We start from the raw sequence: 115,343 nt of genomic DNA, 5'->3' as shown, positions 1-115,343 counted from the left end.
AGAACCAAAAACCAAAAAAAGATATGGTAATGATAATATTTCGAGTTCAATCCATTTGCCAATGAATAATCAACAGCATTCATCAATGTAATTACAGGTCTGTATGACCTATTGGCAGGAAGAGAACTAAAAGTATCAGCATTTGAAAAAAAACTTGTCCAATTGTCTAAGCTTCGTATAGACTCATTTTCGTTAATAGTATGAAAATCATCAAAAAAAAATGGATTGTCAAAATGATTTAAATATACAGAGAGAGTAACAATCAGTATGATGACTAAAGATTTAAACTCAAAACTTTTTGAAGAGAAATTTTTAAACATATACTTGTTGAATTATATAAAACTTGGGTGTAATTATTTTAGTATTTATAATCTTAAATTGAGAATTAATGCTGATATAAATTAAAGAATTAAGACTAAATATAATAGTTTTATATTGTTTTTGTTATTTGAGAAATAAAATTTTCAAAAATTTAGAAACTAAAAAATGTAAATGTTTTGTTATTAATGTGTTAAAATGAAATGATGCTCTTTTTTTGTAAACTGAATTTATGAATGTAGTGATAGAAAATTAATAGTATTATATTTGAGTTAAATAGAGAAGTAATTAAATAGGGGAAAGGTAAACATAAAGGAATATTAAATTCAGTTGTATCTTATAAAAGTATGACAACATAAATATTAACAAACCAGAATTATGAAGTTGTCTATAGTTAGTCCTGTTTACAAGGCAGAGAAAATAATACCTTTATTAATTAAGCGAATTGAAGAAAGTGTAAGTAAGATAACTGACGATTATGAGATTATTCTAATTGAAGATTGTGGTCCTGATAATTCATGGGAAACGATTAAAGATATAGCTAATAGAAATGCTAAAGTTGTTGGGATAAGGCTTAGTAGGAATTTTGGGCAACATTATGCTATAACCGCAGGGTTGCATAAGGTTAAAGGAGATTGGGTAGTTGTCATGGATTGTGATTTACAAGATCAACCAGAAGAGATTGAAAATCTTTATGCAAAAGCTAAGGAAGGGTATGATATTGTCTTAGCAAGAAGAAAAGAGCGAAAAGATCATTTGTTTAAAAAAATGTGGTCCATATTTTTTTATAAACTGTTATCATATTTTACAGAAACAAAACAGGATAGATCAGTTGCTAATTTTGGTATCTATCATAAGAAAGTTATCAGTTCGATATTAGTAATGGGTGATGTTGTAAGGGTGTTCCCAATTATGGTTCAATGGGTTGGTTATAATAAAACTGCAATAGATGTAGATCATTCTAAAAGAGAAATTGGGAAATCAACATATACTTTTTCAAAATTATTTAAACTTGCGATTAATATATTTTTGACATTTTCTAATAAGCCACTAATCCTTACTGTTCGTTTTGGGTTGTTGATCTCTCTTTTTTCTTTTTTAGTTGGCTGCTTTTATTTATATAAATACATTACTTATGGGATATCAGTTTTAGGGTATACCAGTCTAATATTATCTATTTGGTTCTTGGCAGGAATTATAATTTTTTCTATCGGAATTCTTGGGCTATATATAGGTAAGATATTTGATACAACAAAAAAAAGACCTACATTTATTATTGATGAAATCATAGAATGAAAAATTATAAAAATATTCAAGCTGAGCATATTGAAATTGGCGTTAATACAGTAATAGAGCCAACAGCTGTAATCAGGGGGCTTAATGGTATGGCACGTAAAATAATAATTGGAGATAACTGCTATATAGGTTCTAACGTTCAAATAATCATTGATGATTTTAGTTTAGGAGATTACTCAAAAATCCATCATGATACTAATATACATGGTTATAAACCTTGTAAAATTGGTCATAATGCATGGATTGGACAGTATACTATAATTGATTCTATTGGTGGAGTATTGATTGGGAATAATTGCGGTATTGGTGCTCAATCTCAATTATGGAGTCATATAAAGTATGGAGATACTTTAGAAGGGTGCCGTTTTAAATCTGAAAAAAAACTTGAAGTTGGGGATGACGTATGGTTTGTGGGACATTGTATCGTATCTCCAATTAAGGCAGAGAATAAATCTTTAGCTCTGGCTGGATCAGTAGTTACATCGGATATGGGATATAATAGAATTTATGGAGGGTCACCAGCAAAAGATTTAACCGATAAAATTGGTAGTCAATTTAAAGAAGTTTCTCTGGTTGAAAAAATGAAAAAAATGAAGGAGTATTTAAGGATTGCTAACTTAGAAGATAGCTCCATAAAAATTGTACAATATGAAAATGAAGTGAGAAGTGATGAGAATACTTATTTCATTGTGTCGTCAAGAAAATATACTAAAAGAAAAACTTCAAGAGAAATTGAATTCATGAAATTTTTACTTCCCGATAAAGCGAAATTTACGCCAATATGATTCAAAAATATTTGTTAGCTGCATTATTTCGAATATATTGTTTTTAGATAAAAAATATTTAATTTGTGTTTTCCAAATAAAAAAATAAATGCCTTTGATTCCTTTTAATAAACCTTATATGACGGGAGATGAACTGTATTATATTAAAGATGCAGTAAATAGAGGTAAAATTTCTGGAAATGGATATTATACTCAAAAGTGCCATGATTTTTTTAAAGAAATAATTGGTTTTAGAAATTGTTTGTTAACCTCTTCTTGTACAGATGCACTAGAAATGACAGCAATTTTAGTTGATATCGAACCAGGAGATGAAGTAATTATGCCTTCCTATACATTTGTATCTACGGCGAATGCTTTTGTTTTGCGTGGAGCTAAGATTATTTTTGCTGATAGTAATAAAAATAATCCAAATATAGATGCAACATCTTTAGAAGCATTAATAACTGCAAAAACAAAGGCTATTGTTGTAGTACATTATGCAGGAACAGCCTGTGATATGGACTTGATTATGGATGTTGCTAATAAGAATAATTTATTTGTAATCGAAGATGCCGCTCAAGCGATAGATTCATATTACAAAGATAAACCTTTGGGAAGTATAGCTCATTTAGCAACATTTTCTTTTCACGAAACCAAAAATATCATTTCAGGAGAAGGAGGGATGCTGGTTATAAATGATGAACGATTCGATGAGAGAGCAGAGATTATTTGGGAAAAAGGTACTAATCGATCTGCTTTTTTTAGAGGGGAAACGGATAAGTATTCTTGGGTTGACGTAGGATCTTCATTCTTACCATCGGACGTCACAGCAGCCTTTTTGTTTGCACAATTAGAAAATTTACAAAAGATTCAATCTAGACGAAAGGTTTTATGGGATAATTATTATAATGGCTTAAAACAACTTGAAGAAGAAGGTGTATTAAAATTACCTGAAATTCCTAGTTACGCTACTTCAAATGGTCATTTATTCTATATAGTGTGCAAAAATATTGAAGAACGAAGCCAGTTAATTTTGTTTTTGAAAGATAATAGTGTACATGCTGTTTTTCATTATTTATCATTACATAAAAGTCCATTTTATGTAAACAAATACAAATCTATAGGACTTGAAAATTGTGATACTTTTGCAGATCAATTATTGCGATTACCATTGTATTATGAATTAGATATAGAGGATCAAAATAGAATAATTAATTTAATAATAAGTTTTTTTAGAAAAAGATAATCTTTATGAAATTTAATTTTCCTCAAAAATTCACTTATCGTAATGGGTTTATTCTAGCTGCAGTTTTGATAGGTTTTATGATGACTTTTTTGAGTTTTGATTATGGTATCACAGAAGATACTAGATTTCATAATGATCATGGAAAACGCATATTGAATTATTTTAAGGGGATTGATGATTCAGCAGCATTAAGCCCAATTAATGATGAAGGAAAATATATAAATATATCTGATAGTGAGTTACACTTAATAAGAGGAATGAATGGTTTTGGAGGTTTTTTTGATTTGGTTTCCAATTTTTTACACCAATATTTTTCCTTCTTTGGAGTGTATGAGTTTAATAATATGATTAATTCCATATTTGGTTTTTTGTTATTTCTATTTTGTGGTTTATTAGGAAAAGAACTGGGAGGATGGAAAGTCGGATTGTTAACACTTGTGTTTATGGTGCTTACTCCTGTATTATTTGGACATTCTATGAACAATCCAAAAGATATTCCTGCAGCGGCATTTTATATGTTTTCGATATTTCATATTGTCAAATTGTTAAAAGAACTCCCTGTTGTTACCTTAAAGAGGGCATTTTTTTTAATACTCAATATTTCTTTGCTTATTAATATCAGAGTTGCGGGCCTCATGGTTATTGGATATGTTTTGTTGGCTGTTTTTATTTGGTGGTTTATTGAAAATTATAAGTCAAATTTTAAAAAAATTGAAATAAAAGATTCTCTGTTACTTGCTGGTAAAACTATTGCAATTTGCATCTTTTCTTATTTAGCAACGAGTATTTTTTGGCCTTATGCTCAGACGAACCCAATAATGGTGCCTTTAGAGATATTGTTTAAAGCTAAAGAATTTAATGGGTTTATAAGTACACAATTATTTGAAGGTGAGTGGCGAAGTAGTTTTGAAATGCCATGGTATTATGCTTTTAAGAGTTTACTTATTCTTCAGATGCCTTTGCATATAATTACAGGAATGATTTTGATACCATTACTTTATTTTAAACAAACGAAGAATGAAAAAGTATACTACTCAATTATATTGTTTACAGCAATTTTCCCTTTATTACTCATAGTCATAGGTAATGTAAATAGTTATAGTAATTCTAGGCAGTTTTTGTTTGTTGTACCTCCAATAATTGTATTATCTGTATTAGCTTATTTTAAACTTTTTAAATTAATAACCCAAACAAAGATTAGGTGGGCAGTATTTATAGTGTTAGGCATGTTGTTATTGCAACCACTACAATTTATGATTATTAACCATCCTTTACAATCCTCATACTATAGTCCTGTTATCGGTGGAGTAAAAGGAGCTTATGGAAATTATGAAATAGATTATTGGGGATTTGGGATAAAACCAGCAATAAATTGGCTTAAGGATAATGTAAGTTCTGAATTTGATAACAATTCTCCTGCAAAAGTAAGAATGTACTATGGAGAACAATCAAAAGCATCTTACTATCTAGGTAAAATTCCAAACTTAAAATATGTATTGGAAAGAAGAAATTCTCCAAATTGGGATTATTCTATTATAATGTTAACAGAGGCTAAATACAAAAAAGATATCAATGTAAACTGGTCTCCAGAAAACACTGTGCACAAAATAAAAGTGGATGGTATTCCAATTTGTTATATCGTTAAAAATAATATTCAAACAGATAAACATGTGTTAGAATTGGAACAAAAAATAGCTAAAACACCTTCAGTAAATGGATATGTAGAATTAAGCTTATTGTACTATAAAAAGAAAGATTATTTTAAAAGTATTGAGGCTTCAAGAAAAGTTGTTTCTTTAGACCCTAACAATAATATTGCATATAATAATCTATGTTCTGCTTATAATGAGTTATTGATGTACGATAAAGCTAAAACCGCTTGTGAAAAATCCTTATTAATTAAACCTCAAATGCAGTTAGCTCAAAATAATCTTAAGGCATCCCTTAGTGGTATTGATAGAAGAAAAAACAGAAAACTAACTCCAAAAGAATATCTCAATCTAAGCTATAATTATTACAAATTAATGGAGTATAACAAGTGTATAAAGGTTAGTATGGAATTGCTAGAATTAGAACCGAATAGCGTAGTGGCATATAATAATATATGTTCATCTTATGCCGCTCTTAAAAAATATAACGAAGCTATTAAGGCTTGTGAAAAAGCTCTAGAGATAGATCCGGATTATCAACTAGCTATAAATAACTTAAAATGGGCTAAGAAAGAATTAGTCAAATAATTTTTGAAACAGAACGAGTAAACAAAATATATATAGTAATTAAATATTATTTTCGTTAAAGTTAAGAAAGTTTAAACCATTTCAATGATTGAATTGATGTATAATGAATATTAACAAATATAAAACACATATCGATATCATATTAGGGGTAATTGTTTTGTATGGTGTGCTTTTTAATTATTCAGAATTAATAAATGCTATTACAATGAATTATCATCCTGTTTGGAGTGATGAGTTTTTTTATTTTATTAATACATATTCATTCATTCAAAATGACACGCTAGAAGCAGCATTAACATTTGGTGGAGAAGGGAGTGTTGTTTTTGGTGCAGATGCTCACGGTATTGGCTATCCATTATTACATGGTACAATTGCAGGTTTTTTTGATTGGAGTAATATAAGTTTAATTTCTTTTAATTTCATTATAATTTTAATTTCTATTCTATTAGTATGGTTTATACAATCAATTACTATAACTCATAAGTTGTGGTTTACTATTATTGTACTACTTTTTCCTTTCTTTCCTCTTTATGCATTTACATATATGCAAGAGGTAATCCATATCTTTATAGCGTTAGTAATAAGTGTTTTGATTTATCATATTTATAACAAGGATGATAATAAACTATATATTGTTTTGTTTATTCTAACAATTTTCATTTCAGGAATATTTCGTAGTTTATGGTTCTTTTGGTTAATAGGGTTGATACCAGTATCAAAATCAAAAAGACAATTAATTACATATTCATTGTTGTTTTTTTTTGGAGTTATATTATCCCTTGTTTTTACAAAACTATTTACAGAACCAGTTCCTAATTATTTTTCTTCAATAATTACTTTATTCAACAATGGTGAGATAGGAAATATATTTATTTCATTGTTTAGTCATTTTTTTGAAAATATTAAATTTTATTTTTTTGGTAGAGAAGGTGATTTGGTATACAAATCCATGAAGTATATAAATTTTGGAACCGTAGCTTACTTTACATTTAAAGCAGTTAAATATAAGTCAAAGCTTACTATTTCATTAGCACTCATAGGAATATTGAATTTTTTATTACTCTTTTTACTATACGATGCTTTTGGATGGAGAGAGATTAGAACAATGTCTCCTCTGTTCTATTTTTATATTCTTTTTTTAGTTAAAGAAACAAAAAGTATAGTTAGATATGTACAAGTAGGTGGATTATGTTTTTTGTTTTTTTTTACTATTAAAATATCAAATCAATGGATAACCGAAAGAAATAATATTGATTTACATAATGTAAACAGAGAACAAAAAGCATATAAAGAGATATCAGAAAAAATCCCTAATAAAAAAACTATATTATTAGATTATATCCCAAGAGATTACTCCAGGGATTTACTAAACCTTCCATTGCGTAATATTAATAATTCTCCTATACGTTATATAATTCAATATTATGATGTGGAAAAATATGATTATGACTATATTCTAACTAGGCCTAAAACCGATAGACAAAATTTTAAAATAATAGATAATGATTATTTTAAAATTTTTAAAAATGGGCATCAAGCTGAGTTTGATACACAAACATCAGAGAGGGAATTAACAGAGAAACTATCTGTTGATGAGTATTTAAGATTAAGCCTATTACACTATGAAAAGAAAGATTATTTTAAAAGTATTGAAGCTTCAAAAAAGGTTATTTCTTTAGATCCTAACAGTAATATTGCATATAATAATCTATGTTCTGCTTATAATAAGCTATCGATGTACGATGAAGCTAAAACCGCTTGCGAAAGATCTTTGTTAATTAAACCTCAAATGCAGTTAGCTCAAAATAATCTTAAGGCATCCCTTATAGGTACAGATAGAAGAAAAAACAGAAAACTAACTCCAAAAGAATATCTCAATCTAAGCTATAATTATTACAAATTAGGATATTTTGATAAATGTATAGAAGTTAGTAAGGAATTGCTTGATTTAGAGCCGAATAATGTTGTGGCATATAATAACATATGCTCATCATATAATGCTCTTAAGCAATATAGAAGTGCTATTAAGGCTTGTGAAAAGGCTCTGGAGATAGATCCGAATTATCAATTGGCTAAGAACAATTTAAAATGGTCAGAAAGTAAATTAAATCCATGATTATTTTAAAATTAGAAGTAAAAAAGAATGAGTACAATTAATGAATTTACGAAATATAAAAATTTTGATGTTATCTTAATTTTTATATTATTTCTAACACTTTTTATGGCCATTGCAAATTATCTCAATACAGATATTCCAAATCATATTCAATCGATAGTAAGGATTAATTCTGGTGAAGCTTCGTATTCACCACATTTTTTGTTTTTTTTTGTTGTTAATGTGCTCTCCTTTTTTTCTAGTAATGTTTCTCTAATGCTCTTTGTTGCAGCTGTGATACTGTCGTTAGCAACAGTAGGGAAATATATAGTTTCTAAAGAAATAATTTTTAAATTGACTTTAGATTTAAAGCATGAATATAAAGAAGTTGTAGTGAAAATGATATCCTTTGCACTTTTGTTTTGTTTTGCTATTCCTGACATCTATAATTTCTTTTTTTTAGAAAAAATGTATTTAGGAAGAACTCCATCGGTCGTTTGGCATAACTCTACGATTATTGCTGTATTTCCTTTCGCAATATTACTTTTTTGGAGACAGCTTAGATTATTCGACAGTAGAGATGCATCTTTTTTTAATAAAGACATTTTGATTGTAGCCTTATTAGTTGTTCTTAATATTTTAATAAAACCATCATTTATTTTTGTGTTTATCCCGGTTACTGTTTTTTTGGTTCTTATGGATTTTAAAATACATGAATACAAAAAATATGCAATTAAATTGTTTCCGGTTTTTATTGGCGTAGTTTTTTTGTTAGCTCAATATGTTAGTATTTATCATTATCAAATCGGATCTTTTCAAGTAGAAAAAAGCTCTATAACAATTGGCTCACCTTTTGAACTTCTAAGGCATTATGTACCTGGTTGGTATGTTCCGATAGCTTTTTTGTTTTCTTTCGCATTTCCTATAGCTACTATTACATACTATAAAGAAATTCTAAAGTTCAAACCATTTATGTTTGCTTTTTATTTAACACTTATTGGGATACTAATAAGTGCCTTTTTTATAGAAACTGGACCAAGAAGATATCATGGTAATCTTGTCTGGCAAAATGTAATTTGCGCCTACTTATTGATGTTAACTACCGTAGCTTTTTTGATTCCTAAATTATGGGGTAAGGATAGACTCTCAAGAAAAAATGTTTTTTTATGGAGCCTTTTTATACTGCATTTTTTATCTGGTGTTTTGTATTTATTTAAAATTTACTTTACAGGATCTTATTATTAAGATATCTATATTCTTAAAAAATAGATAACCCAGTCAAAGTTGTTAATCGTTCTAAAGCAAGCATCCCAAGTTCTGAGTTTCCTTTGGGATTCAATGGAGGACTCCATACTGCTACGGCATATTGACCTGGGTGCACTGCTACAATTCCTCCTCCAACACCACTTTTTCCGGGTAAACCTACTCTATAACTAAACTCACCGGCTTCATCATAAAAACCGCAAGTCTGCATTATCGCATTAATACGTTTCACCTTTCTGGATGATAGTATTTGCTCATTGTCGAATAATCGTTTTCCGCTGTTGGCGTATATCATAAATGCAGTAGATAGTTCTTTACAAGACATTTCTATAGAACATTGGAAGATATAGAAATCAAGAACGGTTTCAATATCATTTTTAATATTGCCAAAAGATTTCATTAGATTTAATACCGCTGCATTACGGTAACTATACGTTTTTTCAGATTGAAAAACTTTTGGGTTGATATCAATATCGGTATTGCCCGTAATTTTATGTATAAAATTGAGAAAATCTTTTTTTGGATTCTTTAATAACGATATTAAAACGTCACATATCACAAGAGCGCCTGCATTAATGAATGGATTCCTGGGAACCCCATTTTCATATTCTAATTGTACTAAAGAATTAAACGGATCTCCAGAAGGCTCTACATCCACACGTTTAAATAGTTCGTCATCTAATAATGACATTGCCATAGTTAAAGCAAATACTTTTGATATACTTTGAATAGAAAATCGTTCATTATTGTCTCCAAAGTTATAATGACCAGAATTAATGCAATGTAGATGCATCCCAAATTTATCAGGTTTAATTTTTGCTAATTCAGGAATGTACGAAGCTACTTTTCCTGTATAAGATATAGACGAGAACTCAGATTTTATTTCGTTAAGTATTTGTTGGTAATCCACAGTATGATTATTAGTTTAATCCTGATAATGAGCTGCCTGTTTCTATTTCGTAAGGCTCTTTACCTTTTTCAAAAATTCTAGCACTTAAATTTCCTTCCAGAGTTATTTTGTTGTTATAGACTTTTAGCCAGCTTCCTTCTCGTATGCCTACTACGGGTTGTGAGTTTAAATTATGAAACTCTTTGATTCGAGTTTCTCGGGTTTCTCCTTTATGTGTCGAATTAGGATCAGGATCAAGATAATGTGGATTAATATTAAATGGTACAATACCCAGTGTTGCAAAGTTTGGAGGGTAAACAATAGGCATATCATTTGTCGTTTTCATATTAAGACCACAAATATTACTTCCTGCACTTGTTCCCAAATAAGGTACTCCAGAAAGAACAGCTTCTTTTAATGATTCTATAACTCTATTTCGATATAATTGATCTACCAATAGAAATGTATTTCCGCCTCCGGTATAGATACCCTTAGCATTTTTTATAGCTTCTTTAGGATCAGAAAACATATGTATGCTAACTATTCTCTTATTTATTTTTTTAAAAATATTATTGATTCCTATAGTATATTCATCGTGAGAAATTCCTCCCGGACGAGCATATGGTATAAAAAGAATTTCCTCAATACCTGAGTATAAGTCTAGTAAGGTGTCTTGTAAATATGCTAAAGCTTCACTTCCATGAAGTGTAGATGTACTTGCAATTATACAGTTTGTCATTCGATTTTTTTTATAAAAGTAGTTTAACGTTTTCTTATCTAGAAATCTTCTGTGAAAATAAAAAAATGTAGTATCTTAAAAAATAAAATTAACCTCGTTTGTTATGAAGATAAAATTATCTGTTCTTTTTGTTTGTTTTATAATTAGTACCTCTATTGCCCAAATTACTTCAAGAGTTATGATTCATGGAAAAATTAGTGCGCCCATTGGAGATGATGTAGAAGGTGTAGTCGTCTATAATCGCAGTACCAATAAAGGTACAATTACAACCAAAGATGGAAAATTTAAAATAGGCGCTGGAATTAATGATCGGATAGAAGTTGTAGCTATGCAATATCAGAATTTTGTAATACTGGTAGATAAAGGAATTGTAGATACTAAAAGATTAAATGTTTTTCTTAACGAGTCTGTAAACCAACTAGAAGAAGTTGTAGTAACCCCTTATGACTTAGTAGGAAATGTATCTGTAGATGTAAAAAAAATAGGATTTAGTCAAAGTGGAATAGGAGATGTAGCAGAAGAGACGTCTTCGAGAATTAATGATACCGATTATGATTTTAGACCAGATGAGTTATCCCCATTAGAAAATAAAGTGTTCTTGGAAGATAGAATGATTAATGGGTTAAATTTTGTTAACCTTTTTAAGCTAGTTTATAATACTAAGAAAACCTCTAAAAAGAAAAAATACTCTTCAGATATTGATGTTAAGGTTAGAGATTTATATAATGATGAGTTTTTTAAAGATTATCTGGCAGTAGAAATAGATCAAATCAATGATTTTATCTTTTTTGCTGAAGAAAATGGCTTAAATACAAAATACTTTGAATCAGGAAAGGAACTTGATCTTTTACAGTTTTTAGCATATCAAAGTAAGCTTTATCGTAAGAAATAAAGTAGGTCAAGAAGGAGCTTTTGTAATTTTATCATAGTTATATCGTCTTTGGTAGAGAAGATCTTTATTTAGTGGTATTATGTAAAGATCATTTCTGATGATATTTATATGACAAGATTACTACTATTTCTACCTCTAATTATTTCATTACAAACTTTTGGTCAATCTGAAAAACTTCAAGGAAAAATTGTTGCTGATTCCCTACAAGGGTACGCCATTAATATTGTAAATTTTACTAAAGAAATTGGTGCAACAAATGATGAGCAGGGTTTTTTTGAAATACCTGCAAGTCCAGGGGATTCGATTGTTTTTTCTTCTGTTCAATATCAAATACGATCAATTGTAGTTAAGCAAGATCAGCTTGAAGACAAAAAGATTACAATTGTATTATACCCAATAGTGCAACAATTAGAACAAGTGAAGATAAGTACTATAGAGCTTTCGGGTAACCTCGATAAAGATGTAGGTGTTGTAGAATTACAACCTTTTGTAGATAATAGAACATTAGGCCTTCCATTTAGTGATAGGCCACAGCCAACAAAAGCCGAAAGAAGAATCTATACAGCAAGAAGTGGGATAATTGATAGACCGATTAATTATCTGAGCGGAAAATTAAAAAAACTAAAGAGAATCAAAGCATTAGAAGATCTTGATGCAGTGGTGCAAAGAGGAGAAACAACTTTTAATACGACCTTCTTTGTAGATGAGCTAAAATTACCAGAAGATTTAATAACCGATTTCATGTATTACTGTGCCAAAGATGAATATTTTGTTGATCTTTTGGAAAACTCTAAAAGATTAACATTAGTAGAGTTTTTTCAGAAAAAGGTAAAACCTTATAAAGAACACAAAGAGCTTGATTAGTTACTTTTTATTATGACCTGAAGCTTGATTTCTAAAAACTATAAAAACGATATCTGTGCAACATGATTGGATATAGTTTGTCTTTAATAATGAATTTTAACAACCATAAGTGCAGAAAAAATACTTAACTATTATTTTATTTCATTTCTTCTTTCTTTCGGTTTTCTGCCAAAGAAAAATGATAAAGGGGGTAATAGAAAATGATAGTTCAGAAGGAATTCATATCATCAATAAAACAGCCAATCTATTTACTATTACAAACAAAGAAGGAGTTTTCTTTATAGAAGGAACTATTGGAGATGTATTTGTTATTTCATCTGTTCAATATGATCTAAAGGTTATTGTAGTAAATAAAAACATGTATGACAATAAAGAATTTAGTTTTACGCTAAAAGAAAACCTTAATGAATTAGATGAAGTAATTGTAGGAGTACAATTGTCAGGTAATTTGAATACCGATATTAAGGATATAAAGACCGAAGAATTGTTTAGCCCTGAGGATGTTGGAATACCTGTTTATGACGGAATTCAGATGGAGGAAATTATACCAATGCATAAAACTATTATGTTTTATGGTATAGGATTTCGACTAGATATTGAAGCAACTTATAAAAATCTATCTGGATATTATAAAACCTTAAAAACAACAAGAAAATTAGATAAAGAAAATAATAGTTTAGAGGTTATTCAGGATTTTTATGGAGAACAATTTTTATCCTCGGTATACAAACTTCCCAAAGAGAAGATATATGATTTTTTATTATTCTGTATTCAGACGAGTGCTATTCAATATGAATTTAGTAAAGAAAATCACAATGTTGTATTAAGAATATTCTCGGATAAACGAAAAGAATTTGTGGTGAACAAACAATGAATATATTTCTGGGGTAACTAAATTTTACCAATATGAGAACGGATTTTAACTCTTTATTTCTAATGATTCGAAGTTTGGCATAATTTTTTAATGCATAACATTAAAATTAATTACATTTAACGCTTTACAAATTTTAGATGATGAATAAAATCTTACTGCTCTTTCTTTTTGTGATGTCTGTTCCGCTAAGTTCTTTTAAAACAGCACATAAATTTTATGTAAGTGTAACACAGGTGGATTACAATGAAAAACAACAGTCATTGCAGATTGTCTCCAGAGTTTTTGTTGATGATATAGAAGAACTTCTAAAAGTACGATACGATGAATCTACCAATTTGGATAAAGATGAAGAAAGCTCTGGAGTAGATAAAAATTTAACGATATATCTTAATCAGAAACTACAATTTGTAGTGAATGGAGAAGAGGTTTCTTTTACATTTTTGGGAAAAGAATATGAGGATGATCTTATCATTTGCTATCTGGAAATAGAAAATATTACTTCTTTACATACTATAGAAATCACAAATCAAGTTTTGATGGATCTTTTTGAAGAACAACAGAATATTGTTCATGTTAAAAAAGGAAATCAACGCAAAAGTCTTATACTTGAAAAAGAAAAAGGCTTAGGGGTGTTAAAGTTTAGTGAATAAATCAGTAAACTTTTAAAAAACAATTACTTTGCGAAATCATAACACTAAAATCAAAACCATTACGATGAAAAAGATACTTTTAGTCCTTTCGGTGACTTTTTTGATATCAGGTATTTCATATGCTCAAAATCAAGAAGAGGCTAAAAATGTTCGTGAATTAGGACATACTAATCAGAACAAATTCAAACAAATGTACGACGAGTTTGCAACTCCGAATATGTACAGAACAGGTTCTGGAGCCCCGGGTCCGGCATATTATCAGCAACAAGCTGATTATAAAATGGATATTGAACTTGATGATAAAAACAAAAAACTTTCTGGAAAAGAAACCATTACATATACTAATAATTCACCTGATAATTTAGAATTTCTTTGGGTGCAATTAGACCAGAATATGAGGGCTAAGGACTCTAAGACTCCTTTAATTCAGGCAAATGGAGTTGATCCAGCAACCACACCTGGTGGTTTTTTAACAAAATATCTTGCAGAACCTTTTGATGGCGGATTTAATATTACAGCCGTAAAAGATAGTAATGGAAACCCACTTAAATATACAATCAATAGAACCATGATGCGTATAGAGATGCCTAAAGATTTGGCATCTGGTGAGAAATTTGTATTCTCAATTGATTGGTGGTATAATATTAATGATCATGTAAATGGTAGAGGTAGATCTGGATATGAAGAATTCGAAGATGGAAACAGAGCATATGTTATCGCTCAGTTTTATCCTCGTATGGCAGTTTATAATGATGTTGAAGGATGGCAAAACCACCAGTTTTGGGGTAGAGGAGAGTTTGCATTACCATTTGGTAACTTCGATGTAAATATTACCGTTCCTGCAGACCATATTTTAGATGGAACCGGAGTATTGGTAAATAGAAAAGAAGTATTTACAAAAGATATGATGAGCCGCTATGAAGCAGCAAAGAAATCATACAATAAGCCAGTAGTTATTGTAACTCAAAAAGAAGCTATAGCAAAAGAAAAAACATTTTCTGAAAATAAGAAAACATGGAAACTAAAAGCCGAAAATGTACGTGATTTTGGGTTTGCTACTTCCAGGAGGTTTATTTGGGATATGATGGCAGTTAAAATAGGAGGAAGAGATATAATGGCAGTATCGATGTACCCTAAAGAAGGAAATCCTCTTTGGGAAGATTGGTCTACAAAAGTAGTTGCCAGTACATTGAAATCTTATAGCCGAATGACTTTTGATTATCCTTATCATAAGGCAATCTCTGTACATGCAAAAAATCAAGGTATGGAATACCCTATGATTTGCTGGAATTACGGAAGACCAAAACCTGATGGTAGCTATAGCGATCGTGTAAAATATGGAATGATGAGTGTAATTATTCACGAAGTAGGCCATAACTTTTTCCCGATGATTGTTAATAGTGATGAACGCCAATGGACTTGGATGGATGAAGGTCTTAATACTTTTGTACAATATGTTGCCGAACAAGATTTTGGAGAATGGTACCCAAAAGCATTAGGAAAAGACAAAAAATATCCATCTCGTCGTGGACCAGCAAAAAAGATTGTGCCTTACATGAGTGGAAATCAAAATTTCCTATCTCCAATTATGTCTCAATCTAATAATATTCACCAATTTGGCCCTAATGCTTACTCAAAACCAGCAACAGGCCTAAATATTCTAAGAGAAACCGTAATGGGGAGAGATCTTTTTGATTATTCATTTAGAACGTATTCTCAGCGATGGATGTTTAAACACCCAACACCAGAAGACTTTTTTAGAACTATGGAAGATGCCTCTGCTGTCGATTTAGATTGGTTTTGGAGAGGATGGTTCTATACTACAGATTATACCGATATTGGGGTGAAAGAAGTGAAGAAATATGTAGTTTCTAAAGAACCAAATGAAAAGGTAAAAGAATATGCCGCATCCGTAGGTGCCAAAGTAGAAGATCTAGGGCCACTTGTATATATGGTTAAAGAAGGAAGTGAAGAATATGAAACGATTAAAAAGAATGGAAATATTATTAGTGATGCTAAAACATTAAAAGCATATCTAATGGATAATTTTTCTATTAAAGAACGCGAAAAACTTAAGCAGCCTAAATTTTTCTATGAGATTACCTTTGAGAAACCAGGTGGACTTGTAATGCCATTGATTGTAGAATATACATATGAAGATGGAACAAAAGAAACAATAACATATCCTGCAGAAATTTGGAGAAAAAATGATGTTGAGGTAAAAAGAGCTGTAGCTTCTGAGAAAGCAATTTCTAAGATAGTGGTTGACCCTAAACAAGAGACGGCAGATATTGACACCTCTAATAATAGCTGGCCTCAAAGAAAGAAGCTAGGGAAATTTGAGCAATTTAAAAGTAAAGTAAAAGGGCAGTAATCCCGTTCTTTTACAAAAGATAAATAAAAGCCGTCTCGAAATCTTTTCGGGATGGCTTTTTTACACAATATTGATTATATTTGCAGTGTTATGACAACCTTACCTTTATTTATTAGCGGAACCGAGATTGCCTTTATTGTTTTTATATTGGTAATGGTTTTTGGTGCAGATAAGATTCCTGAGATTGCACGGGGATTGGGTAAAGGAATGCGTATAGTTAAAGACGCTACCAATGATATCAAAACCGAAATTACCAAAAGTGCAGAAAAGCATGGTATTGATACCGATATTCCTACTTCAATTACGTCTGATATAAAAAAAGAAATCGACCAGGTAAAAGATGATATTGATAAAGTTACTGGTCCAATAAAACGCAAATTCTAAATTGCGATATCATTTCATAAACTTGTTTTTTTGTTTATTTCTCCTTGTAAATTCTGATTAATATTCAAAAAAATGAATATTTTTTTGAAACATTTTCATTTTTAATAACAAACGATTAAACTCCCCGTGAACACTGACTTTTTACAAGGCTTTAGTAACTTTTTTTAGTCTTATGCAAGCATAATATTGATCTTTTTTCTGATTATATGATAATTTAATTGCTAAATATTTAAATATAATTTAATACATTAGCTGTGAAATCATTAAAATGATAATTATTTGTAATTTTTGCAAAATTGTCATTTATCAACTTTTTACACACAAACTCTTAAAACTTATTCTAAAAATGAAAAAGATTACTCTTCTAGCTTTAGGACTAATTCTTGCATTTTCTTGCTCTAAAGAAAACCCTAATGAAATTGTAGAACCAAATTCAGAAATTTCTGAATCTCAAAAATTACTTTCTGTACCAGAAGTTAATTCGTACATCGAAGGCGAATTAAAACAAAATGGCGATGTAAACTGGATGAAAGCACCCTCGGCTGTACTATGGAGTGCTGTAGTGCATGGCGGAGAAGTTTTAAGTGTTGGTTTTGGAGAAAAAGATGAAAGCTTCTCTATTCAAAGATCACCAAGATTAAATGAAGCTAGGGAAAATGTATATAATATTATACAGTCTAAAGAAGGAGCGAGTAAGTCTAGCTCTGTAATATCAGCTGATGAAATACTTAATGTAACCGATGTGAAAGTTACTAGTTTAGAGACCATAAAAGCATTACAAAAGGCAGATCAAATTCGTTACTTAGACCCAATTGGTTATGGCTTTTATTTACAAGAAGACATTTCTAATCAGCAAAAATCTTCAAAAGGATGTAGCCAAAGTGCGGAGTCTATCAATAGTGAAGATTATCGAGTAATTTCACCTAACGCAAGATTACCTTGGAATTTTGATATTCATAAAGTACCACAGGCTTGGAATTATAGTACTGGAGCTGGTATAGCGGTTGGATTGATTGATACAGGGATTTCTGCAAGTCAGAATTTACTTGGTGGTGGATTTAATGATGGAGCTTCTAATGGAAGGTTTGTACAGCGATTTGGTACTTTTATCGATTCTCCATGGTGGTGGTCTAATAATCTGGATGGCCCTAATGATAAATGTGGGCATGGTACTTCAATGGCATCAGCAATAGCATCACCACGTAATGATGATTTTATGCCGGTAGGAGTAGCATATAATTGTAATTTGGTTGCCTATAGAGGGACAGAAGATGTGGTGTTAAATGATTATCATGAACGAAAAGGAGTTAGTAATGCTTTAAAAGCATTAGGAAATAGAGGAGATGTTAAGATTATTTCTATGTCTGTTGGATATCCCTGGTCTATTGGTAATGTAAAAGATGCTGTAAAATATGCCTACGGAAAAGGAAAAATGATAATTGCTGCTGGAGGGACTTCGACTACGTTTACAAATTGGTATGGTGTTATTTTTCCAGCAAGCATGTCAGAGGCTGTTGCTGTTACAGGAATAAAAGATAATGGATATAATCGCTGTAATACTTGTCATGATGGAAGTAAAATTGATTTTACTATTGTAATGCAAAGAGCAGGAGATTCTAATAGAAATGTACCTGTTATAGGATTTAATACAGGAACACAAACTTATGTAGGAGGATCTTCTGTAGCGACAGCTACCACAGCAGGAATTGCTGCTTTAGTATGGGCACGTAATCCTAATATGACTAGAGCTCAAGTACTTGATAAGTTAAAAAGAGCAGGTGAATTTTATCCTAATCGTAATAGTAAATTTGGATATGGTAATATTGATGCCTTAAAAGCAGTTCAATAGCATAAATAAATTTTAAATAAAACAAAGTGGAAATAAATAATTTCCACTTTGTTTTATTTAAAATTATAACACTCTGCTAATCGTTAACCCATCTCTAATGGGTAATAATACAGTTTCTATTCGTTTATCTTCAATTAAAAGGGTATTGTACTTTAAAAGCGCTTTTGTCGAAATATCTTCATCATCAACTTTTTCGATTACTTTACCATTCCACAATACATTGTCAGATAAAATTACACCTCCAGAATTCATTTTATTAATAATCAACTCAAAATAAGTAGGATAATTAGGTTTATCAGCATCTATAAATACCAGATCAAATTTCATATCCAGATTTGGGATGATTTCAGTAGCATCACCAATATGTTGATGAATTTGTTTTCCATGATCAGAAAGGTCAAAATATTTTCTTTGAAAATCTTCTAACTCCTCATTAATGTCAATGGTGTGTAATTCTCCATCTTTTTGAATTCCTTCAGCCAGACATATAGCAGAATACCCTGTGTATGTTCCTATTTCTAATATGTTTTTTGGGGAAATAAGTTTGGATAACATACTCAGAACACGTCCTTGATATGGACCACTAAGCATTCTGGGCTGTAATATTTTTTGATACGTTTCACGATTTAGTTGTTGTAGTAATTTGGGTTCTTTTTGAGTATGGTTTACTACATATTCATCAAGAGCTTCGGGTATGAAATGCATAAGTTTTGCTTTTTTGCAAATCTAGAAAATTAAGATGAGATCTCTTGTTAAATTGAAAAAGCTAGTATTTATTTGATTACTTAAATACTAGTTATACACGAAAGGCAAAACAATTTGTATGTTTTAACAAATTGTTTTGCCTTATATATATGGTATTACTAATTAGTTTAGAAGCAAACGCAACGACCACCACTTAACATACCTCCACTACAGTGAGGGTCCGATCCGCATTGTCCTGGTCCATCACCACAACATTCGATATCACCGCGACCTCCACAATCTGATGCTGGTTTTGGTTTACCTCCATGAATAGTTTTTTGAGTTTCTTTTGCTAATTGTTTTGCTCCTGCTAATTTTAAAAGTTCTTTTTTCATGTGAAAAGGTTTTAAGATTTTTTCCTTGAGCTATATTATAGACATTCAAGGCTTATGTCTTTACTACATGAAAATAACGGTATTTTTCTAAAATTAGTATATTATAACGTGTGTAACAGTCAGATTTACAGTGTTTAATGTTTGTTTGTGTTTTGTTGTTACAAAATACAAATGATGTATTTTTAAAATAACTTTACTTCAAAATTTTATCAATTAAATCTTGTTTTGCTTTTTCATTATCACCAAATAACCAACGTAGAACATTATCTTCCCAGATGTCGTCATATTCTTCTGTAGTTATAATATCACGATCCAGTGCTAAATCCAGAATTTTCCCGGGATAGGATGATTGAGGTGCACTTTCCATTTCTCCCAATGGGTAAGGATCATCTAACCCCATAATTACTTGATTACTGCCTTGTCGGTCTACAGTTAGTTTTAATGAATCTGTATCATGTACTAGAGTGTCAAAATAGATGTTAGGATGTCCTACAGCTTTTCGAGGATGTTGTTTTCCTTCAAACAAGTCTGGTCTTCCGTCAAATCCTTGAATACGTCTTCCTAGATTCATTTGTGCTAATTGTCCACCATGTGCGAAGCAAGTTCTTATATTGGGATAGCGACTTTGCATTCCATTAAGAGTATAAAAATGATAAGCGTCACCACATTGTGCAAGCATCCATACCAAATGAAAACGCCAGGAAACATTTTCTAATTTAATCATTTTATCACCATCATAGGGATGAACTTCGATAGCCAATTTATACTTGTCTGCTAGCTCAAAAATTGGATCATTTTCTTCATCAAAAATACATCGCCACTGTCCGATAGAATCCATAAAGTGGGTTGGTAGACATAGTACATGCATTCCTAATTCTTCTACACAACGCTCCATTTCCCATAGTGCTCCGTTAATGAACCCCGGATGTATTACAAAACCACAGGAGAACTTATCTGGATGATCCCTTTGTACGTGAGCATTAAAATCATTTTGAAACCTTAACGCATGCTTCATTTCCTCTAGACGTAAACCGTTACCATATAATTGAGAAAGGTTTAATACTACTGCATGATCAATTTTATTTTGCTCCATCCACTCTAATTTTTCATTTAAGAAAAAACTAGAATGAGTAACTGGGCGCTTCCATCCTTTTTGTAACATGTACTTACGTTCGTCATCTACCCAAAAGATCTCTTTGTCTTTCATGAACTGAGGAATCTCTTCTGGATATGGTAGTAAATGTGAATGACCGTTTATGCGAAGTTTTCTTTTCATTATAGATGTTATTCCTGTTATTTATACAGGGATCTTTTTAATCGATTATTGTTTTTTCTTTTTTGGAGCATCCATTACACTTCCGCAATTAGAACAAGTGCATTTTGTTTTATCACTATAATATGTATCAAAAATTATAGGCATATCAGTTTCGATATTATCCAATGCGAATTTTTCTCTATATAGTTGTGTGTTGCAATTTTCACAATACCACTCCAGAGCATCCATCATTTTTTCTTCTCGAGGATATTCAATTACCAAACCTACTGTGTTTGCTCCTCGTTGTGGAGAATGCGGAACTTTGGGAGGTAATAGATAAATATCACCTTCTTTGATATGAACATCTTTAGGTTCACCATTATCCATTATTTTTAACACCATGTCTCCTTCTACCTGATAGAAAAACTCTGGTGTTTCATTATAATGATAATCTTTTCTATTATTTGGCCCTCCAACAACCATTACAATAAAATCTCCATCTTTCCATACACATTTATTACCAACAGGAGGTTTTAGTAAATGGCGATGTTCGTCTATCCAGGCTTTAAAATTTAACGGTGAAACTAGATTGCTCATATGCTTGTTTTAATTTATATGTGTTGTTTTACTCAATAGGGTTAATACTATCATTGCAATCCACACTATTGATTAGTATTTTGTATTAAATTTAATTATTTTGATCGGTATTTAGTAATAACAAATAGTTAACTATAAGGACTTTGTCCTTCCTCCATCAACAGGAAGGTTTATTCCGTTGATATAAGATGCAGCTTCAGATGCCAAGAATGCTATAGCATAAGCTATTTCTTGTGGTTTGGCAAATCGTTTTGCTGGTACCTCATTCTTCATGCTATTAGAAGCTTCCTCTATTGATTTACCTAATTTTGTTGCTTTGTTATTAATGATTTCATTTAGTCGTTCTGTTGCTGTAGCGCCTGGTAATACGTTGTTTACCGTAATTCCAAATACACCTAGTTCATTTGCTAATGTTTTAGACCAGTTTGCAACTGCACCGCGAATAGTATTAGAAACACCCAATCCATTCAATGGTTGTTTTACAGAGGTTGAAATAATGTTAATTATCCTTCCATACCCTTCTTTTTTCATTCCAGGGACAACAGTTTGCGCCAAGATATGATTGCATTTTAAATGTTGGGTAAAGGCGCGTTCAAATTCTTCTAGAGAGGCTTTAAATACTGGTCCTCCAGCTGGCCCACCTGTGTTATTTACTAAAATATGAAAAACCTGTTCTGTAGCAGAAATTTTTTGTTGTAAGCTTTCAGGGTTCTGAAAATCTGCTACGATATAATTATGTGATTGCCCTTGATCTGTTGCTAATTCTGTTAGAACATGCTGAAGTTTTTCCTCATTTCTAGCAACTAAGGTAATATTAGCTCCTAATTCGGCTAATTGTTTAGCAGATGCTTTTCCTATACCTTGAGTACTCCCACAAACTAATGCGTTTTTATGAGTTAGACCTAGATTCATTATGGATGTTTTTTTAAAATTTATATTATTCTTTAATATTGTATACAAACGTTTTTAGGTTCGGTAAAAAACCTTAAGGCCTCAAATCCACCTTCTCTACCAACACCAGAGTCTTTAGTACCTCCAAATGCAGTACGTAAATCACGCATCATCCATGTATTTATCCAAACAATACCAGCTTGTATATGCTTTGCTAAATGCATACTTCTATTTAAGTTATTTGTCCAAATTGAGCAGGATAACCCGTAGCGTATATCATTTGCCATGGCCAGAGCTTCATCATCGGTGTCAAATGGCATGATTGTAACAACAGGTCCAAAAATTTCTTCTTGAGCCAATCTGCAATCTGTAGAGTTGACTTCGATAATAGTGGGTTGTAAATAGTATCCTTTTTCATAACCATTTACCGTTACATAATTACCGCCACAAAGAATAGTGCCTCCTTCTTCTTTTGCGATATCGATATATGATTTTACTTTTTCCAGATGTGATTTTGAAACTAATGCCCCTAAGTTCGTTTCCGGATCAAGTGGAGCGCCAACTTTTAATGCTTTAGTTTTTGCTGTAAAATCTGTTTTAAACTTATCATAAATAGTTCTTTCAATAAATATTCGAGAACCGCAGAGGCATATTTGTCCTTGATTGGCAAATGATGACCTCATTGTTGTACTAAGCATTTTGTCATAGTCACAGTCTGCAAAAATCAAATTTGGATTTTTACCTCCTAATTCCAAGGATAGTTTTTTAAACATAGGAGCAGCGGTTCTGGCAATATGTGCACCTGTTGCTGTCCCTCCTGTAAATGAGATAGCTTTAATGTTTGGATGTTCTATTATAGCCTGCCCTGTAGTATTTCCTAAGCCATGAACAATGTTTAAAACACCATTTGGTAGTCCGGCTTTAGTACAAATGTCACCTAGTAAATAAGCCGTCATCGGTGTGATTTCACTTGGTTTGGCTACCACCGTATTACCAGCAGCCAATGCCGGAGCAATTTTCCAGGTAAATAAATAGAGTGGTAAATTCCAAGGAGAAATACAACCAACTACACCTATAGATTGTCTTAGGGTAAAATTAATAGCATTTAAACCTGTGCTCTCATGTGCTTCACTTGCAAATTGAGTAATTGCATTAGCAAAAAATTGAAAGTTGGAAGACGCTCTTGGGATATCTACACTGGTAGATAGACTTAAAGGTTTACCATTATCTATAGTCTCTGCTTGGGCAAGTTGATCCAAATTTTCTGTGATCAACGAGGCTATCCTGGCCAAGATTTCACTACGTTGTTGTAATGGGGTTTCTGACCAAGTAGGAAATGCTTGTGCGGCAGCTTCATAAGCGAGCTGTACATCTGCAGCTGAAGAGTTAGGGATTAAACTATATATATCACCAGTAGATGGATTGTAATTATCTATCCACTGATCTTGCATAGGAGCTTTGAACTCACCATTAATATAGTTTTTAATTTTTTTCATGCGTTCTCAATTTTTTAATTAACTGAAAATGTATTTTAACTGCTCAGCCGTTTGTTTTAAATCTCCTGTATAGGTCTGAATTTCATTTTCATTAAATCTAGCCGAAGGACCAGAAGTACTTATTGCGGCAATAAACTTTCCTTTAGTGTTAAAAACAGGAACGGCGACACATACTAATCCTATTTCATTTTCTTCCAGATCCAAAGCAAAACCATTACTTTTAATGTTTTCCACCTCGGTGATTAATTTTTGTTTATCCGTTATTGTGTTTTTAGTGACTGATTCTAAATCAAGATTTTTAATGATTTTTTTATAATCGTGCTCTACAAATGCGAGCATAATTTTTCCTAATCCAGTACAATGCAGTGGCCTTTCTGTACCAATTTGTGAGTTGATTTGTAAATCGTGCCTTCCTACAACTTTATCTAAGAAATATACTTTTTGATTTTTATGAATAGCTAAATGAGCGGTCTCGCCAGCACGTTTTACTAATTCTTCCATGAATGGCCTTGCCTTGGATATAAAATTTTTATTGATGCTTACTTTTTGCCCTAATTCGAATAATTTAAGTCCCAACCTATACTTTCCATTTTCTGTATTCTGTTGAATTACATTAAGGGCTTCCATAGTTGCTAACATCCTGTATACGGCACTTTTATTAGTGTGCATTAGCTTTGCAATTTCAGTAACACCCAATTCTATTGTATCTGTAGAAAAGCAGTCTAGAATATTGAATGCTTTTTCAACAGAAGTATTTAGAATTTTTTTATCTATGGCATTACTCATGGTTACCTTGTTTATTTTTGAGATTACAAACTATTTAGTTTTGTTTTTTATAAGCAACTACCTTTATTTCTATCAATAAATGAGGATGAGGTAATTGATGCACAGCTACGGTGGTTCTTGTTGGTCCGTCATAATCAAAATATTGAGCATAGACCTCATTATAACCCCCAAAATCGTTCATATTGACTAAAAAAGAAGTCACATCGACAATATCTTTTAGATTAGCACCTTCTTCTTTTAAAATATCATTAATATTTTCAAGAACAGCTTTTGTTTGTGCTTTGATATTTAGATTTGTTGTTCCAAACTCATCTACTTCTACACCTTCGAATGAATTGTCTGGTCTTCTGGAACTTGTACCTGAAACAAATATAAAATCACCAACACGTTTTACATGCGGAAACTTGCCTCTGGGAGTGGCTTTACCTTGTATTAGTTTTCCTTTGTTCATGATTAATAGTGTTGAAATGTTAATATTGAGTATTGAGAGTCTATAATTTTCATTTATTATGTGTTCATTTTTAATTTAGAAATCTTAGATTTTTTTATCTATTTTAATCCAGCAATTTTATCTTCTTCAAGTATTTCACTTGTTTCTTGTTGTACCTGATCAAATATATTTTTTAAATCTTTTGAGATATCAATTTCACTATCTGCAATTAAATTTAGTAAAGCTTTATCTTGCGCTCTACCAATTTTCATGGCTCTGGCATATCCTATGTTCTCATCAAAAGTGACCATAGAATATTTTGAGAAATATGTGCCTGGGAATGTTTTTTCTAGGTCCATTTCCAGTTTTCTTTTTTCTTTAAATAGTGGATTAGCTACATGATCACGCATCTCGAAGTAATTATCGATTGCTAAATCTGCAATGGCATCTGTGTCTTCTTTTCTTGCTTTCTGATATGCTTTAAAAGTAGCATTCCAATCTCCTTTGTGTTGTTCTAAAATTTCATCAAAAACAACCACGTCTTCAAAAGAAGCATTCATGCCCTGACCATAAAATGGTACAATTGCATGAGCGGCATCTCCAATTAGTAATGTTTTTCCTTTATAGTACCATGGGGAGCATTTTACAGTACCTAACGCTCCTGTAGGGTTGTTAAAAAACTCTTGATCAATATCTGGAATCAAGTCAAGAGCATCTGGGAATTGTGCTTTAAAAAACTCTGTAACCTTTTCAATACTCGTTAAATTATTGAAATTGTATTCCCCTTCATCGTAAGATAAGAATAATGTTACGGTAAAACTACCATCTAAATTTGGCAAGGCAATAAGCATATATTCACCGCGGGGCCAGATATGTAAATGATCTTTGCTTATTTGATGATTCCCAAGTTTACCTGCAGGAATTTCTAATTCTTTATATCCATGTGTCAGGTAATTCTGAGAGTAGCTAAACAGAAACTTTTTCTCGAGATAATAACTCTTTCTAAGAGCAGAACCTGCACCATCTGCACCAAAGATAATATCTGCATGTACTTCGAACTTTTCTTTGGTAGTGTAACATTTAAATTTTGCAACTTTATTTTCGATGTCGACACCAGTGCATTTTTTGTTAAAATGTATAGTTACATTCTCGTATTTTTCTGCTTCAGTTAGCAGTAACCCGTTTAAACCTCCTCTAGAAATAGAATTGATGTATTTTCCTTTTCTTCCAGAATAGTTAGAGGCAAATGTATTTCCTTCAATATCGTGAATTAATCTACCATACATCGGAATGCAAAACGGAGTTACTTTATCTTCAATACCAACCATTTTCATGGCTTTTAAACCTCGATCAGATAATGCGAGGTTGATAGAACGACCTGCAGATATATCGGTAGTTCTTAAATCAGGCCTGCTTTCATAAACAGTTACATGGTATCCTCTTTGTGCCATTCTTAATGCCAAGAGAGAACCACATAGACCCGCACCGATAATAAGTATGTTTTCTTCTTTTTGCATCATACTAATGTTTTTAATATTTCGGTCATTCTGTATACATCTTCAAAGCTATTGTATAGTGGCGTTGGAGCACAACGAATAACATCAGGTTCTCGCCAATCTGTAATAATATGATGATCTGTAAGTTTTTGATGTAGGCTTTTATCTGCATTTTTAACCTGAATAGATAATTGACATCCCCTTTCTTCTGGATTGGCAGGAGTAATGATTTTGATTCTATCGGTATCTATCTCATTAATTAAAAATTCGAAATATGCTGTTAGTGCTTTAGACTTTTCTCTTAAAGCAACCATTCCTACCTCGTTAAAAATATCTAGAGAGGCTTTAATCGCTGCCATAGATAAAATAGGAGGGTTGCTTAATTGATAACCTTCTGCACCGGGCATAACATCAAATTCCTGACGCATATTGAAACGGGTGTTTTTATTGTGACTCCACCAGCCAGCAAAACGTTTTAGATCTTTATTGTATGCATGTTTTTCATGAACAAATAATCCTCCCAAACTGCCAGGGCCAGAATTTAAATATTTATAAGTGCACCATGCAGCAAAATCGACTCCAGAATCATGTAACTCTGGTTGAATGTTACCAACACCATGTGCCAAATCAATACCAACCATGCAGTTTTTGGCATGCCCTAGATCAGCAATTTTCTTGAGATCCAAATATTGACCAGTATAATAATTTACGCCTCCAATTAATAATAAAGCAATTTCGTCACCTTGTTGATCGAGAATAGTTTCTAAATCCTCTAATCTCAATAATTCTTCCCCTGAACGTGGTTTCCATTCTACTAATCCTTCTTTAGGATCAAAGCCATGAAACCGTAATTGAGACTCTACAGCATAACGATCCGAAGGAAATGCATCACTCTCTATTACAATTTTATATTTAGTTTTATCAGGTTGGTAAAAAGATACCATTAACAAATGTAAATTGGTAGTTAAAGTATTCATGATAACTACTTCAAGAGGTTTTGCACCGACCACTTTTGCCATGGTATCTGTTAAAAACTCATGATAAGGCATCCAAGGATTTTTGGCTTCAAAATGACCTTCTACACCATAATTAGCCCAATCTTCAAGTTCTTGTTGGATGTATTTTTGTGTAGTTTTTGGTTGCAACCCCAGAGAATTACCACACATGTATATCCAATCTTTTCCGTTATCATCTTTTGGAATATGAAATTGATCTCTGTATTGTGCTATTTTGTCTTTTTGATCAAGCTCTTTTGCGTATTCTAAACTAGCTTTTGATGCTATGGTCATTTTAGGTGTTTTAATAATTGAAACAGTGTTTCACTAATTTACAAAAATAAAATGATACTAGAAGCAATAAACTTAATTTTGATATTTAGAAGATCAAATTAGAAGAAATAATATGTGTTAATACAATAGCATTAATTCATTAACAGAAATCTTGAAAAGATATATGAGAAAGTAATATAAATGATTTCAAAGATCTATGGTGCTTGCTATTTTACTCGGTAATTACTTCAATTCCTGTAAAATAAAGCTTTCGATTTCCTTCGTGCAGTTTATGGGTTTTGGCAATTTTAATACCATTAAAATTCTGATAATCTTCCCAGGAAGTAATCATAGAAGGCTCTGGTTGATTCCCTTTCCTGAACACCCATTCTTTGATGCTAAAATCTCCTTCAAAATAAAAGTCATAAGCATCTCCGGGGGTATATCCTCCCTTGTTTTTATACACGATGGTTAATTTTTGCATTTCGATATTACTTATAGGAGCGATGGATTTTACTTCATGTTTTGAAGTAAAACTTGCCGTATCCCAAACAAGATTGAAAGGAGCTAATAACCAATATTTGTCATTAATGAATCTTTGGTCTGCTTTAATAGAAATACTATCTAATTGAGTTCTGTTGTAGGTTATAGTATCTTGCTCAGAGGTTAGAGTTACCATATCATTTTTTGGTTTCCAACTCCATGATCTATCATAATGAATACTGTCTCGATCAACATTAAAAGTGAATTTAATTTCTTTTACCTTATCCCAATGCTGTAATCCGTTTGCATTAGCAATTGCTTCTGCCGTTGTCGGTATTTTCTTTTTATTCTTATCTACCACAGGCTCTGGGTCTCTAACTTCTATATCCTCTTCGTATGTATTTTCTTTTTTAGTGTTGTTGTTACATGCGACACATAATAAAATAGATGATAATACTATTAAGGCTTTTTTCATTGTGGGTTATTTTTGGCTAAAATATAAAAAGAAAAACCTTGCTAATCGAGATTAACAAGGTTTTAGGTTTTAAAAAGATATAGAGAACTACTCTACAACCAAAGTGTATTGAGGGGTTTTATTTAAAGGACAAAAATATTTATAGGTTCCTTTTTGTAATGCAACTGTCTGAGAGCTTTCGGTTTTTCCTTCGGCTACTACTTTAGTTACATATGCTGTTTTGATATGATTTTCGGCATTAGAAGCATCTTTTCCTTCTGGAACTAATACAAAGCCAACATCTGTTCCTGCATGGTTGTTGGTAATATTAAATACGTAGCTTCCTTCTGATAGTTTTATTTCTTTTTGAGTGAATTCTCCTTTAGTTTGCTCTAATGAAACATTTTTTACTTTTTGTGCTTGAGCGCTAAATGTAATTGCTAAAATAAATGAGAATACGGTAATTAACTTTTTCATGATTTTGATATTTATATTTAAATTGTTTTTGAAATTATTTTTTAAAACCTCACAGAAATACCAGATCGAGTATGATATTAGTCTGTGAGGTTCAATCGGGGGTAATTAGACTTCTGTAGCTTCTAATGGTTGTGCAACCGGAAAATCTACAGGAACTTGAGTTGTACTATGCAAGTAATTAGAAATAGTTTTATCTCCTACTAATACGATAGTATCTATTAAGTTTCCTTTAGAATATCCTGCAGTAAGAAAGTTGTCTACAACATTCTGATTAGCTTTACCTCTGTTTTCTGTGATGTTTTTGGCTAATCCTGCTAATGCATTAAGTTTAGTGTCGAAAGAAGCACGACCAGCTCTAAGTTCTAAAATTTGCTCATCGGTAAACCCGTTCATTTTTCCTATTGCTGTATGAGCAGATAAACAGTAGATACAATCATTTACTTGGCTTACTGCTAAATTCACTACTTCTTTTTCTTTAGCAGAAAGTGATGTTTTCGCATTTGAAAGATTTAGGTAGTTTTCTAGTGCTGTTTCACTGTGTGCATAGGTTGCGTATAGATTTGGTACAAATCCTAATGCTTTATTTAGGTTATCAAATATTGCTTGATTGTTAGCATTTACTTCTTCTCTTGTTGGTACATTAAATGTGCTCATAATATAATTATTTTTAGTTATTTTATTGAAATTGAAACCTTTTCAGATTTCTGTTATTTTGTTTTAAATTAACGAGGCAAAGATCGTGTGGAAATAGGTGGGGTAGAATAGTCGTTTTTCCCGATTGCTTGTCAAATTTTCCCGACCTATTTTTGAAACTTACCTTTGGACGAAAGATTTTTTGGTATCACAATAAAAATCATGAATACCTTTTTGTTCACAATGTGTTTTTGGATGAATAGAGGCGGCTATTTTTTTTCTTCCTTTACTAAAAATTTCAATTAAATTGAAAATCGATTTATGTTGTACTGTCATTTTTGTATAGTTTTAAATTAACAGTACAAAGATGCGCCATAGAAGAGGGGAAAGAAATGGTAGTTTTTCCCAAGGACTTGTCGATTTTTCCCGGATATAAAAAAACACCTCTATTATAAAGAAGTGTTTGAATACTTTTTTTAAATACTATGTATTAGTGTCTAACCGAATTAGAGTTAAAAAAACTTGACTTCTTTTCTTCTAATCCAAAGAATAACTGCGCTTAATACAAAAGTTACTACTGCAGTGATAAAGAGAATTCCACCATCATTATTAATTTCAATACCTAATTTAGTCAAGTGCATCATGATAGCTCCCCCTATGATACCGAGAGTTAACATTGCACCAATCCACGCTGTTTTTGGTATTAATAATAAAACCCCTGCGATTAGTTCGGTTATTCCCGTTCCTATTCGTCCATAAGGTTCTAATCCAACTTTTGTGAATATATAAACACTGTCTGGATGAGCAGTAAATTTAAATCTTAGTGTTTGAATTAAGATCAATGCTACGATGATTCGTAACAAGAGGGGTAGAATCTTTTTCATGTTAGGTTGTTGTTTGTTAGCTTTTTAGTGTGGTAAACACGTTACAAAACACTGGGTAAAGCATCGATTTTCCCATTAAAAGTATTCTTTCTTGAGATAATATACAATTCTTCTAGATTATTATCTTTTTTAAATTGATTAATTAGCTCTGGTAATTTATCGTTAATAAAAGCTTTAAAAGACTCAGGATTGTTACTTTGGTTGGCTCCTCTACGTATAGTTTTTAAATAAGTTACGGTTAGAATTTGCAGATTACTCCTTTCTGATAAGAACAACAAACGATCATTGTTTTGGTTGGCTTTTTGAATTTGACTCTTGAAATTAATTTCGTTTGTAGCAATAAGATCATTATTAAAATTGCTGAAGCTATTTGTATACACTACTTCTTCTGCATTTTTATTTAGATATATGGTTTCTAATTGATCTTCATATATTATTTGAGCATTACTTATCGAGAGAGAGAGAAATAAAATGCTAAATATTGCTGTTTTGATTGTGCGAATTGAACTTTTCATATCTAATATACTTTATCCGAAAACACTTCGGTAAGTTATTTTATTTTTAGGATACAAAGTTGGGGCAAAAACGAATACTAATATATGGATTTTTTTCCCATATTCTTGTCAATATTTCCCTTCGGGTTCTGGTTTTAATTGTTTTTTAAACTCTGAGGGAGAAAGAGATGTGTGTCTTTTAAACATTCTGCTAAGATGAGATGCATCTTCAAAACCGATTTCATAAGCAATCTCTTTAGCAGATTTATCAGTGTAGATAAGTAGGCGTTTGGCTTCTAAAATTATTCGATCATGAATAATCTGCAGCGGGCTTTTCTCAAATTTTGCAAAATTATTAGATAACGTTTTAGGGGATTTAAATAGTTTTTGAGCATAAAAACCAACTGCATGTTCTGTTCTAAAATGAGTATCAACCAGGATGTTGAAATTTCTGATCAAATCTACTTGATCTCCAAGATTATTATAATTGCTTTGTTGTTTGATAAGACGTGTAGTCGTTATTATAAATCTAGCCATTAGCATGCGTAACATTTCTGCCTGTATAGTATCTACAGTATCTAATTCATCCAGAAAAACTTTATGTAATTGATCTAATTTATTTTGTTCTTTTACATTTAATTCTACAATAGAGATAGTGGTGTTACCATAAAAAAGTACTCCGACACAGCTTACTTCTTTATCATGATCTTTGATACAATAAAACTCCCTGTTAAACTGATATACCAAGACATTTGACCCATCGATAAATTTAAAATATTGATTTGGAGTCAATACTACAATTTTGTCTTTTTTTACTGTTGTAGAAATTCCGTCAATCTCTACATTAATATTAGTATCTCTAACCCAGATAAAAGTATATAATTCTATAAGTCTTGATGTAGTGTAGGTCTGTAATAGTTCTTCGTTGGCAATTTTTAATACAGCACCGGTCGAAAATTCTTTAAATTCTTTTATCATATATGATAGGTCGTTTTTTATGCGATTTTATTACAAATCAATGTAAAAGACTTAAGTCTACTTTTTTGACCTCATTGATAAGTTCTTTTGATGTATTGGATATCTGTAGAATGTGTTTCTATCGAAACTGAAAAAGTATATGAAGGTGATCGACATTTTTATTAAGAAATCGATTATGATAAACCAGAGTTACTAGTGTTCAAACTAATAATAATCTAACGATTAATCCAATTGCACCTCTTTGTCCAATCATGTTTCTAAGTTCTTGTAAACTTGATGAGGTTATTTCTATTTTAGTAGCAAGTGCATTACTAGTACCTCCATCTACAAATGTCTGTAATGAAGAAGTTGTAACCCCAAGTTTATTTGCGATGCCAGATCTTACATTTCCTTGAGTAAGATCTCTAAGTGTGTTTAATGTTACACCACTTTTTCTAGCTATTCTATTTAAACTCATATTTGTGTCTTTTAAAATTAAGTCATTCATAGTTAGTTATAGTAAGTATAAGCAATTATTGATCGGTAAACTGACGTATAATGAAAAGTGTATTTTTCATTATTTTTTCTCTATTACTAATTTAGTACAGATTTTTTTAGAATTCTTACGGGAAACCTCAACCTATGAAAAAAAGTGAAAAAAAATAAGTTTTTTTTGAATTGAATTATAAGTGTAAATAACTCTTGTATCGTGCAAAACCCTGTGTTTTATGGGTTTTTTACTTGTTTTGCGACTAGGGAATCAGATTAGATTTTTATGTATGTACAATACTATTTTTTTTTATTCAAAAGATTAAAATGTACTATCGAGTTGTCAAATAATTGTGCGATATCTATAGCATTTGTTTTTTGATTATATTCTATATCGGCCATCCCATTGCTATTCGTTGCAATTTCTGTAAATTCTTTGCTTTCATATTTTAAAAGGGTACTATTTTTCCAATCAATTGACCAACTAGTAAGATAAATTAATCCATTTTTATCCATTGTGATTCCGTCTAAATGTGGGTAATTGGTTTTGACAACTAATGTAGTTTTTTTGCTTTCTAAATCTATTTCGTATACTGCACTTTTGTCTATTGTATTACAGACTAATAACCTATTTTTTTTAGGATCAAAATAAAGTCCGTTTGGAGTATTAATAGTATTGTCCAGAATTTCATAAGATTTATTGTCTATCGATACTTTGAAAATTGTATTTCCTTCACGATCCGAAACATATAAATTTCCTTTATTATCAAATTCGATATCATTAAGCTGTTTAGTGTTTGGTATGCTTAACGAAAATACTAACTTCCCTGTCGATATATCAAATCCTCGAATAAAGTCATCTCCAGATTTATTGTCTTCTGCACTATAAATAACTCCATTGTATAGTTTTACACCAAGAAATGAAGTGTATCCTGAGACAAAAGATGTTTTTTTACCTGTTTTATCTATTTTAAGGATCTCTCCGCTACCAATATTAGAAATGTAATAAGAATCTGTTGTTTCATCAAATGTTATACTTTCTGGAGTATCAAAAGATTGTGATTTTGCCGAGAATGAAATACATACAAAAAAGACAAAAAATGTAGTAGAGAAATTATTCATAGTAATAGGTTGAAAACTGATTTTTCAAAGTTACGGTTTTGTATTTGTTTAATACATGCCATTGTTTTTTTATCATATACTTTAATAAAATTGACTTTATTATATTTATGAAAAATAAATATACTTGGTTAAATTAATCTCATAATGTCTAAAGAACTACACAATTATTTTGAAACCAATAAACAGACCTGGAATAAAAAAGTTGATATTCATGCCAAAAGTGATTTTTATGATATAGAAGCTTTTAAAAAAGGAAAAACTTCATTGAAACAATATGAATTAGAAGCGCTAGGAGATGTGTCTGGTAAGTCATTATTACATCTTCAGTGTCACTTTGGGCAGGATACTTTAAGCTGGAGTAGGTTAGGAGCAAAATGTACTGGTGTTGATCTATCAGAAAAAGGAATCGAATTGGCCAAAAGTTTAAATGCAGAGTTGGATCTGGGTGCAAAATTTGTATGTTGTAATGTTTTGGATACTTCAGAATACATTAAAGATAAGTTTGATATTGTTTTTACTAGTTATGGAGTTATTGGATGGTTGCCTGATCTAAAACCCTGGGGCAAAATGATTGCTGAACGACTAAAACCTGGTGGTGTTTTTTATATAGTTGAGTTTCACCCTATAGTATGGATGTTTGATTATTTAAAAGAGAAGCCTATAATGAAATATGGATATCATCAAAAAGATGTCATCTATGAAGAATATAAAGGAACATATGCTAATCCAGAATCTAATATCATTAGTAAAGAGTATGGATGGAATCATGGATTAGGAGAAGTAGTATCATCTCTTACAGAAGCCGGATTAACTATAGAATACTTAAATGAATATGACGGATCGCCTTATGAGGTTTTTCCTGGTTTAATTAAGGATGAAAACAAGATGTTTGCGACAAAAGAGAAATTATACCCACTAGTCTTTGCGATCAAAGCCCGACGATAGGTTTAATTGCTTTTTTTTATGAAATTATTAAAAATTGCTCTAACGAATTACAATGTACTTATCCGATAATTCGTTTTAACCATTTCAATTTTTTTGCACTATATGGAGCATATTTTAAATTGAGTTCTATCCAAAATGGTTTTTGCAGGATGCTCTTAAAGTGAGAAAAAGTATCAAATCCATATTTTCCATGATAATTTCCGATGCCACTATCTCCAACACCTCCAAAAGGAAGAGATTGTTCTGCAAAATGCATTACAGCATCATTTACAGCACCGCCTCCAAAGGATATCTCGTTTAGAATTTTGTTTTTTACAGTTTTGTTTTTGGTAAAAACATAGCAAGAAAGAGGCTTAGATAATGTTTTAATTTTTGTGATAGCTTCTTCGATAGAATCGAATGAAAGTACAGGCAAAATAGGACCAAATATTTCTTCTTGCATTACTTTATCAGAAAAAGATACATCTTTTAGGATTGTAGGAGGTATTACCCGCTCTTCTGGATTACCTAAACCGCCTACATATATTTTATCGGGATCTATTAAATTATTGAGTCTATCAAAATTCTTATCATTAATGATCTGCGTATAGTTATGATGAGCTACTTCATAATCAGCTTTATTAATGTGATCTTTCATCGCCGATAAAAATTGATCGTATATTGAGGATTCTACTAAAACATAATCGGGAGCAATACAAGTTTGTCCGGCATTAAGAAATTTGGCCCAAACCAGTCTTTTGGCAGCCATATTTATATGTATGTCTTTGGTAATTATAGCAGGGCTTTTACCTCCTAATTCGAGAGTAACCGGAGTAAGGTGTTTTGCAGCTGCCTGATAGATAATTTTTCCTACCGATACACTTCCTGTAAAAAATATTTTATCGAATTTAACTTTTAAAAGACCAGATGTTTCCTTTACTCCGCCTTCAATCACTTTAAAAAAAGCAGGGTCAAAATTTTGATTAATAAGTGAAGCCATTGTCGAAGCGGTATGAGATGGCATCTCGCTTGGTTTAAGAATAACAGTGCATCCTGCAGCAATTGCTGCTATCGCTGGGCAAAGTGATAATTGATATGGATAATTCCACGCTCCGATTACAAGAATACTCCCATATGGTTCTGGGATAATATAACTTCTTCCAGGAAGGTTAGCTAATCCTGTAGAGGCTTTTCTTTTACGAGCCCATTTTTTAATTTTTACTAGAGCAAGATCAATTTCATGGTAAATTATGGATAACTCTGTAACATAAGTTTCGAATTCGGATTTCTTAAAATCGGCATAGATAGACTCATAAAGTAGCTTCTCATTTTTTTGTAATATATTTTTTAGCTTCTTTAGTTCTTTAATTCTAAAAGAGGTGTCTTTCGTCGTATTCGTATTAAAAAATAAACGTTGTTGATCTATGACGCCTTGATAATCCATAATGATAAATATTCTTAAGAATCTTAAAAATAAGGATTTTTGTCAAGCTTTTTACTTTTTAAGCTTAAGTTCTCGTTGCATCTGTTTTACGGTCAAAGTACTACCGTCATGACTCCATCCGGGAGGGCCAAAAATATACATGAATTTATGATACCAATTTTTTGATTTTTTGGTGTCATTCCATATGTCCTTGTATTCATGAGTGAGGATCACCCATGGATTATATGAATTAGGAGCATGTGTAACACCATATTGTATATCTATATCTTCGTCTAGTTCTTTCCATGTGCCAAATATTTTATCAAAAACATTGAGAAATCCTCCATGATTTTTATCCATGTACTCTATGTTTTTGGCATGATGTACCTGATGCATGGTATGTGTATTGAATATTTTTTCAATTATTCCCATTTTAGGAATATATACCGAGTGAAGTTGAAATTGCCATAGGGCTTCAATACCCAGACAAACTATTACCATCCCCGGAGGGAATCCTATTGCGGGTAACCACATATAAAACAATGGTTTGTAAAGAAGAGTAAACCACCCATTTCTTACCGCAGTACCCAAATTAAAATTATCCGAAGAATGATGTACAATATGTGCGGCCCATAAAGCTCTTACCATATGATTTTGTCTATGAAACCAATAATAGGTATAGTCATCTGCGAGTTGACATAAAAGCCAAACATACCATGCAAATCCAAAGGATTTCCAACCCATTATATTAGTTCGAATCCCATTAATTTCAGGATTAAAGAGTTCATAAACAAAATGAAAGAGTACAATAGAAAAAATAGTCTTGATTAATGGTCCTAAGATCGCTGATCCTACACCCATAGTTAAACTGGCAGTTAAGTCTTTCCAATTATATAGATCCTTTTGATTATGAGTTTTACTGTAGGTGAGCTCTAATAAAATTAGTGCCAAAAAAAGAGGCACTCCATAGGTCAAGGGTTTAATAAATTCCATTTTTCTTTTTCTATATTTATTCCACAGGGGCGGAATATAGGGAGAATTTTTAGGATATCATTCACAAAACTGAAGTATTCGATTATGAACCCTATTTTAGTATTAGTTTGTATAAAAGAAACGGTTTGAAAAGTAAATTGATAACATGTTCATTTACTTTTCAAACCGTTTACTTTAGGTTATTTTATAATTTACTTAAGCTCTCTAAGTACGTCAAAAGCTACCAAGACATTTTTCATAGCCTTCTTTTCTGCTTTACTTACGGTTCTTGAATCAACATTTTCTTTTCCGAAAAATGTTATTTTAACTTTTTTTCCAGAAGCAATCGCTTTTATCATAGGCATCTCAAGCTGTTTTACAACACGATCAATCCATTCTCTTTTTCCTCCGGATTCTTCTTTTGAGTTAAATTCTCCAGGTGTATCTTCTTCTACATCATAGATTTTACCATCTACATCTATTTCGATTCTTTGAATAAATAACCAATCTTTTTTAGTGAAATAGTTTATAGAAAATCCTAACCATGGTTTACGGCTATCTTTTTTACCAATATAAGTCTGAAAATAACTTTTGGTATTTACCTGTATAGAAGATTTATCTGAATACCATGTCACTTCATTAACAGCATCATACTTCTTCCGCATTTTTGCAAATGCTTTTTTATAATCCTCAGGATTACTTTCTTCGGTTAACTTATCTTTATTTAGTGCTTTTTCAGTTTGAAGAATCTCTTTCTTGACCTTTTTTAATAAGCTTTTTCCTTTCTTAGTCTCGCCAGAATTAGGGTATTTATCAACTAGAACTTCAAGTCGTTCTTTACTTCTGATATAATCTAAGGCGTCATAGAACTCATGAGCTTGCTCAAGAATTTGAGTTGGAGTTAGCTGGCATTCTGCAATTTCTTTTTTTAATTTATCATTTTCTTCCTTTAATTTATCAAAATCAGCCTGAGGAATACCACAGCTAACTAGAATTAAAGTCATTAAAATATTAAAAAGTATAATTCTTCTCATTACTAAACTTTTTGGAATTATGGTTACTAATTGTTTAAAACAAAATTATATTTATGTTAAATGTGTTAAAAAACAGTAAAAAAGTTGGTTTTAGCCCTAATATAATGAAAATCCTTTATAATACGTAATTTATACTTAAATCTTAAGGGTTGAGTAGGAATATACTTACATTTTATTTGAAAAATATTATTTTTTTAACCTATTATTGGGAATATAAGGATTCTCTATTTTGCAAAAATTTGGGCTGTATCTTTAAATGACTTGAACTCTAGTGCATTACCGCAAGGGTCATAAAAGAACATAGTTGCTTGTTCTCCAACTTCTCCTTTAAACCTAATATAGGGGTCAATAACGAATTGAATATTTTTGTCAGATAGTTTTTTTGCAAGATTTTGCCAGATACTCCATTCCAGAATAATTCCAAAATGAGGAACAGGAACATCTTTACCATCTACCAAATTGTTATGATTATCTTCTAAGCCTGTTTTTGGTTTGTAATGGATGACCAATTGATGTCCAAAGAAATTAAAATCAACCCAATGATCACTACTTCTACCTTCTTCAAGTTCCAGAATATTTTTATAAAAGTTTCTGGCATTTTCTAAATTGTGAACAGGAATCGCCAGATGGAAAGGAGATAAAATATTCATTTTCTAATGCAATTATTATGGTTATTTTTTTATTCTATTCCAGATGTCCAGATACATTTTCCATTGATTGTCAACTTTTTTCCAGATGACCACATATTTTCCTTCATATGTTATTTCTGTTCCATCGTCATTTTTGTTTTTTCCTTTATATATCCCATAATCATGAGCAGTATCCCCAAGAATTACAATTTCTTCAGGAATAATTTCATGTTCAATAGGAGTATAACCGCTAGATCCCGACCATCTTTTTTTAATAGCTTCATATCCTTTAATGATTGGTGCATTGGTTGGAAATATCTTTGCGTTATCCGTATATGCTTTTGCAATAGCTTCATAATCTTGTCTTAGGTAAGCATCAGAAAATGCTTTTGCCTCAGCTCTTATTAGTTCTTCATCAAAGAGTTGTTCTGTGTTTTCTTGTCTAACGCATTCAATTTTCCAGGTCGGAAAAGAAATGGTCTCATTTGTATCTACCCATTCGCCTAGCCATTTAAATCCATTGTCATTAATATCATAAAAATTAAGTTTAGAAAAACCATCCATGCCATTAGGAGCTTTTTGTTTACGATATAAAATAATTTTTCCTTCTTTTTTATTTCCTTTCCAGGAAGAAAGTACAGGAGTTGCTCTTGCCGATGAATAATAATGCACATACCATTGACTACTATCTGCATTAAATTGTCTTATGCTACCAGAGTGTCGACCATCTGCTTTTAATGTTTGATCTTGAATAGCCATTCCGTTCATAATATACTTAAATTCCCAGGTCATTTTATTCGGTTCTCCCCAGGTACGATCTTGATTTCTGGTTTGTGAGATACAATTACAATTTCCTATAAGAGGTGCAAAATCCAGAATTTCTTTTGGTGCTTTGGGATTTGGTTGCCCAAAAGGATATGCTTCTGAAGGTTCATATTCTGACTGACTCCAGGTTACAATACTTACCAAAAAAAATAAAGAAAAAAGTATTCGGATCATGGGATTGAGAATTGATTAGTAAGACAATTTAGGTATTTTAAAAAAGGGAAAAACTTAGGAAAGGGGAAATTAAGATATAATTAACAGCGAGAAAAAGGTTAGTTTCTTCGATCTCTTCGTTTTTTATCTCTTGATGTGCGAGAACTTCTTTTGTCAGAATTTCCTTTTTTGTCGTTTTTAGTGGTAAACCGTCTTGAGTTATTCGTGTTTTTTTTTGGTTTGGTGTCTTCTAGTACAGAAGCCTCTTCTGTTTTACTCGAATCTCCAACATCAGCATTAAGAACTCCTAATTCTTTTTCTGTTAAATATCTCCATTCTCCTGTAGGAACATCAAGAGGGACGTTCATGATTCTAATTCGCTTTAGCTTTACCACTTCATACCCGAGGTATTCGCACATTCTACGAATTTGACGATTAAGCCCCTGGGTCAACACGATTTTAAAATCATATTTGCTAATTTGTTCTACTTCGCATTTACGGGTTATAGTATCGAGAATCGGAACTCCATTACTCATTCGCTTTATAAATAATGGACTAATCAATTTATTTACTGTTACTACATATTCTTTTTCGTGATTATTTCTCGCTCTAAGAATTTTATTAACTATATCTCCATCACTAGTTAAAAAAATAAGCCCTTCACTAGGTTTGTCTAATCGACCAATAGGAAAAATACGTTTAGTATAATTAATATAATCAACAATATTATCCTTTTCATTTTGTGCTGTTGTGCAAACTATGCCAACAGGTTTATTAAAAGCAAGATATACGTGTTTTTCTTTAGGTTTATTTATTAATTCACCATCTACCCGAACAATATCATCGGGAGTAACTTTGGTTCCCATTTCTGGCACTTTACCATTAATGGTTACACGCCCCTGGTCAATTAATTTATCTGCCTCACGACGTGAGCAATAGCCAACTTCGCTTAGATATTTATTAAGTCTTGTGAAAGTTTTTTCAAGCATAAAATATAAATAATGGACAAAGATAACATTTAAAGATAACGGTTATAACAAAATGATAAATGGTATTAGTTTAATTTTAATTCTTTAATATCGATGTTTCCATCTGGTGAGATTAAGAAATATTTCGGATTTGTAATTTCTTTTTCAATTGGTTTTTGCTCTTTTGGTATAGGTGTGTACTGTAGTTTTATTTCCATACCTATTTGCACAACAGGTTCAACTATTGACGTATTTATAACCATATCATAATCTTTATAAGTGATAGGATCATAATAATATGTGGTTTGTTTTTTTGCAGTCACAATCCCTTGTTTTTTATTAAGTGTTTCTAAAGAGGTACTATGAAAAGCTTGGTAGTTTTTATAAAATTCTTTTGGAAAATGACAATATTTGGTATCAGCAATTGTTGGGTGATATGATGTTAAGTCAAAACCTAAATCTGTATAGAATTGTTTTTTCTCTTTTAGGGTTTTCAATATTTCTGTACGTAGTTGTTTGTATACGGTTTGTATATCGTTTATGAAATAATCTACTTTGACAAGATTATAAATTTCGTTATTTGCGCAGGTAGCAAGTATTTTTTCAAATTGATTTACATTAGTGAATTTTACATGGATATTTTGTTGTAATTCAAAACCTTTAGGAACTTCATTATATTTTTTGCTAAATAACTTTTTTTCTACAACAGTTTCGTATACAGGAACAAATGATATGACATCTATAATAATATCTCCCTCCAAAATACCTTTAGTACGCAATCCATCTTTTACTTTTGCTACTCTCTCTTTCATTAGTGTATTGGTTTCTTGAGATGTTTTTCCAATTTGAACGATATTAAAAATTGCCGTATACGAATCGGCAACAATATTGTTTAACACTTTAGCATCGATTGTTATTACTGGGTTCGGTATTAAATCCTTTTGCCTGAATTGTTGTATTTGATTTCCATAAATATCAGCATTTGCCAATTCTGCAGGAGCAATTATATTTTGCCTGGAAATAATTGTTGCGTTTCCTCTAATTTGTGCAAAGGCGAAAGAATTAGAGAATACTAGGAAGATGTAAATTAAATTTTTCATGATTTAGATTTATCGTAAATCTATGTTGAAGATGGGTTTTAGGAAAACAGTAATGAGTAAACGGTGCTTTTAAATGAGGGAAGTGCTTTTTTTCTAAAAAAAGATGCTATTAGAATTTGTTTACGTCTTATGCTTTCAAAAAATCAATAATCATATCATCAACTTCATCAAAAAACAGAGAGTGACCATAATCTTCTGTAGTAATAAATTGGGCATTGTTCCAATTTTTGCTAATACCTTCGGCTTCGCTATAAGGAGCGATATCATCATTTTTATCATGAATTAAAAGCCCATTAAGTGCTAGGTTTTTAGCAAAACTTGTCATCGAGAATTCTTCAAAATAGAAACCATGTTTTTCTTTGAAATATTGATTTAATGCTTTCATAAATTTTGGAGAAAGCTTTAATATTTCCTGATATCCTTTCATGATCCTGGACAATTCTGAAGGAGGTGCCAGTACTATTAATTTCTCTATTTCTTTATTTGGGTAGGTATATTGATGAAATATAGTTGTCATACCACCTACAGAATGCCCAATCATATGATTAGGTCGATAGAGTTCAACTATTTTTTGAAGGCACTTAGTGTATAAAGGAACGTTTAATATTTTTCCTGTAGAATTACCATGTGCCGGAGCATCAAAAGCAATTACATTAAATCCTCTTTTGTGTAATTTTTGTATAAGTACCTTCCATCGATGCGTATTGCTCTCCCATCCATGAACTAATAAAATCGTTTCCCCCATACTTGACCATCTATAGGTCTGTATATAAATAGTATCAATAAGAACCATTTCGTCTTCTGCTTCTTCTAGAAAATCTTCTTGTTCGGGTAATATTTTACCTTTTCTTGGGGTACAGAATAAGATGTATGCTTTATTGATTGCCTTTTTTGGATAAAAAAAGAAAAGAAACTGGATGTATTTTCCAATTATATGAGGTAAGTATTTTTTATATTTTTCTATCATTCATCTTCGCGGTGTACTGCTTCCATAGTAAATGCAGGGAGACAAATGGCAAGATACTCACATTCTTCATTAAAAGGGTTAGTATATTGAATTCTTGTGTTTTTTTTGATTTTAATAGATTGCCCTGATTCTAATATTATTTTTTCACCGTCTATAATAAATTGTTTTTTGCCTCTAATAATATAGGTGTATTCATCAAACTCTGGAGTTTGAAAAGGCTCACTCCAATGAGGTGGAGCAATCATATGTGCTATGCTAATTTGGGAATTTTGATCAGTAGCCATGCCAAAATGCTCTTCTATTAACTTTCCATCCGTAGTGGGAACAATAAAAGGGGATTTTTGGATATAATATTTTTTACTCATTTTTTTTGCTTTTTAATTCGCTGCCTCCCAACTTATCCAGAAATGTTTGATTTTTGCAGCATCTGGTATATCTGTAGCTGTTATTTCTATATCTGTAGTAGATTGAAACTTTTTTGATAACTCTTTTTTATCAATAGTAAAATAGGCCTGAATACTATCTACAAATATCACAGCTGTACTTAGTGTATTGTTAATTTTTGAGATCTTGTAATGATCTTTTATGTCTTTGAAAATACCATTAGAAGATAAGCCCGAAGCAGTTTTGTATCTAGGATCTACAATTTGAATGTTTTCTATAGTAGATGTTGGATCTGATTCTTTTTGAGCTTCTAAAACTAATAATTTTACTCCTCCTTTTTCATAAACCTCGATTTCATTTGCATTATTTAGAAACTGATCTCCTGTAGCCCTCTTTGCAATAGAATCATTGGCATAGATAGAGTCTAATTCTTTGACCTGTATTTCGTTGGTTAATAACCCTATTCTATTATTAGTAATCTCAAAAGGGTCTTGTTTTTTTTCTTTCTGACAGCTATACATTAATAGTGAAATAAGAAGAATTTTCAACATTCTCTTTGCCATAACTAGATGATTAAATGATTTGTTAAACTATAAACGTAAATTATTTCAATAACTTATTCAGTACTCCTAAAGCCCCTCTAATAAAAGTAGCACTGGTTAGTACTTTGATTACTGCTTTTTCTGTAGCACTGGTTCTTCTGTTTCTTGATCGAGAGCTGGATGAACTTTTATTTAGCTTTTCTCTTTCTTTTTTGGCGGCTGCTTTTGCTTCTTTTGCTTCGGCTTTCTCAATTTTTTCATTTAACAGCTCATAGGCACTTTCTCTATCTATTTCTTCATTATACTTTGGGATAAGCTTTGATTTTTTAAGTAAAGTTTTTAGTTCGCCATCACTTAGTATATCCATTCGACTCATAGGAGCGCGTAGCATAGTTGCTGCCAGTGGAGTAGGGCGTCCCTTTTCATCAAGGGCAGATACCAAGGCTTCACCAATTCCTAAAGAAGTAAGTATTTCTTTAGTGTCATAGTATTCTGAAATTGGATAATTCTCTGCAGTAAGTTTAATCGCTTTTCTGTCCTTGGCAGTAAACGCTCTAAGTGCATGCTGAACTTTGAGTCCTAATTGACTCAAAACCCCATCAGGAACATCAGTTGGATTTTGAGTTACAAAATAAAGGCCTACACCTTTGGATCGTATTAATTTTACAATACTCTCGATCTGGCCCATAAGTGCGTTAGAAGCTTCTTTAAAAATTAGATGAGCCTCATCAAGAAAGATAACTAGCTCTGGTCTTCCGCTATCTCCCTGTTCTGGGAAAGTACCGTATATTTCGGCAAGAAGACTAAGCATAAATGTAGAAAACAACTTTGGCTTATCCTGTATGTCTGTTAGCCTAATGATATTGATTATACCTCTACCATTTTCATCGATCCTGCATAAATCCTGAACTTCGAAAGATTTTTCACCAAAAAAGAGATCTGCTCCTTGTTGCTCTAATTCGACTATTTTACGTAAAATGGAGCCTGTAGATGCAGTAGAAATACGTCCATAATCCTTTTCTAATTCCTTTTTACCTTCTTGAGTGGAAAATTGTAAGACTTTCTTTAGATCTTTTAGATCTAGTAATGGCAATTTATTATCATCACAATATTTAAATATGACAGAGATAATTCCTGCTTGTGTTGTCGTAACATCAAGAATTCTGGATAGTAAAACTGGTCCAAACTCACTTACTGTGGCTCTAAGTCGAACACCATCCTGATCAGAAAGAGATAAAATCTCTACAGGAAAATCTTTGGCTTCGAATGGAATGCCTATTTTTTCATGACGCTCATCAATTTTGGGATGACCAGAACTAGCAGCTGCAATCCCACTAAGATCTCCTTTTATATCCATTAAGAGCACAGGTATTCCTTGTTCGCTTAAGTTTTCTGCTAGTACTTGTAGAGTCTTAGTTTTGCCTGTTCCAGTAGCACCAGCAATTAACCCGTGGCGATTTAATGTTTTTAATGGGATTTTTACATGAGCATCGGTTACTGTTTCGCCATTGTACATGGCTGCTCCCATAGTTAGGAAATCACCTTTGGTCTTATAACCTTCGTTAATATGTTCAAGAAATGCCTGGTTATCGCTCATAATTAAATATAATTTTGCATAAAAATAGGAATCTTAACTTTTCTATAGAAATTATAAGTTACTTTTAATATAAAGTAAATCACAATACTAATTTTTTATTATTCGAGATTCATGAAAAAAATAATACTGATAATTTGCCTTTTTGCCTTTTTTATGAGTTGTAATACAGAAGTTATAAAGCCTGTAGATGAAGTGGTTTTTCATAAAACTCACGAACCTAAAAAATCAACCGCTCCTTTTTCTGATGCCGTACAGGTAGGAAATCTATATTTTCTGTCTGGTCAGGTAGGAATAGATCATAGTGTAAGAAAATTGGTACCAGGAGGAATACAACCTGAAACAAAACAAACTCTGGAAAATATCAAAGCAGTTTTAGAACACCATGATATGAATATGGAGGATGTAGTGAAATGTACTGTGATTTTGGCTGATATAGAAGATTTTTCTGCTTTTAACGAAGTGTATAAAACTTATTTCCCTCAAAAACCGGCACGAACTACCTTTGCAGCAAAAGGATTAGCAGTTGGTGCTAAGATCGAAATAGAATGCATTGCTGTTAAATCTGAATAGAGATAATGATGTAGTATGCTGTTATAGATACCGGATTAAGCTAATTTTTGTTAGTATTTTATAATTTTGATTAGAAGAATCTTTTAAGATGTAATTATTCTGAAATCGTAATTTAATATTATTTACATTTGCAGCCTTATGCAAAAGAGTATACAAAAATTGGTGAATGATGGCAAGATGCTTCCTTTGATGGAAGAATTTTATACTATTCAGGGAGAAGGTTTTCATAAAGGAACGGCAGCATATTTTGTTAGAATAGGTGGTTGTGATGTTGGGTGTCATTGGTGCGATGTGAAAGAAAGCTGGAATGCAGATTTACATCCTCCAACAGATACAAATGTTATTGTAGAAAATGCACTAAAATATAGTAATGTGATTGTAGTTACAGGAGGGGAACCTCTTACCTGGGATATGACATTGCTAACTCAGGGGCTTAAAGATAAAGGAGCTAAAACTCACATTGAAACCTCTGGTGCTTACCCTCTAACAGGAGAATGGGACTGGATTTGCCTTTCTCCCAAAAAAGTAAAACTTCCAAAAGGAGAAGTCTATAAAAAGGCTGATGAATTAAAATGCATCGTTTATAACAAAAGTGATTTTGAATTTGCAGAAGAACAAGCAGACAAAGTTTCTGATAATTGTGTATTGTATCTTCAACCCGAGTGGAGTGTTCGCGAAAAAATCATTCCTCTGATTGTGGATTATGTTATGAAAAATCCAAAATGGAAAGTTTCTCTTCAAACTCATAAGTACTTAAATATTCCTTAAAAAAAATCTATCTTTCTGATTCTTAAGCTTTTTTGGGTAAAAATACAAGTACTTAATCGTTAGTGCATTATGGTTTTTCCACAATATCAGGGATAATTCCCCATATTTTATTATTTATCATGAAGGAAAAAGACTACATGTCTTGTGGTTTTTCAGTATTTTATACACTTTTTACCCAGCTCTTTAAGTATTTATATCGAAATTATCATTTTTGTTTTACCACTTGTTTTAGTAGTGTTTAAATTTATATGAACAATTTAAAATCAGTTTCTTATGAAAAATTTATACACTACATTTGGATTAACTTTTAGAACTTTTATTAGTTTTATAAAGGAATTACCAGGGGCATCTCTATATGCTATGCGTAGATAAGTATCACATAAAGTAATATATATACTTTTGATACGAACACGAAATTTACCTTTCATCGAATGTAAATGTCGTTTTAATTCTTCTTTTAGGTCGGTTAACGATTTTTTGAACTTACCAATGTAAATATGGTATAAATTTGTAACTGTAATTAAAAACCAAACAGTTATGAAATATTTTACCCCTATTTTCGGATTAAGTTTTAACGTAGTAATTAATTTTTTAAAAGATCTTCCAGGAGCATCTCAATATGCAATCAATAAATAATGATGGGTATTGTAGTTTATTGTTATCTGTCGTTTTATTTTTTAGATCCTTAGTAAGAGATTGTTTTGAGAAATAATCTCTTACTAATTTTTGTAAGTAAGAAAAGGATGATATAGTATATAAGAAAAGGACTATATCTAATCTAATATAAATACTTCTTTTCAAAGATTACTATTTTTTATTTAGGGTAAACGCAAATACTTCAGCTACCGAGTAAAACCAATAACTTCTCAGAAATACCTTATTACATTTAGTGACCAACTTAATTTTGAGTTTTTTTACACATATACACTATAATTAGTTTAATTGTTAGACTTCATTTTTTTCTTTAATTTCCCATTACGACGATATTTAATTGAAAGGAAAAATATTCAAAGAATATAAGATAGATGCTAATATCATTTAGATATGATCTCTTTTTTGCATTTATGAGATGGAAAGAATAATCGCGTTTTTAGAATAATATATAGGTATAATTGTGCTTTTTTGTTGTTTTGTATGTTGAAGAAGGCTTGACTGAATGGATTTAAAGATAAAAAAGGGGGAGAAAACCCCTAAATTTCACTTTTATTATGTAAGAAAAAACTTCAAAAATTAACATAGTTAAATCTGTTTTTGATATTATAGCGATTTAAAAATGTTTTATGTCTAAAATTCTGTTTTGATGATGTTAATTTTTATTGGTCAAACAAGATAGATATTATCTTTGTATAACAAATTTAAATCAAAAGATTATGAAGCTATTTTACGGTATTTTTTTTGTTGATATTAAGGCTTTAAAAACCTTTTTAAGACAATTACCATCGGCTTGCAGTAATGCAATCCATAGATAAGATTTTTTTGAAATTGTTGAGGGACAATTTTGAAAATTAAATGAAACGAAAAAGAATAAACTTTTAAAAATTTATGTTAAGGAATCGGGGAAAATTACCCTATTATCCTTGTATAAAAAGACAAAGTATTAGAGGTTAATTTATTAGAATTGAAATTTTAGTGCTTATTGTCGATAAAATCTTGATTTATATCTAAAATATATATAAATTTATTGACATCGAGTTATATCGGTGTTATATTTGAGTAATAATTATATTAATTTTTAAACGTAACATATGGGGCTATTTTACACAAAATTTAGATTAACTTTTAGAATTGTAATGGATTTTCTAAGAGAGTTACCTGGAGCATCTGGTCATGCTATTCACAGATAACAAAAGAACTAATTATCTCTGTTGGGGATAAGAACAAACACAATAGTTGAGGAAAAAAATAGCTTGAAAATATATTTTCAAGCTATTTTTTTATGAAGTAAATTGTTATTATAAATTAAATGGTACGGCTACACGAGTAGTGTCCCATCCAAGTACCATGTGGTATCCTTTATCTACTTTTTTGAAAGCTATAGAAAAAACTTCTAGTTCATCACCACTTCCAACAGGAACATTAATTCTAGCTACATCTTTACTTTTATCATAAGAGTAGGCTCCCCAACTATCCAGATCAGAATTGATAATAATAGTCCATTCTTTTTCACCAGGAATAGTGAATAATGAATATGTACCTGCTTTGATAGTTTTATCTCCCATTTTTACATCCTGAGAGAATCTGATTTCGGTTGCTTCATCGGCTCCAGTTCTCCATACTTTATCATATGCAGCTAAGCTACCAAAAATTTTACGTCCTTTCTTTTGTGGACGACTATAGACAACTTTAATCTCTGGTTTGGCATTTCTGTCTTTCTTAGCGTAAGAAATATCCGTTGGACTTTTCTGCAGTCCTGCAAATTTTTGAGCATTTACACTTGATAACGTACCCAAAAACATAATAATAACTAATAAGAGTGATTTTTTCATAATGGTGATTTTAATTTTTATGACAGACGTAAAGATATTGTTGAACTTACAATTGAAATGTTAATCGAGTCTATAAATTGTGTTAAATGTTTGAGATGACGATTTGATAGTATACATAAGATTATATCCTTAGTGAAGTTTCTTTTTGTTGTGTTTTATTGTGTTTTTTGTTTCAATCTGTAAGTTATATATCGCTTATTGTTTTTATTTTGTAACTATAAATCAATCTTTGACCTTTCAAATAATAGAAAACGAAGAATATGTGTGGAATTGTTTGTGCTTTTGATATAAAGCAAGATTCAGAGATGTTACGACCTCAATTACTAGAGATGTCAAGAAAAATTAGACATAGAGGTCCGGATTGGAGTGGGATATACTCCAGCAAAAATGCAATACTAGCCCATGAAAGATTGGCTATTGTAGACCCTGTTTCTGGTAAACAACCGTTGTTTAGTGCAGATAATAAATTAGTACTAGCAGCTAACGGAGAAATTTATAACCATAGAGAACTTCGGAAACAGTTCGAAGGAACGTATGATTTTCAAACAGAATCTGATTGTGAGATCATTTTAGCGCTATATGAACAAAAAGGCGCGGATTTCTTAGATGACCTTAATGGTATTTTTGCTTTTGCATTATATGATGTAGAAAAGGATACATACCTCATTTCAAGAGATCATATGGGGATTATTCCTCTATATATGGGATGGGATCAAAATGGTACTTTCTATGTTGCATCTGAGTTAAAGGCTCTAGAAGGAGTTTGTACTAAAATAGAATTGTTTCCTCCAGGACATTATTTGTCAAGTGAAGAAGGAACTTTAAAGAGATGGTATGTTAGAGACTGGTCTGATTATGAAGCAGTACAGGAAAATCAAACCAGTATCGATAAACTTAGAGATGCTCTAGAGGCAGCTGTTCATAGGCAATTAATGTCTGATGTTCCTTACGGTGTTCTATTGTCAGGCGGATTAGATTCTTCAGTAACTTCTGCTATTGCAAAAAAATATTCAGAAAAACGAATAGAATCCAATGACACCAAAGATGCATGGTGGCCAAAGTTACATTCGTTTTCTGTTGGATTAGAAGGTTCCCCCGATTTGGAAGCTGCGCAAAAAGTAGCTGATCATATTGGAACCATTCATCACGAAATAAAATTTACCATTCGAGAAGGTCTTGATGCGATAAAAGATGTGATCTATAACCTGGAGACCTATGATATTACTACCATAAGAGCCTCTACACCAATGTATTTGATGGCTAGGGTTATAAAATCTATGGGAGTAAAAATGGTGCTATCGGGAGAAGGAGCTGATGAGATTTTTGGAGGATATTTATATTTTCATAAAGCACCAAACGCAAAAGAATTTCATGAAGAAACTGTGCGTAAACTCAATAAATTACATATGTATGATTGTTTACGAGCAAATAAATCGCTTGCAGCATGGGGAATCGAAGGGCGAGTGCCATTTTTGGACAAAGAGTTTATGGATGTTGCAATGAAAATTAACCCAAAAGATAAAATGATCAATGGGGAGAGAATGGAAAAATGGGTAATTCGTAAAGCTTTTGAATCTTATTTACCAGAAAGTGTAGTCTGGAGACAAAAAGAACAATTCTCTGATGGAGTAGGATATAGTTGGATCGATACATTGAAAGAAGTTGTTGAGGTAGAAGTTACAGATGAACAAATGGCAAATGCACATTTTAGATTCCCAATACAAACTCCGCAAAACAAAGAAGAATTTTACTATCGTACTATTTTTGAAGGGCATTTTCCTAGTGATACGGCAGCATTGAGTGTTCCTCAAGAACCATCGGTAGCATGTAGCACAAAAATTGCTTTAGAATGGGACGAAGCATTTAAGAATATGAATGATCCAAGTGGTAGAGCTATTGCTAATGTACATGAAGAAGCTTACGACGATGTCAATATATAATAAAAATTACAGTTTATTTTAGCTGAAAGTTGAGTTAATTGAGATTAAAACCCTAAGAATATTTTCTTAGGGTTTTGTTTTATCTATAACTTTTGGATAAAAATTAAATGCAAAAGAAAGCTACAATTAATTATAACCTTCTTTAAGATTCGATTTGTTTTTATGAAGTAATGTACCTTAATTCATGAACTATTAGACTTATACTGACAGTACGACCAAGTTGTACACTTCTGTTTCTTTGTAATCTTTAAGAAAGCGTTAATATGATGACTAGTTTTTTATATTATAATTTAGAATGAGCTGTCGAAAAGAAATTTGTCAATTCTTATTTGTTTACAAGAGGTTAGAGTGATTTAATAAATATCTGGCAAAACACAAATTATCTTAAAACTCGATTTAAGGGGTTTTTTATCGTTTTTAAGAGCGTTTTTTGATTTTCTAGTACTATTCTTAATTAATTGTTGATAACTCGTTAAATCCTTCTTGATAAAACTCTTTGATCCTTTTACTCTTTTTTTATCTTTGTTTGTTGTCAAAAAAATAAAATAATTAATAAGGGATTTATGAGCGAAGAAGCTAATAAGAATAATTACTCCGCCGATAGTATTCAGGCACTCGAAGGAATGGAGCATGTACGTATGCGTCCATCGATGTATATTGGAGACGTTGGATCTCGAGGGTTACATCATTTGGTGTATGAAGTAGTAGATAACTCAATTGATGAAGCACTGGCAGGGCATTGTGATGCTATACAGGTAACTATTAATGAGGATAATTCTGTTACTACACGAGATAATGGTAGGGGTATTCCTATAGGTATACATAAAAAGGAAGGTGTTTCTGCTTTAGAGGTTGTAATGACCAAAATAGGTGCGGGAGGAAAATTCGATAAAGATTCTTACAAGGTTTCTGGTGGTCTTCACGGGGTAGGAGTATCTTGTGTGAATGCATTATCAGCTCACTTGCATGCTTTTGTTCATAAAGAAGGTAAAGTATGGGAGCAGGAATATGAAAAGGGTAAGCCATTATATCCAGTTAAATCTACAGGAGATACAGATTTTAATGGTACTATAGTTACTTTTAGACCAGATCCCACGATTTTTCAGCAGACTCTGGAATATAATTATGATACTCTGGCAAGTCGTATGCGTGAATTGGCATACCTTAATAAAGGAATAAAAATTACATTAACAGATAAGCGTCATCAGGATGATGAAGGTAATGATGTTACTGAAACTTTCCATTCTGAAGAAGGATTAAAAGAATTTGTTCGATTTCTTGATACAAGTCGTAGTGCTATTATAGCAGATGTGATTTCTATGGAAGGCGAGAAAAATGATATTCCTGTAGAAGTGGCGATGATCTATAATGACTCTTATGCAGAGAATTTACATTCTTATGTGAATAATATTAATACACATGAGGGAGGAACACATCTTTCAGGTTTTAGAAGAGGCTTAACTGCTACACTTAAAAAATATGCAGACGCTTCAGGGATGTTAGATAAATTGAAATTTGAAATTGCTGGAGATGATTTCCGTGAAGGATTAACAGCTATCATTTCAGTAAAAGTTCAGGAGCCTCAATTTGAAGGGCAGACCAAAACTAAATTAGGAAATAGAGAAGTTACTTCTGCAGTTTCGCAAGCTGTTTCTGAAATGCTGGAGAATTACCTTGAGGAGAATCCGAATGATGCTAAAACTATTGTTCAGAAAGTAATCCTTGCTGCGCAAGCACGCCACGCTGCTAAAAAAGCACGTGAAATGGTGCAACGTAAATCAGTAATGAGTATTGGTGGTTTGCCAGGTAAACTTTCTGATTGTTCAGAACAAGATCCTGCATTATGTGAAGTGTTTTTGGTTGAGGGAGATTCTGCAGGTGGAACAGCAAAACAAGGACGTGATCGTATGTTTCAAGCAATTCTTCCACTACGTGGTAAGATATTGAATGTAGAAAAAGCAATGCATCATAAGGTTTTTGAAAATGAAGAAATCAAAAATATCTTTACTGCTCTTGGTGTTACTATCGGAACCGAAGAAGATAGTAAAGCATTAAACCTGTCAAAATTACGCTATCATAAAGTGGTGATTATGTGTGATGCCGATGTAGATGGTAGTCATATTTCTACATTGATCCTCACATTCTTTTTCCGTTATATGAAAGAACTTATTGAGGCAGGACACATTTATATAGCTGCACCACCACTATATTTGGTGAAAAAAGGAGCCAAAAAACAATATGCATGGAATGATGATCAACGAGATTTGATTGTACAAGAATTTGGAGAAAGTTCGAAAATACAACGATACAAAGGTCTTGGAGAGATGAATGCAGAGCAGTTATGGGATACTACTATGAATCCAGAATTTAGAACGATGCGTCAGGTTACCATTGATAATCTTACAGAAGCAGATCGCATATTTTCTATGTTAATGGGAGATGAAGTACCACCACGTAGAGAGTTTATCGAAAAGAACGCTGTGTATGCAAATATTGATGCATAAATAATAGTTTAAAATTATATTTAAGATCCGCTATATAAAGGTATAGCGGATTTTTTTTATATTGCAATGCCCATTAAACCCAAATCTTATGAAAAAATGTACTTTGCTGTTGGCATTACTTCTAGGTCACGCTACGTTTTCGCAAACAGATATCGATCAAATTCTTGAAATAGGAATCGAAAATGCCCAGAGATTTAGTGAAGATTATTTTGCATCTGCAGGAGAGTCTTTAGTAAACGCTATGTCAAATGGTTGGTATAATACAGCAGAAACAAAAAAATTATGGCACTTCGAAGCAGGAATTGTAGGTAACCTATCTTTTATAAGAGAAGAGAAACAATCTTTTATTCTAAATGTGCAGGATTATACGGATTTAACATTTAGAAATGGACAAAGCAGTCAGACTGTTGCAAATGCATTAGGTGTAAATCAAGAAGAGGTAGTAGTAGTAATAAATCGAGGTCAAGCTACAGAATTAGAAGTTATTTTGCCAAATGGTATCGGAGATTCTGAAATTAATTCTTTACCAAACGGGTTTATTCAAGGATCAATGGGGTTAATAAAAAGTACAGAAATAAAACTTAGATTTTTACCTAGGATTAAAGCAGTACAAGATGCCGAAATACAGTTATACGGTGTTGCGTTTCAGCATGAGTTTACCGATTGGGTTTTTCCACTAAAGAGATGGCCGGTTAGACTATCTGCTTTGTTGGGATATACCAATGTAAAAGGTTTTTATGATATTAATGCCAGCAGTGGGATAGAAGGTGCTGACCAAGAAGTACGTCTAAATACTAATTCATGGTTAATCACAGGTATTGTATCCACCAAATTACCGGTTTTAAACTTTTATGGGGGGCTGGGGTATTATTTTGGTTCGAGTGATGCAGATTTATTAGGTACTTATCAAATCCAAAATGGGCCACTGAATTCACAAACAGTAACAGATCCAATAAGTGTGAAAAATAAAGCAAAAGGAGTTAAAGCATCAATTGGTGCAAAAGTACAGTTTGGTATTTTTAGAGCTAATTTGGATTATACATTACAAAACTATAATAACCTTTCTTTAGGACTTAATTTTGGCTGGTAATTAACACTCTATTTGTTAATTAATTCATCAAAGAATTCGTATTTTCGCGAAATAAATAAGTTTAATTACATTCAAAAAAATATACCATGAAAGTTACAGTAGTAGGAGCTGGTGCAGTAGGTGCTAGTTGCGCTGAATACATAGCAATAAAGAATTTTGCTTCAGAAGTAGTCGTGTTAGATATTAAAGAAGGATATGCAGAAGGAAAAGCGATGGATCTGATGCAAACAGCTTCTTTAAACGGGTTTGATACCAAAATCACTGGTACTACAGGAGATTATTCTAAAACTGCAGGAAGTGATATTGCTGTAATTACTTCAGGAATTCCTCGTAAACCAGGAATGACAAGAGAGGAATTGATTGGTATTAATGCAGGTATTGTTAAAACAGTATCTTCAAGTTTGATAGAGCATTCTCCTAATGCTATTATTATTGTGGTTAGTAACCCTATGGATACAATGACCTATTTAGTGCATAAAACAACCAATCTTCCTAAAAATAGAATCATTGGTATGGGTGGTGCTTTGGATAGTGCTCGTTTTAAATACAGATTAGCAGAAGCATTAGGTGCTCCTATTTCTGATGTTGATGGGATGGTAATTGGTGGTCATAGTGATAAAGGTATGGTGCCATTAACAAGATTAGCTACAAGAAATAGCGTACCTGTTTCAGAATTTATTTCAGAAGAAAGAATAGAACAAGTAGCTGCAGATACTAAGGTTGGTGGAGCTACATTAACCAAATTATTGGGTACATCTGCATGGTATGCTCCGGGAGCAGCAGTATCTGGCTTAGTGCAGGCAATTGCTTGTGATCAAAAGAAAATTTTCCCATGTTCTACCTTATTAGAAGGAGAATATGGATTAAATGATCTTTGTATTGGTGCGCCAGTTGTATTAGGTAGAAACGGAATCGAAAAGATTGTAGAAATAGAGCTTAGCGATGCAGAAAAAGCTAAACTTGCAGAAAGTGCAGAAGGTGTTAAGAAGACAAATGGATTGTTAGAATTATAATACATCCTAAATATATTTAGTAAGAGCTGCTTTTTTTAGGCAGCTCTTACTGTTTTAATATAGTTATACTGATATACGTTTCTCTAATGAATGAAGCCTTTACTATAGAACAAACTTCGGGTTCTGATGTTATTTTGAATAGCGATAAATACCAAAATTGAAACTCATACGTTTTGATGTTCAAAGATTGCAACAGATATTTATTTAAAGACTTTAGAAATGCAGTTTTAATTTTTTTATATTTGCCGAATGAAGAAGAAATGGTACTTCGGAACTTTAATCAGTGCATTAGCATTACTTGTTGTTATTCAACAACAAACTGTTGTACCTAATCAGGAAATTGTATTAGAGTTTGTTAATGATGATGTTACTTCTCTAGAAGCCGAAAATGCGATTACAAGTGTAAAAAAACAATTGCAATCCATTGGAGTTGAATACACCAGAATATCAAAAGGATTAAAAAATGGTAAGCTTAAAATTGCTTATTACAGCGATGCAGATGTAGACTATATAAAAAGAATACTTTCTGAAGCACAAGATGTAGCCCTTGATCATGTTTTTTATGATCAAAATGAAGATAACAACCAGTTTCCTTTAAATAAAAATTCTAAAGACTATAATCTCGATGTTTATGAGATCCAAAAAAGTACAGATTTTGATGCTGACTTTAATGGTAAGTATGTTTTAGAAGTAAAACATGAACGTGATGGCTATTCTGGTTCTAACTTGTATAGTTTTGTTAAAGGAATAGATACCGATTATATAGATAGGCTTATAAAGGTAGCCCAAAAAGTAAATACAAATATTGCAATTGCAATAGATAATACTTCGCATAACATTCCAGAAGTAAGAGCTGGACCAATCTCTTGATTGGAATTCATAGCTTTTAAGAAATTCCTAAAAACTAATCATATTTTAAATAGAGCTTTTGTCAATAGTTTGATAAAGCTTAATCACACAATATTAAATAATTAAAAATAATTGTCAAGCCTTGAGTATATTATATAATTACTCGTTTTAACAGGTTTGACCAAAATAAATAAATAATGCAAAATAAAGGACTTGTTAGGGTATTTGCTATTTTATTTGGCTTGGTATGTATTTACCAATTGTCATATACATACATGGTCAACACAAAAGAGAAAGAAGCTGAAGCCTTTGCACAGCAAAAATATCCCGAAAGTGTAAAAGACTATTCGAAATTAAGAGAGACGGCAGAAGGTAACTATTTAGATTCTATTGGTAAAGAAGAAATTTTTGCAGGTATTACATATAATGATGCAAAGGATAAAGAACTTAATAAAGGGCTTGACCTTAAAGGAGGAATTAATGTTATTCTACAGATCTCTGTAAAAGATATTTTAAGTGGGCTTGCTAATAAATCTAAAGACCCATCGTTTAATCAAGCTTTGCTTGCTACCGATGAGTTGCAGAAAAATAGCCAAAATAATTACATAGATGATTTCTTTACCGAATTTGAAAAAATCCCAGATGCAAAATTAGCATCACCAGATATTTTTGCCAACAAAAACCTAAGTGATGATATCACTTATGATATGACTAATGAGCAAGTTAAACCTGTTCTAAAACGTAAGATTGATGAGTCTGTAATATCAGCATTCGAAGTATTGCGTAAGCGTATCGATAAGTTTGGAGTTACCCAGCCTAATATCCAACGTTTAGGAGAATCTGGTCGTATTTTGGTAGAACTTCCTGGTGCTAAAGATATAGAGAGAGTAAAAAGTTTGGTAACTAGTACAGCTCAATTAGAATTTTGGGACGTATATAAGATGGAAGAAGTTTTTAATCATCTTATAGCTGCCAATAATTTAATTAAAGAAGATCTTGAAGGTGTAGATAAAATAAAGGAAAAAGTTGCTGAAACTAGTGAAACGGTTGTAGATTCTACTCAAGTGGATACTGCAAAAGTTGATTCTACAACAACTGATGCTGATGCGGCTATCGAAAACTTATTAGAAGATGCAGAAGATTCTACAGATATTGAAGCACAGGTAAATCCATTGTTTGATCTAATTGTAGGACAAGGAAGACAAGGTGGGCCTGTAGTGGCTACTGTAGAAAAGAAGAATGCAGACCAATTTATGGCATATCTTAATGACCCTAAGGTAAAAGCTTTATTGCCGGTAGAGCAACGTTTTGTGAAGTTTGCCTGGGGAAAACCTGAAAAAGATTCTGAATTTTTAGATTTATATGCTATAAAAGGAAATAGAGATAATGAACCAGAACTAAGTGGTGGCGTTATTACAGATGCAAGACAAGAATATAGCCAATTAGGTAAAGTAACAGTTACCATGCAAATGGATGGTAAAGGGGCTAAAAAATGGGAAGAAATGACTGGTCGTGCTTTTAGTCAAAGTAGCCAGATAGCAGTTGTATTAGATGATATAGTATATTCTGCTCCAGGTGTTACAACAGGAGCAATTAGCGGAGGAAGAAGTGAAATCACTGGAGACTTTTCTATAGAAGAAGGTCAGGATTTGGCAAATGTATTAAGAGCAGGTAAATTACCAGCCTCTGCAGATATTATACAAAGTGAAGTAGTAGGGCCATCATTAGGTCAAGAAGCTATTGATAGTGGTGTCATGTCTTTTGCAATAGCATTAGTATTGATTCTGATCTGGATGGTGTTTTACTATGGTAAAGCAGGACTTTTTGCAGATGTGGCCTTGGTGGTTAATATCTTATTTATTTTTGGAGTATTAGCAGGATTAAAAGCGGTATTAACACTTCCTGGTATTGCAGGTATTGTATTAACGATTGGTATGTCGGTGGATGCTAACGTGTTAATATTTGAACGAATTAGAGAAGAGCTGGCAAAAGGTAAATCTCAGGTAGATGCTATTAAAGACGGATTTAGTAATGCATTGTCATCAATACTTGATGCGAACATTACTACAGGTCTTACGGGTCTTATTTTATTAGTTATTGGTACTGGACCAATTAAAGGGTTTGCGACTACCTTATTAATAGGTATTTTGACCTCATTGTTTACAGCGATTTTTGTTACCAGATTATTTATAGATGGTTATGGTAAAAACGGTAAAGAGCTAGCTTTTTCTACGGGAGCAACCAAAAACTTATTTAAGAATGTTAATATTAATTTCTTAAAGAAGCGTAAAGTTGCCTATATCATTTCTGGTATTATTATCGTAGCAGGTATTGGTTCTTTATTTACCAATGGACTGGATCAAGGTGTGGATTTTGTAGGAGGAAGAACATATACTGTTCGTTTTGCAAAAGATGTTGTTCCTACTGTGGTAGAGAAAGATCTTGTTGCTGCATTTGAAAGTGCACAAGCAAAGACCTATGGAACAAATAATCAACTAAAAATTACGACAAAGTATAAAGTTGATGAAACAGGAGAAGAAGTAGATGCAGAAATTTCAAACAAGTTATTTACAGCTTTAAAACCGTATTTGACTGATGGATTAACCTATGATCAATTTGTTAATGGAGGTGAAGATAAGCAAGTTGGTATTATGCATTCTATGAAGGTAGGGCCAACAATTGCTGATGATATTCAACAAGCTGCATTCTGGTCTGTACTTGCATCTCTTATAGTTGTATTCCTATATATCTTATTACGATTTAGAAGATGGCAATTTAGTTTAGGTGCAGTTGCGGCGGTATTCCATGATGTATTGATAGTACTGGGGATATTCTCTCTAACCTATAAATTTATGCCATTTAATATGGAAATTGATCAGGCGTTTATTGCAGCTATACTTACCGTAATTGGATACTCGTTAAATGATACCGTGGTTGTATTTGATAGAATTAGGGAATTCTTCAACGAGCATACTGGAAGACCGTTGGATAAAAACGTTAATGGAGCTTTAAATAGTACGTTAAGTCGTACTTTAAATACATCTTTAACTACATTATTGGTACTGATTGCGATCTTTATATTCGCGGTGCCTTTAAGAGGGTTTATGTTCTCGTTAATTATTGGTGTGATTATAGGTACCTATTCGTCACTATTTATTGCAACTCCGGTAATGTATGATACCGTGCGTAAAGTTGGTTTAAAGACTAAAGAAAAAGAAACCGAAGAGAAGAAGTAATCTCTTTTGAAGTTATAATTATAAAAATCCTTTCTAAGCAATTAGAAAGGATTTTTGTTTATGTATATTTTCAAACCTCACAGGTTTAGAAAACCTGTGAGGTTTGATTGTTTTTTTTACATCTTGGTGAAAGAAATAGAATCACCAGCTTTAAGATTCCAGGTGTCAGTAAGTTTAGCATTAACTTCTAACACATATTGTGCTGGTCCTTCAGATGGTAATGAAGATTCATTAAGAGGTTGTGCGTTTTTTTGGATACTTACTACTTTATTTTTTGCATCTATAAATATAATATCTAAAGGGAACTTTGTGTTTTTCATATAAAACGAATGCGGAGCTTCTTCAGAAAATATAAATAACATACCCCGATCCTTCTGCATAGATTTGCGATACATCAAACCTGTTTCTCTTTCATAGTCAGAGTCGGCAATTTCGATATCTAGTTTGGTTATTGGATTTGGGATTGAATCCTTTAGATCAAATAAAGAAAGTTCACCTTCTTTGGTAAATGTGACCTCCTTAGTCAGATTCTGATTGTTTTTAGAATCTGTTTTGCACGAAAACATACTTAATGTAGTACATGCTATGATAGAGATATAAATGGTTTTTTTCATATGGTTTTTTATAAGAACTAAAAGTAGATAAAAAAGCCGCACTTCAAAAATCTGAAGCACGACTTTTATCAACTAACTAACCAGTTAATTTTGTATGTCTTATTTAATCGTTTTTCCAATCAATTTTACGGGATATCATCATTATAGTTCCCAGAATTAGGAATAAACCTATACTTCCTACTAATAACGCATAACTCTCTAATTGAATGATCACAAATATGAATGCATATAATGCTGCCAAAGAAGCAGCTATAAACCCCATAAATTTGTAGCTTTTAAGTATTGCTTTTGAATACATAGAAATTAGTAAAACTACCGCACTACCTGCGATGGCATATGCTTGTAAGAAACTAGAATGTTCTGATATAGAAATCAATAATGTATAAAACATGGTTAGTGCTAATCCAACCATTAAATATTGAAATGGATGAATATGAATTTTGCTAATTGCCTGGATTAAAAAGAATACCAGAAAGGTAAGGGCAATCACAAGGTATCCATACTTGGCAGCGCGTTCACTTTTTTGATATTCATCTACTGGAATCAGTAATTTCACACCAAAGGCAGAAGCGTTAATATGTGGTAGTTCTCCAAAAAATTCCTGCTCAAATTCTCTGTTAATTTGTAATACTTTCCAATTGGCTTTAAAACCTTGATCAGAGATTTGTTTGGTCTTGGTATTGGGTAGATAATTACCATTAAAACTCGGGGAGGCCCAATTTGATGTCATAGATACATTGGTCTCACGACCTACAGGAATAAATCGTAACTGTTCACTCCCGTTAATCAGGAGATCCAGGCTAAAATCGATAGTACCCTCTTTTGGTAAAGAGTTTTCTTTTAAAAACTTAGTTTCGAGAGTATTTGTATATGAGTTTTGTGCATAACGAGATCGTAAAGGATATTGGTCTGTTCCTAGTTTTAGTTCCAGGTTACTTCGTATCCCTTTTAAGTTTGTTGAGTTCACCTGTACGGTAGCTTTATTCCATAAAATATCTGCTGCTGCTATATCCTGCGTTTCGAAATTAGGAGTAGTAAAAGAACCTGTTATTTTCATATCGGCAGTATATACTACAGACTCATAGATACTTCTTCCTAAAGTTTCAGACTCGATATTGGCTTTTATATCTAATGTGTTGGGAAAGAAAAAGGCATGTTTTATCGTAATAATATCTTCTTCGTTATACGATTTTGTTTTGTCATCCCAGGTTTTTTTTAAGGTATGTACCTGATAAGGGATTTTAAGAATCGGACCGTATAGCAGGACTTCATTCCCCCATTTTTGATTAATCTCCTTAACGACTTCTTCTTGTCTATAGGAACGTTCTCGTATTAAATCTTTAATGTAAGACAAAGGGATTAATAATACTAATATTAGTATTCCAACCATTAGCATTCGAACGGTAATAGAGGTCTTTAACCATTGACCAAAGGACTTTTTTTGTTTTTGGGTTTCCATAGATATAATATTTATAGTGATTGTATTTTTTTAATTATTTTTTTCTTGATAATATTGAATCATTCGATATGTGATGATTAGAAAACCACCAAAACCTATCGTAAATGCCCAGGTGTTAATATGTTGGGTAGGGAATAGGATTCTTTTTAGGATATCTGATAAAATCCCTGATGGATTTTGAAGTATATCCCAACTATTCCATCTTAATACTCTTCCCAGATATATCCCAAAACCACACAATAGCAGAATGCAATAAGAGATGAGGTTTGTGATTTTTTTAGAAAATTTTTCCTGAAGCAATGTCTGCATCATCCATAAAGAAACAAAGCCAATGATCAGGCCATTGATGGCAAAGGATAGGATAAGTAGAACATCAAACCATACTGATTGTAAATTGCTTAATCTAATATGTTGTAAATCGGTTAAGATGTATGGGAAATTAGGTAGAAATACCAACCATATCATAAAACCTAGCCAGAAAATGAATTGATTTGTTTTGCGTATGCTTAGTAGTATCGTAATAGCATAAGGTATACATGCCAAAAAGAGATTCCAGACCAGGAATAGATAAAAAGAAGATTCTGTTTTTATGGCTCTGATTACCAATAATAGTAAACTAAATGTTACTGAAAACACAAATAGTTTTATGAATGGCATTTGTTTTTCTATAATATTCATAATAATTAATATTTATACGATTTGGATATATAAAAGGGTAATGGGGATGTTAAGTAAAAAGAGTAGAATTGTGATTAGATTCTCTTTGGTGTCTTTTGAAAAGAAAATTGCATTAATAATTAGAAATGCCAAAAAAAATGAATTAACAAGGAAAGCAATTCTAACATAATTAATTCCTATATGTAGAAGGGTGCTCCATTTAAAGAATATATAAAGTAACAATAGAGAGGTTCCGATTAGAAAACTAACTAAGGCTAAAGTGATAGCAATTTTATTAATTGGGTGTTCTATTTTCATAATGATGAGATTAAAAATATGTTGGGAAAGGGTTGTTGGCGACAATGATGATATATCCAATAGTAATTGGGATGTTAAGAATAACCAATATGATTGTCGTTAGATTCTCTTTGTAGTATTGGTAGTTGATAATTGCATTAGTAATGAGTCCTACAAAGACGATTACATTAAGAACCGATGCTATGATGACGTAGAAAAGACCTATGTCTAAAACTATGCTAGATTGAGAAATTAGAAAAAACAGTAATAGTAAAGTTCCCAAAAGAAAGCTTATGGTCGCTACGGTAAGAGCATTCTTGTTAATAGGTTGTATGATTTTCATAATGATGAGATTAAAAATGTGGTTTTTAAGGTTTGTACAGGTTGATGTAAAAGTTTTTTGTAATCCAATTGGTGAAAAGAATAAGCAGCTTTGCCTTTTCGATATGCTTTTTTAAAAAGTTTGATTTTATCCGGGTAGAGTAGGGTTCCTATAAAAATGACAGAGATTAGATATATGCTGCGTTTACCATTGCCTAAAAGATAGTATTGCATGGCTACTTCTTCTGGAACAGAGATACCTGTACTGGTTAAGACATGAAACACATCGTGGTTTTCTAATTTTGGTTGTGGACTAAAGTCATGTTGTAGCAAAAAGCAACCTAAATGAAACCCAAGGCTTCCTTTGGGATACGTAATAAGTGTTCTTGCCGAAATATCCCAGGATGGTTGTTTTTTAAACCATTTCTGATACGGTTTTTTACTTAATTCATAAATTGTCTCTAATATATATGCTCTCATTGTGGTGTTAAAAGTACTTTGAAATTCAAAGTAAAATGATAAAAAAATATAGTTATTGTTTTAGTAATTTTTCAATAGCTTCTACATGTTTTTTAAAGGCTTCTCGACCTTTTTTGGTAACACTGTACCTTGTATTAGGCTTTCTGCCTATAAATGATTTCTCGACCATAATATATTCGTCTTTTTCTAAAGCTTTGGTGTGACTTGCCAGATTACCATCGGTAGCTCCCAGAAGCTCTTTTAGCATTTTAAAATCAGCATATTCGTTTACAATCAAAATCGACATAATTCCTAATCGAATTCGATGATCAAAAGCTTTGTTTATATTGTTAATTATATTTTTCATTCTTTATTCCCATAAGGGAAGAGACTTTTCAAATTTTATATTCAGGCTTATTTGATAATACTCAGGTATAGATCAAAACTAATGTATCGTATCAGATTTAATATTTTGTCTATGCAGATTTCGAATTTGAATTCTCATTAAAGTATATCAAGCTTCCATATATAATGTGCATTACACCAAATCCAAGCACCCAAAACCAAAAACCATATCCTGGGTAGAGCGCACAGACCAAACCTAATACAATTTCTATATATCCCAAATATTTTACGTTACCAATGGTATATTTTGAGGCATTTACCAGAGCAAGACCATAAAAAATAAGCATTAACGAACCAGTAAGACCATAGTGGTGACTGGATATTTTTATAATAATGTATATGCCTCCAGTGATTAAAGGGATTAAAAAAGCAGTAAGCAATCTTTTTGAAGCACTATTCCATAAGGTTTCATTATTTTTTTTAGCTTTTGTGATACTCAGGATGATGGCTGTAATAATACTTAGAAGTGCAACTGCAATCAGGTCTAGCAGGATGTAATTGAAAATTTCACCATCAAGAATAAGATAATTTCTTCCGCTAATACTAACTAGGTAATACGCAATAGCTGCACCAATTAGTGCGTAGATACCAGCCATTATTCCTGATAAACCACTAAGCGAGAAAAAACGAGATGATTTGTTCATCATATCCTTGATCTCGGTGATGTCTTTTAAGTATTCTTCTGTGCTCATATTAAAAAGTACTTTGAAATACAAAGTAAAATTAAAATATTGAATTGTGCAAATTTAATTTTACTGGGTGTTATATTTTTGATTAATAGGTTGCTCTTTAAAATTATATTTAATAAAACCTATTAATAGTATACATGATATTAATTCATTGGTTGAAAACAGTTTTATATCTTTTATTTCCACCTGACTTTAATATAATTATCTATCTCTTTAACTTGTTTTGGGATATTTTTTTTTATTTCAAAAAGTAAGTTCTCGATTAGCTTTTCTTTGGCGAAATTTTTGTTTACCACTATACTTATTTCCCTAGTAGGTTTTGGGTTTTCAAAGTATTTTATATGATTATTCTCTAAGTCTTCTACTACTGATAATTGAGGAACCAAGGTATATCCTAAACCTGCTTTGACTAGGTTTTTTATTGTTTGTATCGAACCGCTTTCAAATAAAAAAGCTTTGTTTTTATTTTTATCATTGTCTTGACATATATTAAGAACCTGATTTCTAAAACAATGCCCCTCCTCTAAAATAAGAAGATCATCAGGAGTAAGGTCATCTTGTTTTACAATTTCTGATGTGCCAAAAGTATTTTTATCATTACAATACACCAGAAATGGTTCCTGATATAAATTTATTTCACGTATCGTCTTATCCTCTAAAGGGGTTGAAACAATCCCAATATCTAAGGTGCCGTTATGTAAAGCATCAATAATAAAATCGGTTTGCATTTCTTTTATTACCAATTTGATTTTCGGATTGCTTTTTAAGAAACTCTCTAAGAATAAAGGAAGCAAATTGGGGGCGATTGTTGGTATAATACCAAGTGTATACTGTCCCGAAATACTAGATGTATTGTCATACGCAAGTTCTTGAAATTCATTGGCTTCTCGGAGTGTACTTTTTGCTTTGGCAATTAAAATTTCTCCAATAGGAGTTGGAGTAAGAGGAGTTGTATTACGATCAAATATAACCGTGCCAATCTCATCTTCTAATTTTTTTACCTGAATTGTTAACGTAGGCTGAGTTACAAAGCACAATTCTGCCGCTTTAGTGTAATGTCTTTTAAGATCTAATGCAACTATATATTTTAATTGTTGAAGTGTCATAGAAGATTTGATTATTAATAATATAAATATAGTCATTTATATTATTAATTTGATTAATGATGAGTAACCGGCGTACTTTGTATTTGTTATTAACTTAAATAAATTTCACACATGAAAAAGATTGTATTAATTGCAATTGTCATTGGTATGTGGCCAACTCTTTATGGGCAACAAATTATGACAACTAATGGGGGTGCTCCAATCGGGGACAACCAAAATTCAAAGACAGTAGGAGAGTATGGTCCTGTATTGTTAGAGGACATACATCTAATCGAGAAATTAGCGGCATTTGATAGGGAGCGAATTCCAGAACGTGTTGTTCATGCAAGAGGAGCAGGAGCATTTGGATATTTTGAAAGTACTAAGGACATGTCGTCTTATACAAAAGCAGTTTTGTTTAATGGGAATAATAAACGTACCGACCTAGCTGTACGTTTTTCTACTGTTATACACGGTAAAGGTTCTCCAGAAACTGCAAGAGATCCTAGAGGTTTTGCGGTAAAATTCTATACGCAACAAGGGAATTATGATATTGTCGGAAATAACCTTCCGATATTTTTTATCAGAGATGCAATAAAATTTCCTGATATGGTACATTCATTAAAACCTTCACCGGTTACAAACAAACAGGATCCCAATCGTTTTTTTGATTTTTTTTCTAATGTACCCGAAGCCACTCATATGATTACCAGACTATATACGGATTTGGGTATCCCTAAAGGATATCAGTATATGAACGGAAGTAGTGTTCATGGGTTTAAATGGGTAAATGAAAATGGAGAAGTTACTTATGTCAAATATTCTTGGATTAGTAAACAAGGAGAACATAATTTGGATTTAGAACAAGCAGCAAAACAACAATCCATGGATTGGCAACATGCGACAGTTAGTCTTCGAATGGATATTGATAATAAAAATTACCCTCAATGGGATTTGTATGTTCAATTAATAAAACCAAAAGATATAGATAGTTTTGATTTCTGGCCTTTAGATGCTACAAAAGATTGGCCGGCAGATAAGATTGAGAAAATAAAAATAGGAACGATGACATTAAATAAAAATCCTGTTAATTATTTTCAAGAAGTAGAATCCATTGCGATGTCACCAGGAAATCTCATCCCGGGTATAGAGCCTTCAGAGGATAAACTTTTGCAAGGGCGGTTGTTTTCCTATTTTGATACCCAACGTCATAGATTGGGGGCTAATAATCAACAAATTAAAGTAAACCAACCTAAAAAAGAGGTGGTAAATTATAATTCTGATAGTTATTCTAGTGCTTCTAATTCCAAATTTCCAAATGCAGATATCAATTACCAGCCTAGTACAAAAGTTGCGTTAAAGGAAAATTCTAGCTATAAATTATCCGAAACTAAGCTAAATAATATAAAAATCACACAAAAAAAGATTTCCAAAACCAATGATTTTGCCCAACCAGGTAGTTTTTACAGGAGTTTATCTGAAAAAGATAAAACGAATCTAATTAGGAATCTTAAAGGAGATTTAGGGCAGGTAAAAGATATTCATATTCAAAAAAAAATGATTGCCTATTTCTATAGGTCGGATAGAGGTTTTGGTATGCGAATAGCTAAAGCTCTTGGGTTTAGTCAAAAAGATTTTATGCAATTTGGAAAGTAATTAATCTAAAAAATGAATTCTTTAGTACTTTTTGATTATGTTAAAGATGATTAGTAAGGTTAAGGAATTGTATTTATGTTTTTCTAGTATTATAATAAGCCCGAAACGAAAAATGGCACTAAATAATGACAAACACCACATTATTCAAGAACGTTTCGGGCTTATTATAATATTATTGATTTTAGGATTAAAAGCGTTTTTAAATGATAAACAATGATAAAAAAAATAACGATATATTATTTCATAATATTAGGAATAGAGGTATATGGACAAGAACAAATATTTGAATATAGTAGAGAGGGAAATGTAAATGCAATTGCTGAAATATTAGAAACAAATAAGTCGGGAATTAATATTGTCAACCATAATGGGTATAGTCCTCTTATATTGGCTATTTACTATGGACAAATAGATACAGCTCATTTTTTGTTAAATCAAGGAGCTGATCCTGATATACAAGATAGTGCAGGGAATACAGCACTGATGGGTGCGTGCTTTAAAGGGTATGAAAATATGGTGCAATTACTTATTGAATATAAGGCAAATGTTAATCTGAAAAATTATAATGATGCAACTGCTCTTATTTATGCAGCTACATTTGGTCATGCAGAAATTGTAAAAGAGTTAGTGAAAAATAATGCAGATATAGACACCAGAGATGTTAGAGGAAATACGGCATTAGATCATGCCCGTATTCAAGAGAATCAAGAGGTAATACTTTTGCTCTCCATGAATAATTAAGAAGTATATTTATGGTATGAATCCAGCAGAAGAATATATTTTAAGACAACCAGAGCCTTTTAAATCTATAGTACTTCATCTACAGGTGATTATTGAAACGACATTACCAAAGGTTGAGTTGCTGTTTAAATGGAGAGTTCCTTTTTATTACGTGGACAAAAGTCCGATCTGTTATCTTAATGTAACCAAAGGTTATGTAGATGTAGGATTTTGGAGCGCACAGTATTTTACCAAACACCAGGAGAAGCTAGAGTCTGATAAAAGAAAATATGTAAAATCTCTTCGATACCAAAGCATAGATGATATCGATGATCAGGTACTTATCGAAGTACTTAAAGAGGCTTATGTTTTTAGAAATGAAAAATTTATAACTGATTAACCGTTTGTCTAATGGCAACCAAATTGCTCAATAGCTTTTCTAGGTGATCAAGATGTAACATATTGGCTCCATCACTTTTGGCATTAGCAGGATCAAAGTGTGTTTCCATAAATAAACCATCTACTCCAGTCACTATTCCTGCACGTGCAATAGTTTCTATCATATCAGGTCTTCCTCCGGTTACGCCACTAGATTGATTAGGTTGTTGTAATGAATGTGTTACATCAAGTACAGTAGTACCATATTGTTTCATCGTTGGGATTCCTCTGAAATCAACAATCATATCCTGATAACCAAACATAGTTCCACGATCTGTGATCATTGCATTGTTATTGCCACTATCCTTCACCTTTTTTACTGCATGTTGCATAGCTTCAGGACTCATAAATTGTCCTTTCTTTAGATTAACTGTTTTTCCTGTTTTTGCAGCAGCCACTACAAGATCTGTTTGGCGTACCAAAAAAGCCGGAATTTGTAAAATGTCTACATACTCGGCTGCAAGAACTGCATCTTCATTTTCATGAATATCAGTAACCGTTGGAATTTCAAAAGTTTCTCCAACTTTACGTAAAATCTTTAATGCTTTCTCATTACCTATCCCTGTAAAGCTATCAATACGGCTACGGTTAGCCTTTTTAAATGATCCTTTAAAAACATAAGGAATTTTAAGTTTAGAAGTAATAGTAACTACTTTTTCTGCAATACGTAATGCCATCTCTTCTCCTTCAATTGCACAGGGGCCAGCCAGAAGAAAAAAGTTATTTGCATCAAGATTTTTTAAGTTTTTGATTTCAGAAAGATCCATATGTTTTTTTTAAGAAGGCAAAGATAAGTTTTTTAGGATTTGAAGGAAAGAATTATTAGCAAAAGTGATAACAGCAAGAAGTCTGATTAAAAAACAAATCATTCACAAAAAAAATGTTTAGCAAAAACCACTTGCCGTTATTTTTTAATTTATACTATCCTATTATTAGAGTTGAATGATACAACATTCATCATCTTTAATTTACTTCTAACTGCTTAAAATATAGAATTAAAAGAAGTTTCATAGAGCAGTTTTATGAAATCAATTACCGAGCTTTTCTAATAATTAAATTTTCGCATACAACCTGTCAAAATATCTCGTACCTTTGCACCCTTAAAAATGAGGCGTTTATGACAGCTATAAAAAATATTGCGATAATTGCTCACGTAGATCACGGTAAGACTACGTTGGTAGATAAGATTATGTACCATTGTCAATTATTTCGTGAAAATGAAAACACAGGTGATTTAATTTTGGACAATAATGACCTGGAGCGCGAAAGAGGAATTACCATTACTTCAAAAAACGTTTCGGTTATCTATAAAGAAACCAAAATTAATATTATTGATACTCCTGGTCACGCCGATTTTGGAGGAGAGGTAGAGCGTGTATTGAACATGGCAGATGGAGTATTACTTTTGGTAGATGCTTTTGAAGGGCCTATGCCACAAACTCGTTTTGTACTACAAAAAGCAATTGACCTTGGGTTAAAACCTTGTGTTGTGGTTAATAAGGTAGATAAAGAAAACTGTACACCAGACGAGGTTCATGAAAAAGTATTTGACTTGATGTTTGAACTTGGTGCAGAAGAATGGCAATTAGATTTCCCTACAGTATATGGTTCTGCCAAGAATAACTGGATGAGCGAAGACTGGAAGAATGAAACAGATAATATCGAACCTCTGCTTGATATGGTAATTGAGCATATTCCTGCTCCGAAAATTGAAGAAGGAACTCCTCAAATGTTGATCACATCATTAGATTTCTCCTCATTTACAGGACGTATCGCTATTGGACGTTTACAAAGAGGAACCTTGACTGAAGGGATGCAGGTTTCTTTGGTAAAACGAGATGGAACGATAAAAAAATCTAAGATAAAAGAACTTCACACTTTTGAAGGCCTTGGAAGAATGAAGGTAGAAAAAGTAGAAGCTGGCGATATTTGTGCACTGGTAGGACTTGAAGGTTTTGAAATTGGAGATACTGTAGCAGATATAGAGAATCCTGAAGGATTAAAGACTATTGCTATCGATGAACCTACCATGAGTATGTTGTTTACAATTAATGATTCTCCTTTCTTTGGAAAAGACGGAAAATTTGTAACATCTAGACATATTAAAGAAAGATTAGCAAAAGAACTAGAGAAAAATTTAGCGCTTAGAGTTAATGATACAGATAGTGCAGATAAGTTTTTGGTATTCGGACGAGGTGTACTGCATTTATCAGTATTGATTGAAACTATGCGTCGTGAAGGATATGAATTGCAGATTGGACAACCACAAGTAATCATTAAAGAAATAGATGGTACTAAATGTGAACCAATCGAAGAATTAACTATTGATTTACCTGAAAATGTATCAGGAAAAGCTGTAGAAATGGTAACTATGCGTAAAGGAGAAATGCTTAGTATGGAAGCCAAAGGAGATCGTATGGTATGTGAATTTATGATACCATCTAGAGGAATCATTGGTTTGCGTAATCAATTATTGACAGCAACTGCAGGTGAAGCTATTATGGCGCACCGCTTTAAAGAATATCAGCCACTTAAAGGAGATATTCCTGGGCGTATTAATGGTTCATTAGTTTCTATGGAAAAAGGTTCGGCAATACCATATTCTATTGATAAACTACAGGATAGAGGAAAATTCTTTGTAGATCCGGGAGAAGATATTTATGAAGGACAGGTGATTGGAGAAAATTCTAGAGGTGATGATATGACTGTTAATATCACCAAAACGAAGAAATTATCAAATGTACGTTCTTCGGGAGCAGATGATAAAGCTAAGATTGTACCTGCGATCAAGTTTTCATTAGAAGAAGCTTTAGAATATATCCAAAAAGACGAATACGTAGAAGTTACTCCTAACTTTTTAAGATTGCGTAAAATCTACTTAACAGAAGTTGAACGTAAACGAAATAAAATCGTTTAAACTCTTTTAAGGTATACATATAAAAATAAAAAACCCCCGAGAATCCCTCGGGGGTTTTTCATTACAGTAAGTTAAAACTATAACTGGTATTAAAAATAAAATCCCGAGTTAACTCGGGATTTATCGTCGATATTTTGGGGTATGCATTGGGGTATTTGGGGCTAATTCTATATTTTGGGGCAAATTATCGTATACAATGTTTTACTTGTGTGGTACAAATGTAAGAATAATTCCTGTAACTAAGCTTGTAAAAAACAACAAAATATCGGTAAAATACAATTAATAACGGTCAAATACGCAAAAAACATTGTTTTAATACGGTTTTTACTGCTCTTTTGAAAGATCGATACTTAAAATGTTATTTTTTAAAAGAACTTCAATACTTTTAAGAAATAATTTGAAATAAAAAATAATGGATCGAGATTTGGAATGGAAAGAATTTATGAATGTGGATATGCGAGTGGGGACCATAATACATGTAGAAATCTTTAAAGAAGCACGAAATCCAGCATATAAAATGATTGTTGATTTTGGAGAACTGGGAGAGCGAAAAACTTCTGCACAGATTACGCAACTATACCAGCAGCCTGAAGAACTCATAGGAAAACAAGTCATAGCCGTAGTCAATTTTCCGCCAAAACAAATCGCTAATATAATGAGTGAATGTTTAGTTTTAGGTGCAGTAGGAGAAGATAAAGAAGTAACTTTGTTAAGTCCTGATTTAAAGGTTGAAAATGGATTACGAGTTGGGTAGTCACTCTAACTATGGTAAATATGCTTCTTAATATTTATATAGAAAACAGATAACAAAATCAACTTGAAATTCTAGATTTATTAAAACCTATAAATCTCTTTTTACCCTTTTCTTTGTACAACTTCAAATACTTTATTTCCATCACATTTTAATGTTTTAGATGGATATTTAAGCAATAAAGCATAATCATGAGTTGCCATAAGTATAGTGTTACCATTTTTATTGATATCCCTTAGAACTTCCATAACCTCGACAGATGTTTGTGGATCCAGGTTTCCGGTAGGCTCATCGGCTAATATTAACTCGGGATCATTTAGTAATGCTCTGGCAATAGCAATACGTTGTTGTTCTCCTCCCGATAATTGATATGGATATTTAAAATCTTTGGTTTTCATACCTACTTTATCCAATACATCATCAATTTTACTGTCCATACCTTTTTCATCTGTCCACCCTGTAGCTTTAAGGACAAATAAAAGATTGCCTTTTACCGTTCTGTCATTAAGCAATTTAAAATCCTGAAATACAATACCTAATTTTCTGCGTAAAAAAGGGATTTGATTTTCTTGCAGAGTAGGTAAATCAAAATCAACAATACTTCCTTCTCCTTCTAATAAAGGAAGATCTCCATATAATGTTTTCATAAAACTACTTTTTCCTGTACCGGTCTTACCAATAAGATATACAAAATCACCTTTATTTACTTCAACATTGACATCAGAAAGAATTAAACTTTCGCGTTGATAAATTGAAGCATTTTTGAGGTTTAATACCGTATTAGACATAGTTTATAGTTCTGAATTAATATACTTGGTAAAAGTAAAAAGTTTTCTGTTAAAAAAAATCAGGTATGGAAAAAAATTAAATGAGTTCATTTACTCTAAACAAATAACAGGGTTTCATCATAAATAGTATGTGGTTTTTATGTGTAATATTAAAGAAAATAGCCAAGATCAATGATCCTGGCTATTTTTAGTATGAAAAATCATACTGGCCTAATGAGTTGGTTAATTATAGGTGTTTAAGAGTTTTCTTTATCATAAAGGTTATATCGATATGTTAGATAAAGTAACTTATGTTGATTATTTGTATAATGCCTCAAGCGCTTTTCTGTCATCACCATAAAAGTTATCACCAACGGGATCTCCACAGGCAACCATAAGAGAGTTTACTCGATCGCCAGATACTGCGGTACCGGCAATATGAATAGCTCCAACTCCTGCATGCCCCTCGTTAACATTGGGGCCAGGACAGGAACGTCTGGTTTGCCAATCAGAGTGGCGTAAACCGATAGCATGCCCTATTTCATGCATAAGGAATTCTGTGCTGATGTGAGAATGCATTAAATTACGTGAAATTAGGATATTTCGTCCTGGCATATTACCAGCAGGGAAGTCAGCTTGATTTGTTCCAGCGGTAGCAGTGAAAAGCATATCTGCAGCAGGGTTATCAACAACGCTAAGCCTGATGCTGAGTCTTAGAGCATTAAATCTTCTTGCAGCTTCTCCTAAAGCATCTTGGAGTTGTCTAGGCAATCTAGATTTGTCCATAGTATAGGTCCGATTTCTTGCAACTAGATTTGTAGTTCTGTATGCTTTCTGCCCATTTTTTGGGTTAACATCTAAACTTGGCATTTCAAAAAGATCTTTTTTAGGGATAAAAATATCACCAATAAGCCAACCTTCTCTGGATAATCCATTTGCATCGGTACTTGTGTACTCTTCTGCATAATTAGCATTTACTCCCAGGCTAAATAACTTTTCTTTCACCTCTTTAGAGAGTTGCGATGTTGGGATTTCTTGAGAAGTTTCGTTAGATAATTCTTCTTTCTGACAAGAAATCAGAGCAGTGGTCATAAAAATGCTTAAAACAGCATTTCTAATAATTCGAAAATTTGGTTTTGTTTTCATGTTGAATTTGTGTTAAGTTATTAAAAAATTGTAGTGCTAATGTATTGATGTTAAGTTGTTTGTTTTGTGATTTGTGTCCCGTTGTGTCATTTGTCACAAATAGGAATTAACTTTTTTTTTAGAAAACCTTAATTGTTGTAAAATATTGATAATCAATATGTTAATATGCTGTTTTACAGGTGTCACATAATAAAAAGAAAAACAATCATCAGTATAGAAGAGGTAATGCCATCGAAGAAAAAATATCATTTAACATCATCTGTTAATGAAAACATAAATTTATGTCAATTGGCTTTTTTGATACATCAAAGTATATGTTATGCGATATAAAATAAATGAAAAAACAAATCAAGTTGTGAGTGTTATTTGTAATAAATTGACCTTAAAAAAATATGAGTGATTCATAAAGTATTCACAATTCTAAATTTACGATGTAATTATATCTAAAATATTTCGTTATTAAAATAGAAGATTAGGGTATCTTTAACACAAAATTTATTCGCGGGAAACGATATTTACTTTTTAGATTGTAATACTTACTTAAATGAACAAATACATCACCTCGATGCTTTTTGTGATTGTTCTGTCTACACATATGTCTGCACAGCAATCCGCAATTTACACCAATGAATTAGTACTGTATAATCAGGCTCTCGAATTGTATAATAATAAACAATTTCTAGCAGCTCAAAACTTATTTGATAAGGTCAAAGATGCCTCTACAGATGAGAATATTGATGCTGATTGTACTTATTATATTGCAAACTGTGCAGTATGGCTAAATCAAAAAGGAGCAGATCAACTTTTAGAAGATTTTGTAGTACAATACCCTACAAGTATTAAGCGTAATGCAGCATACCTTGATGCAGCGACATACTATTTTGATAATGGTAAGTATGCATATGCACGTAAATGGTATGATAAAGTTGATGAAGGTAATTTAGGCCGGGCAGAAAAGGAGAAATATAATTTTAATAATGGATATGCTTATTTCAAAATTCAACGATTTAATGAAGCGAAGAAATTTTTAAATCGTGTAGAAGATTCTCCAGAATATAGTGCCAAAGCAAAGTATTACCTTGGATTTATAGCCTACGAAGGAGATAATTATAAAGAAGCCGATAAATTGTTTGACGAAGTAAAGGATCTGGATCAATACAATAAGAATTTGTCATATTTCCAGAGTGATATGAACTTCAAGTCAGGAAATTTTGAAGAAGCTATTAATGAAGGATTAGTACAATTACCTAAATCGAAACGTTCAGAAAGATCTGAGTTAAATAAAATTATAGGAGAGAGTTATTTTAATCTTGGTGAATATGATAAAGCAATTCCATACCTTAAAGAGTATAAAGGAAGAAAAGGCAAATGGAACAATACAGATTATTATTTATTGGGATATGCTTATTATAAACAAGGAGCGTATCAAAATGCAATTTCAGAATTTAATAAAATTGTAGATGGGCGTAATGCTACAGCCCAAAATGCATATTATCACCTGGCAGAATCGTATCTTAAAACAGATCAAAAACAACAAGCATTAAATGCTTTTAAGAATGCTTCAGAGATGGATTTTGAAGCTAAAATCAAGGAAGATGCTACGTATAATTATGCAAAATTAAGCTATGAAATAGGAAACTCTTTTGAGAGTGCTCCAAAAGTTTTACTATCCTATTTAGATCAATATCCTAAAACAGAATTTGAAGAAGAAATCAAAGAACTGCTGATCAGCTCCTATATTACATCAAAGAATTATAAAGAAGCGATGGATCTGCTTGAAGGAAGTAGAAATTTTGCAGATAAAGAAGTGTATCAAAAAGTAGCTTTTTACCGTGGGATAGAATTGTATTCTGAAAATAATTATCCAGAAGCAATACTCTATTTTGATAAATCTTTAAAAGAACAAGTCGATCCGACATTTACTGCCAAAGCTATATACTGGAAAGCTGAGAGTGATTACTTACTAAACAATTTTGATGATGCTTTGATTGGATTTAAACAATTTAAGGGTAGTACAGGAGCTTCATCGACCAGTGAGTATGAACATATAGATTATAATATGGGATATACTTATTTTAAGTTGAAACAATACCCCCAGGCGGCTCAATATTTTGAAACTTTTTCTAAGAGTAACAAAACCGATGAAGCAAGACAAACAGATACATATCTAAGATTAGGAGATAGCCATTTTATTTCTAGTAAATACTGGCCGGCAATGGAAGCTTATAATCTGGCAATCAAAAAAAATGGGCCAGATTCTGATTATGCACATTATCAAAAAGCAATTAGTTATGGTTTTGTGAATAAACATAATAAAAAGATCCAGGATCTAGAGATGTTCTTAAAAATGTATCCCAGATCAACATATCGGGATGATGCTATGTTTGCCCTTGGAGATGTGTATGTTTCTGAAAATAAAACACAGCGAGGTATTGATGCTTATGATCGTCTAATTAGAGATGTACCCAGAAGTTCATATGTGCCAAAAGCATTACTAAAGCAAGGACTAATTTATTATAATGGAAATCAAGGAGACAGAGCTTTGTCTAAATTTAAAAAGGTAGTTGCAGAATATCCCGGTACTGATGAAGCAATCCAGGCTGTGAATACTGCACGATTAATCTACGTAGATTTAGGAAGAACAAATGAATATGCTAGCTGGGTAAAAGGATTAAGTTTTGTAGATGTTAGTGATGCTGATCTGGATAATACAGCTTTTGAAGCTGCAGAAAAACAGTTTGTAGAAAATAATGATAATGGTGCGATTAGCGGTTTTGAGAAATACCTCAATGAATTCCCTAATGGTTTGCACGCTCTTAAAAGTCATTTTCATCTGGCGCAACTGTATTTCAAGAAAGGAAATAAAGATGCAACAATCCCACATTACGAATTTGTACTGAGGCAAGATAGAACCGAGTTTACAGAGCAGGCATTAGCAAGGCTCTCACAAGTATATCTGGAGAATCGTAAATATGAAAAAGCAATCCCAGTGTTAGAACGTTTAGAAGGAGCTGCCGATTATCCACAAAATATCATTTTTGCACAATCTAATTTGATGAAGTCTTATTATCAATTGTTGAATTATCAAAAAACCATCGAATATGCTGATAAGGTTTTGGCGAATCCAAAAATTCAAAAGGATGTAAAAAGTGATGCTAAGATTTTTACTGCCCGAGCTGCATTTAAGACTGTAGATATGCAACGTGCAAAGAGAGCATATGCCGAGGTACAAAAAATTGCTACAGGAGAATTGGCTGCCGAAGCATTATATTATAATGCGTATTTTGAAAACCTAGATGGGAACTACAAGGTTTCTAATGAAACCATTCAAAAATTGTCTAAAGATTTTCCCGGATATCGATTATATGGTTCTAAAGGATTAGTACTTATGGCTAAAAACTTTTACGGACTTAAAGATGCTTATCAAGCCACATATATTTTGGAAAGTGTAATTAAAAATTTCGCCGATTTCTCTGAGGTTATCGATGAAGCACAAACCGAACTCAGAAAAATCAAAGCCGAAGAGGCAAAAACAAATTCATCCATCCAAACCGAGCAGTAATAATCAGTTATTAAAACGAGTTGTGTTATATGTTTACATATTTTAAGAAAATAAACAAATCTCATAAGCCTTCAGGACTTGTGAGGTCCAGAGTATTGCTTTTTGCGCCTATTTTTATAATTGGGGTAAATGGCTTCGCTCAGGAAAAAGAAAATGAAACTCTGGAGACAGAACGTGTGGTTATTGTAAAAGCTTACACACCAACAATTAGTGATGCATTTAAAGTAAAATCTACTCCTGTTCTTAATGATTCTGTGACACAACAGAAAAAACAAATACGATATAGTATTTTTTCGGTACCAGTAGCATCTACATATACACCTGCAAAAGGAAGAGCAGCCAATATCGATAGACCAAAACCCATAGATATCTATGATAACTATGCTACATTAGGATTTGGGAATTTTACATCGGTTCTCGCAGAGTTTTATAGTAATTTTCAGCTTAACCGATCAGATAATATTGGATTGTATTTGCATCATAATTCATCTCAGGGAGGCATAGAAGAGGTGCAATTAGATGATAAATTTTATAATACTTTTCTTGATCTTAATTATACATCCCGTACAAGAGATTATACGTATGGTATAGAAGTAGGAGCGGAGCACCAATTATACAATTGGTATGGGTTACCAGATATTCCATCATTAACACAAGAACAGATTAATGCAATTGATCCACAACAAAGTTATTTTGGAGCAAAACTAGGAGGGAAACTTCAATTTGATGATCTGTATTTTAAGAAAGCAGTATTAAATTATAGATATTTTGGCGATGCTTTAAGTTCTGTAGAACACCATGTGATAGCAAAACCTACTTTTGAGTTCGAAATAGGAGATAACCTAATCACAACCAATTTTATCGCAGATTATTTAAAAGGAAGTTTCGAACGCGATCTCGCGTTCCAAACTCCTAATGAATATGGTGTTTTAAATGTTGGAGTTAATCCAAGTCTTGTAATATTAAGAGATAACCTTACCTTAAATCTAGGAGCAGCAGTGTATTATAGTATTGATACAGAAAATAGTGATAATGATTTCTTTATTTATCCCAAAGTAACTGCTTCCTATAGATTATTAGAAGAAGCTGTTATTGCCTATGGCGGACTTGAAGGTGATTTACAACAAAATACATATCGGGATGCAGTGCAAAAAAATCCTTTTGTATCCCCAACTTTAGTTATAGAACCTACAAACATGTTATATGATGCTTATATAGGATTGAAAGGGAAAATATCTGATGTAGTAAGTTATAATTTTAGAGGAAGTTATATTTCAGAAGATGAGAAACCTTTATTTGTTAATAACGTAAGACCAACATTACAACGTGAAGGATTTGATTATGGAAACTCATTTTCGTATCGCTATGACGATGTTAATACATTAATAGGGTATGGAGAGCTAAATTTCGAAATTAGCAAAAAGTTTAAATTAGGAGCTTCTGCAGAATATTTTAATTATAGCTCAGAAGATGAACAAGAAGCATGGAATCTTCCTGAGCTAAAAGCTTCTGTACTTATGGATTACCAAATCAATAAGAAATGGTATGTAGGAGCACAGTTGTTTTATGTTGGTGAACGAAAAGATATTAATAATCAAGTTGTTTCTTTACCTACGGTTCCTGAGTCTGTCGTAACTCTGGATTCCTATTTTGATGCTAATGTAAATTTGGGATATCGGTTAAGTGACAAACTATCTTTCTTTATTAAAGGAAACAATCTGGCCGGAGATAATTATGAACGTTGGGTAAATTTCCCGGTTCAGGATATACAAGTTTTAGGAGGAGTTACATACAAATTTAACTACTAATTTAACCCGAATTAGATAAATTTAAAATTTTTGGTACCTTATAGTAATAAAAATACCATTCATTTACTCATATATTGAATGTAGAATGATTTGGTTTCTTTATTGGTTATACCTTGTTAATTGATTGATTAACATATTACTATCGGTATAGTTTTTGTAGCTGTTTAGATAAAATAAAACTTATGAAAGGTACTTTACTTCTTATTTTTTGCCTGTTTTCAATAGGTATGTTTTCCCAGGATAACTTTAAACTTTATTATGAAGAAACAGAAAATGGGTTTAAGATTCTGGCAGATAATGATGAATATACTCCTGTATCTGCAAAAATAGACTTCAGATTAGAAAACTTAACATCAACTAATGGTAGCAATAAAGTTTTTGTAGTACCAGCAAAAACAAAAAGACATACAATTACGGATCTAAAAGTAATTGATAGAAAAAAACGCATAAAACTGGGATATGAATCTATCTATAATCATGGAAATCATAACCAAAAAAAATACGATACCGGTTTTAAATACTACTTGCCATTTAAAAAAGGAGAAGAATATTGGTTATCCCAAGGATATAATGGAGCTACTTCTCATCAAAATGAAAATGCATTAGATTTTAAAATGCCAGTAGGAACTAAAATTTATGCAGCACGGGATGGAGTCGTTGTAGATATCGAAGAAAGTTTTAGTAAAAGTTGTACCTCTGCCGAGTGCGCCAAGTATAACAATTTTATTCTTATCTATCATAGTGATGGTACTTTTGCCGAGTATACCCATATTAAAAAAAATGGAGCACAGGTAAACATTGGAGATCAGATAAAAATAGGTCAATTTATAGGATATAGTGGTGATGTAGGTTGGGCTACAGGGCCGCATTTACACTTCATTGTATTTTTTCAAAGACTAAAAGAAAGAATTACCTTAAAAACAAAATTTCTGACCGGAAAAGGAAAACAAGCTATTGCACTTAAAGAAAAAGAGAAATACCTTAGAGAATACTAATTTACTTTTGATAGATTTTAAATACATCATACCAGTAAATGGGGTATAAAACATCCCTGTTTTCAGTACCCTAATTTTCATCGTTTACGGTGTTTTATACGCGCTTAAACGACTATATCTTGCACAGTATTAGGAACAGTTTTATTATAACTTTTAATACCAGATATACAGATGAAAAAGATTAATATACATACATATATTGTTACATTTATTTTACTTTATGTTTTAGCAGCAATATGTAGTCTAATTGGATACGCCAACAATGAAGAAACACTTGTTTTAACTCCCACAACAGAATTTTTATTAAAATTATATTCTATAGTTAATCTTCCTACAAATACTATAGGATATTCAGAATTGTTTAAAGGAATCTATGGTGTTATAGGAGGATTAGCCCTTAATGTAATGTTATACTCCCTGGTATTTGAGCGTTTTGTATTTTGTGTAAAGAGCCTTAAAGAAAGAATTATGTCAAAAACGAAATTTTCAGTTAGAAAAAGAAAACAAGCTATTTTACTTATAGAAAAATAAGTATACCAAAAGCTTACCAAAACCCAGTACATCATTGACCTCACAAGTTCGTAAAACTTGTGAGGTCAACGTTTGTTTAGAGAAGTTACTACAGTGTTAAGGTGCATTTCTTTTCGTGCTAATTTTCCTATCTTTCATTCCTAAATCAAAAATATACCATATCATGATCAAAAAGATGCTTTCTATAGCTTGTTTTGCTATGATTTTTACAGCTTGTAAAAATGAAGCTACTACTACCAAAGAACCTGTAGAAAAGGTAGATGTTAGTGCCAAATTTAACGAGATGCTAGATAATTATTATGAAGAAGGTCTGCAGCTTAATCCGGTACAAGCTACTTTTGCTGGGGATAATAGATTTAACGATCAATTTCCTAACCCTCTTGCAGATGAAACAGTAAGTAAAGCTAAAGCTTACTTTAAAAAATATAAGGAGCAATTGGCGCAATTTGATGATACTACATTATCTGAAAGCGAGAAAATGACTAAGGCAATTCTCAATTGGGAATGTGATATGAATTTAGAAAGTTTTAATTTTAAGCAAGACTATTTTCCTATCGATCAAATGTGGTCTATTAATCTTGTTGCCGGGCAATTGGCTAGCGGTGCAAGCGCACAACCCTTTAAAACTGTCGAAGATTATAATAATTGGTTAAAACGTCTGGAAGGATATATTGATTGGATGACATCTGCCGAAGCAAAAATGAAAGAAGGTATGGCTGCAGGGTATGTGTTACCAAAATCATTGATCGTAAAAGTGCTTCCACAATTAGAAGCATTAACGGTTGAGAACTTGGATCAACATCTTTTCTATACTCCTGTAAAGAATTTTCCAGAAGATTTTTCTGATGAAGACAAAAAACAATTAACAGAAGCTTACAGCAAAATGGTTTCCGAAAAAATTGTTCCTACCTATAAAAGCCTTCATAAATTTATGAGTACAGATTATATGGAAGCGGGTAGAGCTAGTTCTGGTATTGAAGGTATTCCTGGCGGAAAAGAGTTTTATCAATATCAAATCAAGTTGTACACAACAACGACTATGACAGCCGATGAGATTCATAAGCTGGGACTTTCTGAAGTTGCCAGGATCTCCTCTGAAATGGAAAAAATTAAAGAGCAAGTAGGATATGCCGGAGATCTAAAATCATTTTTTGATCATGTGCGTAATAAGAAAGAATTGATGCCATTTACAGAACCACAACAAGTAATCGACAATTTTAATGCAATCCATGATCGCATGAAGCCACAAATTGAAAAACTGTTTGATGTAAAGCCAAAAACACCATTTGAAGTACGTAGAACAGAAGCTTTCCGTGAGAACTCAGCTAGTGCAGAATATAATCCAGGGTCATTAGATGGTACGCGTCCGGGGATTTTTTACACCCCGATTCCAGAGGTAACCAAGTATAATACTTATAGTGATGAATCGTTGTTTTTACATGAAGCAATACCAGGCCATCATTATCAAATCTCATTAACTCAGGAAAGTGAAGAATTACCAAAATTCAGAAAAACATTATGGTATAGTGGTTATGGTGAAGGTTGGGCATTATATAGTGAATCTTTGGGTAAAGAACTAGGCTTGTACACAGATCCATATCAGTATTTCGGAATGTTAGGAGCAGAGATGCATCGTGCCGTTCGTCTTGTTGTAGATACAGGATTACATTCTAAAGGCTGGACACGTGAGCAGGCAATTCAATATTCATTAGATAATGAAGCAGAATCAGAAGCAGGGATTACTTCAGAAATCGAACGTTATATGGCTAACCCAGGTCAAGCATTATCTTATAAAATTGGGCAGTTAAAAATAAGAGAACTTCGTGCTAAAGCCGAAGCAGCATTAGGAGATAAATTTGATATTCGCCAGTTTCATAATCAGGTCTTAGAAACCGGATGTGTGCCACTAGCATTATTAGAAAATAAAATCAATACGTGGATCTCAAAAAATAAATAATTAGATCTCGAGAAATATTTTGATTCATAAAATAAAAAACGCGCATAAACTTATGCGCGTTTTTTAATAGGTTCTATTAGGATTGAATTCTATTGTTTAGATCTAAAAATTACTAAATCAAGATTTACTTTATTAAACCTGTTTTACTTTCAAAGTCCTGATCCTTGACTTGATTTATTTTGATGTCGATAAAATTGTAGTTATATAAATCAGTACCTTGAATAAAAGTTGATTGTTTAAAAACAGAGATCCCATTTATTTTTTCCCAATCTTTAAAAATAACAGTTACCAAATCTCCTTTTTCATTCGTATTGATATCAAAACCTAACGGAAGAAAGGAATTGAAAGCGTAATAAAAGTTAACAGGTCTATTAGCATTATCCTTAAATTGAATATGAAATGCAGTTTGATTCTGAAATTTGGTAAACCCTTTTAAAACAGGAGTGGCATATCGGGTTTCGGGTTTAAAACTTAACCAATGTAATTCATGACCTCGCGCAAATATTTGCATTTCCGTACTTAAAGACTCGGTAAGTGATTGTGTGTTTACGTCGTAATACCATGAGGCATCTTTTCCATGTTTTATAATGCTATGGTCTTTATTATAAACTTGTTCCATTCTCCCATCAGTTTCTCTAGATAGTATAAGAGTTTTAAAAGAATTCTTAGGACCTTTACAATCGGCTAGAGTATAGATAGAAAACATATCAGAATCGCCAGAAATACCTAAATTAGTTCTTACTTGATTCAAAACTATTTCTGCAGTAGTGTATGCATCAGCCTCTGTATTAGCAGTGCTAATGATTTTCCATTCATTATCGATTTTTTTTAGAACACTTTGCCAGGAAACTACCCAATATACAGGTTCATCCTCTAAAATTCCTTTTACAGTCACTGATCCAATATAGCTAGCCATAGAGCCATCATCAGATATTTCAATAATAGGATCATCACGTTTAACCAGTTGGTGAAACTCCATAGTGTCCAAGTATGATTGAGTACCCGAAATCCTATCAGATTTTTTTATTCGTTGTATACTACCTTTTCTAACATCATACCACTCTTCTGCATTAGGTTGATAAAACTGATTGGCATCTTTGTTAAAATGAGCTTGTTCTACCAGATCCATTAATGACTGGATTTTATGTTTTTCGACCTCAATGTCAACTGGTTTTTCACATGATAAAATGGAAAGCACTAATAGTACAGCGGTTATTTTATTCATAATATTGTGATTAAAGTATCCTGAAAATATTTCTCTTACATTCTTAAAAGTAACAATTCCTTGTATAGGTAATTAATAAAGGTTTGTTAAGGAAAATTTTAAAAATCCGAAAAAATAAAAGGAAACATTACAATATTAAAAGTAATTCACAGAATAAAATATAGTGTCAAAGTATCAAAAGCCCTTAAACGCTTCTGCATTTCTTACCAGAACAAGAACATCATATCTAAATATAGTTTTCTTAAAGGCATCAGAAAAATTAGAATAGGCATAAGACCTTAAAGAAGCTAAATCCAGCACATAATACTTCTTGGTTATGGTTGGTATTATCTTCTTAATTTCTTCTGGAAAATCTTTAATATTATCAAATGGCACTACAGGAATAGGTGAAAATGGATTTCCTATAGCAGCTTTTCCAGTTATACCCATCACAATGTAATGTAACGAATGCATTTTGTTGGTAATAGCCAATTCACTAGCCATATTAGAAATGTCATAGATATTAGTTCGATTTAATCCTTTTGCCGCATGATTGGCTCCTAGTTTAAAGATTACTTTTGGAGTGTTATTATCGACTTTTACTGTATTGTAATAGTTTAAAAAATTATGTTTCATTAATTGACTCCGAGTATTGTTATTTTTATAATACTCTTTGGTGATCATATTATAGGCATATATTTCCTTAGTTTTCCAGAGTTGTTTTAAAATTTCGATTTCTTTGGTATCTGTAGCTAGTTCTAGTAACGATTTGTGTAAAGCTTCGTTATATTTAAAAATGTAGGTCGCTCCGTACTTTTTATTAGCTATAGCATATTGATAACCTTCATCGGCTTCCTTTTTTAATTCCTTTAGTTTTTCTTTTAGGGGCTTATTGGCTGTAGTAGAAATAATATAATCAAAATTGAGACGAAACTGAACCATAAAAGTCTGATCAATTCCCCAGAGCGTTCCTTTCTTCTTAATCACATTAGTAAACAGATCATAATCATCTTCATTATTATAAAAAGGAATAGCAAAAGGAAACTCCTGATGTAATTTTTTTGCATTACCGATAGGGTCATTAGATGAGGCTATGGCCGTTATTTTTTCTGCAGCTATGGCATCTGTCTCTATACAAAGCGTTTGATAACCAAAAGGTTGAGCTATATCGTATATTGTGTTTGTAAAAAGCCCTGCTTCTTTAATACCGTGCTGCTCTCCTACAAATACAAATTGACTGTTTTCTAATCGCTGTTTTGTGAAGGATAAAAATGTATCATCTTTGAAGTCCTCTATCTGAAAACTGTACTTTGATAAATCAATTTTATCCTGTGAGTATATGAATGTTGTAGATAAAAAGGCAATACTTAGAAATAAAGAAAAAATAGTTTTCATTGCATATTATTTTGAGATTGATACCTCAAAAATACTTCGTTTGTATTGTGTTTTTTTGAAGAATATCATGAACCCTAATATTATACCTTTGAACTTAATTTTTTAAAGGATAAACTATGCAATATAGGATATGAGCATGACGACAAAATTATAGAATAGTAGAGTAAATCTGCTTTCGTAAAATAGATTTTGCCTTCAATTGCCTATTTTTATTAGTGTAAAATGATTCGATATGAATATAGAAACACCTAAGTTATCTCTGGGATGGCGACTTGTTATCGTTTTTATTGTGGGGATGGTTATGTTTAGCATTATAGCTATTGCATCAAAATTTAAAGAAGCTCCTAGAATAGATCTACTTTTTTTATTGTTATGGATATCTATTATTTACTTAAGTTTTGAAGTAATTCATAGGTTTCAGAAAAAGTTAGTGCAAAAGAACTTAAACTCTATTTGGATCTTTTTGGGAAGTAGTATTGGCGGAACAATTACCTATACGATCTCTTTTTATTTTTATAAATGGTTAGACTATTTGATTCTGGGTAGTGAGCCTCCTATGATACAGCATATAATATTTTCTGCTTTGACCGGGCTAGCAATTTGTATGATCTTTGGTCTAATTTTGCTGACATTTAACTGGAAAAATCAGTACTACATTTCTCATATACAAAATGAACAATTCAAAAAGGAAATTATAAAGGCAAATTTATCAATTCTTAAAAACCAACTTGACCCACATTTCATGTTCAATAACTTTAATACGTTATATTACTTAATTGATGAGGATGGTGCACTGGCACAAAGATTTCTGAAAAATATAGCTTCGGTATATAGGTATATTCTCCAAAATAATGAAAAGGCAATTATACCTATATTACGTGAATACGAGATGGCACGACAGTATCTTTTACTTATTGAACAACGCTATAAAACAGCTCTAAAAGTACATGATGCAGTAGATTCAGCATTTTTTGACTATAAAAGCGTTCCTCCATTGGTGTTACAACAGCTTATTGAAAATGCCGTAAAACATAATAGAATAGATGAACAATCACCGTTACACATTCACTTTGAAGTAACAGAAAACTATTTTACAGTAAAAAATAATAATAATCCTAAACGTACAGCTGGCACTACTGGCACTGGATTAGAAAATATAACAAAACGATATGATTTCCTTACCGAGAATAAGGTGATTATTTCGAATACCAAAGATGAGTTTAGAGTGTCTATACCTTTACTACCAACAATCAATGAAACAAACAGCGATGTTTAATTTTTTTCATTTAATATCAATAGATTATAAAAAAATAAACGTGTGAAAATTAGAACTATCATATTAGAGGATGAAGCAACTGCCAGAGATCATCTAATAAAGCTAATTGCTAGGATCAGTACAGATATTTCTGTCATTGCTTCAATTTCTACAGTAACAGAAAGTATAGATTGGTTTCAATCCAATGAACATCCGGATTTAATTTTTATGGATATTCACTTATCCGACGGGATTTCTTTCGATATATTGAAAGAAGTTACCATCGATGCTCCTATTATTTTTATTACCGCTTATGATGAATATGCCATACGAGCTTTTAAAACAACAGGAATCGATTATCTGCTAAAACCTATCAATAAAGAAGATTTACAAAATGCATTACGAAAATTCTTTAAAAGCCGAGTCAAAGATGCAGATGAATGGATGATTAGAAATATAGATTTACTTCAACGCATACAAAAAGAAGAAAAAATAGTGTATAAGGAACGGTTTTTACTGAAATCAGGAAATAGTATGACGCCAGTAAAAATAAGTGATATAGCGTATTTCTATAGAGACGAATTGGTTTTTGCAAAGCTTTTAGATGGAAAATTATTTCCTTTAGATGATTCTTTAAACCAATTACAAACGATAATTAACCCTAAAGAGTTTATTCGATTAAGCAGACAACTTTTGGTAAACATAAATGCAATAAAGAAATTGACTCCTTCAAAACCAGGTCAATTATCGGTACTGTTAACTCCAGAATACCACGATGAAATACATTTGAGCCCAGAACGATCGAGATGGTTAAAACTTATACTCGACGGAAAATAGGAGATAAACATGATAAAACTTTTCTTTTTATGAGGATAAAAAAAGAAAAAGCTATTTTTATATGATGTATCATTGGAATGAGATTTTTATTGGTATCCAGCTATGTATTACAATTCAATTAGTAGTAGTAGGTTCTGTAAATGTATTTACAAAAAATACAAAAAATGTCTTTCTGGGGATATACTGCCTTCTTGTAGCTAATGCACATATAGCTCTTATTTTTAGTGATTTCTTCAAAAAAGAACCTTACATGTATGCTTTTTTTGGAGGATGGAAAGGGTATTTTTATGGACCCATTTTATACCTTTATTTAAAATCGTTAAGTAAAAAATGGAACCATAAAAAAGAATGGATTCATTTAATACTTCCATTTGCTTTATTTGGATTGTCTCTTTATCGTTATTTTTTTATAAGCCAGGAAGATTCAATGATTGTAAGGTTAAAAGCAGTGGGATATTTTTTCTACTGGACCCTGTTAATTTCTTATTTCATTTTAGGGATAAAAGAATTTAAACAGCATATAAGAATAAACTTAAAAGAAAAATCAAAAATTAGATTTCAAAGTTTTTATACCATAGTAAATACTCATTTATTGTTTACCATTATACCGGGATTTATATTATTTCTTAGTATTTATACCGATGTTAGCATCATTGAGAACTTAACAGAAACTGTTGTATTACCTTATTATGAATATTGGGCTGTTCCTATATATATGCTTCTTTTTATATTCTTACTCTTTTACGGGATTACAGAATTGCAATGGGTAAAAAAATATTTTCTGATAGCTTCTATACATCAACCTGTGAATGACTTTCAAAAAAATGCAGATGTTTTTATACATATCAAAGAATTTTTCTCTGCCAACGAAGTGTTTAAAAACCCAAACCTCACTATAGACGAATTATCTCTTTCTTCGGGGATTACCAAATCTGCAATTCGATCTGTTTTGATCGAAAAAGGATATTCTAGTTTTACTGATTTTGTGAATGAATATAGAATTAAAGAATTTAAAAATAATCTGAAAGAAGAAAAGTATAATAATTATGACCTGGCCAGTATTGCTTTATTATCAGGATTTAATTCTAAAGCAACATTCTATAGAGTTTTTAAGAAACATACTGGTATAACTCCTAATGAGTATAAGGCAGGTGTAATACGTAAATAAATTATTAGAATAGATTAAAAAGGGGTCATCGTATAAAGGTTTTAGAAAATTTGATAATCAGTATTTGATTATCTGTAAATGGTAATCTGGGCTGCAATGCATTTCTGTTGGTATTGGCATTATGGTTATACACCACATATAGGTCAGTACCTTCTGTAGGATTATACCTAAACCTAAGATTCCACCCTAATTGATCACTTCGTGTATCGTATTGTACATAAGAATTTAATGATGTTTTGGAGGATAAATTAAATTTTAACCTCGAAAAATACCGACTTAAATTTAATTTTCTAGATGTTTCATCAATATAACTTTCGGGAAACCTAAGACTATTGTATGTGCCACCTAATTGAGCTTGAACAAGAGTGCTAAAATCATATGAAACGTTGTATGACATAGTAAACTGGTTTCCGCCATAAAATTCTCCTATTTCTGTATCTAGTGTAATTTTATATGGCTTTGCATTCCCTGAAATGAAAATAGGATTAAATTTCCACATCTTGTATTGTGCTGAAGGGATAGTGACTCCTTCTGCTATTTCCCAATCACTATATAAATTATCTTCTTGATAGATAGGAAAAAACATAGTTAAACGATGCCCTTTTTTATGTATCGCTGTCATGTATAAATTTGTTTGAAAAAAATCGTGATTACCAGAATTAGACAACCAGTTTTTTCTAAAATAATGACCGATCGAAAAGAATTGTAAGAATGAATGATTGGTGAATGACTTCCTCCAGCCATGGTTTAATGTCAAACGCTTGGTATTAGGTTGAGAGACAAAACCCAATTTAGGGTCGAAGTTTTCTGTGTATTCCCGAAACCTGTATTGCAGTCCAAAACCATTGTTCTTAAATGTGTTTATTGAAGCTCCATACATTGGTTTCCAATCTCCCTTTTCTTTATCAAAGGTTGCACCCACTGTTAATTGTGTTCTAATAGTATTAGTTAAACGAATATTCGCATCTACAGCTATCAAATGGTTATGATCTTCATTACTTAATGAATTGGTATTTATAAAACCAATATATGACCCTAGTTTTCCTATGTTTTTTTTAATTCGGGTTACGCTCTTATTAGCAGAAGCAGCTACTTCATTTACCTCATGTGTTTGCATTGATAAAAGCCCGTATTGCCATTTTGTATTCCCTCCTGTAAATCGAATACCTCCTATAATGGGAATTGAAGCACCATCTTGAATACCAATACGCCTGGAATGAAATAAACGATGATCAAATTGATTAGAGTTGAATATATCAGCATTTTCGAGGAAAAACAGTCGTTTTTCATTTAAAAATATTGGGAAACGAGAAATATTAACAATTCGATCATCTGCTTCTACCTCTGCAAAATCTGTGTTTAATGTAAAATCTATCGTATGATTTGCATTAGGTTTAAATTTTACATCCAACCCCAAATTACTTAATACTTTATCTAATACTTCATGATCGGCATATTGTTTACGTTCTAAAATAGTAGTGTTACTTTTATATGCTGTTCCTTCTTCGTTAATGAGGTTTTCCCGAATAGCATTTGCCTTTATATACGGAGTTATATACAGTGGTTTTGTTACCGATAAACCTGTAAAGCGTATTTCTTGGGCATTTGTAAAATGATGTAGTGCATTACCAATATCTATATTTTTAAGATGAGACGTTATACGCTCGTTTATCTCTTTATATTTTACAGTTGCTTTAAACCTCATGATATTCTCAGAAGATTTTTCATATCGTAACGATGAAAACGGAATTCTCATTTCTGTACTCCATCCCTTTTCTGTAATAATCGATTTAACATTCCAAAAGGTATTCCACGAAGTATTAAATTCCTCACCATTACGGCTTACTTCCATATCCTGTCGTGCACTCAATGGATTTGTTCTAAAAATAAGCGTATTTATTTTATCATTATAAGTGTCGATATGTATTTGAAAATAATCGTCTTTTACTTGAGCTACATCTCTTTCTAGTGTTGTGGCAAATATTTGAGAAGGATCTCTAAAATTAATAATTCCACCTACATAGAGGTATTCTTTATCGTATAGAATTTTTACGATTACTTGCTCTGATGCTGGAGTTCCTATATTAGGATCTATTTGCTTAAAGTCAGAAAATTCTAAGGCGTCACTCCATGCATTTTCTTCTAATTTTCCATCCAAAATAATAACATTTTTTCCTAAAGGAACATCAATAATTTCTTGTGCCGATGATACTACACTCACCAGCATACATACGATAAAAATAGACCTCATTTGATTTTTCTGTTCGTTTTTTGATTGTTTAAAAGAGGTCTGTTTTTGTCTTTTTTAGACCTAAAGATTTTAGATACTCAGTAACTTCTTTTGATTGATCACCACCCCGTTCTGCGTGATGAAGAAGTGTGTATCCATGTGGCCCTTTTGCATGCAGTGTTCCAGGTGAAAATTCTAGTATCGATTTGATGATGTCGATCTTCCCGAAAAGAGCAGCGGTAAACACATTAGCTTGAGCGCCATGATCTAATAGGTATTGAGCCAGTTCTTTATACCCAACATGACTTGCGGCTCCCAAACATGTTTCAAAATCTCCACCTCTCCAATCATGTGCAGCATTGATCAGTGTTGGGTGTTGTGCTAATAATTCTTTTACTGTTTCCAAACTTTTATGCCCGGCACCCACAAAATTCTGCACTATTCTTTTGTCTAATTGTGGTTTTTCTTGCTCTTGCGCAAATATCGTATAAGGAGCTGCAATATATAATCCAGTGGTTAATACCCCCGTAGTTAAAAATTGTTTCCTGTCCATAATTAATGTTTTTATAAGATGTTATTAGTCATCTAGTTTTACTTTTAAAATGGTGGGTTCGTATAATTTTTCCATAGGGAATAGTGATCCGTCTTTATTAAAGCTTCCGAATTGAGCGTTTGCGATATAATACAATTCGCTATCGACCAAAACTCCTGTTGTGGGATTGTTCATCATAGGGTGATTGTGTTCTAGTAATACAGTTTTTGTAATAGTATTTTGCTCTGCATTGAGGACGAATTTTTTAACCGAGTTTTTACCAGGTTGTATACCGATCAAAGAGTTTTTATAAAAGTATAATCCGTCTATGCTTTTGCTACTAGTTATATCTGTACCCTCAGGATATTGTATATTCTCTTTTTTTCTGGTTTTGATATGAATGCGAGTAATTCCTTCAGAATGTGCTATAAATAAATGGGTATTGTTATCAGAAATAGTAATTCCATTAGGATATTTTATTTCAGAAAGATAAGTTAAGACTTTTAGTTCATCTTCATTATTCTGAATGGTATATATCATAGGGTTAGAAAACATATGTGTAGCATACAGATTTCCCGATGTATCTAAAACGATATCATTAAAGAAATGAACTTCTCCTGGGATATCGATCCAATATTTTTTGATGAGTTTTCCTGTTTGCAAATCATATTTAAAAATCCCCGCAGGACGTCCCTCGTTTTTATCTTTTCTACTATACCCTATAAGATTACTTCCTCCAGAGCTACATACCCATAAGTGTCTTCGTATCGGATCAATTTTCATCCCGATAATCATATGTAAACCGTCTTGTTGTGGTTTTACAAAATCACGATATGTCCCGTCTTTGGATCGTTTTATAATTTTTCCTTTTCGGGTACTTCCTATATAAAAAGACATATCTGCGGGATCATAAGCCACGTTTTCGGGTAATAGATCTTTTTCGGGAATCGTATAGGCTATAAAACTTTTGTTGAATTGCTCATTTGGTTTTTGTGCACTACCATAAAAACCAAATCCGATAAAAAAAATGATATAAATAACTGTTTTCATCTCTTTTGTTTTAAAAATATGTGAGGTGGATAATGTTTATTTTTTTTCTTCCTAGACGAATGTATTTGATAAAGGAATTGAGAAGATCGATTTTATATTAAACTCTTCTTTTTTAATGTGTAATTGCATTGTACTTATGTGAGTTGATTACGCATAAGTAAATTATAGATTTGCATAAATTATGGATTTGGGTAGGACTGAAAACCAAAAATCATATAGCTTTGTTATCAATGAAGATTAAAAGCATTTGGTTTCATATTGGTTTTTGGATTGTATATACCGCAATATTTACTATTGTTGAAGCTAGTTATAAAGGGAAATATACCGAGGCATTGGCTTTTGAGCTTATGAATATGCCGATGCGACTTATTATCGTATATTTTAATTATTTTATTCTGTTGCCAAAACTCTTATTGCAAGGTAAAACGGTAAAATATTTTGTGTATACTATACTCACATTAATAGTCTCTGGATTTATTCAACGAATTATTAATTATGAGATATTATCCATTCTCTATCCTAATATGACGGATTCTGGAATGTGGCTACCGTATAAGTTTTTACAGGCTTCTATGATCATAGCTTCTCCTTTAATTTTTATTATTGGAATTTCGATTATTTGGAAAGTAGCAGAGTTACAAAAGAGGGCTAAAACTCTTGAAAATGAAAAATTGCAATCAGAATTGAAGTATCTAAAATCACAAATTAATCCTCATTTTCTTTTTAACACTTTAAATAATATCTACGGACTATCTTTAGAAAGCTCAAAAAAAGCCCCCGAACTTATACTTAAGTTATCAGATTTCCTTAGCTTTTCTTTATACGAGAGTTCTCAAAAATTTATTCTTTTAGAAAAAGAAATTAGTTTGCTAAATGACTTTATTGATTTAGAAAAATCTCGTTTTGAAGATAGGGTAGATGTACAGGTTTCTATTCCCGAACATATAGATCCGGTATCTATTCCTCCTCTTATTTTGGTGCCATTTGTAGAAAATGCATTTAAACATAGTTTAAAAAACGAAACCAAAATTGCTCATATAATTGTTAAATTAGAGGTAGTAAATAATCAACTAATTTATGAAGTTATAAACTCGAAACCAGAAGCTACTTTAGAAGATTCTTCACTAAAAGGAATTGGTTTACAGAACATCAAAAAAAGACTAGATATCCTATATAATGATCGATATCAATTAGATATTAAAGATGAAGAAAGATTATATACTATTGTATTAAAAATTGCTATTTGATAAGGTAAGTTGCAAAAAATAAAAGAGACAGATGAAGCTTCGATGTATTATAGTAGATGATGAACAGACTGCAAGAAATATTTTAAAAAAATATATTGGAGATGTCTCTACTTTGGATCTAACAGGAGAGTTTAAAAATGCTCTTGAAGTCTTGGATTATATCCAGAATCATTCAGTAGATGTGATGTTTTTAGATATTGAAATGCCCAAGCTTTCGGGCTTAAATCTAGCCAAAATTGTAGAGCATAAAATTAAAATCATATTTACAACTGCACATCGTGAGTTTGCTCTAGAAGGCTTCGATTTAAGTGCAGTTGATTATCTGTTAAAGCCTTTTTCTTTTGATCGATTTTTAAAAGCTATTCAGAAAATTAACCCTGATTTTTCAAATACTACGGTCACGTCTATACCTGTAGTAGATCATATTTTTGTGAAAGCTGATAAAAAAATGGTTAAAATTAATTTTTCAGAATTATTATATATCGAAGGTTTAAGTAACTATGTCAAAATTCATACAACAGAACATACTTTGGTTGTCTATGAAAAGCTGAGTGATCTCGTACAACGATTACCTTCTTTTTCTTTTATGCGCATACATAGGTCTTATATTGTAAATACCGAAAAAATAAAAACATATACCAAAGAGTATGTAGAAATTAAAAAAAGACATATCCCAATAAGCTTAACATATCGAAATGCATTATTGTCTTTTTTAGAGAAGTCCTAAGGTTTCTCTTGAGAAAATTATTGTATTTTATTTGCCTTTCCTTTAGGTTTTGCTGGTATTCCTGCAACTGTGATGCCTGGTGCTGTATCTTTTAACACTACAGCTCCGGCAGCAATATTAGAATGTGCCCCTATAGTTATATTCCCTAATATCGTAGCACCCGCTCCAATAACTACGTTAGAACAGATTTTTGGGTGCCGTTTTCCTTCTGTTTTTCCAGTACTACCCAAGGTGACATTATGAAAAATAAATACATCATCCTCAATTTCGCAAGTTTCTCCTATAACAACACCTATCCCATGGTCAATTACCAATCCTTTGCCAATTTTTGCTGCTGGATGTATATCGGTTGCATAGGTTTTAAAAATTCTATTTTGTAACCATTTGGCAGTTACCAGATTTCTTTTTTTAAATAGTTCATGAGAAAATCGATGCGCTTGTAATGCTTGGTATCCCCTGAAAAAAAACAATACTTCAAAATAATGGGTACACGCAAAATCTCTTTCGAAATAGGAGGTGAGATCTCGCTTAAAAGTATCTTTTAGTTCTATGTTATCAGTGAGAATCTCCTTAAAAATAGCGGCTAACTCGTTAGAAGTTATAAGATCATCAGAAAGCTTTTTACTTAGTATGATGGTTAAAACATCTGCTAAGTCCTTGCATTGTTTTTCGTAATGATCTAAAATTTTCTTTGCAATCGGTTCTGAAGTGTTTTCTAATTCTAATCGAATTCTATCCCAAATATTGCCTGTCATTTTTTAAAGTTTAAGGTTTACTTATAGATAGTTTACCCGATCCCATAAATATAAAGGCAAGACAACAGAATAATATAGCCAATGCTGGTGTCATGGCCTCAATACTATCACCAAGACGTATATGTACTAGTGCCGCTATTATAAAGTTTATTACCAGAACTAATGAAGCTAATCGTATATGATAACCGATAAGAATCAATAGGCCTCCTATAGCTTGTATATACACAGATAGGATAGCACTAATTACAGGAAAAGGAAAACCGTTGATATGAAGGAAACCAGAGAATTCTATCATTCGCTCCCAACTAACGATATTATCTATTACTCCATATAGCAAACGCAAACCCACAAAAAATCGTAGAATAAAAACCCCAATATATGCTCTAGAGCTTAGTTTTTCTTTTAAATCATATGTTCTACTCATACGTTTACTTATTTTGAACTACTTCTTTCACTATGATATCAGATCCCGAATATACATCGGTATTATATTCGTGCCAATGTCGTATTCTTGGGATTTTAACTCCATCAATGGTAATCTCACCAGAAAAATAAAGACGTTCTCCTTTTGCAGGATCATCAGGAAATATGATTTCGATACCTAAAATCGTATAGTCTTTTTGAGAAATAAATACATTCCAGTGTTTAGAAAATATAGCTTCTTTCAAGACAAGTTCGATTTTATAACTATCTGTGTCGTTAAATATGGCTTTACTTGCTTTACCAAAAGTATCAACTGTAGCGTTATTTAAAGACATGGGTAAACCAATTAAATGCTGATAAAATTTTTGATAGTTGAGGTTTCGCTCCGGTTGCAATCGATATTTTTTTATCTGAATACTATCTGTATTAATTTTTCCATCTAAAAGTGTTCTGGAGATTCCTTTTTCATCTATTATATGTGTAGATATATGCTGATCTCTATTTCTTGTTAATTCAAAGCTATTGTCATTATTATTCATTTTTAAGATAGAATACCTGTGGGGATTAGATAAGCGAGGTTCTTGGATATGAATTTTGAGATTTGTCATCGACCACCGATTATCGGGATCGTACGTTTTTATGCTTTTTTGAAGAATGACTTGAGTATCTAGTTGTTTTTCTTCTTTTTGGGTAGTGCAACCCAAACAAATCAATGTGCCCAGAACAAATAGATGAGATGTTTTGATAAGTTTGATTTTCATATTTTTATTTTAATTCAATTTTACTGTCATGAAACCCTGCTCGTTTCCATATATTTCCTTCTTTTATCCAGACGTGGGATACTCTATATTGATTTTCTATAGGATTTCTTTCTTTGATATCGGTGGTTATTATTTTTGCTGTAATAATTGCAAAGTTTTCATATAACTCGAGTTGCGTTTCCTTCATGTCATAATTAGTAACTACCAAACGACCATCATCGATATCTTTTTTTCTCTTTTTTAAATATTCTAACCAGGCATTTTTTCCTATTGATTTTGATGTTCCGTTAGTATGCCGATAATTATCGGTTATCAAGCTTTCAAGTTTTGCAACATTACCTTCTTTAAAAGCAGTATTAAAAGTAGTAATTGTACGGGCAAGCTCTAGCTTATCAGATACAGAATTAATTACGTTTTCTATTGCAATATCCAGATCGGTTTCTTCAACAAGATAAGAAGTAAAATGCTTATATATTGCATTATGATAAAAACTAAAAATGTTTTCACGATCCATATATATTGTATACTCATTAATTCCTTGTCCTAAAAATGCTTTCTGGCTTACTTTACCTGTTATGTAAAACAATATGGCATGCCAGAGATTTTTTGGAGGCTTTACTTTTAACTTTTCACTTACTCTATTTATACTTTCTGCGATAGCTCCTTTTCGTCCTTTTATTACAGTATGACTTGCTTCATGAAACAAGGTTTCTACCCAATCACCTGCTATTTCTGGATAATTAATAACAGTACTTAGTACAATAGAGCTGGGAGTTCGACTTAATGTAAAAGCGCCGCCTCCCGGACTTTTTATCGAAAGATCGATGCGTATTTTGGTATCCTGCCATTTTGCCTGAGCCAATTTTGCGATTCGAGAAATGATAAAATCTTCTGTTTTTTTGATAAGATCAATATTCTCCTGCAACTTATCGGTATTGATTTGTCGATGAGTTTTCCAAAAATGAGTACTATAGATTCGTTTAAAATCGTTGAGGTTTTTTATGAAAAGAATTTCGAACCTGGATTCAGGAAGCATGTCCTGCTCAGTATAGTTGATGATCCATTTTCTAAACCCTATCAATTCCTGGTTGAAATGATTTTTTAAATCTATATGATCTTTATAGTAGGTTATGGTTTTTTGAAAAAGTAGTTTTTCTTTTTGACTAAGTTTTTGCCAAACCTCTTTTTTAACCAGCTTATCTAATGGTTTTTCGTAGGATGCAGCAGCAGTTTCATACAAATAGAAATGAAGATTAATCCAGAAGTTATTATGAAATTCAAAATACGTAGTGGTTTCAATACCTGAAACTTTAGGTTGTGCAATCAAAGAATAATTGAATATCAAAATAATATATAGTACAACAATATGTCTACATTTTATGTATTTGCTCTTATTTATCATTTAAAGTATTATTAATAGTATGAGGTATAGATTTTGGTACTACCCAATTCCTTATTTTTCTGCTACAATAAACATTTTCTTAGCATCAGTAGTATAAGGTTCTTTTTGGTGACCACCTTCTATAGTTTTTATGTTAAACCCGACTTGTTTAAGCATTAGTTTGATTTCAAAAGGAAATATAATACGCCATTTCATACTATAGTTTTTACGTTTTACTGTACCGTCAGAAAGTACTTCATCATACCAGCCATATAATTCCTGGACTTGGTTTCTATTCATAGGTCCAGATGCTGCAAATCTTGTATACGAATTACCGGTGTGAGAATTTTTTCTTGTAAAAAATGGTTTAGGTATGGCATCACCAGATAGGTTTAAAATAAATGGATTCATAAGGTCTATTGCTATTAATCCACCTTTAGATATATGATTGTAAATGCTAGATAATGCCTTACATTGACTATCAAAATCAGGAATACACATTAAACTATTAAACGCACATATTACCAATTTATAATCTGTTTTATCTAGATTTAATATGGTTATATCTTGCTCAATTAATTTTATGTTTTGACGAACATCTTCATTTTCTCTTTGAAGGTTATTTTCGAATTGTTCTAATATACCTCTGGAGTTATCGACTCCAGTAACATGATAACCTGCTTTGGCCAATGGTATAGTTACACGCCCCGATCCACAACATAATTCGAGAACCTCTCCATTATTTTTTGTTGCAAAATCAAGAAAACGATCGACATCATATTTAAGACCTTGTGAGGAAACAGTATCATCGAAGTTTTTAGAAAAAATTGAGTGTTCTTCTGATGGGTAATCACTATCATAATACTGTATTGAAGCATGATCCTTTGGTAAGTTTGTGTTCATAATTTGTTTTTAAGGTATAACTGTTTCGAAAAAATTATGTAGTATCTCTATTCGTTTTTTGATTGATTGTTTTATGATGATTGTAGATTTTGCTATCTCAAAAGTATTGTTTCCTTTTATGAATAAATCGTGAGTTTTGGTATCAAACGGTCTCACTTTTATGAAATGAGACAATTCTTAACAGTTTTTATAAATTTGTGTACTATACGGTTATTCAAAAAAGTGGTTTAGGTATATGTGTCTCGTAATTTTCTTAATTATATTAAGAAAACCTTAACCACTACACACATAAGATATATTTACATTTAGAGCTTTAAAAACTCGACAATAATGAAAAAATTACCCTTACTATTGGTTATTACAGTGTTACTTTTTTCTTGCAAGAAACCAGTTGCAGTAGACTTATTGGTTATTAATGCGAATGTATATACTGTAGAGGATACAAGCCCAAAAGCAGAGGCATTTGCTATAAAGGAAGGTAAATTTGTTGCTGTAGGTAGTAACGATGAAATCTTAAAGGGGTATACGACAGCTAATACTTTGGATGCAGGAGGAAAGACAATAGTGCCAGGATTAATTGATGCACATTGTCACTTTTACGGTCTTGGACTACAACAGCAAAAAGTAGATCTTATGGGAACCAAAAGTTATGCAGAAGTGTTAGATAGGATTGTAGCTTTTCAGAAAGAAAAAAATGTATCATTTATTACAGGGCGAGGATGGGATCAAAATGACTGGGAGGTAAAAGAATTTCCGACCAAAGAAAAATTAGATAGTTTGTTTCCTAATACCCCTGTAGCGGTAACCCGGGTAGACGGCCATGCAATGATAGCAAACCAAGTAGCATTAGATCTTGCTAAAATTACTGTAGATACTAAAGTAGCAGGAGGAGAGATACTTCAAAAAGATAGAAAACTTACTGGTGTATTGATCGACAACCCTATGGGATTGATTGGTGCAGTTATCCCTAAACCTACGGTTAAGGAGCAAATACAGGCTTTAAAAGATGCCGAAAAAATTAATTTTGGCTATGGATTAACTACTGTAGATGATGCAGGATTAAGCCCCAAAGTAATCAGACTAGTAGATAGCTTACAGAAAAAGAATGAACTTAAAATCAGGATGTATGCTATGGTAAGTAATGTACCCAAATATGTAGATTATTATCTGAAAAATGGGGTGCATAAAACAGATAAGTTAAATGTTTCCTCTTTCAAAGTATATGCCGATGGTGCATTAGGGTCTAGAGGAGCTACATTAAAACGACCATATACAGATAAGGAAAATCATTATGGAGCTATGGTCATAGGAAATGATGATTTTAAAACTCTGGCAAAACGATTGGCAGGGTCACCTTTTCAAATGAATACTCATGCTATTGGGGACTCTGCCAATGCAGTAGTAATGAAAACGTATTATGATGTGCTTCAAAATAAATCAGATAGAAGATGGAGAGTAGAGCATGCCCAGGTTGTTGCTCCCGAAGAATTTGAAATCCTTAATAATAATCTGGTCATGAGTGTACAGCCAACTCATGCTACAAGCGATATGTATTGGGCAGATGAACGATTGGGAGAAGAACGTATTAAAGGAGCATACGCATATAAAAAACTATTAGAAAAAACAGGTAGAATTGCTTTGGGAACAGATTATCCCGTAGAACATGTAAGTCCATTCTATACTTTTTATGCAGCAGTAGCCCGAAAAGATCTAAAGCAATACCCAGAAGGTGGTTTTCAAAAAGAAAATGCACTTAGTAGAGAAGAGACCCTAAAAGGAATGACTCTTTGGGCAGCATATAGTAACTTTGAAGAGTACGAAAAAGGAAGCATTACCGCAGGTAAATTTGCAGATTTTGTAATCCTTGAGGATAACATCATGGAAATTGATGAAGATCAAATCCCAAATATAAAAGTGAAAGCTACTTATATTGATGGAGAAAAGGTGTACTAGATAGCATTCATTACTTTATCTACGATAGTATCACATTTGCTAAATCCAAATTCGAAAATGTCAGTATCCAGGGAGAGTTCATAGAGTTCTTCTCTAATCATATCTTTGGCACGATGTAGGCGAACCTTTACATTAGAAACTGTTAACCCTAAACAATCTGATATTTCTGCCATACTCATACCTTCAACCTCTCTAAGAACATAAACGGTTCGGTATTTTACATCTAATAGATCAATAGTTTTTTCTAAGATCTGTTTTGCTTCTTGTCGTATCATTTTTTTCTCGGGATTTAATTGTTCAGCATCAGGAATCTCGAGAATAAAATCATTCGGTACGCTATTTTCTGATTTATATAAGTTAAGATATTTCCCCTTTGTTTTTAATCGAGCCAGAGTTTCATTTATTCCAATTCGTATTAACCAAGTAGAGAATTGCGAGTTGTGCTTAAATTGGTAGAGTTTTTCATAGGCTTTGAGATAAGTATTTTGCATTATATCTTCAATTTCGGTCAGATCGTTAATATAACTTCGGATAACTCGATATAGTTTTTGATTATTTCTTCTTAACAAGATTTCATACAATTCTTTTTCTCCAGAATGAATACGGCATATTACATCAGAATCTGATATTTTATGAGTTTTATAATCATTGATTTTAATGGGCTCCATAGCTTGTGATTTATAGCTTAGATGAAAAACGGCACAAAAAGTTACAAAACTTTGTAACCAAAAGAGAGATTTTTTATCTAAAAACCGAATAACAAAAAAATATTTGAAATTATGGATTCGCAGATTAAGACAGTTTTTAACCTATTAAAATACACATACGGTCTTGTACCTATAGTTGCTGGATTAGATAAATTTACCAATATACTTACAGACTGGAGTCAGTATATTTCTTCTGGATTTGCAGGTGTATTGCCTTTTGAAGCCAGAACGTTTATGATTATCGTGGGAGTGATCGAAATTATAGCAGGTATTATGGTGCTTTATCGCCCCAAGATAGGCGGATATGTAGTTATGGGATGGTTAATTGCTATAGCATTAACTCTCCTGTTTAGTGGACATTATATTGATGTAGCGGTAAGAGATATTGTAATGGCGATAGGAGCATTTTCACTGGTGAAATTAGCTAATTCTGATAGTCGACAATAAAAATATAAGCAGATTAGAAAAGAGAAAGATTAACTTTTAGGAATGCCAGTGATTTTTTTCAAGAAAGCATCATCAGAATAAAAAGGTGGTGCTTTTTTATTTTATCTACCTCCATTTGCTTGCAGATCGGCAATACATTGGGCATCTAGTTCTGGAATTACATCACCCATACCCATCATCCCACTACCAAACTCTATAGCGGCTTCCATCAAACAACTTGATACATTACAATGATTACTAGCATTCGGATCCTCATGTTCGGATTGTAGAGGAGTGCCTAGGTTTACCAACCCCATTAGATGAGAAAATTCATGATTTAGAGTGGCAGTTTCTACAGCACTAAGTGACGGAGAATTTGGCCTCGTACTTAATGCCCGTAATGTACCTTCATAGATTACCATCGAAGTATTTAGGTATGCAGAACCTAAAGTTACTTGTTCATTGGTGTCATTTTCTTTGCTTCCATCAGCAAAATACACATATACAGTGATATCGTCTTCCTTATTAAATAGTGTTCTGGTGGTGTTTTCTATTTCTGCTATCTCTTCAATAGAAAAAGGAGCTTTGCCAGAGGAAGGTACAGAACGTTGTGTGATCGTAATTCCGTCGGGTTTAAATAACCGGTCTTGTAAAAATTCTCTAAACCCTTGTATTGCTGTTGTGGTAGGCTCGAATCCTTGTACAGCTATAATCTCAATAGTTAAACTATTAAAATTGGTTGCGCTTAGTAGATCATTAGCAGAACTACCCAGAGGTTTCTTGTTTCCTGATTGCAATGCGTTTGTAACAAGTGTGTTATCATCATCGTCAGAACATCCAATGAGAATAAAAGAAGAGATCAATAGGTAACCAATGAGCTTTGTTATTTGCACAGGATTTCTTTTTAAAAGGTTATGATTAGTAAGTAAACGAACTTACATCGCGTCTTATTTCTAGTTTAACGTTGTTTTGTTAAATGGTTTCTTTGCCACAAAGATTGTACCATCAATGTTGTTAAGAAGGCTTTGGTTTTTGAAAAGCTATATATGCATCTAGTTTTAAGTAGTTTATAAATATGGAGTTAAGTACAGACCTATAACCGTATTTATACGTGTTTTTAGAGATAAAGCCATTTTTTTGGAATTTTCAGCAGTATTGAAGGCTGATTTTTAAGTACATTTAGTATAAAAACACTTTTCATATCAAACTTATAAAAGTCTTATTTTTTTGAAAAAACAAGTATAGTTACAAATATGTAAATAGCATTTTCTAGAAAAAATCTTTTTAAACATATTCTAGATCTTAAAACCAAAAATTAACCAAAAAATTAAAATCAAATGCAATTATCCATTCACCCATCTATTGGAGTTGCCCGATTAGGAAACAGTACAACTGAACTTTGTTTATCACCAGATCAGATAGGAGGACTTCCTTTTGATTGTGATGAACATGGGAATCTAACAGGGCCAATCAAAGAATTTAAAGATGCTAAAGGTCTTATTAAAAGACAGGGGCAACCTTTTAAAATATTTGATGAAAATAAGAATGAAATCACTCTGGATTCTGAACATATCAAATCCATTGAATGGACGGTACACCTTGCTAATAAAAAAGCAGCATGGTATCAGTTTAGTGAACTGGAAGGGAATTTATTATTCGGCCCTGAAAACAGTTATGAAAATCGCGATGTACCCTTACGAAATCCTGATACGACCGATAGACAAACCCTGATTATAGATCCGGGGCCTAGGACTATCGTGGGAAAGAATAAATCAATCGCTTTTGATGAGGAAAATGTACCAAATGGATATCCAGCACGATTCCCTCCTTCAAAGGTAAAATATGGATTACCTGTAGAAAAATTAGGAGATTTATTGACAGATGATAAAGGACGACTCATTGTATTTGGTGGATACGGGCATGCAGGAGGAAATGAACCCTTAACAAGTTATGGAGGCTCTAATACCTGGCACGATGATATTTCTGATGGAACGGTATATTGTACCGTTACAGATACAGATGATAATGAATATAAGCTTTCAGCATGGGTTATTGTAGGATCTCCTGATTTTGCTCCAGAGATTGTAAATATTTCTACCCTGAGTGATACGATGTTTGATGTTGGGGTGCGTAATTTTGATTTGGATCCAGATATGTATTCAAAGGCTACAGGTGAATGGAACACCAATTTTATTGTAGATTTTAAAAGAGACATACTTCCTATTATCAATAGGATAAGTCGTTACCAATGGGTTTCCAACGTTCAGTCTATGATGGCATTTACTAGTAATATTTTTGATTTTTCAGATCCATCAGATGGAAATAAAGAAAACCGTAAGCAATATCTATCTTATTTCAGAAACAATGATGCCCAACCGCCAGTGCCTCCACATTTACCACAACAACAATTGTTTAAAGAAAATGGAGGTGATATCTTTCCGATGATGCCATTAAATTCTGGTAGTAATTCTGTAAGCAATATCAATGTCAATAAATTTATGGCATTAAATGAAACCCAATTGTTTTTATTAGAACAATGGGCAGAAGGAAAATTTGTTAATAATGAAACTCCACAAGCATATCCTATCAATCCAATGGATACGGTAGGAGTAGGAAACTGTGTAGGGTTACCGATGTGTCCTGGTATTGAAGTTACATGGAGTATGCAAAATGATGTAATTTATGAGGCACCGTATGTAATCAAACAGTATGAAAATGAAGATTATTATGCGCAACATGGATTGAACCCTTCTAGAGATGAGAGTGAGGGCGGTGGATGTGAACCAGGAGATTTAACCAAAAGAATGGCATGTCCATGGCAAGCCGACTTTTTTCAATGTACAGTTCAGCATATCAATTTTACCGTACCCTCAATTAATAAAGTAACACTTAGCAATGGGACTAATGTTCCGTTACCACCTACTTACTATACATATTGGTGGCCGCCACAAAGCCCTTGGGATGTGATCGTAGGTGAATTTACAGATAAGGGACAAGGACAAACACACTTGCCTGCTGGACAACAGGTCAATTATGCCCGTGGTATCAACAGTTTTGTACAAATGGTTGAGTATTGGTATGCACTTGGGTTTATCAGAGATAAAAATGGGGCAACTCCAGGATATCCATACATTGTAGAGACCGAAAGAAATAATGAACAATTCTCTTATAAAGAAGTGCCCGTAGGAGAGATCACTGGAAATGATGCTGATAATGACACCACTATACCTGTATTTTTTATTGAGCAGAATAAGCATGCAATAAAGAAGAAAAGCAATAAGGCAAAACTATTGATAGAGCACTTAGAAATGGTCGTGTTTAATAAAATTGAAATAGCACCAGAAGGGCTTGAAATGCCTAGATCTGGAACAAGAAGCAGAAGGTAAAATGGCATATCATTTTAAAACAGATGTACTTATTGTAGGTGGAGGCCCAGCAGGGGCTTCCACTGCATTAAGTGTATTAAAATATTCAGATCTTAAGGTAATGATCGTTGAACAAAGTGATTTAGACACTTTAAGGGTAGGAGAACAGGTAAGTCCGGCGATATTTGACTTACTTGCTTATATGAATATCTACCGAACAGATTTTGAAACAAACAGTTTTATATATGGTTATAACCATGTAGCTGCCTGGGGGAGTGCTAACCTGTCCTCGAGACATTCTATTTCAAGCACAGAAGAGGATAGTATACAACTGGATAGGAAAGCTTTTGATTTGTTATTATTGGAACGAGCTGATCAAAGAGGAGCAAGCATTTTACCCAGAACCAGATGTATTGACTTTAAGCAAACCAAAGAAGGAGACTGGACGATTGAACTTAAGCATAAAACCAAAGGTGATATTTTGGTAAAGGCAAACTTTTTGGTTGATGCTACAGGACGGCAAAATGCTGTGTCCAGAAATTTGGGATTAAAACCGCTAAAAAGTGATGAATTAGTAGCAATAGGGACTTTTATAACTTTTGAAAAAGGAAAAGTGCCTGCGCAAGAAGTGTTATTGGAAACAGTAGAAGAAGGTTGGTGGTACTGTGCTACCTTACCCAATGACAAAATAGGACTAACACTATTTACAGATGCAGGAATTGCAAAGGAAAAACAACTTCAGAAAACACATCAATTTAATCAATTACTTTTAAATACTAGATATATCAAAAATAAAGTAAAACAGGGGGTTTCATATCAATCGCCCTGGGTACGGAATGCTTTTTCAAAATTGATAGATATTACTCCGATAAAAAATTATATCGCCGTAGGTGATGCCATAGCGTCTTTTGATCCCATTTCTTCTATGGGAATTGGATTTGCCCTCAGTTCAGCTTGTCACGCTTCCAAAACGATCATTGATTTTGAAAATAGCAGGGACGATACGTATAGGTTAGATTATCAACACAATATCAATGCTATTTATAAAGATTACCAACAGACTAAAAATCAATTTTATACAACAGAACAACGCTGGAAAGAAACCGAATTTTGGCAACAAAGATTGATGAGTGATACTATAAAATCAAAAATAAAATCATACTGATGATACAAGAACCTTTACACACAGTTTCAGAACTACTGAAAGACAATATTGATGCATTTTTAAAAGAACTGAATAGTCATCTTCCATCAAACATAACAATATCTACCAATTGGGGAGAATTAGATAACGTGTATAAACATAATAAGAATAGTCAAATTTTTAATAGAAGACTTCAATACAATCCTTTTGTTATCGTGTATTGCGAAAACGAATCTGATGTAGTAATTACGTATAAAGCAGCTATAGGTAACAAATTACCAATTCGAGTTCGTGCTGGGGGACATGATCATGAGGGAGAATGTACGGGGACAAATGTGGTATTGATTGATGTTTCAAAAATGGCTTCGTTAACTATTGATCCGATTACCAAGATTGCCAGTATAGGCCCAGGTATTCGCTTTCAAACGCTTACTTCTAAGCTAGCAGAACAAGATGTGATGATTCCGCATGGTACTTGTGCCACTGTAGGAATCGCTGGCTTTACTATGGGAGGTGGCTGGGGCCCATGGACCCGTAAAATGGGAATGTGCTGTGAACATCTGGTTGGGGCCAATATTCTATTGGGTGATGGAACCCTACAAAAGCTGGATGTAAAAAATGGTTCTGTGCCTGAATTACTATGGGCACTTAGAGGAGGTGGAGGTATGAGCTATGGTATCATAACAGAATTACGTATACAAACCTTTATTTTACCTGCTGTACTACATCGTTTTGAGGTAGAATGGAATTGTTATGAAGATAAGGAACCAGATACATTAAAAGAAGAAGTACCAACAATTAGAATATTGCAAAAATGGGAAGAGTTAATCGAGTCACCAAATACTTCAAACCTTATTGGAACTAACTTGAAAATAAATGGGAGACCATGGGATACAGGAGAACCTGTAAATATCAACACAGTATATAATAATTGTGTTTTTTATGGGTATTGGGAAGGAGATGAGAATAGCTTATGTAAGTTTATAGATAAATATCTTAAAGAAAAAGTTTCGCCTTATACTCTTACCATAGAACCTGCAACTGGAGCAGATTATGCACATAAAAACCAATATGGTTCCCATTTAATGGGGAACTGGGACCGGGAATCACACAACAAAGTTTTAAATAAATTAGGGTTGCTTAGAGAAGGAGCTCCTTTACAACCAGATTATGATATGCCTGCTCCTCATAAAATCACATCAAGATTAGTCAATACTGATGGATTAGATGCTCAAGGTAAAAATGGCTACAAAGCCTTGTTCGAGAGTTTATTTTCTAATCTTATTTTAGATGGTAACAGAAAGTTGGGATTATTTACTTATGTGACTTTAGGAGCTATTGTTGGAGATTATTATATGAAAAATGCAGAAAATACGGATAGTGCTTTTCCTTATAAGGACAAACTATATACTATACAATATCAATGCTGGTGGAATATGAAAAAAGAGGAGAAGGAAGAATTTCAAGATAACTTTGTGTATGATAGAACAAATCGTTCATTAGATTGGATAGAAACCAGTAGAGATTTTGATATTCCTAATACTTCAGGGGCTTTTATAAGCTTTAAAGATAGTTCAATCCCAACTAAAACTTATTTTGATAAAAGTTACGAACGTTTAAAAGAAATAAAAGAAACCTATTCCAAAGATCCATATAATCATTTTAGAACCCGAAAAACGATTATCTAAATAATGGAGTGCGACAAATTTCACTTGTTGAGTATTTGGATGTGACCACAAGGGTTTTTACCAACGCTTCATCTCGCTGTCGTTGCAATTCCTTGCGCTTTACAAAAAAAAGCTCAGGCTATGGGATTTTCACTTAGGGCTTCTATACCTTGTCAAAGTAGAATTATTATGCTAAAGTAAATCTGGCCAGGTAATCATTATTTTCTCCTTCAACTATTAATTCTGATAGAAAACCATTGGTATTAGCTGCATTTTGAAGTGTGTTATAATCAATGTATAACCAATCAAACCATTCTGATTCTTGTTTTTTATATTTTAATTTATATTGCATTTCTCCATAATATCCGGCAGAGGCATCTACCCAAAAGCCTCCATCTTCATCTTGAAAAAGGTAAGAAATGTCTGATGAATCCATTAAAATTTGCCCTCCCGGTGCGATAAGTGTTTTAATATGAGTAAAAAACCGATCAATATGATCTAAAGTACCAATGATACCACTGCCATTCATTAACAATAGTATGGTATCGTATGTGGCATTATTATGATCATAAATATCTTGTACCATGGCATGATGTATCCCTCTTTTTTTACAAACCTCGATAGCACCCTCAGATATATCTATAGCTTTTATGTCTAGCTTTTGATCATTTTGAAGAAACAAACTATGGCTTCCGGCACCACAACCTACATCTAGTACTTTTCCGTATGAAAGCTCTAATGCTTTTTGTTCTATTCCTGGCATTTCGGCATACGCTCTAAACAGGTAAGGGATGGGGATATGATCATCATCAAAATCATTTGCCTGTACAACAATATCTTCTGTGTATTCTTTATTGTAAAAATCTTTGATGGCTTTTCCGAAGATATCTGTATTCATGAGGTGCGGTTTATGATTATGGGAAACGTTTTTAGGTATTGGATTAAAATATTTTTAAAGATTTTAATTGGTCTTTATTAAAACTGAATATGTTAGTAATTGGTAATCAGAACTCTCAAAAGTCTTACTTTTGCAGTATGCAAGAATTCATAGACCAATTACCAAAACTGGCCAAAGATAAACATAACGAGAACAAAAAGTTCTTTGCTAAACTTAAAAAAAGACCGCCTAAAAAACTGGATCATATCATGCAGGAGTTACATGATGAAGAGTTTAGTAACACAGATTGTTTAGAATGTGCGAATTGTTGTAAAACAACTGGTCCATTATTTACAGATAAAGATGTAGAGCGTATTGCGAAGTTTTTAAAAATAAAACCCAGACAGTTTGAAGAACAATACCTACGAACAGACGAGGATGGAGATTTGATATTACAACAAACACCATGTACTTTTCTTGGGACCGATAATTACTGTGCGATTTATGAGGTAAGACCAAAGGCATGTAGGGAGTACCCTCATACGGATCGTAAAAAGTTTCAACAGATATCTAATCTAACGTTGAAAAATGTAGCAATTTGTCCTGCAGCTTATACTATTGTAGAAAAAATGAAATCTAAAATGCCTTTGTAGACATATATAAAACAATTATTCCCATACATTCTTTTAAGAAACATATGGGAATAACCGTTGGTGTGTGTATTAAATTAGGTTGTATATACTATCATTCTTTTTTAAAGGTTTGAAATTAACTTTCGGATACTAGTAATATTTTAATAATATTAATTACTTTTTTAAGGTGTACAATCACTAGAATATGAAGCGGTATTGTCTTTATACCATCCTGTTAAATAGGTAGCATCAGGATCATCTACCTGTATACAGGATAAAGCAGTGTTAGATTGTAATTCTACCCATGAAAACTTATCGTTGTTCCCGTTTTTCATATTTAGTGCGGTAAGTTGATTGTGGTTGCACAACAGCTCAATTAATTTGGTGTTTTTACTTACATCCAGTGCAGTGAGTTGATTATGGTTGCACGACAGCTCAATTAATTTGATATTTTTACTTACATCCAGTGCAGTGAGTTGATTTCTGTTACAATACAGGTAAGTTAATTTGGTGTTTTTACTTACATCCAATGCAGTAAGTTGATTGTTGTCGAAAGACAGAAAAATTAATTCGGTATTTTTACTTACATCCAATGCAGTGAGTTGATTGATGCTACACCACAGATAAGTTAATTCGGTATTTTTACTTATATCTAATGTAGTGATTTGATTGTTGTTGCAATACAGATTAGTTAATTTGGTGTTTTTACTTACATCCAATGTAGTGAGTTGATTGTTTCTGCACCACAGATGAGTTAATTCGGTGAAATATTCAATTCCTGAAAGATCAGTGATACTTTTACTATCTATCCTTAGTTCTTTTACAACGTTGGCTTCATCTTCAGAGATTTCCCCATCGGTATTAGTATCTATGGGATTTGTATGTTCTATAAGGGCTTTTTTAAAATTTGCATCAGCAAAAGCGATGTTTTCAGTACCAATATTTTTTAAGTTTATAGTTATGCTGTTTTCTTTACTAATGTCCCCGTTTTTTATAAGTAGAGTGGCAGTAATTTTTGTTCTGGTTTCATAATCAAAAGGGGTGTGGTCTTTAACCGTAATTTTTCCTGTTTTTGCATCTATAGAGATAGCTCCTTCAGGATTTTCTGTTTTAAGGCTATAGGATAGTGTTCCCTGATTGGTAGAGGCATCTATGGTTCCTATTTCTTGTCCTATGGTTGGGTTTTCATCGATAGTGACTTCAAAGTCTTTTACGGTAATGATTGTTTCACTAACGTCTTTTAAGTTTATGATTATGTTGGCTTCTTTACTAACACTCCCATTTTTTATAAGTAGAGTGGCAGTAATTTTTGTTCTGGTTTCATAATCAAAAAGTATGTGGTCTTTAACCGTAATTTTTCCTGTTTTTGCATCTATAGAGATGGCTCCTTCAGGATTTTCTGCTTTAAGGTTATAGGATAGCGTTCTCTGATTGGTAGAAGCATCTATGGTTCCTATTTCTTGTCCTATGGTTGGGTTTTCATCGATAGCGACTTCAAAGTTTTTTACGGTAATAGTGGTTATTATGGATGTTTCTGGGGTGTCATCGTCATTAGAGCATGCGATCATAGCGATAGTCATGATCATGATCATACTATATTTTATTTTTTTCATTTTTTATATTTCAACAATGTTAATTTTGGTAAAAGGAGTAAGGTTATTTTTTGTGAAATTAGATATTACTGATGTTTCATTGTCCTGATTTTTTGAATTGTCAAAGAATCAGGACAATGTTTAATGTTTTATTACTTGAATCTATGACATTATAAAAAAAGATGACAAAGCAACAGATATCTAATTTAACGTTGAAAAATGTAGCAATTTGCCCAGCAGCTTATACTATTGTAGAAAAAATGAAGTCTAAAATGCCTTTATAGGCATATATATAAAACAATTATTCCCATATATTCTTTTAAGAAATATATGGGAATAACCGTTGGTGTGTGTATTAAATTAGGTTGTATATACTATTATCCTTTTTTTAACTCTTCGATAGTTTTGGCCATTACAACTCCTGGTAATTTAATAGGAGCAGCAACCTGAGCTATGAAAGTACCTTTTACCTCACCAGTTTTGTATGTTGTGAAACCGATACGGTATAATCCAGCAGTTAATGCTTTAAGAGGATCTCCAACTTCACTTTTATATCTTAATAGCGAATTGTAACTACTTCCGCTTGGCTGTTTAGGCATTTCGCTGCTATCATCATTACGTTCTAAAACAGTCCAATTTGCACCTTTTACAGCTTCTCCAGTAATTTTATCCTTACTTATGATATCAGAACGTTCTAAAGTAATGTAGGTGTCAAAAAAGTCACTAGATCCAGCATTTTCTGTATATCCTGCAGATTGAGTAGCTCCTTTTATTTTGTTTTTACCTACGGGAGACATCATTCTTATACCAAGCTCTGGAGCTACAGCAGGAACCCAAACATATATATAATAAAATTTCTTACCATCTTTTACTTCATCTTCATTACCTGGCGCAGCATATCCAAGATATGTTACAACATCTGTATAAGGCACTTTAATAGTTTTTGGGCCTATCTTTTTTTCTGTTAAACCACCAAATTTCTTTAGTTTTTGTGCTTGAGCATCAATAGAAGTTCCTAAAGCAAATATGCTTAGTAAAATTAAAATTTTTGTTTTCATAAATAATTGATTTGATTTTAGTGATAAATACACACACTTCTTATCACTATAGGTTAGTGTTATGATAATCTATGATTATCAATTTAATTACAAATATGAGAGTTTATAATTAGAATAGAATATAAAAGATGATACAATTAGTTTGAAACAGTAATTGTTTTGCATTACATTTTCTTTAGTATTCAACTAGTATTTTACTCCAATTCTAATCCCTACTAGTATAGTAAGTTCCTTTTTGTAGATTTGTGTGTTAATGATTTGTTAATTTTTTACAACAATTAAGTGTTATCGCCATCTTCAACATCATTGATTATTCCTTTATTGGTAGAGATTTCATCCATCATTTCTGAAGAATGCCCACTTTGCTTAGCTTTTTGTACATAGTTTAACGCTTCTTTTGGATTTTTAAGTTTATAATATATCTCTGCGATATTAGCAAGATACATGGGCTCATTGGTTGCGGTTAATGCGGCATTTTTAAAATAAGGTAATGCTTCTTCATAGCGTTTCTCTACATCTAATGCACAACCGGTTAGATTGTATAACCGTGCAAGTGTTACTGCATCATGAGAAGCCTTTTTGATATACTCCTCTTGTTTTTCGAGATATGCGGGAATTCCTTTTTTTAACCAAAGCAAGCGTGCTTTTAGAAAATAAGCCTGACCAAATTCTGGATCTATTTTTAGAATGGCATCCCCTTTTTGTTCTGCCAATTCTAGATCTTTATTTTTTAAATCATTCCAGGCAGCCTGAAGTAATGCAAACTTACTTTTTTCCTTGATTTTGTATAAGTCAATTTCTTCAGAGAATTTGTCTTTGTTTTGAGTGATAGCCTCAACAATGATTTCTGCTATGCTTGCCAGTTCTGGCCTTTTCTGGATATGCTTATAGGTGTAATGAATGAAGTTAAAAGCTAATAGCCTGTCGTGATCATAATTTTCATCTTTGGATATGTTATTAGATAGTTTTTGGATGAACATATTCTTAAAATCTTCCCCATAGATGTGTTCTCCTTGTTCAAATAATACATCTATAGTAGTATACCATGATTTTTTATAAGGCTCAGGTTCTATAGTGTTATCCCAAATAGGTTTTTCTTCTTCAGATTCAAAACTTTGTAGTATGTGTTTAACCTGTTGTTTTCGATATAATTGTAATAAGAATGTTTCTTCGTTTTCATAATCATCATCTCCAAAAAGATCGTCATCGTATTCTTCATTATATCTTTTACTTGAATTTGCTCTAGAAATCAATTCCTCTGGAAATTTTTCGTGGCCTAACCTGATAAGCATATCACATATAGGTACGATCATATTTTTTATACGATGATTTTGCCCTTTATCTGTATCAGATTCAAATTGCTCAAAAATTTCTAATAACTCCTTTTCAAATGATCTTATAACTGCCAAAGGAAGTTTGGAAATATTAATTATATTTCTGTGTTCATCACCGATGTAATTATAATAGTCAAGAACGTCATATGTATCAGTTAATAATTTTTTGATATGATTGTGGATAGATTTATGAGAATATATTTTATATCTATAAGCCAATTTAGCCATTAGAGATTCATCATTTAAAGTATCTAAAATATCTAATAAAAATGCTTTGATCTCAGGATCTTCAGAAAATTCGTCCCATAGACCATATCCGTTATTTACAAGAATCGATACATATCCTTCTTTTATATTGGGAACATTTGGTGTTTTTTCTAAGACAGGTTTTGCGATACTATATTTTGCTCCATTAAATATGATACTTCTAACAATTTTTCGGTCAGGATGAGAAGCAATGATTCGAAGTACTTGGTTTTTTAATTTTCTAAGATCTTTAGAATCATCGTTTTCTTGTTTTGGTCCAAAAACCGGCCCCTGAATATATGATGGTTTGATTTTTGTCGAACTGCTAGAAATAGCTTTTCCATTTTTTAAAGAACCAGAAGTATTTCTAATTTCATCTTCTGGGTTTTTCAGATTAAGTATATGTATCAACTCTTCAAAAACACCTTCTTCGGTAATCATTCTATTTTCTAACTGTTTGATAAGGTTGTCATTACCACTAAGTATAATGCCTTCGGCAGTTTCAGGATCTTGTGATGAACTGATTTCACGATAAGGATTCCAGTCGTGATCAGCGAATTCTAAGTATCGGGATTCATTATTTATAAGTATCGAAACATGTTTTGCAGTCATTGTATTAAAACTATCATACGAGATGATTTTATCTATGATACTATTAAGATCATAGTTCATTTTCATGATCTGGGGATCAAAATTCATACCTAGAGTATCTGAGAAATATGGATAAATGCTAAAATTAGAATAAACCATGGGGAGTTGAGATTCCTCATAAAAACTAGATACTACCGCAGGACTTGAGCATTCCTGAAAAGAAAGTGATATTACTCCATAATCTGGTTTGTGCTCCATAACTACTTTTCCGATACTGAAATCGGGATGATTTTCTACCAAATGTTCAAAACACTCAATAGCCATCTTTTCTAATATATCCTGAATATCAAATTCTTGTTTCTGTTGAGCAAGGTTTTTATCTTTTTCTAAAATGCAGATATCATATGGAGTAAAACCGATAACAGTATCTCCATCATACATCGTTGCTATATTACTGGTTAATCGTTCGTAATATAAATTTTCTTTGTTTAAACTTTCTAACCAATTTACAAGTGTAATCTTACCGTTGTCTTCTTTAGATAGCGTAGTAAATAGAAACTCGTTACCGGTACTACATAATGGGATATCAGGTTTTTCTGAAAAATAATAAATAGGAGCAAGGTCGTCCCAGTTATGACAGACAAATTTCG

104 protein-coding genes and 1 pseudogene (2 of these 105 running past the window's edge) are annotated in these 115,343 nt (G+C 32.2%); 44 read left to right on the top strand and 61 right to left on the bottom strand.

Going from position 1 to position 115,343, the window contains the following annotated elements:
* Positions 1-320: the 5' portion of a lipopolysaccharide assembly protein LapB gene (locus DG435_RS20525; RefSeq protein WP_106794937.1), read on the bottom strand. 1,648 nt of this gene lie to the left of the window's left edge; 320 of the gene's 1,968 nt are visible here — the first part of the coding sequence; it begins with the start codon at positions 318-320; the stop codon falls past the left edge of the window.
* Positions 321-696: 376 nt separating this feature from the next.
* On the opposite strand from DG435_RS20525, the gene DG435_RS20520 reads away from it, so the two are divergent.
* The 6 genes from DG435_RS20520 (at position 697) to DG435_RS20495 (ending at position 9,201) form a co-directional block, all read left to right on the top strand.
* Positions 697-1,614: a glycosyltransferase family 2 protein gene (locus DG435_RS20520; RefSeq protein WP_106794936.1), complete on the top strand. Its 918-nt coding sequence runs from the start codon at positions 697-699 to the stop codon at positions 1,612-1,614.
* Entirely contained in the window at positions 1,611-2,399 is a 789-nt protein-coding gene (locus DG435_RS20515; RefSeq protein ID WP_106794935.1) for a hypothetical protein, read from the top strand. Before DG435_RS20520 ends, DG435_RS20515 begins: the two co-directional genes overlap by 4 nt.
* Positions 2,400-2,493: 94 nt before the next feature.
* On the top strand, positions 2,494-3,624 hold the full coding sequence (rffA, locus tag DG435_RS20510; protein WP_106794940.1) for a dTDP-4-amino-4,6-dideoxygalactose transaminase: 1,131 nt from the start codon (positions 2,494-2,496) through the stop codon (positions 3,622-3,624).
* Between the two features lie 5 nt (positions 3,625-3,629).
* Positions 3,630-5,861: a tetratricopeptide repeat protein gene (locus DG435_RS20505; protein ID WP_106794934.1), complete on the top strand. Its 2,232-nt coding sequence runs from the start codon at positions 3,630-3,632 to the stop codon at positions 5,859-5,861.
* A 103-nt stretch (positions 5,862-5,964) separates the two neighbouring features.
* Positions 5,965-7,977 carry a hypothetical protein gene (locus DG435_RS20500; protein ID WP_106794933.1) on the top strand — a complete coding sequence of 671 codons (2,013 nt, stop codon included), beginning with the start codon at positions 5,965-5,967 and terminating at the stop codon, positions 7,975-7,977.
* 27 nt (positions 7,978-8,004) lie between these two features.
* Entirely contained in the window at positions 8,005-9,201 is a 1,197-nt protein-coding gene (locus DG435_RS20495; RefSeq protein ID WP_106794932.1) for a hypothetical protein, read from the top strand.
* Between the two features lie 13 nt (positions 9,202-9,214).
* On the opposite strand, the gene DG435_RS20490 is transcribed toward DG435_RS20495, so the two are convergent.
* Positions 9,215-10,129: a glutaminase gene (locus tag DG435_RS20490; protein ID WP_106794931.1), complete on the bottom strand. Its 915-nt coding sequence runs from the start codon at positions 10,127-10,129 to the stop codon at positions 9,215-9,217.
* Positions 10,130-10,139: 10 nt separating this feature from the next.
* On the bottom strand, positions 10,140-10,847 hold the full coding sequence (gene pepE, locus DG435_RS20485) for a dipeptidase PepE (protein WP_106794930.1): 708 nt from the start codon (positions 10,845-10,847) through the stop codon (positions 10,140-10,142).
* A gap of 103 nt (positions 10,848-10,950) precedes the next feature.
* Between pepE and DG435_RS20480 the strand changes: the two genes are divergently transcribed.
* From DG435_RS20480 to DG435_RS20450, 7 genes are all read left to right on the top strand, one after another.
* Positions 10,951-11,739 carry a carboxypeptidase-like regulatory domain-containing protein gene (locus tag DG435_RS20480; protein ID WP_106794929.1) on the top strand — a complete coding sequence of 263 codons (789 nt, stop codon included), beginning with the start codon at positions 10,951-10,953 and terminating at the stop codon, positions 11,737-11,739.
* A 108-nt stretch (positions 11,740-11,847) separates the two neighbouring features.
* Positions 11,848-12,603, top strand: coding sequence for a hypothetical protein (locus DG435_RS20475; protein ID WP_106794928.1), 756 nt, complete (start codon positions 11,848-11,850; stop codon positions 12,601-12,603).
* 178 nt (positions 12,604-12,781) lie between these two features.
* On the top strand, positions 12,782-13,477 hold the full coding sequence (locus tag DG435_RS20470; protein ID WP_106794927.1) for a hypothetical protein: 696 nt from the start codon (positions 12,782-12,784) through the stop codon (positions 13,475-13,477).
* Between the two features lie 140 nt (positions 13,478-13,617).
* Positions 13,618-14,127 (top strand): DUF6702 family protein, encoded by a 510-nt coding sequence (locus DG435_RS20465; protein ID WP_106794061.1) that lies wholly within the window; start codon positions 13,618-13,620, stop codon positions 14,125-14,127.
* Between the two features lie 64 nt (positions 14,128-14,191).
* Positions 14,192-16,501, top strand: a complete 2,310-nt coding sequence (locus DG435_RS20460) for a M1 family metallopeptidase (RefSeq protein WP_106794062.1) — start codon at positions 14,192-14,194, stop codon at positions 16,499-16,501.
* A gap of 90 nt (positions 16,502-16,591) precedes the next feature.
* Positions 16,592-16,885 carry a twin-arginine translocase TatA/TatE family subunit gene (locus DG435_RS20455; protein ID WP_024768994.1) on the top strand — a complete coding sequence of 98 codons (294 nt, stop codon included), beginning with the start codon at positions 16,592-16,594 and terminating at the stop codon, positions 16,883-16,885.
* 346 nt (positions 16,886-17,231) lie between these two features.
* A complete protein-coding gene (locus tag DG435_RS20450) occupies positions 17,232-18,734 on the top strand; it encodes a S8/S53 family peptidase (protein WP_234387152.1) in 1,503 nt (500 codons plus the stop codon).
* A gap of 63 nt (positions 18,735-18,797) precedes the next feature.
* On the opposite strand, the gene DG435_RS20445 is transcribed toward DG435_RS20450, so the two are convergent.
* The 18 genes from DG435_RS20445 to DG435_RS20360 all read right to left on the bottom strand — a co-directional run bounded on the left by DG435_RS20445 (position 18,798) and on the right by DG435_RS20360 (position 34,025).
* Entirely contained in the window at positions 18,798-19,439 is a 642-nt protein-coding gene (locus DG435_RS20445) for an O-methyltransferase (RefSeq protein WP_106794064.1), read from the bottom strand.
* 167 nt (positions 19,440-19,606) lie between these two features.
* Entirely contained in the window at positions 19,607-19,813 is a 207-nt protein-coding gene (locus DG435_RS20440; protein WP_074408341.1) for a hypothetical protein, read from the bottom strand.
* A gap of 193 nt (positions 19,814-20,006) precedes the next feature.
* On the bottom strand, positions 20,007-21,089 hold the full coding sequence (locus DG435_RS20435) for an amidohydrolase family protein (protein ID WP_199852720.1): 1,083 nt from the start codon (positions 21,087-21,089) through the stop codon (positions 20,007-20,009).
* Between the two features lie 45 nt (positions 21,090-21,134).
* A complete protein-coding gene (locus DG435_RS20430; protein WP_106794066.1) occupies positions 21,135-21,665 on the bottom strand; it encodes a 3-hydroxyanthranilate 3,4-dioxygenase in 531 nt (176 codons plus the stop codon).
* A 132-nt stretch (positions 21,666-21,797) separates the two neighbouring features.
* On the bottom strand, positions 21,798-22,577 hold the full coding sequence (locus DG435_RS20425; RefSeq protein WP_106794104.1) for an SDR family oxidoreductase: 780 nt from the start codon (positions 22,575-22,577) through the stop codon (positions 21,798-21,800).
* 32 nt (positions 22,578-22,609) lie between these two features.
* Positions 22,610-24,052 carry an aldehyde dehydrogenase gene (locus DG435_RS20420; RefSeq protein WP_106794067.1) on the bottom strand — a complete coding sequence of 481 codons (1,443 nt, stop codon included), beginning with the start codon at positions 24,050-24,052 and terminating at the stop codon, positions 22,610-22,612.
* 18 nt (positions 24,053-24,070) lie between these two features.
* Positions 24,071-24,838 (bottom strand): IclR family transcriptional regulator, encoded by a 768-nt coding sequence (locus tag DG435_RS20415; protein ID WP_024768986.1) that lies wholly within the window; start codon positions 24,836-24,838, stop codon positions 24,071-24,073.
* Positions 24,839-24,872: 34 nt separating this feature from the next.
* On the bottom strand, positions 24,873-25,289 hold the full coding sequence (locus tag DG435_RS20410) for a RidA family protein (protein ID WP_106794068.1): 417 nt from the start codon (positions 25,287-25,289) through the stop codon (positions 24,873-24,875).
* Between the two features lie 98 nt (positions 25,290-25,387).
* A complete protein-coding gene (locus tag DG435_RS20405) occupies positions 25,388-26,785 on the bottom strand; it encodes an NAD(P)/FAD-dependent oxidoreductase (RefSeq protein WP_106794069.1) in 1,398 nt (465 codons plus the stop codon).
* Positions 26,785-28,053 carry a kynureninase gene (gene kynU / locus DG435_RS20400; protein WP_106794070.1) on the bottom strand — a complete coding sequence of 423 codons (1,269 nt, stop codon included), beginning with the start codon at positions 28,051-28,053 and terminating at the stop codon, positions 26,785-26,787. Before kynU ends, DG435_RS20405 begins: the two co-directional genes overlap by 1 nt.
* A gap of 211 nt (positions 28,054-28,264) precedes the next feature.
* Complete coding sequence (locus DG435_RS20395; RefSeq protein ID WP_106794071.1) at positions 28,265-28,990, bottom strand: hypothetical protein; 726 nt, start codon at positions 28,988-28,990, stop codon at positions 28,265-28,267.
* A gap of 87 nt (positions 28,991-29,077) precedes the next feature.
* Entirely contained in the window at positions 29,078-29,446 is a 369-nt protein-coding gene (locus DG435_RS20390; protein WP_106794072.1) for a cupredoxin domain-containing protein, read from the bottom strand.
* A gap of 105 nt (positions 29,447-29,551) precedes the next feature.
* On the bottom strand, positions 29,552-30,100 hold the full coding sequence (locus DG435_RS20385; RefSeq protein WP_106794073.1) for a carboxymuconolactone decarboxylase family protein: 549 nt from the start codon (positions 30,098-30,100) through the stop codon (positions 29,552-29,554).
* Positions 30,101-30,591: 491 nt separating this feature from the next.
* Positions 30,592-30,942, bottom strand: a complete 351-nt coding sequence (locus DG435_RS20380) for a DoxX family protein (protein WP_369872309.1) — start codon at positions 30,940-30,942, stop codon at positions 30,592-30,594.
* A 62-nt stretch (positions 30,943-31,004) separates the two neighbouring features.
* Positions 31,005-31,478 carry a hypothetical protein gene (locus tag DG435_RS20375; protein ID WP_106794074.1) on the bottom strand — a complete coding sequence of 158 codons (474 nt, stop codon included), beginning with the start codon at positions 31,476-31,478 and terminating at the stop codon, positions 31,005-31,007.
* Positions 31,479-31,586: 108 nt separating this feature from the next.
* Positions 31,587-32,435: a helix-turn-helix domain-containing protein gene (locus DG435_RS20370; protein WP_106794075.1), complete on the bottom strand. Its 849-nt coding sequence runs from the start codon at positions 32,433-32,435 to the stop codon at positions 31,587-31,589.
* 199 nt (positions 32,436-32,634) lie between these two features.
* A complete protein-coding gene (locus DG435_RS20365) occupies positions 32,635-32,892 on the bottom strand; it encodes a hypothetical protein (RefSeq protein WP_159025695.1) in 258 nt (85 codons plus the stop codon).
* Between the two features lie 311 nt (positions 32,893-33,203).
* Complete coding sequence (locus tag DG435_RS20360) at positions 33,204-34,025, bottom strand: SMP-30/gluconolactonase/LRE family protein (protein ID WP_106794077.1); 822 nt, start codon at positions 34,023-34,025, stop codon at positions 33,204-33,206.
* Positions 34,026-34,169: 144 nt separating this feature from the next.
* Between DG435_RS20360 and DG435_RS20355 the strand changes: the two genes are divergently transcribed.
* Complete coding sequence (locus DG435_RS20355) at positions 34,170-34,970, top strand: bifunctional 2-polyprenyl-6-hydroxyphenol methylase/3-demethylubiquinol 3-O-methyltransferase UbiG (RefSeq protein WP_106794078.1); 801 nt, start codon at positions 34,170-34,172, stop codon at positions 34,968-34,970.
* 58 nt (positions 34,971-35,028) lie between these two features.
* Here the strand turns inward: DG435_RS20355 and DG435_RS20350 are convergent, their stop codons facing one another.
* The 11 genes from DG435_RS20350 to DG435_RS20300 form a co-directional block, all read right to left on the bottom strand.
* Complete coding sequence (locus DG435_RS20350) at positions 35,029-36,393, bottom strand: aldehyde dehydrogenase (RefSeq protein ID WP_106794079.1); 1,365 nt, start codon at positions 36,391-36,393, stop codon at positions 35,029-35,031.
* Between the two features lie 51 nt (positions 36,394-36,444).
* Positions 36,445-37,365, bottom strand: a complete 921-nt coding sequence (locus tag DG435_RS20345; protein ID WP_106794080.1) for a sterol desaturase family protein — start codon at positions 37,363-37,365, stop codon at positions 36,445-36,447.
* A gap of 191 nt (positions 37,366-37,556) precedes the next feature.
* The gene (locus tag DG435_RS20340) at positions 37,557-38,378 is read right to left on the bottom strand and encodes a hypothetical protein (RefSeq protein WP_159025696.1); all 822 of its coding nucleotides are present in this window, start codon (positions 38,376-38,378) and stop codon (positions 37,557-37,559) included.
* 224 nt (positions 38,379-38,602) lie between these two features.
* Positions 38,603-39,028 (bottom strand): VOC family protein, encoded by a 426-nt coding sequence (locus tag DG435_RS20335; RefSeq protein ID WP_106794082.1) that lies wholly within the window; start codon positions 39,026-39,028, stop codon positions 38,603-38,605.
* 21 nt (positions 39,029-39,049) lie between these two features.
* A complete protein-coding gene (locus DG435_RS25715) occupies positions 39,050-40,006 on the bottom strand; it encodes a DUF4440 domain-containing protein (protein WP_106794083.1) in 957 nt (318 codons plus the stop codon).
* A 98-nt stretch (positions 40,007-40,104) separates the two neighbouring features.
* Positions 40,105-40,974 carry a 23S rRNA pseudouridine(2604) synthase RluF gene (gene rluF / locus DG435_RS20325; RefSeq protein WP_106794084.1) on the bottom strand — a complete coding sequence of 290 codons (870 nt, stop codon included), beginning with the start codon at positions 40,972-40,974 and terminating at the stop codon, positions 40,105-40,107.
* A gap of 65 nt (positions 40,975-41,039) precedes the next feature.
* Positions 41,040-42,053 carry an SIMPL domain-containing protein gene (locus DG435_RS20320; protein ID WP_106794085.1) on the bottom strand — a complete coding sequence of 338 codons (1,014 nt, stop codon included), beginning with the start codon at positions 42,051-42,053 and terminating at the stop codon, positions 41,040-41,042.
* Between the two features lie 127 nt (positions 42,054-42,180).
* Entirely contained in the window at positions 42,181-43,020 is an 840-nt protein-coding gene (locus DG435_RS20315; protein WP_106794086.1) for an alpha/beta hydrolase, read from the bottom strand.
* Positions 43,017-43,385, bottom strand: a complete 369-nt coding sequence (locus tag DG435_RS20310; RefSeq protein WP_106794087.1) for a cupin domain-containing protein — start codon at positions 43,383-43,385, stop codon at positions 43,017-43,019. The genes DG435_RS20315 and DG435_RS20310 overlap by 4 nt, the downstream gene beginning before the upstream one ends.
* A 12-nt stretch (positions 43,386-43,397) precedes the next feature.
* Entirely contained in the window at positions 43,398-43,967 is a 570-nt protein-coding gene (locus DG435_RS20305) for a hypothetical protein (protein WP_106794088.1), read from the bottom strand.
* Between the two features lie 40 nt (positions 43,968-44,007).
* Positions 44,008-45,543, bottom strand: coding sequence for a helicase HerA-like domain-containing protein (locus tag DG435_RS20300; protein ID WP_106794089.1), 1,536 nt, complete (start codon positions 45,541-45,543; stop codon positions 44,008-44,010).
* A gap of 111 nt (positions 45,544-45,654) precedes the next feature.
* Here DG435_RS20300 and DG435_RS20295 point away from each other — a divergent pair, with 111 nt between their 5' ends.
* Entirely contained in the window at positions 45,655-46,113 is a 459-nt protein-coding gene (locus DG435_RS20295; RefSeq protein ID WP_106794090.1) for a RidA family protein, read from the top strand.
* Positions 46,114-46,251: 138 nt separating this feature from the next.
* Complete coding sequence (locus DG435_RS20290) at positions 46,252-46,881, top strand: 7-carboxy-7-deazaguanine synthase QueE (protein ID WP_106794091.1); 630 nt, start codon at positions 46,252-46,254, stop codon at positions 46,879-46,881.
* A gap of 1,952 nt (positions 46,882-48,833) precedes the next feature.
* Here the strand turns inward: DG435_RS20290 and DG435_RS20285 are convergent.
* The gene (locus DG435_RS20285; protein WP_106794092.1) at positions 48,834-49,367 is read right to left on the bottom strand and encodes a DUF2911 domain-containing protein; all 534 of its coding nucleotides are present in this window, start codon (positions 49,365-49,367) and stop codon (positions 48,834-48,836) included.
* Positions 49,368-49,627: 260 nt separating this feature from the next.
* On the opposite strand from DG435_RS20285, the gene asnB reads away from it, so the two are divergent.
* The 6 genes from asnB to secDF all read left to right on the top strand — a co-directional run bounded on the left by asnB (position 49,628) and on the right by secDF (position 59,999).
* Positions 49,628-51,307, top strand: coding sequence for an asparagine synthase B (gene asnB, locus DG435_RS20280; RefSeq protein ID WP_106794093.1), 1,680 nt, complete (start codon positions 49,628-49,630; stop codon positions 51,305-51,307).
* A gap of 563 nt (positions 51,308-51,870) precedes the next feature.
* Positions 51,871-53,811 (top strand): DNA topoisomerase (ATP-hydrolyzing) subunit B, encoded by a 1,941-nt coding sequence (gyrB, locus tag DG435_RS20275; RefSeq protein WP_106794094.1) that lies wholly within the window; start codon positions 51,871-51,873, stop codon positions 53,809-53,811.
* A gap of 88 nt (positions 53,812-53,899) precedes the next feature.
* Positions 53,900-54,901 carry a DUF6588 family protein gene (locus tag DG435_RS20270; protein ID WP_106794095.1) on the top strand — a complete coding sequence of 334 codons (1,002 nt, stop codon included), beginning with the start codon at positions 53,900-53,902 and terminating at the stop codon, positions 54,899-54,901.
* Between the two features lie 86 nt (positions 54,902-54,987).
* Entirely contained in the window at positions 54,988-55,914 is a 927-nt protein-coding gene (mdh, locus tag DG435_RS20265) for a malate dehydrogenase (RefSeq protein ID WP_024768958.1), read from the top strand.
* Positions 55,915-56,163: 249 nt separating this feature from the next.
* Positions 56,164-56,784: a hypothetical protein gene (locus tag DG435_RS20260; RefSeq protein ID WP_106794096.1), complete on the top strand. Its 621-nt coding sequence runs from the start codon at positions 56,164-56,166 to the stop codon at positions 56,782-56,784.
* A 176-nt stretch (positions 56,785-56,960) separates the two neighbouring features.
* On the top strand, positions 56,961-59,999 hold the full coding sequence (gene secDF, locus DG435_RS20255; RefSeq protein WP_106794097.1) for a protein translocase subunit SecDF: 3,039 nt from the start codon (positions 56,961-56,963) through the stop codon (positions 59,997-59,999).
* A gap of 116 nt (positions 60,000-60,115) precedes the next feature.
* On the opposite strand, the gene DG435_RS20250 is transcribed toward secDF, so the two are convergent.
* From DG435_RS20250 to DG435_RS20220, 9 genes are all read right to left on the bottom strand, one after another.
* The gene (locus DG435_RS20250) at positions 60,116-60,613 is read right to left on the bottom strand and encodes a DUF192 domain-containing protein (protein ID WP_106794098.1); all 498 of its coding nucleotides are present in this window, start codon (positions 60,611-60,613) and stop codon (positions 60,116-60,118) included.
* A 103-nt stretch (positions 60,614-60,716) separates the two neighbouring features.
* The gene (gene creD, locus DG435_RS20245) at positions 60,717-62,072 is read right to left on the bottom strand and encodes a cell envelope integrity protein CreD (protein WP_106794099.1); all 1,356 of its coding nucleotides are present in this window, start codon (positions 62,070-62,072) and stop codon (positions 60,717-60,719) included.
* A 30-nt stretch (positions 62,073-62,102) separates the two neighbouring features.
* Positions 62,103-62,750: a DUF1361 domain-containing protein gene (locus DG435_RS20240; protein WP_106794100.1), complete on the bottom strand. Its 648-nt coding sequence runs from the start codon at positions 62,748-62,750 to the stop codon at positions 62,103-62,105.
* Positions 62,751-62,762: 12 nt separating this feature from the next.
* On the bottom strand, positions 62,763-63,047 hold the full coding sequence (locus DG435_RS25710) for a hypothetical protein (protein WP_106794101.1): 285 nt from the start codon (positions 63,045-63,047) through the stop codon (positions 62,763-62,765).
* Between the two features lie 10 nt (positions 63,048-63,057).
* Entirely contained in the window at positions 63,058-63,369 is a 312-nt protein-coding gene (locus DG435_RS25705; RefSeq protein ID WP_159025697.1) for a hypothetical protein, read from the bottom strand.
* Positions 63,366-63,827, bottom strand: a complete 462-nt coding sequence (locus DG435_RS20235; RefSeq protein WP_106794102.1) for a Coq4 family protein — start codon at positions 63,825-63,827, stop codon at positions 63,366-63,368. The genes DG435_RS25705 and DG435_RS20235 overlap by 4 nt, the downstream gene beginning before the upstream one ends.
* Before the next feature lie 52 nt (positions 63,828-63,879).
* Positions 63,880-64,173, bottom strand: coding sequence for a transcriptional regulator (locus tag DG435_RS20230; protein WP_024768949.1), 294 nt, complete (start codon positions 64,171-64,173; stop codon positions 63,880-63,882).
* Positions 64,174-64,282: 109 nt separating this feature from the next.
* Entirely contained in the window at positions 64,283-64,903 is a 621-nt protein-coding gene (locus tag DG435_RS20225; protein ID WP_106794103.1) for a hypothetical protein, read from the bottom strand.
* A gap of 173 nt (positions 64,904-65,076) precedes the next feature.
* Positions 65,077-66,042 carry a LysR substrate-binding domain-containing protein gene (locus DG435_RS20220; protein WP_108840662.1) on the bottom strand — a complete coding sequence of 322 codons (966 nt, stop codon included), beginning with the start codon at positions 66,040-66,042 and terminating at the stop codon, positions 65,077-65,079.
* A gap of 75 nt (positions 66,043-66,117) precedes the next feature.
* Here DG435_RS20220 and DG435_RS20215 point away from each other — a divergent pair, with 75 nt between their 5' ends.
* From DG435_RS20215 to DG435_RS20200, 3 genes are all read left to right on the top strand, one after another.
* Positions 66,118-67,641 (top strand): catalase, encoded by a 1,524-nt coding sequence (locus tag DG435_RS20215; protein ID WP_106793623.1) that lies wholly within the window; start codon positions 66,118-66,120, stop codon positions 67,639-67,641.
* 213 nt (positions 67,642-67,854) lie between these two features.
* Positions 67,855-68,382 carry an ankyrin repeat domain-containing protein gene (locus tag DG435_RS20205; RefSeq protein WP_106793624.1) on the top strand — a complete coding sequence of 176 codons (528 nt, stop codon included), beginning with the start codon at positions 67,855-67,857 and terminating at the stop codon, positions 68,380-68,382.
* A gap of 16 nt (positions 68,383-68,398) precedes the next feature.
* On the top strand, positions 68,399-68,761 hold the full coding sequence (locus DG435_RS20200) for a DUF1801 domain-containing protein (protein WP_106793625.1): 363 nt from the start codon (positions 68,399-68,401) through the stop codon (positions 68,759-68,761).
* Here the strand turns inward: DG435_RS20200 and kdsA are convergent.
* Positions 68,748-69,566, bottom strand: coding sequence for a 3-deoxy-8-phosphooctulonate synthase (kdsA, locus tag DG435_RS20195; RefSeq protein WP_106793626.1), 819 nt, complete (start codon positions 69,564-69,566; stop codon positions 68,748-68,750). The genes DG435_RS20200 and kdsA overlap by 14 nt on opposite strands.
* A 350-nt stretch (positions 69,567-69,916) precedes the next feature.
* Between kdsA and typA the strand changes: the two genes are divergently transcribed.
* Together typA and DG435_RS20185 are read left to right on the top strand one after the other, a co-directional pair.
* Positions 69,917-71,716 (top strand): translational GTPase TypA, encoded by a 1,800-nt coding sequence (typA, locus tag DG435_RS20190; RefSeq protein WP_106793627.1) that lies wholly within the window; start codon positions 69,917-69,919, stop codon positions 71,714-71,716.
* Positions 71,717-72,128: 412 nt separating this feature from the next.
* Positions 72,129-72,470 carry a tRNA-binding protein gene (locus DG435_RS20185; protein WP_106793628.1) on the top strand — a complete coding sequence of 114 codons (342 nt, stop codon included), beginning with the start codon at positions 72,129-72,131 and terminating at the stop codon, positions 72,468-72,470.
* Between the two features lie 101 nt (positions 72,471-72,571).
* On the opposite strand, the gene DG435_RS20180 is transcribed toward DG435_RS20185, so the two are convergent.
* Both DG435_RS20180 and DG435_RS20175 read right to left on the bottom strand, forming a co-directional pair.
* Complete coding sequence (locus DG435_RS20180; protein ID WP_106793629.1) at positions 72,572-73,255, bottom strand: cell division ATP-binding protein FtsE; 684 nt, start codon at positions 73,253-73,255, stop codon at positions 72,572-72,574.
* A 297-nt stretch (positions 73,256-73,552) separates the two neighbouring features.
* Positions 73,553-74,380: a M57 family metalloprotease gene (locus DG435_RS20175; protein ID WP_106793630.1), complete on the bottom strand. Its 828-nt coding sequence runs from the start codon at positions 74,378-74,380 to the stop codon at positions 73,553-73,555.
* A 544-nt stretch (positions 74,381-74,924) separates the two neighbouring features.
* Between DG435_RS20175 and DG435_RS20170 the strand changes: the two genes are divergently transcribed.
* The 5 genes from DG435_RS20170 (at position 74,925) to DG435_RS20150 (ending at position 83,233) form a co-directional block, all read left to right on the top strand.
* A complete protein-coding gene (locus DG435_RS20170) occupies positions 74,925-77,942 on the top strand; it encodes a tetratricopeptide repeat protein (RefSeq protein ID WP_106793631.1) in 3,018 nt (1,005 codons plus the stop codon).
* 29 nt (positions 77,943-77,971) lie between these two features.
* Positions 77,972-79,750 carry a TonB-dependent receptor gene (locus DG435_RS20165; protein WP_106793632.1) on the top strand — a complete coding sequence of 593 codons (1,779 nt, stop codon included), beginning with the start codon at positions 77,972-77,974 and terminating at the stop codon, positions 79,748-79,750.
* A 182-nt stretch (positions 79,751-79,932) separates the two neighbouring features.
* On the top strand, positions 79,933-80,745 hold the full coding sequence (locus DG435_RS20160; protein ID WP_106793633.1) for a M23 family metallopeptidase: 813 nt from the start codon (positions 79,933-79,935) through the stop codon (positions 80,743-80,745).
* A 171-nt stretch (positions 80,746-80,916) separates the two neighbouring features.
* The gene (locus DG435_RS20155) at positions 80,917-81,276 is read left to right on the top strand and encodes a hypothetical protein (protein ID WP_106793634.1); all 360 of its coding nucleotides are present in this window, start codon (positions 80,917-80,919) and stop codon (positions 81,274-81,276) included.
* 163 nt (positions 81,277-81,439) lie between these two features.
* Positions 81,440-83,233 carry a DUF885 family protein gene (locus DG435_RS20150; protein ID WP_106793635.1) on the top strand — a complete coding sequence of 598 codons (1,794 nt, stop codon included), beginning with the start codon at positions 81,440-81,442 and terminating at the stop codon, positions 83,231-83,233.
* A gap of 124 nt (positions 83,234-83,357) precedes the next feature.
* On the opposite strand, the gene DG435_RS20145 is transcribed toward DG435_RS20150, so the two are convergent.
* Entirely contained in the window at positions 83,358-84,458 is a 1,101-nt protein-coding gene (locus DG435_RS20145; RefSeq protein ID WP_106793636.1) for a nuclear transport factor 2 family protein, read from the bottom strand.
* Positions 84,459-84,632: 174 nt separating this feature from the next.
* A complete protein-coding gene (locus tag DG435_RS20140; RefSeq protein WP_106793637.1) occupies positions 84,633-85,832 on the bottom strand; it encodes a hypothetical protein in 1,200 nt (399 codons plus the stop codon).
* A 232-nt stretch (positions 85,833-86,064) separates the two neighbouring features.
* Here DG435_RS20140 and DG435_RS20135 point away from each other — a divergent pair, with 232 nt between their 5' ends.
* The 3 genes from DG435_RS20135 (at position 86,065) to DG435_RS20125 (ending at position 89,092) form a co-directional block, all read left to right on the top strand.
* On the top strand, positions 86,065-87,108 hold the full coding sequence (locus DG435_RS20135) for a sensor histidine kinase (RefSeq protein ID WP_106793638.1): 1,044 nt from the start codon (positions 86,065-86,067) through the stop codon (positions 87,106-87,108).
* A gap of 42 nt (positions 87,109-87,150) precedes the next feature.
* Entirely contained in the window at positions 87,151-87,924 is a 774-nt protein-coding gene (locus DG435_RS20130) for a LytTR family DNA-binding domain-containing protein (RefSeq protein ID WP_106793639.1), read from the top strand.
* A 61-nt stretch (positions 87,925-87,985) separates the two neighbouring features.
* Positions 87,986-89,092, top strand: coding sequence for an AraC family transcriptional regulator (locus DG435_RS20125; RefSeq protein WP_106793640.1), 1,107 nt, complete (start codon positions 87,986-87,988; stop codon positions 89,090-89,092).
* Between the two features lie 25 nt (positions 89,093-89,117).
* On the opposite strand, the gene DG435_RS20120 is transcribed toward DG435_RS20125, so the two are convergent.
* Genes DG435_RS20120 through DG435_RS20110 form a run of 3 tightly spaced genes read right to left on the bottom strand, consistent with a single transcriptional unit; the run spans position 89,118 to position 92,904 of the window.
* Positions 89,118-91,343: a carbohydrate binding family 9 domain-containing protein gene (locus DG435_RS20120; RefSeq protein ID WP_106793641.1), complete on the bottom strand. Its 2,226-nt coding sequence runs from the start codon at positions 91,341-91,343 to the stop codon at positions 89,118-89,120.
* A 28-nt stretch (positions 91,344-91,371) separates the two neighbouring features.
* Positions 91,372-91,875, bottom strand: coding sequence for an ankyrin repeat domain-containing protein (locus DG435_RS20115; protein ID WP_106793642.1), 504 nt, complete (start codon positions 91,873-91,875; stop codon positions 91,372-91,374).
* A 24-nt stretch (positions 91,876-91,899) separates the two neighbouring features.
* Positions 91,900-92,904: an SMP-30/gluconolactonase/LRE family protein gene (locus DG435_RS20110; protein ID WP_106793643.1), complete on the bottom strand. Its 1,005-nt coding sequence runs from the start codon at positions 92,902-92,904 to the stop codon at positions 91,900-91,902.
* Positions 92,905-93,134: 230 nt separating this feature from the next.
* On the opposite strand from DG435_RS20110, the gene DG435_RS20105 reads away from it, so the two are divergent.
* Both DG435_RS20105 and DG435_RS20100 read left to right on the top strand, forming a co-directional pair.
* The gene (locus tag DG435_RS20105; RefSeq protein ID WP_074408280.1) at positions 93,135-94,151 is read left to right on the top strand and encodes a sensor histidine kinase; all 1,017 of its coding nucleotides are present in this window, start codon (positions 93,135-93,137) and stop codon (positions 94,149-94,151) included.
* Positions 94,152-94,182: 31 nt separating this feature from the next.
* Positions 94,183-94,878: a LytTR family DNA-binding domain-containing protein gene (locus DG435_RS20100; RefSeq protein WP_074408279.1), complete on the top strand. Its 696-nt coding sequence runs from the start codon at positions 94,183-94,185 to the stop codon at positions 94,876-94,878.
* Between the two features lie 17 nt (positions 94,879-94,895).
* Here DG435_RS20100 and epsC read toward each other — a convergent pair whose 3' ends face one another.
* From epsC to DG435_RS20075, 5 genes are read right to left on the bottom strand one after another with little or no spacing between them, the layout of a single operon-like run.
* On the bottom strand, positions 94,896-95,633 hold the full coding sequence (gene epsC / locus DG435_RS20095; protein ID WP_106793644.1) for a serine O-acetyltransferase EpsC: 738 nt from the start codon (positions 95,631-95,633) through the stop codon (positions 94,896-94,898).
* Positions 95,634-95,643: 10 nt separating this feature from the next.
* A complete protein-coding gene (locus DG435_RS20090; RefSeq protein ID WP_106793645.1) occupies positions 95,644-96,057 on the bottom strand; it encodes a DoxX family protein in 414 nt (137 codons plus the stop codon).
* Between the two features lie 4 nt (positions 96,058-96,061).
* The gene (locus DG435_RS20085) at positions 96,062-96,817 is read right to left on the bottom strand and encodes a DUF6503 family protein (protein WP_106793646.1); all 756 of its coding nucleotides are present in this window, start codon (positions 96,815-96,817) and stop codon (positions 96,062-96,064) included.
* Between the two features lie 4 nt (positions 96,818-96,821).
* A complete protein-coding gene (locus DG435_RS20080) occupies positions 96,822-98,219 on the bottom strand; it encodes a nuclear transport factor 2 family protein (protein ID WP_106793647.1) in 1,398 nt (465 codons plus the stop codon).
* Between the two features lie 51 nt (positions 98,220-98,270).
* Positions 98,271-99,101 (bottom strand): bifunctional 2-polyprenyl-6-hydroxyphenol methylase/3-demethylubiquinol 3-O-methyltransferase UbiG, encoded by an 831-nt coding sequence (locus tag DG435_RS20075; RefSeq protein ID WP_106793648.1) that lies wholly within the window; start codon positions 99,099-99,101, stop codon positions 98,271-98,273.
* A gap of 330 nt (positions 99,102-99,431) precedes the next feature.
* Here DG435_RS20075 and DG435_RS20070 point away from each other — a divergent pair, with 330 nt between their 5' ends.
* Positions 99,432-101,054 (top strand): amidohydrolase, encoded by a 1,623-nt coding sequence (locus DG435_RS20070; protein ID WP_106793649.1) that lies wholly within the window; start codon positions 99,432-99,434, stop codon positions 101,052-101,054.
* On the opposite strand, the gene DG435_RS20065 is transcribed toward DG435_RS20070, so the two are convergent.
* Positions 101,051-101,722 (bottom strand): RNA polymerase sigma factor, encoded by a 672-nt coding sequence (locus tag DG435_RS20065; RefSeq protein ID WP_106793650.1) that lies wholly within the window; start codon positions 101,720-101,722, stop codon positions 101,051-101,053. The two genes, DG435_RS20070 and DG435_RS20065, sit on opposite strands and share 4 nt — an antisense overlap.
* A gap of 111 nt (positions 101,723-101,833) precedes the next feature.
* Here DG435_RS20065 and DG435_RS20060 point away from each other — a divergent pair, with 111 nt between their 5' ends.
* Positions 101,834-102,208, top strand: a complete 375-nt coding sequence (locus DG435_RS20060) for a hypothetical protein (RefSeq protein WP_106793651.1) — start codon at positions 101,834-101,836, stop codon at positions 102,206-102,208.
* 101 nt (positions 102,209-102,309) lie between these two features.
* On the opposite strand, the gene DG435_RS20055 is transcribed toward DG435_RS20060, so the two are convergent.
* On the bottom strand, positions 102,310-103,080 hold the full coding sequence (locus DG435_RS20055; protein ID WP_234387137.1) for a hypothetical protein: 771 nt from the start codon (positions 103,078-103,080) through the stop codon (positions 102,310-102,312).
* Positions 103,081-103,524: 444 nt separating this feature from the next.
* Between DG435_RS20055 and lodA the strand changes: the two genes are divergently transcribed.
* Genes lodA through DG435_RS20040 form a run of 3 tightly spaced genes read left to right on the top strand, consistent with a single transcriptional unit; the run spans position 103,525 to position 108,384 of the window.
* Positions 103,525-105,573 (top strand): CTQ-dependent lysine 6-oxidase LodA, encoded by a 2,049-nt coding sequence (gene lodA, locus DG435_RS25700; protein WP_159025657.1) that lies wholly within the window; start codon positions 103,525-103,527, stop codon positions 105,571-105,573.
* On the top strand, positions 105,536-106,717 hold the full coding sequence (gene lodB, locus DG435_RS20045; protein ID WP_106793652.1) for a lysine-epsilon-oxidase maturase LodB: 1,182 nt from the start codon (positions 105,536-105,538) through the stop codon (positions 106,715-106,717). The genes lodA and lodB overlap by 38 nt, the downstream gene beginning before the upstream one ends.
* The gene (locus DG435_RS20040; protein WP_106793653.1) at positions 106,717-108,384 is read left to right on the top strand and encodes an FAD-dependent oxidoreductase; all 1,668 of its coding nucleotides are present in this window, start codon (positions 106,717-106,719) and stop codon (positions 108,382-108,384) included. Before lodB ends, DG435_RS20040 begins: the two co-directional genes overlap by 1 nt.
* 166 nt (positions 108,385-108,550) lie before the next feature.
* On the opposite strand, the gene DG435_RS20035 is transcribed toward DG435_RS20040, so the two are convergent.
* Positions 108,551-109,261 carry a bifunctional 2-polyprenyl-6-hydroxyphenol methylase/3-demethylubiquinol 3-O-methyltransferase UbiG gene (locus tag DG435_RS20035; protein ID WP_106793654.1) on the bottom strand — a complete coding sequence of 237 codons (711 nt, stop codon included), beginning with the start codon at positions 109,259-109,261 and terminating at the stop codon, positions 108,551-108,553.
* 137 nt (positions 109,262-109,398) lie between these two features.
* Here DG435_RS20035 and DG435_RS20030 point away from each other — a divergent pair, with 137 nt between their 5' ends.
* Positions 109,399-109,893, top strand: coding sequence for a YkgJ family cysteine cluster protein (locus DG435_RS20030; RefSeq protein WP_106793655.1), 495 nt, complete (start codon positions 109,399-109,401; stop codon positions 109,891-109,893).
* 161 nt (positions 109,894-110,054) lie between these two features.
* On the opposite strand, the gene DG435_RS25865 is transcribed toward DG435_RS20030, so the two are convergent.
* Entirely contained in the window at positions 110,055-111,485 is a 1,431-nt protein-coding gene (locus DG435_RS25865; protein WP_108840660.1) for a leucine-rich repeat domain-containing protein, read from the bottom strand.
* Between the two features lie 173 nt (positions 111,486-111,658).
* Here DG435_RS25865 and DG435_RS25985 point away from each other — a divergent pair.
* Positions 111,659-111,748 (top strand): annotated as a pseudogene (locus tag DG435_RS25985) (YkgJ family cysteine cluster protein); the annotation flags it as partial.
* A gap of 93 nt (positions 111,749-111,841) precedes the next feature.
* Here DG435_RS25985 and DG435_RS20015 read toward each other — a convergent pair.
* Entirely contained in the window at positions 111,842-112,522 is a 681-nt protein-coding gene (locus DG435_RS20015; RefSeq protein ID WP_106793656.1) for a Lipl32 family lipoprotein, read from the bottom strand.
* 278 nt (positions 112,523-112,800) lie between these two features.
* Positions 112,801-115,343: the 3' portion of a hypothetical protein gene (locus DG435_RS20010; RefSeq protein ID WP_106793657.1), read on the bottom strand. The gene runs 2,281 nt beyond the window's last position; only the last 2,543 of its 4,824 coding nucleotides appear in the window; its start codon lies off the right edge, out of view; it ends in the stop codon at positions 112,801-112,803.

Origin of the sequence: Aquimarina sp. Aq78, from assembly GCF_900299525.1 — a bacterium.
Classification (GTDB): domain Bacteria; phylum Bacteroidota; class Bacteroidia; order Flavobacteriales; family Flavobacteriaceae; genus Aquimarina.
This window is presented reverse-complemented; position numbering and strand designations above follow the sequence as displayed.

Coding starts and splice junctions, on each gene's coding strand:
- DG435_RS20155 (WP_106793634.1), top strand. CDS start 80,917: ATGAAAAAGATTAATATACATACATATATTGTTACATTTATTTTACTT.
- DG435_RS25705 (WP_159025697.1), bottom strand. CDS start 63,369: ATGAAAATCATACAACCTATTAACAAGAATGCTCTTACCGTAGCGACC.
- DG435_RS20080 (WP_106793647.1), bottom strand. CDS start 98,219: ATGATAAATAAGAGCAAATACATAAAATGTAGACATATTGTTGTACTA.
- DG435_RS20385 (WP_106794073.1), bottom strand. CDS start 30,100: ATGAGCACATTTAATGTACCAACAAGAGAAGAAGTAAATGCTAACAAT.
- DG435_RS20105 (WP_074408280.1), top strand. CDS start 93,135: ATGAAGATTAAAAGCATTTGGTTTCATATTGGTTTTTGGATTGTATAT.
- DG435_RS20285 (WP_106794092.1), bottom strand. CDS start 49,367: ATGAAAAAATCACTCTTATTAGTTATTATTATGTTTTTGGGTACGTTA.
- DG435_RS20405 (WP_106794069.1), bottom strand. CDS start 26,785: ATGCAAAAAGAAGAAAACATACTTATTATCGGTGCGGGTCTATGTGGT.
- DG435_RS20230 (WP_024768949.1), bottom strand. CDS start 64,173: ATGAAAAATATAATTAACAATATAAACAAAGCTTTTGATCATCGAATT.
- DG435_RS20345 (WP_106794080.1), bottom strand. CDS start 37,365: ATGGAATTTATTAAACCCTTGACCTATGGAGTGCCTCTTTTTTTGGCA.
- DG435_RS20220 (WP_108840662.1), bottom strand. CDS start 66,042: ATGACTATATTTATATTATTAATAATCAAATCTTCTATGACACTTCAA.
- DG435_RS20040 (WP_106793653.1), top strand. CDS start 106,717: ATGATACAAGAACCTTTACACACAGTTTCAGAACTACTGAAAGACAAT.
- DG435_RS20520 (WP_106794936.1), top strand. CDS start 697: ATGAAGTTGTCTATAGTTAGTCCTGTTTACAAGGCAGAGAAAATAATA.
- DG435_RS20515 (WP_106794935.1), top strand. CDS start 1,611: ATGAAAAATTATAAAAATATTCAAGCTGAGCATATTGAAATTGGCGTT.
- DG435_RS20070 (WP_106793649.1), top strand. CDS start 99,432: ATGAAAAAATTACCCTTACTATTGGTTATTACAGTGTTACTTTTTTCT.
- DG435_RS20355 (WP_106794078.1), top strand. CDS start 34,170: ATGTCTAAAGAACTACACAATTATTTTGAAACCAATAAACAGACCTGG.
- rluF (WP_106794084.1), bottom strand. CDS start 40,974: ATGCTTGAAAAAACTTTCACAAGACTTAATAAATATCTAAGCGAAGTT.
- DG435_RS20495 (WP_106794932.1), top strand. CDS start 8,005: ATGAGTACAATTAATGAATTTACGAAATATAAAAATTTTGATGTTATC.
- DG435_RS20015 (WP_106793656.1), bottom strand. CDS start 112,522: ATGAAAACAAAAATTTTAATTTTACTAAGCATATTTGCTTTAGGAACT.
- DG435_RS20360 (WP_106794077.1), bottom strand. CDS start 34,025: ATGAATAATTTCTCTACTACATTTTTTGTCTTTTTTGTATGTATTTCA.
- DG435_RS20445 (WP_106794064.1), bottom strand. CDS start 19,439: ATGCATTTCATACCCGAAGCTCTTGATGAATATGTAGTAAACCATACT.
- DG435_RS20390 (WP_106794072.1), bottom strand. CDS start 29,446: ATGAAAAAGTTAATTACCGTATTCTCATTTATTTTAGCAATTACATTT.
- DG435_RS20460 (WP_106794062.1), top strand. CDS start 14,192: ATGAAAAAGATACTTTTAGTCCTTTCGGTGACTTTTTTGATATCAGGT.
- lodA (WP_159025657.1), top strand. CDS start 103,525: ATGCAATTATCCATTCACCCATCTATTGGAGTTGCCCGATTAGGAAAC.
- DG435_RS20060 (WP_106793651.1), top strand. CDS start 101,834: ATGGATTCGCAGATTAAGACAGTTTTTAACCTATTAAAATACACATAC.
- DG435_RS20340 (WP_159025696.1), bottom strand. CDS start 38,378: ATGAGAAGAATTATACTTTTTAATATTTTAATGACTTTAATTCTAGTT.
- DG435_RS20125 (WP_106793640.1), top strand. CDS start 87,986: ATGATGTATCATTGGAATGAGATTTTTATTGGTATCCAGCTATGTATT.
- typA (WP_106793627.1), top strand. CDS start 69,917: ATGACAGCTATAAAAAATATTGCGATAATTGCTCACGTAGATCACGGT.
- DG435_RS20310 (WP_106794087.1), bottom strand. CDS start 43,385: ATGAGTAAAAAATATTATATCCAAAAATCCCCTTTTATTGTTCCCACT.
- DG435_RS20085 (WP_106793646.1), bottom strand. CDS start 96,817: ATGAAAATCAAACTTATCAAAACATCTCATCTATTTGTTCTGGGCACA.
- DG435_RS20120 (WP_106793641.1), bottom strand. CDS start 91,343: ATGAGGTCTATTTTTATCGTATGTATGCTGGTGAGTGTAGTATCATCG.
- DG435_RS20425 (WP_106794104.1), bottom strand. CDS start 22,577: ATGAATCTAGGTCTAACTCATAAAAACGCATTAGTTTGTGGGAGTACT.
- DG435_RS25715 (WP_106794083.1), bottom strand. CDS start 40,006: ATGATCCGAATACTTTTTTCTTTATTTTTTTTGGTAAGTATTGTAACC.
- DG435_RS20295 (WP_106794090.1), top strand. CDS start 45,655: ATGAAAAAAATAATACTGATAATTTGCCTTTTTGCCTTTTTTATGAGT.
- DG435_RS20395 (WP_106794071.1), bottom strand. CDS start 28,990: ATGAAAAAAGCCTTAATAGTATTATCATCTATTTTATTATGTGTCGCA.
- DG435_RS20420 (WP_106794067.1), bottom strand. CDS start 24,052: ATGAAAAAAATTAAAAACTATATTAATGGTGAGTTCAAAGCTCCTATG.
- DG435_RS20115 (WP_106793642.1), bottom strand. CDS start 91,875: ATGGACAGGAAACAATTTTTAACTACGGGGGTATTAACCACTGGATTA.
- DG435_RS20205 (WP_106793624.1), top strand. CDS start 67,855: ATGATAAAAAAAATAACGATATATTATTTCATAATATTAGGAATAGAG.
- kdsA (WP_106793626.1), bottom strand. CDS start 69,566: ATGGATCTTTCTGAAATCAAAAACTTAAAAAATCTTGATGCAAATAAC.
- DG435_RS20250 (WP_106794098.1), bottom strand. CDS start 60,613: ATGAAAAAAACCATTTATATCTCTATCATAGCATGTACTACATTAAGT.
- DG435_RS20505 (WP_106794934.1), top strand. CDS start 3,630: ATGAAATTTAATTTTCCTCAAAAATTCACTTATCGTAATGGGTTTATT.
- DG435_RS20100 (WP_074408279.1), top strand. CDS start 94,183: ATGAAGCTTCGATGTATTATAGTAGATGATGAACAGACTGCAAGAAAT.
- DG435_RS20170 (WP_106793631.1), top strand. CDS start 74,925: ATGAACAAATACATCACCTCGATGCTTTTTGTGATTGTTCTGTCTACA.
- DG435_RS20320 (WP_106794085.1), bottom strand. CDS start 42,053: ATGAAAAATTTAATTTACATCTTCCTAGTATTCTCTAATTCTTTCGCC.
- DG435_RS20365 (WP_159025695.1), bottom strand. CDS start 32,892: ATGAGTTTAAATAGAATAGCTAGAAAAAGTGGTGTAACATTAAACACA.
- DG435_RS20270 (WP_106794095.1), top strand. CDS start 53,900: ATGAAAAAATGTACTTTGCTGTTGGCATTACTTCTAGGTCACGCTACG.
- DG435_RS20465 (WP_106794061.1), top strand. CDS start 13,618: ATGAATAAAATCTTACTGCTCTTTCTTTTTGTGATGTCTGTTCCGCTA.
- DG435_RS20185 (WP_106793628.1), top strand. CDS start 72,129: ATGGATCGAGATTTGGAATGGAAAGAATTTATGAATGTGGATATGCGA.
- DG435_RS20375 (WP_106794074.1), bottom strand. CDS start 31,478: ATGAAAAGTTCAATTCGCACAATCAAAACAGCAATATTTAGCATTTTA.
- DG435_RS20165 (WP_106793632.1), top strand. CDS start 77,972: ATGTTTACATATTTTAAGAAAATAAACAAATCTCATAAGCCTTCAGGA.
- DG435_RS20435 (WP_199852720.1), bottom strand. CDS start 21,089: ATGAAAAGAAAACTTCGCATAAACGGTCATTCACATTTACTACCATAT.
- DG435_RS20335 (WP_106794082.1), bottom strand. CDS start 39,028: ATGAATATTTTATCTCCTTTCCATCTGGCGATTCCTGTTCACAATTTA.
- creD (WP_106794099.1), bottom strand. CDS start 62,072: ATGGAAACCCAAAAACAAAAAAAGTCCTTTGGTCAATGGTTAAAGACC.
- asnB (WP_106794093.1), top strand. CDS start 49,628: ATGTGTGGAATTGTTTGTGCTTTTGATATAAAGCAAGATTCAGAGATG.
- DG435_RS20200 (WP_106793625.1), top strand. CDS start 68,399: ATGAATCCAGCAGAAGAATATATTTTAAGACAACCAGAGCCTTTTAAA.
- gyrB (WP_106794094.1), top strand. CDS start 51,871: ATGAGCGAAGAAGCTAATAAGAATAATTACTCCGCCGATAGTATTCAG.
- DG435_RS20260 (WP_106794096.1), top strand. CDS start 56,164: ATGAAGAAGAAATGGTACTTCGGAACTTTAATCAGTGCATTAGCATTA.
- DG435_RS20135 (WP_106793638.1), top strand. CDS start 86,065: ATGAATATAGAAACACCTAAGTTATCTCTGGGATGGCGACTTGTTATC.
- DG435_RS20480 (WP_106794929.1), top strand. CDS start 10,951: ATGAAGATAAAATTATCTGTTCTTTTTGTTTGTTTTATAATTAGTACC.
- DG435_RS20160 (WP_106793633.1), top strand. CDS start 79,933: ATGAAAGGTACTTTACTTCTTATTTTTTGCCTGTTTTCAATAGGTATG.
- DG435_RS20290 (WP_106794091.1), top strand. CDS start 46,252: ATGCAAAAGAGTATACAAAAATTGGTGAATGATGGCAAGATGCTTCCT.
- DG435_RS20030 (WP_106793655.1), top strand. CDS start 109,399: ATGCAAGAATTCATAGACCAATTACCAAAACTGGCCAAAGATAAACAT.
- DG435_RS20455 (WP_024768994.1), top strand. CDS start 16,592: ATGACAACCTTACCTTTATTTATTAGCGGAACCGAGATTGCCTTTATT.
- DG435_RS20235 (WP_106794102.1), bottom strand. CDS start 63,827: ATGAGAGCATATATATTAGAGACAATTTATGAATTAAGTAAAAAACCG.
- DG435_RS20500 (WP_106794933.1), top strand. CDS start 5,965: ATGAATATTAACAAATATAAAACACATATCGATATCATATTAGGGGTA.
- DG435_RS20415 (WP_024768986.1), bottom strand. CDS start 24,838: ATGAGTAATGCCATAGATAAAAAAATTCTAAATACTTCTGTTGAAAAA.
- DG435_RS20075 (WP_106793648.1), bottom strand. CDS start 99,101: ATGAACACAAACTTACCAAAGGATCATGCTTCAATACAGTATTATGAT.
- DG435_RS20440 (WP_074408341.1), bottom strand. CDS start 19,813: ATGAAAAAAGAACTTTTAAAATTAGCAGGAGCAAAACAATTAGCAAAA.
- DG435_RS20300 (WP_106794089.1), bottom strand. CDS start 45,543: ATGAGCGATAACCAGGCATTTCTTGAACATATTAACGAAGGTTATAAG.
- epsC (WP_106793644.1), bottom strand. CDS start 95,633: ATGACAGGCAATATTTGGGATAGAATTCGATTAGAATTAGAAAACACT.
- DG435_RS20215 (WP_106793623.1), top strand. CDS start 66,118: ATGAAAAAGATTGTATTAATTGCAATTGTCATTGGTATGTGGCCAACT.
- DG435_RS20305 (WP_106794088.1), bottom strand. CDS start 43,967: ATGGCAAAGAGAATGTTGAAAATTCTTCTTATTTCACTATTAATGTAT.
- DG435_RS20035 (WP_106793654.1), bottom strand. CDS start 109,261: ATGAATACAGATATCTTCGGAAAAGCCATCAAAGATTTTTACAATAAA.
- DG435_RS20150 (WP_106793635.1), top strand. CDS start 81,440: ATGATCAAAAAGATGCTTTCTATAGCTTGTTTTGCTATGATTTTTACA.
- DG435_RS25710 (WP_106794101.1), bottom strand. CDS start 63,047: ATGAAAATAGAACACCCAATTAATAAAATTGCTATCACTTTAGCCTTA.
- DG435_RS20475 (WP_106794928.1), top strand. CDS start 11,848: ATGACAAGATTACTACTATTTCTACCTCTAATTATTTCATTACAAACT.
- DG435_RS20065 (WP_106793650.1), bottom strand. CDS start 101,722: ATGGAGCCCATTAAAATCAATGATTATAAAACTCATAAAATATCAGAT.
- mdh (WP_024768958.1), top strand. CDS start 54,988: ATGAAAGTTACAGTAGTAGGAGCTGGTGCAGTAGGTGCTAGTTGCGCT.
- pepE (WP_106794930.1), bottom strand. CDS start 10,847: ATGACAAACTGTATAATTGCAAGTACATCTACACTTCATGGAAGTGAA.
- DG435_RS20145 (WP_106793636.1), bottom strand. CDS start 84,458: ATGAATAAAATAACCGCTGTACTATTAGTGCTTTCCATTTTATCATGT.
- DG435_RS20110 (WP_106793643.1), bottom strand. CDS start 92,904: ATGAAAACAGTTATTTATATCATTTTTTTTATCGGATTTGGTTTTTAT.
- DG435_RS20350 (WP_106794079.1), bottom strand. CDS start 36,393: ATGGATTATCAAGGCGTCATAGATCAACAACGTTTATTTTTTAATACG.
- DG435_RS20140 (WP_106793637.1), bottom strand. CDS start 85,832: ATGAAAACTATTTTTTCTTTATTTCTAAGTATTGCCTTTTTATCTACA.
- DG435_RS20180 (WP_106793629.1), bottom strand. CDS start 73,255: ATGTCTAATACGGTATTAAACCTCAAAAATGCTTCAATTTATCAACGC.
- kynU (WP_106794070.1), bottom strand. CDS start 28,053: ATGACCATAGCATCAAAAGCTAGTTTAGAATACGCAAAAGAGCTTGAT.
- DG435_RS20225 (WP_106794103.1), bottom strand. CDS start 64,903: ATGAGCACAGAAGAATACTTAAAAGACATCACCGAGATCAAGGATATG.
- secDF (WP_106794097.1), top strand. CDS start 56,961: ATGCAAAATAAAGGACTTGTTAGGGTATTTGCTATTTTATTTGGCTTG.
- DG435_RS20315 (WP_106794086.1), bottom strand. CDS start 43,020: ATGATAGAAAAATATAAAAAATACTTACCTCATATAATTGGAAAATAC.
- DG435_RS20410 (WP_106794068.1), bottom strand. CDS start 25,289: ATGAACAAAGGAAAACTAATACAAGGTAAAGCCACTCCCAGAGGCAAG.
- DG435_RS20090 (WP_106793645.1), bottom strand. CDS start 96,057: ATGAGTAGAACATATGATTTAAAAGAAAAACTAAGCTCTAGAGCATAT.
- DG435_RS20470 (WP_106794927.1), top strand. CDS start 12,782: ATGATAAAGGGGGTAATAGAAAATGATAGTTCAGAAGGAATTCATATC.
- DG435_RS20240 (WP_106794100.1), bottom strand. CDS start 62,750: ATGAATATTATAGAAAAACAAATGCCATTCATAAAACTATTTGTGTTT.
- DG435_RS20370 (WP_106794075.1), bottom strand. CDS start 32,435: ATGATAAAAGAATTTAAAGAATTTTCGACCGGTGCTGTATTAAAAATT.
- DG435_RS20450 (WP_234387152.1), top strand. CDS start 17,232: ATGAAAAAGATTACTCTTCTAGCTTTAGGACTAATTCTTGCATTTTCT.
- DG435_RS20430 (WP_106794066.1), bottom strand. CDS start 21,665: ATGAGCAATCTAGTTTCACCGTTAAATTTTAAAGCCTGGATAGACGAA.
- DG435_RS20175 (WP_106793630.1), bottom strand. CDS start 74,380: ATGAAAACAAAACCAAATTTTCGAATTATTAGAAATGCTGTTTTAAGC.
- DG435_RS25865 (WP_108840660.1), bottom strand. CDS start 111,485: ATGAAAAAAATAAAATATAGTATGATCATGATCATGACTATCGCTATG.